This window comes from Paenibacillus sp. NN59 (assembly GCF_057597225.1).
Window position 1 is genome coordinate 4,209,752 of sequence record NZ_CP199678.1, and the last position, 115,343, is coordinate 4,325,094.

96 protein-coding genes and 1 pseudogene (1 of these 97 cut by a window edge) are annotated in these 115,343 nt (G+C 45.7%); 18 read left to right on the plus strand and 79 right to left on the minus strand.

Features of this window, described 5'->3' with window-relative positions; translation table 11 throughout:
• Positions 1–82: 82 nt before the first annotated feature.
• The 3 genes from pflA to adhE form a co-directional block, all read right to left on the minus strand.
• Positions 83–835, minus strand: a complete 753-nt coding sequence (gene pflA, locus ACT89M_RS18580) for a pyruvate formate-lyase-activating protein (protein WP_090922575.1) — start codon at positions 833–835, stop codon at positions 83–85.
• Between the two features lie 86 nt (positions 836–921).
• Positions 922–3,180, minus strand: a complete 2,259-nt coding sequence (gene pflB, locus ACT89M_RS18585; protein ID WP_154888418.1) for a formate C-acetyltransferase — start codon at positions 3,178–3,180, stop codon at positions 922–924.
• A gap of 898 nt (positions 3,181–4,078) precedes the next feature.
• Positions 4,079–6,691, minus strand: a complete 2,613-nt coding sequence (gene adhE, locus ACT89M_RS18590; protein WP_154888415.1) for a bifunctional acetaldehyde-CoA/alcohol dehydrogenase — start codon at positions 6,689–6,691, stop codon at positions 4,079–4,081.
• Positions 6,692–7,119: 428 nt separating this feature from the next.
• On the opposite strand from adhE, the gene ACT89M_RS18595 reads away from it, so the two are divergent.
• Complete coding sequence (locus ACT89M_RS18595; RefSeq protein ID WP_090922581.1) at positions 7,120–7,836, plus strand: Crp/Fnr family transcriptional regulator; 717 nt, start codon at positions 7,120–7,122, stop codon at positions 7,834–7,836.
• Between the two features lie 141 nt (positions 7,837–7,977).
• Here ACT89M_RS18595 and ACT89M_RS18600 read toward each other — a convergent pair whose 3' ends face one another.
• From ACT89M_RS18600 to ACT89M_RS18625, 6 genes are all read right to left on the minus strand, one after another.
• A complete protein-coding gene (locus tag ACT89M_RS18600) occupies positions 7,978–8,694 on the minus strand; it encodes a hypothetical protein (protein WP_090922583.1) in 717 nt (238 codons plus the stop codon).
• 194 nt (positions 8,695–8,888) lie between these two features.
• A complete protein-coding gene (locus ACT89M_RS18605; protein ID WP_090922585.1) occupies positions 8,889–9,617 on the minus strand; it encodes a hypothetical protein in 729 nt (242 codons plus the stop codon).
• 183 nt (positions 9,618–9,800) lie between these two features.
• Positions 9,801–10,103 (minus strand): winged helix-turn-helix transcriptional regulator, encoded by a 303-nt coding sequence (locus tag ACT89M_RS18610; protein ID WP_090922720.1) that lies wholly within the window; start codon positions 10,101–10,103, stop codon positions 9,801–9,803.
• 344 nt (positions 10,104–10,447) lie between these two features.
• Entirely contained in the window at positions 10,448–11,176 is a 729-nt protein-coding gene (locus ACT89M_RS18615) for a ThuA domain-containing protein (protein ID WP_154983712.1), read from the minus strand.
• A 24-nt stretch (positions 11,177–11,200) separates the two neighbouring features.
• Complete coding sequence (locus tag ACT89M_RS18620; protein WP_090922589.1) at positions 11,201–12,169, minus strand: sugar phosphate isomerase/epimerase family protein; 969 nt, start codon at positions 12,167–12,169, stop codon at positions 11,201–11,203.
• A gap of 417 nt (positions 12,170–12,586) precedes the next feature.
• Entirely contained in the window at positions 12,587–13,699 is a 1,113-nt protein-coding gene (locus ACT89M_RS18625; protein WP_308723130.1) for a Gfo/Idh/MocA family protein, read from the minus strand.
• A 192-nt stretch (positions 13,700–13,891) separates the two neighbouring features.
• Between ACT89M_RS18625 and ACT89M_RS18630 the strand changes: the two genes are divergently transcribed.
• Positions 13,892–14,710, plus strand: coding sequence for an AraC family transcriptional regulator (locus ACT89M_RS18630; protein WP_090922593.1), 819 nt, complete (start codon positions 13,892–13,894; stop codon positions 14,708–14,710).
• A 73-nt stretch (positions 14,711–14,783) separates the two neighbouring features.
• On the opposite strand, the gene ACT89M_RS18635 is transcribed toward ACT89M_RS18630, so the two are convergent.
• Positions 14,784–15,098 (minus strand): hypothetical protein, encoded by a 315-nt coding sequence (locus tag ACT89M_RS18635; protein ID WP_123062290.1) that lies wholly within the window; start codon positions 15,096–15,098, stop codon positions 14,784–14,786.
• 52 nt (positions 15,099–15,150) lie between these two features.
• A complete protein-coding gene (locus tag ACT89M_RS18640; RefSeq protein WP_308723131.1) occupies positions 15,151–16,089 on the minus strand; it encodes a Gfo/Idh/MocA family protein in 939 nt (312 codons plus the stop codon).
• 233 nt (positions 16,090–16,322) lie between these two features.
• On the opposite strand from ACT89M_RS18640, the gene ACT89M_RS18645 reads away from it, so the two are divergent.
• Both ACT89M_RS18645 and msrA read left to right on the plus strand, forming a co-directional pair.
• Positions 16,323–16,934: a TVP38/TMEM64 family protein gene (locus ACT89M_RS18645; RefSeq protein WP_186811623.1), complete on the plus strand. Its 612-nt coding sequence runs from the start codon at positions 16,323–16,325 to the stop codon at positions 16,932–16,934.
• A gap of 251 nt (positions 16,935–17,185) precedes the next feature.
• Positions 17,186–18,148, plus strand: coding sequence for a peptide-methionine (S)-S-oxide reductase MsrA (msrA, locus tag ACT89M_RS18650; RefSeq protein ID WP_154957676.1), 963 nt, complete (start codon positions 17,186–17,188; stop codon positions 18,146–18,148).
• Between the two features lie 134 nt (positions 18,149–18,282).
• Here msrA and ACT89M_RS18655 read toward each other — a convergent pair whose 3' ends face one another.
• The 3 genes from ACT89M_RS18655 to ACT89M_RS18665 all read right to left on the minus strand — a co-directional run bounded on the left by ACT89M_RS18655 (position 18,283) and on the right by ACT89M_RS18665 (position 21,095).
• Entirely contained in the window at positions 18,283–19,497 is a 1,215-nt protein-coding gene (locus ACT89M_RS18655) for an MFS transporter (RefSeq protein WP_308723132.1), read from the minus strand.
• 81 nt (positions 19,498–19,578) lie between these two features.
• Positions 19,579–20,172: a TetR/AcrR family transcriptional regulator gene (locus ACT89M_RS18660; RefSeq protein ID WP_261769252.1), complete on the minus strand. Its 594-nt coding sequence runs from the start codon at positions 20,170–20,172 to the stop codon at positions 19,579–19,581.
• A gap of 122 nt (positions 20,173–20,294) precedes the next feature.
• The gene (locus tag ACT89M_RS18665) at positions 20,295–21,095 is read right to left on the minus strand and encodes a lipid II flippase Amj family protein (RefSeq protein ID WP_154983717.1); all 801 of its coding nucleotides are present in this window, start codon (positions 21,093–21,095) and stop codon (positions 20,295–20,297) included.
• A 179-nt stretch (positions 21,096–21,274) separates the two neighbouring features.
• On the opposite strand from ACT89M_RS18665, the gene ACT89M_RS18670 reads away from it, so the two are divergent.
• A complete protein-coding gene (locus ACT89M_RS18670) occupies positions 21,275–21,760 on the plus strand; it encodes a DUF2188 domain-containing protein (RefSeq protein ID WP_154957678.1) in 486 nt (161 codons plus the stop codon).
• Positions 21,761–21,960: 200 nt separating this feature from the next.
• Here the strand turns inward: ACT89M_RS18670 and ACT89M_RS18675 are convergent, their stop codons facing one another.
• Positions 21,961–22,689: a YitT family protein gene (locus ACT89M_RS18675; RefSeq protein ID WP_154888393.1), complete on the minus strand. Its 729-nt coding sequence runs from the start codon at positions 22,687–22,689 to the stop codon at positions 21,961–21,963.
• Between the two features lie 893 nt (positions 22,690–23,582).
• Between ACT89M_RS18675 and ACT89M_RS18680 the strand changes: the two genes are divergently transcribed.
• The 4 genes from ACT89M_RS18680 to cysK all read left to right on the plus strand — a co-directional run bounded on the left by ACT89M_RS18680 (position 23,583) and on the right by cysK (position 27,053).
• A complete protein-coding gene (locus ACT89M_RS18680; protein ID WP_154888391.1) occupies positions 23,583–24,620 on the plus strand; it encodes a nucleotide-binding protein in 1,038 nt (345 codons plus the stop codon).
• A complete protein-coding gene (locus ACT89M_RS18685; protein WP_090922613.1) occupies positions 24,617–24,850 on the plus strand; it encodes a hypothetical protein in 234 nt (77 codons plus the stop codon). The genes ACT89M_RS18680 and ACT89M_RS18685 overlap by 4 nt, the downstream gene beginning before the upstream one ends.
• 624 nt (positions 24,851–25,474) lie before the next feature.
• Positions 25,475–25,861 (plus strand): YhjD family protein, encoded by a 387-nt coding sequence (locus ACT89M_RS18690; protein WP_145331861.1) that lies wholly within the window; start codon positions 25,475–25,477, stop codon positions 25,859–25,861.
• 253 nt (positions 25,862–26,114) lie between these two features.
• A complete protein-coding gene (gene cysK, locus ACT89M_RS18695; RefSeq protein ID WP_308723174.1) occupies positions 26,115–27,053 on the plus strand; it encodes a cysteine synthase A in 939 nt (312 codons plus the stop codon).
• A gap of 205 nt (positions 27,054–27,258) precedes the next feature.
• Here cysK and ACT89M_RS18700 read toward each other — a convergent pair whose 3' ends face one another.
• On the minus strand, positions 27,259–29,241 hold the full coding sequence (locus ACT89M_RS18700; RefSeq protein WP_154957679.1) for an ATP-dependent DNA helicase: 1,983 nt from the start codon (positions 29,239–29,241) through the stop codon (positions 27,259–27,261).
• A gap of 201 nt (positions 29,242–29,442) precedes the next feature.
• Between ACT89M_RS18700 and ACT89M_RS18705 the strand changes: the two genes are divergently transcribed.
• Positions 29,443–31,035 carry a catalase gene (locus ACT89M_RS18705; RefSeq protein ID WP_154888389.1) on the plus strand — a complete coding sequence of 531 codons (1,593 nt, stop codon included), beginning with the start codon at positions 29,443–29,445 and terminating at the stop codon, positions 31,033–31,035.
• 703 nt (positions 31,036–31,738) lie between these two features.
• A complete protein-coding gene (locus tag ACT89M_RS18710) occupies positions 31,739–32,971 on the plus strand; it encodes a right-handed parallel beta-helix repeat-containing protein (protein ID WP_261769251.1) in 1,233 nt (410 codons plus the stop codon).
• A gap of 135 nt (positions 32,972–33,106) precedes the next feature.
• Here the strand turns inward: ACT89M_RS18710 and ACT89M_RS18715 are convergent, their stop codons facing one another.
• Positions 33,107–33,376, minus strand: a complete 270-nt coding sequence (locus tag ACT89M_RS18715; protein WP_308723134.1) for a DUF6809 family protein — start codon at positions 33,374–33,376, stop codon at positions 33,107–33,109.
• A 113-nt stretch (positions 33,377–33,489) separates the two neighbouring features.
• On the opposite strand from ACT89M_RS18715, the gene ACT89M_RS18720 reads away from it, so the two are divergent.
• Positions 33,490–33,708 carry a helix-turn-helix domain-containing protein gene (locus ACT89M_RS18720; RefSeq protein ID WP_308723135.1) on the plus strand — a complete coding sequence of 73 codons (219 nt, stop codon included), beginning with the start codon at positions 33,490–33,492 and terminating at the stop codon, positions 33,706–33,708.
• A gap of 136 nt (positions 33,709–33,844) precedes the next feature.
• Here the strand turns inward: ACT89M_RS18720 and ACT89M_RS18725 are convergent, their stop codons facing one another.
• From ACT89M_RS18725 to ACT89M_RS18840, 24 genes and pseudogenes are all read right to left on the minus strand, one after another.
• A complete protein-coding gene (locus ACT89M_RS18725; protein ID WP_308723136.1) occupies positions 33,845–34,477 on the minus strand; it encodes a DUF6037 family protein in 633 nt (210 codons plus the stop codon).
• A gap of 414 nt (positions 34,478–34,891) precedes the next feature.
• Positions 34,892–36,874 carry a hypothetical protein gene (locus ACT89M_RS18730; RefSeq protein WP_308723137.1) on the minus strand — a complete coding sequence of 661 codons (1,983 nt, stop codon included), beginning with the start codon at positions 36,872–36,874 and terminating at the stop codon, positions 34,892–34,894.
• Complete coding sequence (locus ACT89M_RS18735) at positions 36,874–37,389, minus strand: ABC-three component system middle component 4 (RefSeq protein ID WP_308723138.1); 516 nt, start codon at positions 37,387–37,389, stop codon at positions 36,874–36,876. Before ACT89M_RS18735 ends, ACT89M_RS18730 begins: the two co-directional genes overlap by 1 nt.
• Positions 37,386–38,624, minus strand: a complete 1,239-nt coding sequence (locus tag ACT89M_RS18740; RefSeq protein ID WP_308723139.1) for an ABC-three component system protein — start codon at positions 38,622–38,624, stop codon at positions 37,386–37,388. Before ACT89M_RS18740 ends, ACT89M_RS18735 begins: the two co-directional genes overlap by 4 nt.
• A 745-nt stretch (positions 38,625–39,369) precedes the next feature.
• Complete coding sequence (locus ACT89M_RS18745) at positions 39,370–39,855, minus strand: hypothetical protein (protein ID WP_308723140.1); 486 nt, start codon at positions 39,853–39,855, stop codon at positions 39,370–39,372.
• Positions 39,856–39,930: 75 nt separating this feature from the next.
• The gene (locus tag ACT89M_RS18750; RefSeq protein WP_308723175.1) at positions 39,931–40,398 is read right to left on the minus strand and encodes a DUF6985 domain-containing protein; all 468 of its coding nucleotides are present in this window, start codon (positions 40,396–40,398) and stop codon (positions 39,931–39,933) included.
• Between the two features lie 225 nt (positions 40,399–40,623).
• Complete coding sequence (locus tag ACT89M_RS18755; RefSeq protein WP_308723141.1) at positions 40,624–41,223, minus strand: pentapeptide repeat-containing protein; 600 nt, start codon at positions 41,221–41,223, stop codon at positions 40,624–40,626.
• Positions 41,224–41,818: 595 nt separating this feature from the next.
• Positions 41,819–42,307, minus strand: a complete 489-nt coding sequence (locus ACT89M_RS18760) for a hypothetical protein (RefSeq protein ID WP_308723142.1) — start codon at positions 42,305–42,307, stop codon at positions 41,819–41,821.
• 13 nt (positions 42,308–42,320) lie between these two features.
• On the minus strand, positions 42,321–43,649 hold the full coding sequence (locus ACT89M_RS18765; RefSeq protein ID WP_308723143.1) for a WXG100 family type VII secretion target: 1,329 nt from the start codon (positions 43,647–43,649) through the stop codon (positions 42,321–42,323).
• 308 nt (positions 43,650–43,957) lie between these two features.
• Positions 43,958–44,225: pseudogene (locus ACT89M_RS18770) on the minus strand (hypothetical protein); the annotation flags it as partial.
• 115 nt (positions 44,226–44,340) lie between these two features.
• Positions 44,341–44,613 (minus strand): WXG100 family type VII secretion target, encoded by a 273-nt coding sequence (locus tag ACT89M_RS18775; RefSeq protein ID WP_308723144.1) that lies wholly within the window; start codon positions 44,611–44,613, stop codon positions 44,341–44,343.
• Positions 44,614–44,850: 237 nt separating this feature from the next.
• Positions 44,851–45,192, minus strand: a complete 342-nt coding sequence (locus ACT89M_RS18780; RefSeq protein WP_154888357.1) for a hypothetical protein — start codon at positions 45,190–45,192, stop codon at positions 44,851–44,853.
• 23 nt (positions 45,193–45,215) lie between these two features.
• Complete coding sequence (locus tag ACT89M_RS18785) at positions 45,216–50,444, minus strand: polymorphic toxin-type HINT domain-containing protein (RefSeq protein ID WP_308723145.1); 5,229 nt, start codon at positions 50,442–50,444, stop codon at positions 45,216–45,218.
• A 30-nt stretch (positions 50,445–50,474) separates the two neighbouring features.
• Positions 50,475–53,780, minus strand: coding sequence for a hypothetical protein (locus ACT89M_RS18790; protein ID WP_308723146.1), 3,306 nt, complete (start codon positions 53,778–53,780; stop codon positions 50,475–50,477).
• A gap of 237 nt (positions 53,781–54,017) precedes the next feature.
• Positions 54,018–54,770, minus strand: a complete 753-nt coding sequence (gene yaaA, locus ACT89M_RS18795) for a peroxide stress protein YaaA (RefSeq protein ID WP_308723147.1) — start codon at positions 54,768–54,770, stop codon at positions 54,018–54,020.
• 180 nt (positions 54,771–54,950) lie between these two features.
• Positions 54,951–55,238, minus strand: coding sequence for a DUF3139 domain-containing protein (locus tag ACT89M_RS18800; protein WP_186809622.1), 288 nt, complete (start codon positions 55,236–55,238; stop codon positions 54,951–54,953).
• A 174-nt stretch (positions 55,239–55,412) separates the two neighbouring features.
• A complete protein-coding gene (locus tag ACT89M_RS18805; protein WP_154888346.1) occupies positions 55,413–56,291 on the minus strand; it encodes a prohibitin family protein in 879 nt (292 codons plus the stop codon).
• Positions 56,269–56,427, minus strand: coding sequence for a hypothetical protein (locus ACT89M_RS18810; RefSeq protein ID WP_487344775.1), 159 nt, complete (start codon positions 56,425–56,427; stop codon positions 56,269–56,271). The genes ACT89M_RS18805 and ACT89M_RS18810 overlap by 23 nt, the downstream gene beginning before the upstream one ends.
• Positions 56,428–56,678: 251 nt before the next feature.
• A complete protein-coding gene (locus tag ACT89M_RS18815) occupies positions 56,679–57,305 on the minus strand; it encodes a cell wall hydrolase (RefSeq protein ID WP_154888672.1) in 627 nt (208 codons plus the stop codon).
• A gap of 505 nt (positions 57,306–57,810) precedes the next feature.
• A complete protein-coding gene (locus tag ACT89M_RS18820; RefSeq protein ID WP_090922661.1) occupies positions 57,811–59,028 on the minus strand; it encodes an MFS transporter in 1,218 nt (405 codons plus the stop codon).
• Positions 59,029–59,190: 162 nt separating this feature from the next.
• Positions 59,191–60,006: a carbohydrate ABC transporter permease gene (locus ACT89M_RS18825; protein WP_308723148.1), complete on the minus strand. Its 816-nt coding sequence runs from the start codon at positions 60,004–60,006 to the stop codon at positions 59,191–59,193.
• A gap of 196 nt (positions 60,007–60,202) precedes the next feature.
• Positions 60,203–61,075 carry a carbohydrate ABC transporter permease gene (locus tag ACT89M_RS18830; protein WP_186375464.1) on the minus strand — a complete coding sequence of 291 codons (873 nt, stop codon included), beginning with the start codon at positions 61,073–61,075 and terminating at the stop codon, positions 60,203–60,205.
• 3 nt (positions 61,076–61,078) lie between these two features.
• Entirely contained in the window at positions 61,079–62,353 is a 1,275-nt protein-coding gene (locus ACT89M_RS18835) for an ABC transporter substrate-binding protein (protein WP_154888341.1), read from the minus strand.
• Positions 62,350–63,570, minus strand: coding sequence for an LLM class flavin-dependent oxidoreductase (locus tag ACT89M_RS18840; RefSeq protein WP_308723149.1), 1,221 nt, complete (start codon positions 63,568–63,570; stop codon positions 62,350–62,352). The genes ACT89M_RS18835 and ACT89M_RS18840 overlap by 4 nt, the downstream gene beginning before the upstream one ends.
• Positions 63,571–64,015: 445 nt before the next feature.
• On the opposite strand from ACT89M_RS18840, the gene ACT89M_RS18845 reads away from it, so the two are divergent.
• Complete coding sequence (locus tag ACT89M_RS18845) at positions 64,016–64,891, plus strand: helix-turn-helix transcriptional regulator (RefSeq protein ID WP_253493010.1); 876 nt, start codon at positions 64,016–64,018, stop codon at positions 64,889–64,891.
• A gap of 249 nt (positions 64,892–65,140) precedes the next feature.
• Positions 65,141–65,614: a stalk domain-containing protein gene (locus ACT89M_RS18850; protein WP_308723150.1), complete on the plus strand. Its 474-nt coding sequence runs from the start codon at positions 65,141–65,143 to the stop codon at positions 65,612–65,614.
• A 72-nt stretch (positions 65,615–65,686) separates the two neighbouring features.
• Here ACT89M_RS18850 and ACT89M_RS18855 read toward each other — a convergent pair whose 3' ends face one another.
• The 8 genes from ACT89M_RS18855 to ACT89M_RS18890 all read right to left on the minus strand — a co-directional run bounded on the left by ACT89M_RS18855 (position 65,687) and on the right by ACT89M_RS18890 (position 74,833).
• Positions 65,687–66,031, minus strand: coding sequence for a DUF3139 domain-containing protein (locus tag ACT89M_RS18855; RefSeq protein WP_308723151.1), 345 nt, complete (start codon positions 66,029–66,031; stop codon positions 65,687–65,689).
• A gap of 131 nt (positions 66,032–66,162) precedes the next feature.
• Positions 66,163–67,110, minus strand: a complete 948-nt coding sequence (locus tag ACT89M_RS18860) for a hypothetical protein (protein ID WP_308723152.1) — start codon at positions 67,108–67,110, stop codon at positions 66,163–66,165.
• A gap of 8 nt (positions 67,111–67,118) precedes the next feature.
• Positions 67,119–68,486 (minus strand): nucleotide sugar dehydrogenase, encoded by a 1,368-nt coding sequence (locus ACT89M_RS18865; RefSeq protein WP_090922673.1) that lies wholly within the window; start codon positions 68,484–68,486, stop codon positions 67,119–67,121.
• Between the two features lie 264 nt (positions 68,487–68,750).
• Complete coding sequence (locus ACT89M_RS18870) at positions 68,751–69,554, minus strand: response regulator transcription factor (RefSeq protein ID WP_308723153.1); 804 nt, start codon at positions 69,552–69,554, stop codon at positions 68,751–68,753.
• A gap of 39 nt (positions 69,555–69,593) precedes the next feature.
• Entirely contained in the window at positions 69,594–70,994 is a 1,401-nt protein-coding gene (locus tag ACT89M_RS18875; RefSeq protein ID WP_186809635.1) for a glycosyltransferase family 2 protein, read from the minus strand.
• A 22-nt stretch (positions 70,995–71,016) separates the two neighbouring features.
• Positions 71,017–72,228, minus strand: a complete 1,212-nt coding sequence (locus tag ACT89M_RS18880; protein ID WP_154888335.1) for a HEAT repeat domain-containing protein — start codon at positions 72,226–72,228, stop codon at positions 71,017–71,019.
• A gap of 47 nt (positions 72,229–72,275) precedes the next feature.
• Entirely contained in the window at positions 72,276–74,501 is a 2,226-nt protein-coding gene (locus ACT89M_RS18885) for a hypothetical protein (protein WP_308723154.1), read from the minus strand.
• Positions 74,498–74,833 carry a hypothetical protein gene (locus tag ACT89M_RS18890; protein WP_308723155.1) on the minus strand — a complete coding sequence of 112 codons (336 nt, stop codon included), beginning with the start codon at positions 74,831–74,833 and terminating at the stop codon, positions 74,498–74,500. The genes ACT89M_RS18885 and ACT89M_RS18890 overlap by 4 nt, the downstream gene beginning before the upstream one ends.
• 537 nt (positions 74,834–75,370) lie before the next feature.
• On the opposite strand from ACT89M_RS18890, the gene ACT89M_RS18895 reads away from it, so the two are divergent.
• Both ACT89M_RS18895 and ACT89M_RS18900 read left to right on the plus strand, forming a co-directional pair.
• Positions 75,371–76,615, plus strand: a complete 1,245-nt coding sequence (locus ACT89M_RS18895) for a DNA polymerase IV (RefSeq protein ID WP_090922681.1) — start codon at positions 75,371–75,373, stop codon at positions 76,613–76,615.
• Positions 76,612–76,965, plus strand: coding sequence for a YolD-like family protein (locus ACT89M_RS18900; RefSeq protein ID WP_090922683.1), 354 nt, complete (start codon positions 76,612–76,614; stop codon positions 76,963–76,965). The genes ACT89M_RS18895 and ACT89M_RS18900 overlap by 4 nt, the downstream gene beginning before the upstream one ends.
• 236 nt (positions 76,966–77,201) lie before the next feature.
• Here ACT89M_RS18900 and glsA read toward each other — a convergent pair whose 3' ends face one another.
• The 11 genes from glsA to ACT89M_RS18955 all read right to left on the minus strand — a co-directional run bounded on the left by glsA (position 77,202) and on the right by ACT89M_RS18955 (position 91,449).
• On the minus strand, positions 77,202–78,143 hold the full coding sequence (gene glsA, locus ACT89M_RS18905; protein WP_090922686.1) for a glutaminase A: 942 nt from the start codon (positions 78,141–78,143) through the stop codon (positions 77,202–77,204).
• A 273-nt stretch (positions 78,144–78,416) separates the two neighbouring features.
• Positions 78,417–79,595, minus strand: coding sequence for an LOG family protein (locus ACT89M_RS18910; RefSeq protein ID WP_487344776.1), 1,179 nt, complete (start codon positions 79,593–79,595; stop codon positions 78,417–78,419).
• A gap of 123 nt (positions 79,596–79,718) precedes the next feature.
• Positions 79,719–80,201 (minus strand): GNAT family N-acetyltransferase, encoded by a 483-nt coding sequence (locus tag ACT89M_RS18915; RefSeq protein ID WP_090922690.1) that lies wholly within the window; start codon positions 80,199–80,201, stop codon positions 79,719–79,721.
• A 364-nt stretch (positions 80,202–80,565) separates the two neighbouring features.
• Positions 80,566–81,876 (minus strand): L-lactate MFS transporter, encoded by a 1,311-nt coding sequence (locus ACT89M_RS18920; RefSeq protein ID WP_373323287.1) that lies wholly within the window; start codon positions 81,874–81,876, stop codon positions 80,566–80,568.
• 153 nt (positions 81,877–82,029) lie between these two features.
• Positions 82,030–82,941 carry a LytR/AlgR family response regulator transcription factor gene (locus ACT89M_RS18925; protein WP_253500013.1) on the minus strand — a complete coding sequence of 304 codons (912 nt, stop codon included), beginning with the start codon at positions 82,939–82,941 and terminating at the stop codon, positions 82,030–82,032.
• Positions 82,942–82,999: 58 nt separating this feature from the next.
• Entirely contained in the window at positions 83,000–84,652 is a 1,653-nt protein-coding gene (locus ACT89M_RS18930) for a sensor histidine kinase (protein WP_154958053.1), read from the minus strand.
• Positions 84,653–86,055: 1,403 nt separating this feature from the next.
• Positions 86,056–86,343, minus strand: a complete 288-nt coding sequence (locus ACT89M_RS18935; RefSeq protein WP_145331903.1) for a stage VI sporulation protein F — start codon at positions 86,341–86,343, stop codon at positions 86,056–86,058.
• Between the two features lie 106 nt (positions 86,344–86,449).
• Complete coding sequence (recG, locus tag ACT89M_RS18940) at positions 86,450–88,495, minus strand: ATP-dependent DNA helicase RecG (RefSeq protein WP_154957706.1); 2,046 nt, start codon at positions 88,493–88,495, stop codon at positions 86,450–86,452.
• Between the two features lie 10 nt (positions 88,496–88,505).
• Positions 88,506–89,369: a DegV family protein gene (locus ACT89M_RS18945; protein ID WP_154888331.1), complete on the minus strand. Its 864-nt coding sequence runs from the start codon at positions 89,367–89,369 to the stop codon at positions 88,506–88,508.
• A gap of 101 nt (positions 89,370–89,470) precedes the next feature.
• On the minus strand, positions 89,471–91,270 hold the full coding sequence (locus tag ACT89M_RS18950) for a DAK2 domain-containing protein (protein WP_308723157.1): 1,800 nt from the start codon (positions 91,268–91,270) through the stop codon (positions 89,471–89,473).
• Positions 91,267–91,449: a hypothetical protein gene (locus tag ACT89M_RS18955; protein ID WP_090923632.1), complete on the minus strand. Its 183-nt coding sequence runs from the start codon at positions 91,447–91,449 to the stop codon at positions 91,267–91,269. The genes ACT89M_RS18950 and ACT89M_RS18955 overlap by 4 nt, the downstream gene beginning before the upstream one ends.
• 457 nt (positions 91,450–91,906) lie before the next feature.
• Here ACT89M_RS18955 and rpmB point away from each other — a divergent pair, with 457 nt between their 5' ends.
• Entirely contained in the window at positions 91,907–92,095 is a 189-nt protein-coding gene (gene rpmB / locus ACT89M_RS18960) for a 50S ribosomal protein L28 (RefSeq protein WP_024631107.1), read from the plus strand.
• A gap of 190 nt (positions 92,096–92,285) precedes the next feature.
• Here rpmB and spoVM read toward each other — a convergent pair whose 3' ends face one another.
• The 19 genes from spoVM to ACT89M_RS19055 form a co-directional block, all read right to left on the minus strand.
• Positions 92,286–92,366, minus strand: a complete 81-nt coding sequence (gene spoVM / locus ACT89M_RS18965; protein WP_019424875.1) for a stage V sporulation protein SpoVM — start codon at positions 92,364–92,366, stop codon at positions 92,286–92,288.
• Between the two features lie 165 nt (positions 92,367–92,531).
• Positions 92,532–92,783, minus strand: a complete 252-nt coding sequence (locus ACT89M_RS18970) for a hypothetical protein (RefSeq protein WP_308723158.1) — start codon at positions 92,781–92,783, stop codon at positions 92,532–92,534.
• Between the two features lie 3 nt (positions 92,784–92,786).
• Positions 92,787–93,446 carry a ribulose-phosphate 3-epimerase gene (gene rpe, locus ACT89M_RS18975; protein ID WP_090923634.1) on the minus strand — a complete coding sequence of 220 codons (660 nt, stop codon included), beginning with the start codon at positions 93,444–93,446 and terminating at the stop codon, positions 92,787–92,789.
• A gap of 1 nt (position 93,447) precedes the next feature.
• Positions 93,448–94,365, minus strand: a complete 918-nt coding sequence (gene rsgA, locus ACT89M_RS18980; protein ID WP_308723159.1) for a ribosome small subunit-dependent GTPase A — start codon at positions 94,363–94,365, stop codon at positions 93,448–93,450.
• A 60-nt stretch (positions 94,366–94,425) separates the two neighbouring features.
• A complete protein-coding gene (gene pknB, locus ACT89M_RS18985) occupies positions 94,426–96,636 on the minus strand; it encodes a Stk1 family PASTA domain-containing Ser/Thr kinase (RefSeq protein ID WP_308723160.1) in 2,211 nt (736 codons plus the stop codon).
• The gene (locus tag ACT89M_RS18990; protein WP_154888323.1) at positions 96,633–97,409 is read right to left on the minus strand and encodes a Stp1/IreP family PP2C-type Ser/Thr phosphatase; all 777 of its coding nucleotides are present in this window, start codon (positions 97,407–97,409) and stop codon (positions 96,633–96,635) included. Before ACT89M_RS18990 ends, pknB begins: the two co-directional genes overlap by 4 nt.
• A 7-nt stretch (positions 97,410–97,416) precedes the next feature.
• Entirely contained in the window at positions 97,417–98,457 is a 1,041-nt protein-coding gene (gene rlmN / locus ACT89M_RS18995; RefSeq protein ID WP_308723161.1) for a dual-specificity RNA methyltransferase RlmN, read from the minus strand.
• Between the two features lie 270 nt (positions 98,458–98,727).
• Positions 98,728–100,224: a 16S rRNA (cytosine(967)-C(5))-methyltransferase RsmB gene (rsmB, locus tag ACT89M_RS19000; protein ID WP_308723162.1), complete on the minus strand. Its 1,497-nt coding sequence runs from the start codon at positions 100,222–100,224 to the stop codon at positions 98,728–98,730.
• Positions 100,221–101,180 (minus strand): methionyl-tRNA formyltransferase, encoded by a 960-nt coding sequence (fmt, locus tag ACT89M_RS19005; protein ID WP_308723163.1) that lies wholly within the window; start codon positions 101,178–101,180, stop codon positions 100,221–100,223. Before fmt ends, rsmB begins: the two co-directional genes overlap by 4 nt.
• Positions 101,181–101,192: 12 nt before the next feature.
• Complete coding sequence (gene def, locus ACT89M_RS19010) at positions 101,193–101,681, minus strand: peptide deformylase (protein ID WP_090923640.1); 489 nt, start codon at positions 101,679–101,681, stop codon at positions 101,193–101,195.
• Positions 101,682–101,807: 126 nt separating this feature from the next.
• Complete coding sequence (gene priA / locus ACT89M_RS19015) at positions 101,808–104,357, minus strand: primosomal protein N' (RefSeq protein WP_154983138.1); 2,550 nt, start codon at positions 104,355–104,357, stop codon at positions 101,808–101,810.
• Between the two features lie 3 nt (positions 104,358–104,360).
• Positions 104,361–105,617 (minus strand): bifunctional phosphopantothenoylcysteine decarboxylase/phosphopantothenate--cysteine ligase CoaBC, encoded by a 1,257-nt coding sequence (gene coaBC / locus ACT89M_RS19020; protein WP_308723164.1) that lies wholly within the window; start codon positions 105,615–105,617, stop codon positions 104,361–104,363.
• 153 nt (positions 105,618–105,770) lie between these two features.
• Entirely contained in the window at positions 105,771–105,983 is a 213-nt protein-coding gene (rpoZ, locus tag ACT89M_RS19025) for a DNA-directed RNA polymerase subunit omega (protein WP_090923643.1), read from the minus strand.
• A 163-nt stretch (positions 105,984–106,146) separates the two neighbouring features.
• Positions 106,147–106,719: a guanylate kinase gene (gene gmk / locus ACT89M_RS19030; RefSeq protein ID WP_154888312.1), complete on the minus strand. Its 573-nt coding sequence runs from the start codon at positions 106,717–106,719 to the stop codon at positions 106,147–106,149.
• Positions 106,720–106,732: 13 nt separating this feature from the next.
• Positions 106,733–106,993 carry an extracellular matrix/biofilm regulator RemA gene (gene remA / locus ACT89M_RS19035; RefSeq protein WP_006209218.1) on the minus strand — a complete coding sequence of 87 codons (261 nt, stop codon included), beginning with the start codon at positions 106,991–106,993 and terminating at the stop codon, positions 106,733–106,735.
• 51 nt (positions 106,994–107,044) lie between these two features.
• Positions 107,045–107,944, minus strand: a complete 900-nt coding sequence (locus tag ACT89M_RS19040) for a YicC/YloC family endoribonuclease (RefSeq protein ID WP_487344777.1) — start codon at positions 107,942–107,944, stop codon at positions 107,045–107,047.
• 19 nt (positions 107,945–107,963) lie between these two features.
• Entirely contained in the window at positions 107,964–109,853 is a 1,890-nt protein-coding gene (locus tag ACT89M_RS19045; RefSeq protein WP_336120336.1) for a bifunctional homocysteine S-methyltransferase/methylenetetrahydrofolate reductase, read from the minus strand.
• A gap of 235 nt (positions 109,854–110,088) precedes the next feature.
• Entirely contained in the window at positions 110,089–110,922 is an 834-nt protein-coding gene (gene dapF, locus ACT89M_RS19050) for a diaminopimelate epimerase (protein WP_090923647.1), read from the minus strand.
• A 176-nt stretch (positions 110,923–111,098) separates the two neighbouring features.
• Positions 111,099–113,957 (minus strand): calcium-translocating P-type ATPase, SERCA-type, encoded by a 2,859-nt coding sequence (locus tag ACT89M_RS19055; RefSeq protein ID WP_154888304.1) that lies wholly within the window; start codon positions 113,955–113,957, stop codon positions 111,099–111,101.
• Between the two features lie 346 nt (positions 113,958–114,303).
• On the opposite strand from ACT89M_RS19055, the gene ACT89M_RS19060 reads away from it, so the two are divergent.
• On the plus strand, positions 114,304–115,343 hold the 5' portion of the coding sequence (locus ACT89M_RS19060; RefSeq protein ID WP_154888659.1) for an Rqc2 family fibronectin-binding protein. The gene runs 766 nt beyond the window's last position; the window shows 1,040 of its 1,806 coding nt (coding positions 1–1,040); its start codon is at positions 114,304–114,306; the stop codon falls past the right edge of the window.

The window sequence follows — 115,343 nt, forward strand, 5'->3', positions numbered from 1 at the left end:
GTTGAGAGTAAAAAAGTAAAAAAACAACCTCTACGAAATAATATTCGTAAAGGTTGCTTGTGAATAGATGTTCGCTTACCGCTTACTTTCCTGAACAAATGACGCTGGCTGTTTCTGCACGACCTTGCTCAATCAGGCGATATGCCCGTTCAACTTCTTCTTCGGTTGGAGAAGGTACGCCATCCAGCGGATAAACTTTACCCAGTGCTTCCCATTTGTAAATTCCCATTTGATGATAAGGAAGAATTTCGAACTTCTCTACTCCATTTAGCGTACCAATGAAACGCCCGAGATTTAACAAATCCTCTTCCTGATCATGAATACCAGGCACGTATACATGTCTGATCCACATTTTTCGACCATGATCGGATAACCATCTTGCTGTCTTCAGCGTACGTTCATTGGATTTACCTGTCAGTTTGATGTGTTTCTCGTCATCGATATGTTTCAGGTCGAGTAATACAAGGTCGGTATGGTCAAGCAGATCATGAATACGATCCGGTTCATTAAACCCGTTACTATCCAGTGTCGTATGAAGCCCCCAGCGACGTTTGACTTCCTTGAATATTTCTGCGACAAAGTGAGCTTGCAGGGTAGGTTCTCCGCCAGATATGGTAAGTCCACCGCCAGAGCTACGATAGTAGGACAGGTACGGCTGTATTTCAGCCAGCACCTCCTCTAATGTCATCTCTTTTCCACCATCCAGTGCCCACGTGTCAGGATTGTGACAATACTGACATTTGAGCAGGCATCCTTGCATAAAAAGCACGAAGCGGATACCTGGGCCGTCAACCGTCCCGAAAGTTTCGAGTGAATGAATATGTCCGTTAACCATGTTGCCTCTTCCTTTCTTTTCGCATCCGCTATGCGTTCATTTTTATGTTGAATCAGAATACTTGACTGGACTACTGGAAAAGTAACTTACATCGAACCGTGGAACGTACGGTTGATAACATCCAGTTGTTGCTCACGTGTCAGTTTAATAAAGTTAACTGCGTAACCGGACACCCGTACAGTTAATTGCGGATATTGTTCCGGGTGATCCATTGCATCAATCAGTTGCTGACGATCAAATACGTTTACGTTCAAGTGATGCGCATTTTGACCAAAATATCCATCCATCATCGCAGTCAGATTGGATTTGCGTGTAGCATCTTCTTTACCCAGTGCTTTTGGCACAATGGAGAAGGTGTTGGAAATACCATCAAGGCTGTGTTCATAAGGCAGTTTTGCTACAGAACCGAGCGATGCCAGTGCACCTTTTTTATCCCGTCCATGCATTGGGTTCGCCCCTGGTGCAAATGGTTCGCCTGCTTTACGTCCATCTGGTGTTGTTCCTGTTTTCTTACCATACACCACGTTGGAAGTGATGGTCAGTACAGATTGCGTTGGCATTGCGTTACGATAGGCTTTGTGCTTGCGAATCATGCTCATGAAGCTTTCTACCAGCTCTACAGCAATGCTATCTACACTGTCATCGTTGTTGCCGTAACAAGGGAATTCACCTTCAATTTCAAAATCAACGGCAATGCCTTGTTCGTTGCGAATCGGTTTAACTTTGGCATATTTGATGGCACTGAGTGAGTCCGCTGCTACCGACAGTCCCGCGATACCACAAGCCATCGTACGTAGAATGTCACGGTCATGGAGCGCCATTTCAATCCGCTCGTAGCTGTATTTATCATGCATGTAGTGGATGACGTTAAGAGTGTTCATGTACAGTTTAGCGAGCCACTCCATCATCGGTTTGAAGCGTTTCATCACTTCATTATAATCCAGTACCTCACATGTAATGGCAGGATACTCCGGACCAACCTGTGCTCCCGATTTTTCGTCACGTCCACCGTTGATCGCATACAGTAATGCTTTCGCCAAGTTGGCACGTGCGCCGAAGAACTGCATTTGTTTACCGATCTTCATTGCAGATACACAGCAGGCGATACCATAATCATCGCCATAGATTGGACGCATCAGATCATCATTTTCATACTGGATGGAGCTGGTTTCGATCGATACTTTACTGCAATAATCTTTGAAAGCTTCAGGTAACTTCGTGGACCACAGAACAGTCAAGTTCGGCTCCGGAGCAGGTCCCAGGTTGTGCAGTGTGTGCAGGAAACGGAAGCTGTTTTTGGTTACACGTGTTTCGCCGTTGACGGACATCCCGCCGATAGACTCTGTTACCCATGTTGGGTCACCACTGAACAATTCGTTGTAATCCGGCGTGCGCAGGAATTTAACAATCCGCAGTTTCATGACAAAGTGGTCAACCAGTTCTTGAGCCTGTTCTTCTGTCAGGATACCTTCTTGCAAATCACGTTCAATGTAGATATCCAGGAATGAAGATACACGTCCCAGGGACATTGCAGCACCGTTCTGTTCTTTGATCGCTGCAAGGTAGCCGAAGTACAACCATTGGAATGCTTCTTTAGCCGTTGTTGCTGGTAATGAAATATCGAAGCCATGCATCTCGCCCAGTTGTTTCAGTTCTTGCAGTGCACGAATCTGTTCGGATAACTCTTCGCGCAAACGAATGACATCTTCATCAATAACATCAACTTCAAGTGCATTGAGCTCACCTTTTTTGTTACGAATCAGGAAGTCAACTCCGTACAAAGCTACCCGGCGATAGTCACCGATGATCCGGCCACGACCGTAAGCATCCGGCAAACCTGTGATAATACCCGCTTTACGTGCTGCACGCATCTCGGAAGTGTAAGCATCGAATACACCTTGGTTATGCGTTTTACGAATATTTGTAAATATATCAATGACACCTTGTGGCATTTCGAACCCGTATGCTTCACAAGCATCAATCATCATGCGAATTCCGCCGAATGGCTGAATGGAACGTTTGAACGGAGCGTCTGTTTGAACTCCGACAATCTGCTCTTTGCTTTGATCCAAATATCCCGGTTGGTGGGAAGTAATTGTTGCAGGCGTATTCACATCAACGTCAAGCACCCCACCGTTATCCCGTTCTTTTTTGGTCAGGTCGGATACAATATCCCACAATTCTTTGGTATTCTGGGTTGCACCTGCAAGGAACGCCTCATCGCCATAATATGGGGAAAGGTTATGTTCCAGAAAATCATTCACATTAACCGTCTTGGTCCATGTTCCTTTGGTAAAGTTTCTCCAGCCTGTTTGTTGTTTAACATCTTTTTCGATCACCGACATCGTAATCCCTCCGCTTTTTTGGATTTCTGGACACATTATATTGTTGCAATAGACGTATCATCATGTGTCCAAAGCCGCGATTTATGTGAATTGTTTCACATGATCCGGAACACGTTCTCTCTACTGGGGAACCGGAACCGCGGAATGAATGTTTTTCTTATATTTTCAGTATACGTCGAGCAAGTCACACCATCTGTGATTTTTATCACAAACTCTGGATGTTGTCTTATTGCACTGCGCCACGGTTGTTCCCACTTGACCACTCCGCGGGCAGAACAACTTCAGATCGCTGTTATCTCCGGATTTTTTCGATTCACTTTTCCAAAGTGAAAATCCGGTGATAAATGCGAACGCTTCGCTTCTTCCGTCTGTCCTGCCCGCTCCGTTATCGTGTGAACCTCTTCTGTGCAAACAGCCCCCTCCCCTTTGTTCCTAGCATTTTGGGGAACCATTGCTCCGCTATGCTCGGAGCAACCAAGGTCTTGTAGGAGGTTCCTGAAAAACGGACGCTTCGCTTCTCCGTTTTTCTGCCCATCCTTTTTCTACTGCTTACGCGGGTATCACTTTGCTACAACTCTACTGGTACGTTCTCGTGTGACCTCATTCATGCATGAGACCACAATGCTCCTGAAAAACGGACGGTCCGCTTCGACCTTGTACAAGACCTGTCCGATAAATAAGGGCTTCGTTTCTCGTTTCTCTGCCCTCTTTGCCTCACCTCCTACAACGATCTATCCGTTTTCTCCCTTGCTCACTTTCCTTTTTCCCACCTCCTTTCCTATCTCTCCGCTCTTTCCTTCGGCTATGCAACTATACGGCAATCGGGGCTCCCCAATGTGGAGAACCCCTGAATCACTTGCCTTAACTTGAAGTACTAAGTTGTAATTTATGTTGCTTGTTATTCAAATTTGCCATAGAAAGCGTTGCGGTACACATCGGCAAGTTCAGTGACCAGCGGCAGTTTTGGATTCGCTGTTGTACATTGGTCTTCGAAGGCGCGATCTGCCAAGTAGTCTACACGCGATTCGAAGTCTTTCGCGTCAAAGCCGATCTCCTGGAACGATTCCTCGATGCCCAGTTTTTTGTTCAGATCACGGATGGCTTTGATCAAGCTGTTCACGCCTTCTTCGGTTGTGCGTGCTGGTAATCCGAGAATACGTGCGATTTCGGCGTACCGCTCATCTGCCACAAAGTGCGAATATTTCGGGAACGATGCAAATTTCGTCGGTTTTTTCGCATTGTAACGAATAACGTGTGGTAATAGGATGGCATTGGTGCGTCCGTGTGCGGTGTGATATTGACCGCCCCATTTATGCGCCAAGCTGTGGTTAATGCCCAGGAACGCGTTGGCAAAAGCCATACCGGCAATCGTGGAAGCATTATGCATTTTCTCGCGTGCCAGTTTGTCACCTTGCAGTGACGATTGCTCCAGGTATTGGAACACCAGTTGGATGGCTTTGATTGCCAGACCGTCTGTGTAGTCATTCGCCATAACGGATACGTACGCTTCAATCGCATGTGTCAATACGTCCATACCGGTGTCGGCTACTGCCGTTTTTGGCAAACTGTATACGAACTCAGGGTCAACAATCGCCACATCTGGTGTCAATTCATAGTCAGCGAGCGGATATTTGGTGTTGCCATGCTCTTTATCCGTAATTACCGCAAACGATGTGACTTCCGAACCTGTACCCGATGTTGTCGGGATGGCTACGAATTTCGCTTTCGATCCGAGTCTTGGGTATTTGTAAATCCGTTTACGGATATCCATGAATTTTTGTTTCAGGTTGTTGAACTCTGTATCCGGATATTCATAGAACAACCACATCGCTTTGGCAGCATCCATCGGTGACCCGCCACCGAGTGCGATAATACAGTCTGGCTGGAAGCGTTCCATCATGGCTGTACCGCGGTCTACTGTTGTTGTTGATGGATCTGGCTCAACTTCTGAGAAGACTTCAATCGCTACCGGTGTCTGACGTTGACGCAGATAATGCTCTACTTTTTCCACATATCCGAGTTTGACCATCATGGCATCTGTAATAATCGCTACGCGAGTAATGTCCGGCATTTTGGCAAGGTATTGAGTTGCCCCTTTTTCGAAGTAGACTTTGTTCGGCACTTTGAACCATTGCATATTCACGGTACGGCGAGCCACCCTTTTCACATTGATTAGGTTCACAGCAGTTACGTTGGAAGATGTCGAGTTACGTCCGTACGATCCACAACCCAGTGTCAACGATGGCATGTTGGTATTATAGATATCTCCGATTGCGCCATGTGTTGAAGGGGAGTTCACGATAATCCGTCCGGTTTGCAGGCGATCCGCAAATTGATTGATCACTTCTTCATTGTTCGAATGAATGACAGAGGAGTGACCCATACCACCAAAAGCAACCACTTCTGCCGCACGCTCAATACCATCTTTTGCAGATTTAACTTTGTAACACGCCAGCACCGGACTCAGTTTCTCGGCGGACAATGGGAATTTGGTGCCTACACCTTCAATCTCGGCTACCAGAATTTTAGTACCTGCCGGTACTTCAATACCGCACATTTTGGCAATGTTCACAGCGGACTGACCTACGATGGTCGGGTTAACCGCACATTTCTCTGCGTTGATTGCACCTGCTGTCAATTTGGCTGCCTCTTCTTTGTTCACAAAGTAACAGCCGTTCGTAATCATTTTCTTTTTCACTTGATCGAAGATGGGTTCTTCAATAATGACCGCTTGTTCGGACGCACAGATCATACCATTGTCAAAAGACTTCGACAGAATCAAATCCGTTACCGCCTGGTTGATATCTGCACTTTTCTCGATAAAGCAAGGCACGTTGCCTGGTCCTACGCCCAGTGCCGGTTTACCACAGCTGTACGCTGCCCGTACCATCGCTGATCCGCCTGTCGCCAAGATGAGAGCCACATCATTGTGATTCATCAATGCGTTCGTACGATCCATGGATGGATCATCAATCCATTGGATACAGTCGGCTGGAGCACCGTTTTTCACAGCAGCTTCAAGCAAAATTTTCGCGGCCTCGCGGCTACAGTTCTGTGCGGAAGGGTGGAAACCAAAGATGATCGGGTTACGTGTTTTGATGGCAATCAGTGCTTTAAACATCGTTGTTGATGTCGGGTTGGTTACCGGTGTGATCCCCATGATAATACCAACCGGCTCCGCAATTTTCTGGAAGCTGTCATATTCATTGTCTTCGATAACGCCTACTGTTTTTTCATATTTAATGCTGTTATAAACATACTCTGTTGCGAATATATTTTTAATAATTTTATCTTCATATACACCACGTCCGGTTTCTTCCACGGCCATTTTGGCGAGCATCATATGTTTATCCAGTCCCGCAAGCGCCATTGCCTGCACAATCCGGTCTATTTGCTCCTGATCCATGGACATGAATGCTGCATGTGCTTTGTTCGCTTTATCAATTAACGTTTGAATATACTGACCTGCTGTCGGTTCTTTTGTTGGGGCGACTTCATTTTTTACAGCCATCTCCCTCATCCTCCTAAAGGTTCGTATTGGTTTGTCTCTCTTCTTTACATGCACATCGTACCATGGGGAAAAGATATATTATGTGATTTTTTTCACAAAGTATGACAAATTTTAGTTAAGTTTTTAACGGCATCTTTCCGATGAGAATTCACCTTCTATTAGAAATAGTAGACCAACAGCCTCATCCTTCCCCTCGAAAAGTGAATTTAATCACAATGTTTGAAATTTCGCCATTTTTAAATGCTTTCCATGCCCCTCAAACGGTAAGATTAGGTATATACTGAACTTAAAAATTGAACCACCGCAATTTGTACCGTACCTCCACACGGCCGAGATGCCCAGATCAGGATGGCACAGTTTGCGGCGAACCTCGGGGGCAACATGTAGCTGCACTCGCCAGACCGGGGAGATAAAGGGGAGATCAACGTATGGGAGAACTAACAAACGTACTGGAAAAACGCGGAAACACCAACTGTTTCTCGGAAGTGAATTTTAATCATCTGCTTGTAACGATGAAAGACCGAACTTACCCGGAAGGAACACATCTGTACTGGGAAGGTGACGTCTCTGACAAACTTTATTATATGAAACGGGGACGTGCACAGATCACGAAATCCACCGACGAGGGCAAGGAACTGATCATGTACATGTACCAGACAGGCGATATGATTGGTCAGGCTGATCCGTTTTTTGGCTCCAGACACAGCTTCTCGGCGGAAGTACTGGAGGACAGCGAGATTGGTGTGCTGGAACACAAGGACCTGGAAATGTTGATCTGTCAGCATTGTGACTTTGCGATTGATTTCATGAAGTGGATGGGCATTCATCATCGTTTGACCCAAACAAAGTTCCGAGATCTAATGTTGTACGGTAAACCTGGGGCACTCTGTTCTACCTTGATCAGGCTATCCAATTCGTATGGAGAGGCGCACGGAGATCATGTGATGATTCATAAAAAAATTACCCACACGGACCTATCCAATATGATTGGCGCTACCCGTGAAAGTGTAAACCGTATGCTCAGTGATCTTCGCAAAAAAGATGCCATTGAATATGACAATGGTATGATTGTGATCAAAGACCTGAAAATGTTGCAGGGCATTTGCCACTGCGAATTGTGCCCGAATGAAATTTGCCGCATTTGACGTCATGTTAAATGAATAGCTTGACCTCAGGTAGCGGACCTTTCACTTGCTATCACGACTGTTTAAAGAGTTCATCATATAGTAAAAAGCCCAAATTTGATTATTATCAACATTGGGCTTTTCGTATTTACTTGTATGTGCTCAGGATGCGTTGACAAGTTCAAGCTTCACCGCATCCCGTGGATTTAATTTCATATCCAATCCATTCTCCATTAACTCTTTGTCATTGACCTTGATTACCCAGCGCTGATTCGTCCGAGGCATAACATTCTCAACAGCAACAACAAACTTGTTATTCTCCGACAGACGCACAACCCCACTGGATTTTAATACGTCACGAACAGTGCATTCTTGCACATAAATACCGGCATACTGCCGATTCAGATTTGGTTCCACGCTACCACCGCTCACTTTAAGCAGGGTTGTCTGATATGCGACACCTTCTCCCCCGCTGTCAGCAGCTTTGACGTATATAATGACTTCATCCTTAGCATGAAGCTCGGTATCCCACTTTTCTGGAGCAATATCCTTACCGTTCAGCTTCACTGCCCAACTCAGAGACGAATCAAGAGAAACCTCACCCACAGACTGGATCCGTTTTCCGTCTGCCGTAAAATCAACCAGCCCGCTGTTCAGCAAAGCTTTTTTGAGCGTCAAGCCTTCACTGAAATCTCGTTTGATGGACTTCGTCGCATCAGGTAAAAAAGTACTGCCATCAATGGCAACCGTAATCGTATTGGCTGAATCTTTCTCTGAGACAACCGGCTGTTCGGAAGGCTGTGTCTCTCTGGTACACCCCGTCAAAATGACGAGAACAAGCATACATAGACCTATGTAACCGGGAATTTTCTTCATCATGTAGGTAACACCACCCTGCGTAAAATCATTCACCCTGTTGTCCATACCCTTTATTATGGCACATTCTTTGATAAAAAACAGTGTCAAAGCCGTTACTTTTGTCCTTTCCCTGTCTAAGCACCTACCATCAAAAAAGGGAGAGCCTGCAAGCAGACCCTCCTTATACTGCATTAGCCATACGTTTGACCCGACCACTATTGAACAAAAGCCTGCATGTAGGTACGACCTCCGTCGCCGTCCTTCACATAGGGATTAAGGCCAAACGTCTGAGTATCGGATACAAAAACACCAGTAAGCAAACGACCTTCAAGTAATGCACCGTCTACCTGTACGCAGCAGGACGGAGCATCTACGTATTCCTGATACAACGGAATATGACCGTAGGGCTGATGAATTTTGAACACTTTGCCCTGCTCATGCAATGGGCGATCCGAGAAATACGTCGGAACAATATATCGTGCAATAACTTCCAGTTCTTCCGCAGTGTAGAACGGCTCATCACCAAGCCAAGGTGCAAACATACGGATTTTTTCGTATTGTGACCAGACAACGGCCTGAATGAGCATTTCGATCTGAACCAATTTCCCGTTTCCGGCCTTCAGACAGAGCCGGTCGTTGTAAGTTTGTTGTTTTGCATGAGACACACGATCTGGTAACCGCAGTTCACAGCCGATACATTTCCAGCCACTAGGCGCTTGGATCCATTTTTGCAGCACCGCCGGAGACGATCCTGAGCCAGCGCTGTTCATCCAATCCACGTCTGTGTGGACAGGATTATTACTCCCCGAAGGTGAATCAACCGAGCGTTTGAACAGTTCTGCCGTTTTCTGATAAATCAGATGAACCTGAATGGATGCGCTCTCAAGTTCTGCAATATCTTGTTTGCCGTAGCGTATTTCACGGGATAAGCTTTCTTCTCTCATGACAAGTGGCCTCCTTCGCTCCGGCCGTCTGCGGCCATTTTCTATAGATTATACTACATCTGATGACAACATGTGCAACGGATAAGCGAAAAAGTCCCATGTAAGCTGTCACAGAAGACAAAAAACTCTTGATTTCACTGGAAATCAAGAGTTTCTGTACTTTCTGCACACAGCATCAGCTGGTTATTCCACCCAGTGCTCGGCCCAGTCTTGAATTTGACTCATTACAGGCTGTAACGCCTTGCCCTTCTCGGTCAACTCATACTCAATTCGCACTGGCGTTTCCGGGTACACATGACGCACCAGAATACCTTCGCTCTCCAGGTCTTTCATCCGTTCAGACAACATCTTGTCGCTCATGGATGGTATCAGATTGGAGATGTCTTTGAATCGCTTTGAACCACTCATTAACGTTTGAATAATCAACCCATTCCAGCGCTTGCCCAAAAAAGAAAACGCCGTCTCAAAGCGCGGACACATCCGCATATCTTGATCTTCCACTTTTATCACCTCTTTAGAGATCACTCAACTTACGTTTTGTTAGTATATTTCATAATAACACATTTGAGCTTTAAAGAAAACGTCTGCCGCAAAAAACTTTACATTAAAAAAACAAAACTCAATACTGTCGATACAGTATACCTTCAGTATACAACACGTTATGGCAGGTAACCATGGGAAATATCGTTTAACAACTGATATCCTTATATTACCCAAAAAGAACCCTTCTACCACAGTCAGACGACCTGGAGAAGGGTTCCCGGTATTACCGTATTACCTAATCAATTTTAATGATGAATATCCATGAGTAAAGCTAAAGCTTCTGCGGCTTAGACCAGCACGCCACCAATTGGTCTTACGGGTTCGCTCTTGCCGTATTGCGGCTTCGAGCTGCGGGCAGGGTAAGCCCATTTTATAGCGTTGCTGATCACTTTCAAGATTTCCGGATTGTAATACGTGGGGTACGTTTCATGTCCGGGCCGGAAATAAAAGATTTTACCTTCGCCGCGACGGAACGTGCATCCGCTGCGGAATACCTCTCCGCCCTGGAAGTTGCTCACGAACACCAGCTCATCCGGTACTGGAATATCGAAGAATTCACCATACATCTCTTCTTTTTCCAATACGATCTTGGCGTCGATGCCTTCTGCAATCGGGTGAGACGGATTGACACACCATACGATCTCCTGCTCATCTGCTACACGCCACTTAAGATCACAGCTTGTGCCCATTAACGCTTTGAAAGGCTTCGAGAAATGACCCGAATGGAGCACAATCATACCCATACCGTTCAATACACGTTGCACTACCTTCTTTACAATCTCGTCGCTAACGCGATCATGTGCCATATGTCCCCACCATATAAGCACATCTGTGGAATCCAGTACCTCATCACTCAAACCGTGTTCAGGCTGATCCAATGTAGCTGTACGAATCGCAAATCCCTCGCCGCCAAGTCCGTCAGCAAGTGCACGGTGCAGACCGTCCGGATATACTTCTTTTACTTCATCATGTATTTTCTCATGGACAAACTCATTCCAAATGGTGACGTTAATCATATTCAATTTCCCCCTAGTATAGCTCTAAACCCACCACATATCGCCCAGCGGTTCCTCGATCAATACTTGCTGGAGATTTTGCACGGCTTTAGAGAATCCTTCTTCAACCGACATCAGACCGTCTTCATGTTCAATACTTACCACATAATCATATCCAACCAGACGCAGGGCACTCATAATGTCCGCCCACGTTTTGTTATCATGTCCATAACCCACGGAGCGGAACTGCCAAGCACGATCCAACATGTTCGTGTAATCCTGCATATCTGTTACCCCGTGTTTATTCACGTTCACCGGATCAATTGTTGTATCTTTGGCATGGAAGTGATGAATTGCATTTTCACGACCTAAAATGTGAATCGCTTGAACCGGATCAATGCCTTGCCACCACATATGGCTTGGGTCAAGGTTCGCACCAATGACTTCGCCTGCGGCTTCACGCAGTCTTAGCAACGTTGCAGGTGTGTGCACGGAGAATCCACCGTGTAGCTCCAAACCTACTTTTACGTTACGATCCGCAGCGAATTTACCCCACTCCGTCCAGTAAGGGATCACTTTGTTTTCCCATTGCCATTTCAAAATTTCTTGAAAATCATTAGGCCACGGCGCCACAGGCCAGTTTGGATACTTGGCATCCTCATGGTCTCCCGGACAACCGGAGAATGTATTCACAACAGGCACTTCCAGCTTTTCAGCCAGCTCTACCGATTTTACGAAATCATCATGGAAGCCTTTTGCAATGTCTTTTTGCGGATGCAACGGGTTGCCGTGGCAACTCAGAGCGCTGATCGTCAGACCGCGTGATTCCACAGCATTTTTGAAGTTTTTAAGTGCTGTAGGATTGCTTAACAATTCATCTGGCTTACAATGAGCGTTCCCCGGGTGTCCACCTGTTCCGATCTCTACTGCTTTAAGTCCCTTGGAAGCTACATAATCAAGGGCATCCTCCAATTTACGTCCACCGAATAATACCAAAAATACGCCGAGTTTCAAGTGCAATTCCTCCCTGATTTAGATAGTGTATGATTGCTGTGTTTGCTCTCCTATATATGTTGAACCAAATCTTTACACGGAGCACTCCGATGACAGAATGACCTTCCAATCGCTGTTATCCCCAGATTTTTTTGATTCCCTTTGATAGGGAAAAATCCGGTGATAAAGGCGAAGTTTATGCTTCCGATGCAGCTTTCTTTCAGAAAGCTTTCAGCTTCGCTTTTCCAGGTTTTTTCCGTCCTCTCCGTTGCAGTGTAAATAAAATGTTCAAACGATATAGTTTATCAAACCTGTCGCTGTTGCATTTTTGCTCCGTTCTCATGCTTGTTTAGTTATTGTGGAAAAACAAGCATGATTCTATCCCGAAAATTCAACGTTGTCACTCATGGATCTTCAAACTCGAAGCTCCATTATCCATTAATGAGATTCAACTGTTTCATTTTCGGATGGACTGGCATTGGTTGTTACAACGCTGTCATAGGTGCTCTCCAGATGAATGTGCTTGCCTTCAAGAGAAGAACGCTGAAATGCATGCATGGCCTCAAGCACATGATATGCCAGTTTACCACTTGCTTTATGCTCGCGTCCGGCACGAATGGACTCCACCATCTCGGTTAGTCCAATGCCCCTCTCGTTGTGGCCACTTTCGAAGGCCGGCTGAACCGTCTCCCATGTGTCTTGACCATAACGGCGAAGCTTGACTTCTCCATTAAAGAAGTTAGGGTCAGGTACACTAAGCGTGCCAGCGGTACCATAGATTTCGATACGTGGCAGATCAGAAGCTCCTCGGATATCAAAGCTTGTAATCATCGTTACGATGGCTCCATCCGCAAAATCGATCGTTCCAGCCAAGTGGGTTGGTGTTTCGACACGAAGCGTAGTTCCCTCTTTGGGACCTGAACCAACCTTGCGATCAGCAATCTGAATACCTGCGGACGCGCTGATCCGGCGAATCGGGCCAAGGAGCGTAACGAGAGCCGTCAAATAATATGGCCCCATGTCAAACATTGGCCCGCCCCCTGCCATGTAAAAAAACTCAGGATCAGGGTGCCATGCCTCCGGTCCCCCGCCCATAAAGAAGGAAGTAGCCGCAATCGGCTTGCCAATCAAACCTTCTTCAATGGCTTTGCGAGCAGTTTGGATGCCTGATCCAAGAAACGTATCCGGCGCAGAGCCAACGTACAGTCCCTTTTCCTCGGCAAGCTCGACTACTTTGCGCCCATCTTCCAGTGAAATGGCCAGCGGTTTTTCGGCATACACATGCTTGCCTGCTTCCAGAGCAGCCAGATCAGTCATCGCATGACTGCCCGGAATCGTCAGGTTCAGCACAAGCTCAATCTCGTCATTTTGTAACAACTCATCTACATTGTAAACGTTTGCGATATTAAATTCATCTCCCCGTTCCTGAGCACGCTCACGGATCAGGTCAGCGACCGCAACAACCTCGATATAAGGATTTGTTTTAAGATTTTCTAAGTAAATCGCACTGATATTACCGCAGCCGATGATGCCTGCTTTCATTTTTTCCACGATGATGTTCATCTCCTTACGCATGTAAGAACCATGTTCATTTGCTTAAAATGCTTGTTGAAACCATAGTTTGCTTATGTTGCTCAACTCTAAGTCTATGGTATTCTGTTTGCGCTTCAATTAAAATGAATAATATGATTGAAACATGAACTATCTGGTCATAATTTTCTAATTCACACAAGGAGTATACCTATGCCAACAGACTTTTCCTGCCAAGTTCTTACAGCTGGCTTTTCATTCCACCGTAAACCCTATAGCATGGTTCAACTGGACGGGGTAAAAAATTACTTGATGCGGCTTCAAACAGATGGACGCTGCCGTGCTCGCATTGATGGCTCCATGTCCAGGGTTGACGCAGGAGACTTGCTTCTTTTTGACCCGGATGAGCCTTATGAACTGAGAATAGACAATGAGTACAATCCTATGGGAGAACGGCTTGTGGAGAGTGGGGACTATCATATTTTCTTCAACGGTTCCTGGGTGGATGAGTGGTGGAAGCACCATAAACGGCCGACTCGAATCAAGGTGGAATTGTCCGAAAGCTTATTAACTTTATTCAGACAGTTGATTCTGGAGCAACGTCGCCTTTCCAATCCTTACCCCGAGATTTCGAGTTATTACATGCGTATATTATGTCTGGAAGTGGATCGATTGTTATCCGAGCATCCAACCCATACAAAAACCAATTATGTTGCTTATGAAATTAAAAATTATATCGAGGAAAATGCTTCTTCTCTATTCAAACTGGAGGATGTGGCAACGCATCTGGGCATCAGCGTCTCACGAGGGGTGCATCTTTTTAAAGAAACGTTTGGCAAAAGCATTATGCAATATACGCTAGATGTGCGTCTTAATATGGCCAGAGAACGGATTATTTTTAGTCCGATGACCCTCGAACAAGTCTCTGAATCATCCGGTTTTAACAATTATACATATTTCCATCGTGTATTCCGTTCCCGGTTTGGCATGTCACCAAAAGAATTCCGCCTGATTCACCGGGAACAGATGTAATGATGTCGTTAAACGCTGTTGAACGTCAAATTGGTTACCATTTTGGTGATACAGTAGTATACGTCTTATAAATTTATTTGCGCGCGGCGATGGCCTCGGACACAACCATAGCGAGGTCTTCGTTGCCAAACATGGAGAGTACACCAAGAACCGTATCGTCTGGAATATCTCCAGCTTCCTCCTTGGATACAATCAGCTTCTGTACCTGTTGCAAACGCTCATTGCTCTGTTGCTCGGGATACGCTTGTCGGTACATCTCTTCCGGGTCCAGCTCGTTATTTACACACCACTGAGCAAAGACCAGGATCATCATTTCTTCTTCCTGCTTATAAGACTCAATGACGGCTTCCTCAATCTGTTTGTTGCGTTCCTTTTGATACTCATCCATGCTTTGTTAGCACTCCTTTACTTTACCTCATTCAACTGTACACTGTATTTACTTATCCGGTGATCAGCTTCTCAGCCAGCTCATGACTGTCCATAACATAACTCGCACTGATCTGGCAGTCATCGGGTGTATCCAGACAGGCAAGGAAATGATCTACAGCACCGGCAAAACCTCTGCGTGCCAGCACGGTATCCCAGCTTCCAAATGTCTCTTTTGTATCCAGTTCCCCTTGTTCTGCATAGTAAGCTGTATCCATATTCACGACTTCTACCGATCTTCCTCCGCCGTGCATTTCTACCTTTTCTAGATCAGCGCCTGCGGCACGAATCATTTCGAACCGGGCGAGTGCCGTTTTACCTTGCTTGGCTGTTCCAGCAGCGTGTAGCAACCGATCTTGATCATCTCGGCGAAGCCACTGATGTACAAGCTGTACATCGTTATCTGCGTACCATAACATCAGATCGAGCATATGAATAAGATCATCATAGATGGTCTCAGCGGCTGGGCGATCTTGTAGACCTGTCCGATGTTTGGTCAAAGTGAGTGTTTCGTACCCCTTTCCGCCCTGCATCCATTCTTTTGCCTTTAGATACATCGGTGCGAATCTGCGGTTAAATCCAACAGCAAGTAGCAAGCCCTGTGCTTCTGCGAATGCAGTCATCTCTTCAGACTCCCGCAAGGTATAGGACAATGGCTTGTCTACATACACGGCCAGTCCCTTCTCCAGACATGCCATCACAATTTCGAAATGAGATTCTGTTGCCGTATGTACAAATACCGCATCCAAATCCCAGGACAGCAGCTCTTTCAGATCGGTTGTGCCCCGCTCAATGCGATGCGCCTGACCAATCTCCTTTACTGGTTCAAGTGACCGGTTCATAATGCCAAAAATCTCTACTTGCGGATGGGCCGTGAGCAGTGGCAAATATACTTTACGTGCGATTCCCCCGAGTCCGATGATTGCAATTCGGGTGCGCTTGATCGTTTCCATGATGAGCATTCCACCTTCAGCTATATTCATTCGTCAGCCTTCATTTGTAATCCGGCCTATGACTTTCTCCGTCCTATAGTGTAACCTCTCCGCCTCTAACTTGCCAGTGATCCGAAGTAATAGCTGTCTACATTGTTCACGAGATGGCCTGTCGTGGTAAACTTATAAAGGATAGCAGAACCGGATGAGACTCTGAGTCTCCAAGGATCTGAATTGAAAGGAGCGTTTGGCTTTTGCGAAAATGGTTATGGCTCCTCGTTTATGTTTTACTTGCCGGAGTCACGTTTATTTACAGATATGAACTGCTGGCATGGGCCGAGGATCATCAGTCCATTCCGCTGTTACTTTCTTTGGCAACACTGTTTGCCCTTGTACCTGTTATTCCCTACAAATTTGTTATTATTGCTTTTGGGTACAGCTACGGTATAACCATGGCTGCATGGATATGCTGGCTCGGCACAACGCTTGCGGCAATCCTCGTCTATGCTGGTGCAAGAACTATTTTTCGGGAACAGGCTCGGGGTTATCTTGAACGTATCCGTGGATTGAATCGGTTTACAGCCTGGATGGAGGCACATCCGTTCATGGGCGTGATGACGATGCGTTTACTGCCCGTGGTTCCCCAGATGGCTGTTAACATCTATGCCGGCATTACGTATACTCCCTTCTGGGTGTTCTTGGCAGCGACAGCGATTGGCAAAATGCCTGCAATCTTTGTATTTGCCTACGCAGGGGCACAGGCCGGTTCATCGATCTGGCTGAGTTTGGGAGTACTGGCGGGATATATGATTGTTATGGCTATGATTTTCATGTTGTTCCGCTATCGGTCACGTAAAAAGGCTTGAGGCTCTACTGATACAATTTTTCCAGTCTGATTCATGCCTACTTGCGCGATCCCGCTTGGTTGACTTGACCATTCGGGATATAATAGAAGAGTAAGCCTAATATTCATATTTAGAAATTCAAATATAACGATGATAGTTCGAGCCTTTCTTTGAACGGGAGCGAATGTTTTGGGGCAAACGCATGCCATATAGCATAGCCCTGTTCAACTGCAAGCGCCCGATTCTTTCATCAGAAATGGAGTGAATATAGCATGGAACAACAGTCATTGGAAAAAGCAACATTTGCAGGCGGATGCTTCTGGTGTATGGTATCCCCGTTTGAAGAACTGCCTGGTATTCATAAGATCGTTTCAGGCTATACAGGTGGACATACCGAAAATCCTACGTATGAGGAAGTATGCTCGGAAACAACAGGTCATGTGGAGGCGGTGCAGATCACGTTTGATCCATCCATTTTCCCATATGAGAAACTGGTTGAGCTCTTCTGGCAGCAGATTGATCCAACAGATGCCGGTGGACAGTTCCATGACCGCGGATCATCTTATCAGACGGCTATCTTTTACCACAGTGAGGAGCAACGCCAGATTGCTGAAGCTTCCAAAGCCGCACTGGAACAGAGCGGACGTTTCGACAAACCGATCTTCACCCCAATCCTGCCTGCCAAACCGTTCTATGAAGCAGAAGAACATCATCAGAACTATCACCGCAAAAACCCTGCTCATTACAAACGGTACAGCAAAGGCTCAGGCCGTCAGGACTTCATTGAGCGCAACTGGTCGGGTAGTGTGGACAAAAGCGGATTGAAAGAGCGTCTGACTCCGCTTCAATATGAGGTAACACAGAACAATGCCACAGAACCCGCGTTCCACAACGAATTCTGGGATCATCACGGGGACGGCATCTATGTGGATATCGTATCGGGTGAGCCGCTGTTCAGTTCTACCGACAAATACGATTCGGGTTGCGGCTGGCCAAGCTTCACTCGTCCACTCCGAGACTACAACGTGAAGGAAAAAACAGATCTCAGCCACTTCATGATCCGTACCGAAGTTCGCAGCCGTGAAGGGGATTCCCACCTGGGGCACGTATTCCCGGATGGCCCTACGGAAGCAGGCGGATTGCGTTATTGCATCAACTCCGCGGCACTTCGTTTTATACCTAAAGAGGATCTGCAAAAAGAAGGCTACGGCGAATACCACGTTTTATTCGAATAAGTCTGGGCAGAAGCAATAAATGTAGCAAAAGTACCCTCTTACTAAGCCAAAAGAGCATTGGGTTGATCCCTTTGCTCTTTTTTTTTATTTGAATTAACATATCGGCTTCGAAACCTTCAAGCCACAGTGTGCGATCACCTTTTTAGTTCACCATTATTCAAAATATTCTGATCATTAAACTGAACTCTTAAACCCGGAATTATGCTCAGGAGCATGATGATGACCGATATCACATACACGAAAATCAAAGAAGTCTGATTCATGATCACACCCGCGAGTGAGGAACCAATCAGCATCGTTCCCATAAATAAGGGCATAATGGTTCCATTCACCCTGCCAATGACGTGCTCATCAATCCGGCTGACCATATAGGAAGAGATAATGATGTTAATAAAAGCAAGACTTATGGAGCTCAGGAACGTCAGACCCATCGTTAACCAGAGCCAACTGGATAGCACCTCACCTAACATTGTAACAGCCAGACACAACAGCCCGATCATTAATGTTTTCGTTTGATTCAACTTGTTGCTGACAGCCGCAGCGATCCCCCCGCCAATGAGCAAACCAAGCCCGGATGCTCCCGACAGAAACTGTAGTGCGGTTTGTTCCAATCCCAATCGTTCCGTAACCAGGAAAATGGCTAGTGGATTGATCAGGCCTGCGGATAGGCCAACACAGCCAAAAACCAGACCCAACATGCGAAGTGAACGAGACTGAGTGACATAATTCCATCCTTCTTTAATATCAGCGAAGAGAGAATTACCGGTTTCCCGCTTGGCTTGATCCTTGGGCAGAAACGTTAGCAAAATAGCAGAAGCGACAAATAAGATGAGCAACACCGTCATGGATGTTTGAATGCCCATAGCAGTATATATAAAAGTACCTACGATTGGCCCCAAAAAGAGGAAAAGGGAGTTTGCACTTTGCGTTACGGCGATTGCTGACTGTACATTCTCCTTTTTGACATTCCGTCTAACTATTTTGACAGATGAGGGTTGAGAGAACTGGCTGACGATGGAGGAAACGAGGGTTGCTGCATAAAGAACCTGCCAGTAACCAGAGCTAAGAATACCCATGATGATAACAATCGATAAAGCACTTAGAATGTCTCCGATAATCATCGTTCGTTTGGGATTCCACCGATCTGCAAGCGCACCGCCTATGATGGAAAATATAAAGATTGGAGCATATTCCAGAACAGTAATGAGGGAGATTGCCACCGGGTTTCCTTGCGTCTGATCCATAATGTAATAGAGGATTGCCATATTGCGTATCCATATCGCAAGGTTTTGCAACAAATCTGATCCGGTGATGATAAGAAAAGCTCTGTTTCTGAATAACGTATTCATATTCCATCTCCCTTTTTAAACCGACTGTCCGGTTTATTATTATTTAAAAAGAAAAACTGATATTTCATCAGTTTGTTCTCATTAACGTTGCTGGATGCCTGTCAGTAAACTACTGATCCCGATATGGTACAGGCGCCGGATTTCTTGCACATCTTTTTCGAAATAAAGTGTACTTAATCCACTAAGCAGGCCGTAAATAATATGCATCATGTCTTGCGGGTTACCCTTTTTAAACTCTCCAGCTTCAATACCTTCCGATAAAATACGCTCGTAGGTCGCATACGGAATCCGAATCAGAGCAAGCATCTCATCCATCATCTCTTGGCTAACCACCTGACCAGAGACAAATTCATTAATCGCATGATTCAGCGGATTCGCCATGTCATCGACATAATGATCAGCGAGTCCGTACAACTTCTCTGTAGCGGTCTTATATTGAGGTTCCTTCTCAAGCCATTCGTCCATCCAGTCTTCGTTGTTCAGCTTGATCAGGTACATAAATAGCTCTTCTTTGCTTTTGAAATGATAATAAATGCTACCTTTGCTTCGATTGTTAATCGTACATATGTCTTCCATCGAAGTGGCTCCATACCCCTTCTGGGCAAAAAGCTCTTTGGTATTACGTACAATATCTTTTTTTATCTGAGCAACGTCTTTTCTCCGTTTGACTTCGATAAATATACCCTCCCTACAAAAAACCGACTATTCGGTCTAATAGTAGCACGCACCCTAATTTCTGTCAATCGATAGAAGTAAGGCATCCCTTCTCATTGATTCGTAGCACTGTGAAAAAATGATCACATCATACTTACGATCCAGCCAATCCAGTAGGCCAGAGGAATCAACAGTAACTGCGCCACCAGTGTACCAAAAAGACGAGAGATCAGCATACAGCCATAAATTTGATTCATGCGATTCAGCCGGATTTCACCACGCAAAGATCGGTCACTCAGGAGTGAAATCCGCGGGTCGACCAGAATTGTAAGCAAAATGGTTGCCATACCGTTAATCAATCCTGTCGACTGAGATGCAGCCACAGCCTGATCCGGGTATAGATACGCTGCGTATAAACTGGACAAAACACCTGTAGTATAGATGGCAGTTACGGCTACATTGAGCAACATTAACCGTCTTGGCATGCCGTGTTGTACCAAACGTTTGGCCATTTCCCAAGATGGCGGAGTGATGTAATACGTTGCATTACGAAGCTTACTCCGCTTCAGAAGTTGCCGGACCATGCCAGGAATGGAACCTGCCGCTTCAAAATGTACAACCATTCGCGATGAGAGTTTGACCATTGTCGGGAAACAGAGTATGGCTAATGCTGTTCCTAACGTTGCTGCCCCCATCAACCAATGCAGTTGTGCTGCAAAGTGCGGGTTGGCTCCATGGGTGGCGGAGTCCACCAGACTACCGATCATGGGGCCTTGTGCCATATTGGACGTACGAGACACGAGTAGCAAAATGCCTGCGAGTGATATCGCAAGAGCAATCCGGCGCGTACGCAAACCGCCAAGACGAAGTGCATAAGATAAGCTATCTGTTGCATGGATCAGCATGGTGAATATCATTGGAAGAGCGAGACTTAGACTGAACATATGTACGTTCTCCTTTATATTGGTTCTAATGTTTGATTTTATCCAATTTTTATCACCAACGTATTATACGCCTTATCTCCCCCGAAGTATAGAAAAGGAATGAGAAACCGTTTGGCGTTTATCTGATATGCCTGGGGGTAATATACTACTAACCCATACTATTTAAGGAGGGATAACGTATGCCATGGAATAAAAGCGACTACCCGGTATCCATGAAAAATCTGAAGCCACGCATTCGGCATAAAGCCATCGACATTGCCAACGCTCTGCTTGATGACGGTTATGAAGAAGGACGGGCAATTGCCATCGCAACGGCCAAAGCGGAGGAGTGGGATGAGAATCACCCTGATCATACGGCGTCAGGCTCCGATTCGTCTTCTCGTACATCATCAAAAAAACCTGACGAGTCTTCTTCTTCAGAATCTTCTTCTCGGAATCGGCGCCACTCCGAACCTGTCTCCTCATCCAAGAGCCATAACAACATTCATGTTGTACCGACCGAATCGGGCTGGGCCATTAAACAAGAAGGCACATCCGATTACCATTCCACCTACGCTACCAAAGTGGAGGCTGTTGATGCCGCTAAAGCATGGAGCACCAAACATCATATTCGAGCCATTATTCATAATCAGGATGGACAAATTGCTCGTTCTCTTAAATCCTAATGTGCATCTATTACACTAATGTCCAAGGACATTTATTTAAAAGCATTCCTAACGCATAACAAAAAATCCCTCTTGTTGCAGAGTCTGCAGACAAAAGGGATTCCTCTCTAAATCAGAGCTTGCTTCAAACCAGTCAAAGCTTGATAAAGCTCGAATACTTTTTATGCCATATAAGCTATGGGTTATTCTGAAATGCCTGCTCAATTCGTTACGCCTTGTGCCACGGAAGTCCGTGTTGTAGCTGCATTGACCGCTTTGGCGGCAACCGATGGAATCGGTAATTTTACAGCAGATGTTGTAACCACTGTACCGCGAGCCGGAATGCCGACCACATACGTAATCATTTTGCTGGCAATCCATACAGCCAGAATTGTATATAAAGTTTCTTTTACCGGAAGAAAGAAGAGTGACAATCCTAAAACGAACGCATCACTGACAAAGAAAACCGTTCCCAGTTTCCATCCCTTCCAGCGGCTGACGAGCACAGCGAGAATATCGTCTCCACCTGTCGCTCCACCAAAACGAAGTACAATTCCCGCACCAACCCCGGTCAATACACCGGACAGTACTGCAGGAATCCACAGGTTTCCGTTAAAATTCATCACCAGTGTGGAGTAACGCTCAAAGCCGTCGTAGAATAGGGAAAATGCACCCACACCAAGCAGTGCTTGGATCATGAATTTCCAGCCCTTGATGAACCAGGCCAGGATCATGACAGGAATGTCGAGTAGCAACATGCCGATCGCCGGCGATAAACCCGTTGCATATTTTCCGAGCAGGGCCAGACCGACAAATCCGCCCTCCGATAAATGATTCTGAAAGTTAATGTGATAATAAGCAAATGCCAAAATAAATGTACCAAGTAACATAATTGCAAACTTGATCGCTTCTGTCTTAACGTGTTGTACGGTTAACGATGTTCTCTTCATACAGGTTCCCTCGCAGTTTGTAGTTGGTTTTTTAGACCGACCGTACCCTGCAAAAGGTAAGCCTGGAAGAAATCATCGTGTACGTCCTTCGAATATTCATCCCAATCCCCTCTTTCGCAGAGTCAGCCGTTTTGTTGAACCGGTTGGTTTACTCTACAAGGGGCGCTATGTGTATGAGAGATCGTAACGTTTCCAGATTGTCCTTGGGGAGATTGTCCTTCGGGGACTCATGGTATCCTGATCCTTTCTGTGTTTTGTGGTTAGCTGTGCTTGGTTAAATTGAAAAATAAATGATGCAGAAGGTTGAACAGGTCGCTTTACACTTACCACTTCGATTGCAGTACCCTCTTTTGATCGCTGTTATCCCCGGATTTTTTTGATTCCTTTTTTCAAAAGGAAAAATCCTGTGATAAACGCGAGCGCTTCTACTGATGGGTTCTGCATTCTTCGTTAACGTGTAAAAGGGAGATTCAACTCACAGCATTTTATTTCATTCAATTTAAACACCAAAGCTAACTTGCTTGTACTTCTATTATATAACACCAATGTGACCGGGTCTAAACAAGCAACCCAGCAAAAACACGCATAAAATAGCCTCTGGGCTGCTCCAGCCGTCATACAGGCACACCCGTATCAGCAAAGCTAACGAATGGTGCTACCTGCTCCTTTATTCTATGACCGAAGCTTTCAAATATAACAGTGCAGTCACCTAACTGTGACAATTAAGGGCTTTTTTTTATTTTCTGGTCGTTAGCAAAGGAATCCTTTTCCTTATGCACATACACTATAGCGAACGGTATTGCCAATACAATTCAAACGTTTCCAGACTTACTCTGCTGTTTATGGTATAATATAACAATTGAATCCCATTACCGTTTAAGCGAGGCGGAGTGATGAAAACGTTAAAGCCGAGAGTCTTTATTGGCTGCTCGCTGGAAGCGAAGCCGATTGCAGCCGCTGTACACGAAAACTTGCGCTTTTCAGCCGAAGTCACCCCGTGGTACTCGGGGGTATTTAATCCAAGCAGTTATACCATGGACGATCTGGAAGCTGAGGTACGCACAACGGACTTTGCCATTTTTATCTTCCATCCGGATGACATATCCAAAATTCGCGGGAAGTACTACGCATCGGTTCGGGATAATACAATGCTTGAAATGGGTCTATTTATGGGCCGTCTGGGACGAAAGCGTATTTTTTTCATTCTTCCTGAAGATATTACGGACATCAAGGATGCTGCCAAAGTCGAAGGATTGCGGATGCCCACCGATCTGCTGGGATTGAATCCGCTGGTATATGAGATTCGTTCTGACGGAAAATGGGCTCCCGCCGTATCTGTAGCCTGCTCCAAGATCGCAGACAGCATTGAAGAACAAGGACGCTGGAGTGATCCCGAAGCTGAGCGTATCATCGAGAATCATAAGCGCTCCGAAGATCAGGCAAGACTGCAATTATTCAAACTGCTACGTTTCTTTAGGGAATTGCTGCGTACACGCAAAGCAGATGCCCAGATGCTCGAACGCATGAGTGACGCACTGCGAAGTGCCTTTGTTTCACATCCGCCATTCACTGTACGCGGCACTGCGATCTATCGTACAGATGGTAATGGTTACATTGAGCAATTATGTGGTAATGTTGGAGAACCCGGCAGAAAATACGACTTGTCCGCCAATGATGACAAACAGCCGGACGATCCCAAACGCATTCTTGTTGTCGATTCATATCAAGAAAACAAAATCAAAGTAAATCTGTACGACGATTACCTTGAGAAAGAGTATCTGCTGTGCTATCCTGTAGCCAAGAGGTATGTAATTACCGTTCACATTATAGGTCATATTGAAGCGGATGAGGCGGTGTTTCAGCACATTGACTTGCAAAATCGTCAACTGTTTAACGCCATCAACGATCTGTTAGGAGGCGAACCGGAATGAGACCGGAAATGAAAAAAATAAGCAAGCGCTGGGGCAGCGAGAAGAAAGTTCGCCTTAGTTCTGCGCCTGATTCATCACGACCGGTTCCGGAACCCAAGGAAGAGGATCGTTTCCACAAACCGGCTGTACCGCTCGTTACCATCGGCCCATCACTGAAGGGCAAGGAGCGGCCTTACAAAGTCATTTTAGAAAAAGAAGCATATTACGAGAAACCTCAATATCTTGCTTAAAATGGGGTAACAACCTGCTGCAGACTTTAGTTTTAGTTGTTTATTTACTGTTGAAGATGCTTCTATTTTATTCCATTACACATCTAACATTTAGACTGCCGCTGTATCGGCAGCATTTACTCAAGGCCCCGCCCCCCCAAGGCAGGGCTTTTTTGATGCTCGTTTTGTCAATTCCTCAATGTGTTCTTTCTTTGTTATTTCCAATTACAATATTCGCATATAAGGAACGTTAGCTCTGAATATATGTTTGACCAAGTTGATGTTGCTTCTGACCTTAGGTTTCCTGCAAAACCCATAAATTATACCTAAATTTTGGAGTCAGCTTGTCCGTTCTTAGCAAGTATTCACCCATCTGAAAACCACAAACTTCTCAATTAACACATCATAGATGTTGTAGCGCAAATCATGTGCTCTTACTTGGCAATTAGACTTCATTGAGATGAATGATGCGTTCGCCTTACTACAACTTGGGTTTCTATATAAACGATTAAGAATGGAGAACAAACTCATTTCCATTATTTCTCGGTTGTATAACGGTTATATTTTGCATATATTGATTATAATATAGGAACACATGTTCTGTAAACATTAAATTCCAATTATAGGCTAAGGAAGTGAATTGCCATGACATCCTCTTCTACTTCCGCCCCCACCCCTTCCGATGAAGATCACCGCCTGATCAAAGGTATGGTCGTACGCACCCTTTTGCTGGATGTACTGGAACGGGATATTCGAACACTGGATACGCTGCTTCTGAAAATGCCCGAGGTCTATATTCTGTCGCTGACCCGTATTCAGAATGAGGTACTTAAGGAGATGCTGGGACTACGCAAGCAGATGAGAACCCGTGGAGTGAAAGTTCTGGAGGAAACGCGGGGAAAGGATGGCATCGAAACCGTTTATTTGTGCAGGGGATACATGCAGCGGTTCTATATGCTCTGGACATTTGCACGTAATGAGGTCAAAAAAGAGCTAAGTCGCCATCTTCAGATGGATCTGACCCAAACTTGAGTATGATTGGTTTCCGAGGTATGGAGGCGCGATTGGTTCCCAAGCCAGCAGATGAAAGATGCAAGGCTCTGCCGAGACTCCATATTCCAGGCAAGTGACTGCTGAACAGGTTGACCATTGCGTGCTCTGTCATTAAGATGGAGAGACATATCCAACCATTCCAATATGGGAAACGGATATAGCTTAAAACGTCTTTTCAATCAAGGAGCTGTACTTTATGGATAGAAGTTCAAATTCGCATTCACCTTCATTTATGAAAAATAATACAAATCCACATCCGCTCGTAGCCGCAGATGTGACCGAACTGATCGGCCAGACCCCTGCGGTTCGACTCAGCAGGCTCACAGGCAGTGACTCTGCTGACGTGTTCGTCAAGCTGGAGTATTTCAATCCAAGCGGCAGCGTCAAGGATCGTGCCGCCTACAACCTGATCGCTCAGGCTGAACGAGATGGATTGTTGCAGCCTGGGGCAACCATTATCGAACCGACGAGCGGCAATACCGGAATTGGCCTTGCGATGAATGCTGCGGCCAAAGGATACAAAGCGATTCTGATCATGCCTGACAACATGTCCAAGGAACGCATCAACATTTTGAAGGCATATGGCGCAGAGGTTGTACTTACGCCCGCTGCGGAGCGGATGCCTGGAGCTATTCGCAAAGCGAAAGAGCTTCACGCCGATCTGCCGGGTAGCTTCATTCCGCAGCAGTTCGAGAATCAGGCGAATCCGGATATTCACCGGATCACGACAGCGCCCGAGATTATAGAGCAGATGGATGGCAGGCTAGACGCCTTCATCGCAACAGCCGGAACCGGCGGCACGATCACCGGAACGGGCGAAGAGCTGCGCAAGCAGCTTCCCGACCTCCGCATCTATGCGGTGGAGCCGCAAGGTTCCCCGGTGCTGTCCGGCGGCGAGCCTGGACCGCACAAGCTCGTCGGTACAAGTCCGGGCTTCATCCCGGACATCTTGAATACCGACGTATGGGATGCCATCATCCAGGTGTCCGATGAGGACGCACTGGATACGATGCGGCAGCTTGCTGCCCGGGAAGGGCTGTTGCTCGGCCCTTCCTCTGGCGCTTCGGTGTGGGCCGCCCTTCGCATCGCGAAGGAATTGGGGACGGGGCACCGGGTGCTCTGCATTGCGCCGGATACCGGGGAACGGTATCTGAGCATGGGTATTTTTTAACAAGGCCGAAGGCAACGATTCATTACACAACAATCTCTAAACAACAAGCTCTATGTGCATAGCGCATAACAAAATCGACAACCAAATTGATAACCGAATAGATAGTCAAAATAAATAGGCCCCTGCTCGCCAAAGGATGAATCATCCCAAGGGAACAGGAGCTTATTTTTATTTTCGTATGAAATCTATATGTGATCTACATCGATTAATGTGCCAAGGTTGTCCATTCCACACCTTCGGGAAGTAGAGCGGCAATGCGGTCTTTGGCTTCCTTCTGGGTATAGATCGACTCATCCAGAATCGCGGCCGAACCGGAGTCACTGCTTGTCCGAATCAAACGTCCAAGGCCCTGCTTCACCCGCAGCAACATATACGGCAGATCGATCTCTTCATATGGCGAAGCCGATGCATTCCGTTTGGCATTGAACACGGGGTCCTGCGGTGGATACGGAAGCGACCAGATCATCACGTTGGATAGCGATGGTCCTGGAACGTCCAGACCTTCCCACAGATTGACGGAGCACAGCACACTTTCCTCATCCTGCTGGAACGCCGCAATCAGATCACTGATCTCTCGATCTCCTTCATACATAAAGCGCAAGCCCTGCGCCTCTGGCACATGCACGATATCCCGCTTGAACGCAAGCAACTCCTCCATCGTACGGAACAGAATCAGTGCACGACCACCGCTCTCCTGGAGCAAAGCAGCCGCATCACGTAAACGGTTTTCGTTCTCTGCATGACCGGGAACAGCTTGTTCGGCAATTTTCATCTGCATTTTATCTGCGTAGTCGTACGGAGAAGCCACCGAGAACGATACAAAATCCTCAATCCCCAGACTATCTGCCACATACCGGAATGAGTTGTCCACGGACAGCGTAGCCGATGAAAAGACAATTGGAATACCGGTGTTGAACACACGCTCGTTCAAGATTTCCTTCACGGTACGAGGCATAATGGATAACGTAGTCTCATCCTCGCTCTCTTCCGCCCAACAGATGTAACCATCCGCCTTGCGGAACAGAGACAACGCTGTCTGGATCATATCCAGATGTTCTTCCACGACACGCATCTGGTACCCGTCCAGCGAGAATAATCCACTCTCGAATACCAGCTCTTCGCCAATCGCATCCAATACATTCGTCAAACGTTCAATCTCACGTAGCAATGGTGCTTCCACCCGAACTTCTTTCCGTTCCGAGCCGGGAATGGCCACCGTATACGTATCGAGCAGACGGAACAAACGCTCACTGCTTTCAATCGCCTCATCTACTCGCTCCGCAAGAGATTCACGAATCTCGCCTTCAAGCAGACGTGTAACCAGTTCTTCGAAAATGCGGTGTTTCAACTTGTAACTCAGGGCGTTCAATGCCGCTTCTTCCAGCAAATGGCCTTCATCAAATACTACCGAGCTGTGATCCGGCAATAAAGGCAGTTGTCCTTCGCGTTTGCGCGCTTCATAGGTCCACACATGCTCCATATAGTAATCATGGGAACAGATGATGATGTCTTTGGAACGACGGTAATGATCACGCGACAGCGTCAGGCCGCAGCGTTGTCTTTTTGGACACACGAAACAATCCTGAAACGGATCCCAGTTAATCTTGTTCCACTGGCGGTCGTTCAGATGCGGGTACTGTTTGCGGTCACCATACGGATGAAAGGCCTGAAGTGTTCCCGGCGTATTCACGAATTCCGGCAGGCTCTCGTACACCTCTTCAATCACTGGCGCATCCTCATCGGCGAATCGGACTGCACTCAGTTTGTTCAGACAGACGTACTGATCTGGCGACTTGCCCAGACGTGCATCCACTTGCAGATCCAGATGTTCAGCGAGCTTCGCAATATCTCCACCCGGCTTCACCAGCTGTTCAATCAAAGACTCATCGGCACAGGCGATCACCGCCGGTTTGCCCGTATAACGTGCATAACAAACCGCGTAGAGCAGATAAACGAGTGTTTTACCTGTTCCTACGCCGGCCTCGGCCATAATCGTCTTTTTATCTCCATAGGCCCGTTCGAGCTGGTACGCCATAAAAATCTGTTCGTCCCGTACCTCGAAGCCGGACTCTGGCAAAATATCATAAAACACATCGGCCACCCACTCTCCCAGACGGGATACAAAAGGTTCAGCCGGATCATATGCAAAAGGGTAACGTTGTGTAGACAATCCTGGGTCAGCCTCCATTCTTAGACGCGGTCCTCTTTCATTCATTTTCCGTTCAAAAAAGGCCGCAGGGCAAAAGTTAATTATCGCATGTGATGAGGTAGGTGACAAGTTTTTTTTCACCTGCTTAGCGGAGAAGCCGGAATACGGCTATGTATAGATCTTGACCTCAGGGAAAATATATACAGGAATCCAACTTTAGGAAAGGTGGTATACCGCTCCATGGATAAACATTCTTCACCATCCGGGCATTCCTCAGACCCATCCAACGAAACGTTGACGGATCGGCAGGGCCATCCGATTACCGACAATCAGAACGTACGAACCGTGGGCAACCGCGGACCGACCACACTGGAGAACTATCACTTTCTCGAAAAAATTACACACTTCGACCGCGAGCGTATCCCGGAACGGGTCGTGCATGCCCGTGGGGCTGGCGCTCATGGCGTATTTGAAGCATATGGAACGGCCGGCAATGAACCCGTATCGAAGTATACAAGAGCACGTCTGTTTCAAGAAAAAGGCAAACAAACGCCCGTGTTCGTACGCTTCTCGACCGTCATCCATGGCGGGCATTCCCCGGAGACGCTACGGGACCCGCGCGGATTTGCGGTTAAATTTTATACCGAAGACGGCAACTGGGATCTGGTCGGCAACAATCTGAAAATCTTTTTCATCCGTGACCCGCTGAAATTCCCGGATATGGTGCATGCGTTCAAACCCGACCCGCTGACCAACGCACAGGATATGGAGCGGTTTTTCGATTTTGTCTCCCTCAGTCCCGAAGCGACACATATGGTGACCTTTCTCTTCTCACCGTGGGGCATTCCGGCGAATTATCGGCAGATGCAGGGGTCAGGCGTAAATACATACAAATGGGTGAACCAGGACGGCAAAGGTGTGCTCATCAAATACCACTGGGAACCGTTGAAACAAGGCATTCGCAACCTGCTGCAGAAGGACGCTAGTGAAATTCAAGGCCAGAATTTCAATCACGCCACACTCGATCTGTATCATGCCATTGAACAGGGTGACTTTCCCGAATGGGAGCTGTGCGTTCAGGTGATGGAGGATGGCGAACATCCGGAGCTGGACTTTGACCCGCTGGACCCGACCAAGCTGTGGCCGCAGGATCAGTTTCCGTTTCTGCCTGTAGGCAAAATGACGCTGAATCGCAATCCCGAGGATTATTTTAATGAAGTGGAACAAGCTGCATTCGGGACGGGTGTGCTGGTGGATGGGCTTGATTTCTCGGATGACAAGCTGCTGCAGGGACGTACCTTCTCCTATTCAGATACCCAGCGTCACCGGGTGGGTTCAAACTATCTGCAATTGCCCGTGAATGCGCCGAAGAACCGGGTAGCTACTAATCAAAGCGGCGGGCAAATGCAGTACAAAGTGGACCGGGCACCGGGTCAAAATCCACATGTGAATTACGAGCCTTCTTCGCTCGGGGGATTAACGGAAGCTCAACCGCGCGGCAAGGAGCATGAACCGCTGGTGGAAGGCCATCTGGTGCGGGAGAAAATTGAGCGTACGAATGATTTTGGGCAAGCCGGGAATACGTACCGGGCGTTCGAGGATTGGGAGCGGGATGAGTTAATCAGCAACATGGTCGGCGCATTGGCTCAATGCAAACCGGATATCCGGGAGCGCATGATTTCTTATTTTACCCAGGCGGATGCGGATTACGGGCGACGTGTGGCAGAGGGACTGGCTGCTGTATCCACAGACGATAGTGAAACAGTGCAGCCGAAGTATGATTCGAGCGTTGAGCAGGCTGCAAAACGTAGTCGCGAGACGGATGGATATTAATAGGCGCTAGATGAGCTGGACGAGTATTGTCCATAATTAGATGAGTATTATTGCATAAAAAGTTAGATGAATTATCGCCCCGTGAGTCTGGGTGCCAGTGTTGGCAGCCGCTTATGGGGCTTTTTGTTTGGAGAAAGCTGTTGATATTGGAGAAAAATGAAGTTCAAAACGGTAGATTCGGGATAAGTCTCGTATGATCAGCTCGGGAAAAACAGGCATATTCACGTTCATTTCGGACGATGGTTCGTTAAAAAAAGGCGATCAGCCAATGATCGGATTACATTTCCATTGGTGATTGGATGGGATTCGGAGCGCTTATGCCTGTCCTGCCAGTCTTGAACGCAACCTGATCAAATGATTATTGATGATAACGTTTACAACATTTACCATGAAGCTGTGTCCGGGTGGATACCTTTTAGGCAGTAGGCCGGGTAGGACGAAGCAAGTGACGTATCATATTCTGCTCTCATTGAAGTCAGCTCTGCTCTGTTCTGCTTTGTTCAGTCCAGACACGGTTACCCGCCAGCTCGATATTTTATTCCAATTACCCAAGGAGGCTTGCATCATGAAATTATTCCCTTCCACATCCACTCATGCATCTGCACGATCCCAGCGTTCCCTGAAATCCAAAATGACCAACATCTGTCTTAGTGCTGCGTTCCCTCTATTACTATTAAGCGGTGGTTCGGTCGGTGCCGCAGAAATGTTGGAAGGCGGGTTACCTAATACCTCAGCGTCAGAGTCAGTGGTGAACAGTTCCAATATTACACTGGCTGCGGGTGATTTGTACGTGTCTCCTAACGGCTCTGCCAGCAATCCGGGAACGATCAATAGTCCAACGTCACTCGCTAACGCTCTGACCCAGATCGCCCCTGGCAAAACGATCTATTTGCGAGGCGGAACCTACAGCTTCTCGCAAACGATTACGATTGAACGCGGTAACAGCGGTACCGCTTCACAACGCAAAAATCTGGTCGCCTACGGATCGGAAAAACCCGTCTTTGATTTCTCGGCTCAAGCCTTTGCTTCCACGAATCGGGGATTGCAAATGTTCGGGGACTACTGGTTTGTAAAAGGACTTGAGGTCAAAGGTGCTGGAGATAACGGTATCTTCATTGGTGGCAGCTACAACCGTCTGGAACAGATCGAAGCCCACCATAACCGTGACACCGGCATTCAGATCGGACGTTACGCATCAACGGCTGCCAAGAGTGAATGGCCTTCCTATAACGAAGTCATTCGTTCATACTCCCATAACAACTACGACCCGGATGACGGCGAGGATGCAGACGGATTTGCTGCCAAGCTAACGGTCGGTCCAGGGAACGTATTCGATGGCTGCATTGCCGCCTATAACGTGGACGATGGCTGGGATCTCTATAGTAAAACAGATACAGGTGCCATCGGTGCAGTGACGATTCGCAACAGTATCGCATACGGCAACGGCGCAACTGCTGACGGAACGTCCACTTCGAACAGTGACGGTAACGGATTTAAGCTAGGCGGCGAGAAAATTGCCGTGAATCACATTGTCGAGAACAATATTGCGTTTAATAACAAAAAGCATGGCTTTACCTATAACAGCAATCCGGGTTCGATACAGATGACTAACAACACCTCCTGGAACAACGGACAAAGCAACTTTGCCTTTGACAAAGGTACGCACATCTTCATTAACAACCTGTCCTTCCAGGGCGGCGCCAGCGACAAAACCAGCGGAACCGATGTCAGCAGCACCAACGTCTGGTGGAAAAACAAAAAAAGCGTCAACGACAAAGGCCTGCTCGCCAGCGCAGCCGACTTTGTCTCCCTCGTACCTTCCGTAACCCGTGCCGCAGACGGCACCCCTGTATTGGGTAACTTCCTGAAGCTCGCAGGTGGTAGTGATCTGATTGGGTCGGGAACGCCAGCGGGGAAAAATATTGGAGCGCGGTAGGTGGTAGTTTGGCGAAATAAAAAATAATTCATAAAGCAAAGTCCCCTCCCCCATGCCAGCCTAGTCGGTGGTAATGGAGAAGGGGATTTTTGAATTGCTGTGTATTGTCTAGTGGCTCAAAAAGTAGATAGGTGCTCACGGTTTGGCTAAAACCTCAATCATCAGTCTGACGCCTGTACGAAAGCCCTGCTCAAACGCCGCTTCCACGTACATGGATGTGGACTGTCCGATCAAGTCAATCAGTTGCTCCAAGGCATCGTATTCTGTATCTGGGAGCTTTGTTTTGTAGTTTTGCATCATGTCCGATATCTGGCGATTAATCTCCTGATACTCTCCTTGCTCAGGATGAATCGACTCGTCCAGTCGCATGTTGCCGTGAAACAAATCTTCGATCAGGTTTGACATATTATCCCCACCTAGTCTTTTTACCAACTATTCTCACTATACTTTAGCGGATTTTCCGCTAAAAATCAATAGCGGATAACACGCTAAAGTATGATGTTGGTGAGGTGATGAACATGTATGCTCGTATACGCAATTTGCGTGAAGATAAAGACTTATCCCAAACACAAATGGCCGCCTATCTCGGTTGTAGTCAACGTGTCTATAGCAACTATGAACGTGGTGAGTTGGATATTCCAACGGCTATATTGATAAAGCTAGCTGACTATCATCAGACAAGTACAGATTATCTTTTGAACCGGACGGATATAAGAAGGCCCTATCCTTCGATTTAAGTTAAATTTTTTTATTTTGAACTGAGGCTAAGCAAACCGTTAAAATGCTTAAACCTCAGTTAAATTAAATATTATGATAATACAGAACTGATTCAAATATCTCATCGATGGCAAATGTAAATGTGGGTCAATAACATTAACTGTTATAATCAAGCTTACCAGTCTTTATTTTTTCAGTATTTTCTCCAGAATCTGTCCCATACATAATTGTTATATCCATATCTTTAGTTGCATTATATATGTCTGGGTATAGTTCTTTAGTTTTTAATAAGTTTTTAGGACTTCTATGAAATTTATCTTTCGGTAATTTAGGGTTCTTAGCATGAATAACTTCCCAGTTTTTTATACCTATTGGATAGATTCCATCACTCTCATTATCTAACTTATTGTAATTTATTATTGCTCTTCTTTTTTCATCTGATAGTATATATTCATTAGGAACTTGTTCATCCAAATTATTAACAAATTCTTTAATACTGAATTGCCCTTTACCATTACCAATTCCAAAATAATTAATAAAATCATTGTATTCTGTATTTCCGTTAATTGAAAAACGGTATCCTTTTTGAATTGATACGCACAGAACACTGCCACTTGCCCTTTTAATGAATGTTAATTTCCACCCACCTGAATCCCTAGTGTCAAATATTGTATCAGATATAACATTATTGTATTTATGTTCGAAAGTTCCTATCTCTACATTAAGTTGACGCATAGAACCATAAAATGTTTTTAATCCATTTACCATGCTGCTATAAGAGTACCCCATATTTTTCTACCTCCAATCAGTAATTTTACTAATTCCTAGCGATCTGACTTCTTAACATATTAATTCACCCTTTAAACATCACTCCATAACCATCAACACACAACAAGTTCACCGAGTGATGTGCGTGTTACCATGGTCATTTCCTCAGATAATTTTATTAGGTAATTTTTTGTTGTTTGAGCATCCTTTATTTCCGCATGGATTTAGTGTGAGTTTATCCAACAGGGATGAATAATATTGTAAGGAATGAATAAAGGTAACTCCAAAAATCGAGTTACCCTAACAAATGAGTCTTTAACTATAGAGAAAGATTCAACAATAGTTAAAGCTTTATATTAGACAACATTCTTTTAAGTTGTTACAATTACTGTTTTCGGTATAGACCAAGATAAATGACAATTTTATTTTTAGTCACTAAACTCTAGGAGTCGCATTATTTATAAACCCAATTTCAAAGCCTTCTCTTTCGTCTACACTAAATTTCTTAACAATATATTTATCTAATTGAGATTCCATTGACTCAGGAAGGTCATTATCTACTACAATCACTTGAAAATCATAGTTTTCAACCAACTCATCACTTAAAGAACTCAAATAACTATAAATATTTTTATACTTTTTAGGATCGTTAATACCTTCTAATGTATCTTCTGATTGATTAGTATTTTCCAAGTACTTAGCTTTAGTTTTTCCAATATATTTACCTACAGTATCAATCATAAGTAGACTTGGAAAATTAGTATCTGTATCCAAACTGTTCCTCAACAAGCTAAACAAATAGCCTATAGATACTAAGGTTCTCAAACCACCAGAGGTTAGTTTTGAGTAGTCTCTATCTCTAACGACTGGCAAAAATGTTTTATCACTAATTTTTATTCCATAAGGGTTGCGTATTGGTATAAAAGTTAAGAATTCATTTAACCAATCCGCAATATTTGCTAAAACACCATCGACAGATGGTGCCCCTTCAACAAGGCCTATCATTCTGCTGTTCGATTGTGAAATCTGTTCGGTTAATACATCCGTTCTTTTAGTTAATTCGTTCAGCTGATTTCGAAGTTTAAGCAAATAATCAGTACGTTTGATTTCCTCGTTAATCTCACCTCTCCTTGTGTTAAGCAAATCTCGTTGAGACATAAATGGTGAAACAAATTCATTGGTTTTTAAATCTAACATATCTTTTACTTTTTTTATTTCAGCACTAAGTGAAGTTGTTTCTTCAATTAAATCCAAGATACTTCCCCTATCTCTATCAATCAATAGGGAAATTTCTTTGAAACGATTTTTCAAACTCTTTACTTCCAATTCTATAGAACTAGAATCATACTGACTAAATAGTTCATTGAATTTAGATGCCTGCAGTTCATTGTCACAAACAGGACAATTGACATGATGACCTTCATGATTTGGGAGCTTCTTTATCACCTCAACAGAAGCCAATAATTTATCTATGTCTTGTTGATAATCCCTCTTTAAACGTAAATTTTGATCAAGTTGTGTTTCTTTATACATTTTATTTAATGTTAGACTATCGAGATGACTCTGTTTAGTAACAATAATCTCCCTAAGTTCATTATCATGATCCGAATTTGATTTCATATTATTTGTTAGCTGTAGAATTTCATTATCGAGAATCTTCAATTCCTCAGTTAATTTTTCTGATTTCCCCTCTAAGGATTCAGTAGTTTCAAGACGCGCTTCTCTCAGAAAAGATGATATAATAGTGAATTGTTGGATAATTCCATTTTTAACTCTAGTCTTTTCCGCAATATCCTCTTGTAATTCAGTAATTTGACTGTCCAATAGATTATGCAAAAATTTAAAAGTCTCTTTATTTTTCACGAAAACAACAGGGTTTTTTTGGTCCAATATATCTTTATTCCCCACATCATCTTGATCTAAAAAACAAAATTTAAAAATGTCACGAAAACTTAATGAAGACATTTTCGAATCTGCTTTGGAAGGAGCTTGTTTTAGTTTAACTAATGAGATGTTCAAAGCTTCTAGCATAAAATCTGAAAAGTAACCATCTGGACCTTCCTTTACAAAACTTGAGCCATATTCTTTTGGAAAAACACTTTCCATTTTATCAATATTCGAATGGTAAACCTCTATATGAGACTTTGGATTAAAAATATCCCTTTTAATTGTATATATATCATCATTTAACTCCAGCTCCAACAATCCATATTTCCCGTGAATTTCCATTTCATCATATAAGAAAACCTCGCTTGAACCAAGAAGGTAATCTACCATATTAAGAATACTAGATTTACCCGTATCTGAGTCTCCATATATAATATTTAATCCTAAAGTAAATGGAACAATGTAATTTTTTTCTCTACCTACAAGTATGAGTTTTTTTAATATTAATCGAGGAGACTTATTTTTTTTCATTATATTACCACTCCGTAATTAATTGATTTTAATATTTTTTGTAATTGAGAGGCAGAGAATTTCTGTAATGGGATAAGAACCTTGCTAAGTTCTTTAATTCTATTAAAATATGTTGACTCCAATTGCTCAACAAACTCTCTACCAAGTTCAGTAGCAAAATAAAAGATATGTCCTTCTTTACTATGTTCAACAGAAATGTATTCATTATAGATTAAAGAGTATGTTATTTTTTTTATAGTACTATAGTCATATAAAGAAGCTCTATTAGGAAAGAGAGATTCAATTGAATCAGCTTCTTTCTCCTGTAAATCCATCAATTTCCCTTGATCTACAGTCTCAAGAATTTTTTGTAGTAAAACGGGATTTCTTACTAAATAATCATATGTGGATAATTTTTCTATACTCAAAAGCAATTTCCCTCTTTTACTTACACCTAAAAATTGAATGAGGATCAACAATCTTGCTAACCTTACGTTCGACTCATTCTCCGGAACAATAAATGGTAGTGTCTTCATATACCTCTAGCCTTTCTAAATTGTTCTATAGATTGAATGTTTTGCTTTTGAGCCCACCATAAATCTTTTTCCATCATATTCATTAGCTGATGAAGCATCCCCATTTTCTGAAAGCCTCCAAGTAAAGGAATCGTACTTTTTAAAAAATCTGTTTCTTTGCTAAGCTGTTCATGGACAAATGTTACTAAATGATTACTATCATTTAAATCACCACTCATTAACTTGCCGAATGCAATAGAATAGAAGGTTTCTATTCTTGAATATAAATCTGCTAGCGTAGCTATTGCATGTTCTCCTTGATTCACCAAAACTTTCCTCATGTATTCTGCATTAAAGAAAGTTTGTTTTGCACTATTAATATGAATATTATGTACGTCTGCAATGAGAAGCCTTAAAACAAATATCTCATCGTCTAGTTCTCCTTGATCGACAAAAGGCCTAACTTGAAACGGTTCTCCTAATGAAATTTCTTCTGCAAATTTACGGAGAATTGATTGAATGGCTACATAAACATGCCTTCTTTTATCTTTTGGACGAGTGATAGTGTTATGATTGTCATCACACGGCACCGTTTCTGGTTTCTCAGCTTGAAAAAGTATCGCGCTACCCTCATCAACTATTTCATCATATTGTCCATAAAAACAAATCGTTTGCGGTAATGATTTGCAATGAATCCAATTTTGATTAATTTTCGAAAGAACTGGACTTAGTGGTTTTAGATCAATTGCCTGCACATTATTAAATAATTTTTCACCTAGTTTACCCCATTCAGTACCATTATGAGGTACAGCTAATGAAATAAACAATTTCACTTTATTCGAAGGTACATCTTTATTCAATTCATTTAAAATAAACGATTTAGTAACAAGTCCTCCCATACTATGTGCAATAATGATTATATTCTCATAATAATCGCAGTTGAACTTAATCACTGATTGAATAAAATCTCCTAATTGATTAATCCCCAAGTTCTTCCTGGCAATTTCAGTTTCATGGTTAAACATTCTCTTAAAAAAACTGGTTTTCACCTTAAAACCATACATATCAACTAGTGTTGTATAATAACTAATATAAGCAAAATCATAATTATCTGCTATTTGACGATCTTCAAGCAGCATTCTGGGGAATTCTTGTCCAAGATCATTAATCCACGTTTCATTACTTCCAGTAAACCCATGAATAAACAAAACAAGGTTCCTATTTTGATTTTTCTGAATAAATTCTATTGCACTCATATTCGACCCTCACCTATTATATTGCAGATATAGTAGAAAGATATAAGTCTTGTAACCCACTTTAAATCTTTAGACCTATTGTTCAGTATAACCGAAGAGGATCGTCGATTGTTGTCATTTCTTGTCACAGAAATGATGATTATGAAAAAAAAACAACCCTTAATCAGATTCACTTAAGGGTTGTTTTTTTTATGGAAAGAATACTATTCATAACAATCCGTCAAATCCACCCGATGCTCTTCCCGATTATACCAATTCGCTCCAAATATAGACATTCGTTGTTCTTTACATTAATGTATGTTCACTAATTAGCTAAGAATGTATATCCAATCTTTTTTACGATATCTAGAAAAATACAAATATCCTGTTTAGCTTCTGGGTGCTCCTTCTCACTGTAAGTGACTAAATAGTTATAAAATCATCATATTCCATGACTGCCATTACATCTTCATCATATGCTGGCGGTTCTCCAATAAAACACACTTTCTGATCACCAATATACTCTTCCTCTTCTGGCATGTGATAGGATGAAAGTTATACTTCCAGTGGACCTGAACCATAACCATGTCTCTCATGATCTCCGAAGTATGTTAAACCTCTCGGAAAATCAATAATCCAGAAATAATATTCGACTAATTGATCTATTTCAGTTTTTGTTGTCAATAATTTATACATCATCTATCTTTTCCATTAATCGGAATGCAGGATCAATATTCTTTATGTTCCCTTTGTCATCACTTAGAAATTAGTCCTTTGGGATTTTTATAACACCAATCCGGTCATACGGTAAAGATTTCAGTTTTTGTATATCCTCCAAGCTGTATAGCCAATCATTGTCTGTTATCCAGAAATAATCATCAGGATTCAGTTTGAGATATTCATAAATAAAATGAAGTATTAACTCCTGATTACCATAGATATCTTCAATATGACCGACCTGACATAAGGTTTCGCTAAGATCTAAACCTAAATCTTCGTGAGCATAAAATTCAGTACTCGGGCTACTTATGCTGTGAATATGGAAAATCAATGAAGCTTCATTGTCATCTGTAGGTGACTTACGGTTAATGTTAAGCGTTGTATATAAAAATTCTCCTTCATTGGTATACGTTTTGTTGTTATAGAAATAAAGAGCAGCGTCCGAATGAAAAGCCGCAACAATCGTATCAGCCAGGAGCTGTTCTGGAGAATATTTATCTTTCTGCGTTAAAATAACAGCTGAAGTGCCCATGAGATTGTAATCCCCTCCTGATTATGTTCCACGGACGACCTGATATTTTGTAGTTGTTTGCAAGCTTGAGCAAAATTAAATTACAATATCCTGGTAACCTACCTCAATCACTTCTTCATCCAATAAACGAAGTCCCACTCCATTTTCCTTGTCCCATGAGCAATTAAATAGTACTCCAATATCTCGGCCTTCCCTGATATCTCCATAGGGAACCACAATTCCATCTAACTCAATCATCTCCAGAATTTGGTCCGTTGTTTCAACTAAGGGATAGTTCTCATGAAAAGCAATATCATAACCCAGTTCATATCGCTTTTGTTGATAATATTCTAAGAGTTTTTGTAAGAAATTTTGCTGCAAATCATTCCAATTTTTCATTAATGCCTGATATGCCAGGTACTGTTCTTCATCAAATATACCGTCCTCATCTCCATCAATCATGAGTGATATTTTGTTTTCATTCTCAAAAAATTGAATAGTCATGTCCTTAGTCCATACATAATCATGTTCAAGCTCGCCGAAAACTGAATCATTAATTTTCATTATAAGACCTTCCTCAACTATTTTTTTAAAGTCCTCTAGGTCCACACGCCAGAGAATTGTATTCTCAGAGAAGTTAGCAGATTTGTTCTCACTGTAATGTTGTATTGCAGCATCCCCTTCTTTGTTATCTACAAACCTGGCAGGCAGAAAACGAAGATAACCCAAGCAGGTCAATCATTGTAGTACCCAACTAAGATCAACCTGTTTGATGTAGTGAAACAAATATTAGGGTTCACACTTTTCTAAAAACCATTTCCTAGCTTCTTCTTTTTCTAACAACACTGGTTTTTCCGGTGTGCCAATATTTATACTTCGAAAAAACGCTTCTTCTATCCCTTTAATACTCTTTAGTGTTACTCCGTTTAACAACGTATCTTTAAATGTCGATACACTTATATCTACATTTTCTAGTCTTGCATTTCTAAAATCCGTTAGATCAAAAGACACATTAATCAGATTACAATCAACTAAGCATGCGTTATTAAATGCTGCTTCCCAACAATCACCTTTACTAAATCTACTATTTTTAATGATGCAGTTGGAAAAATCCGTATACCTGAGATCTGATTTATAAAAATCACATTGATCTAAAGATGCATTGATAAAAGTTGATGAGGCTAATAATGATGAATGAAAATCAACATTTTCCAGTTTGAGATCATCAAAAGTGCAATCTATTAAATAGGATTGTTCGAGTAATACATCAGATAAGTCAAATACTCTTAAATCAACTTCATCTAACTTTAACTGCTCACCTTCATCACCAATTGCTTCAACCCACTTTTTATGCAAAGCAAACATATTAATAATATCTTTCCCTTCCATTTTCTCACTCCTTATGTAAGGTCCAATATTCCAACTTCTATTCACGCTTCATCCATTGCTTTCATGTTCAACCAAGAGCCCCTTCATTATACAACCAAATACCTCCGCCACATTCAATTTGAATTGGAATACAATCATCTGACATATGTTCTGTCAATATATTATATGTTTGTACAGATGGGGTATAAGTAGATTCCGTATAAAATCCTGCATCTAAATGCTTTATATTTTTTATTTTAACACAGTAAGTACTCCTTCCTAATCTTTGAATCTACCATGTTGAACTCCTACAATTTCTTGAATAACTGATACAGCATCGGTTAGCTTCACAACAAAGGAACCCTAAAGGTTGGTCTTTAGGGCTGTCTTTAACCTATGATTGATAATACAACTCTGAATACGTCTTATACCAATCAGGACGGTTGATAAATTTTCTTAATTAATGCGTTGATTAATCAGCCATATGTGTGCTATAGACTCCCCACAACTTGCCGCTATATTGCTGAGCGTTGAAATGTTTTAAATCATTCCTTGGAACTTATACGTGGTAAATTTAAATATGCTTCTATTATTTGAATTTTTCGTTATTCCAAGATTAAAGGTCTTTAATGTCAATCGGTTCTTTTTCCAAAAACCTAGTATACCATTCATTCAAAGGGAAATGAGCAACATTTGTTATATCTAATGCAAGCGGTTTAATAGAAAATGAGCCACCTCTTTCAAAAACTTTTATTAAAAGTTCATAAATATTCAAGTATTTATGGGCAATTGGTGATTTGTCTGCATACTTAGCCAGCTGTAAATAATACTCAAATATTCTTTGTACATACAAATTTTTGTTTAAAAACTTTACTGCTTCTGGACTACAATACATTGAAATCTCTATTTCATCCTCAACGTCACCCAGCAATTTTGCTATATTCGTAAAAGCTGGTGGTAGGGGTTTTAGCTGTTCCTCTTTAAAAAAAACAGCTAATCTTCTTAAAAACTCATAACCTAATTTAGAATCTTCATCAGTCACAATTGTTCCTACCTTATCCCAATGTATATTATTTATTTTTAATTTCGCACTCTCAAGATACATTTCGTTCACCTCATTAGTATTCGATATCTTTATCAAAATGTTTATTAAAATCCTTAGAAGCATCATAACCAGGAAAAGGTGGGGGATTGGGGTCTGTTACATCTGCTTTATCATGTGCATTTTTCTCTGGAACAACATCAAATGTATCTTTTTTTGCATTCCATGTTGATTTATCTCTTAATGGCATACCACCATCCATATATTCTTTTTCTTTAATCTCATGATTTGCTAGGTCCCTAAACCAACCCTTTTCTGCATTATTAAGTTCTCCCTTTTGTGCCTTTTGCCATGCATATGAAATATCAGGATCAGCTTGAAAATATAATTCTTCGTAGGGCTTACCACGAACAGATAACTGTTTAGTATCTAAGAATAAGTGCCTTTTCATTTTTAATATCTGTTCTTCTGTTAATCCTGTATTTTTAGCAACAGTTGCGATGTCATCAAGCCCTGATTTCCTAATGTCAATGTACTTCCGCTCAAGGAATGCTTGAAATCCATCTTCAGGCGCTGTGATATACCTTTTCATCTCAACAGGGTCTATTATAAAATCAGGTTTACCCGCCCCTTTAATATTACTACCTTTCCTCGCTTCAGCCGCTTCCAAATTCTTTTTAATCTTTGCCACAGCCGGATCAGAAGCAGGTAAGCGAAACGGCCCTTTGCGACCCGGTATACTTCCGCGAACCATCTGAAAAGCCACAACGATTTGGCTGAATTTCAGAGAAGTCAGCATCATCTGAGCATACTTATCAGACACAGGCTCGCCCGTGAAGGGGTGAATTCGGTTTTCAAAAGCTTTAATCTGCAACGCATTAATATCTTCCCCCGGCTCTTCCACATGACCTGTTGCTTGCATCCGGTTAATATCCAAATGCCCCTGATCCTTCTCATAAGCTTGCAGAGACGCCTGATCGGGAACACCATTTTCGTTTACAGGCATCCACATCAGCCTACCATAGATATTCACTTGTGCCATCCGGTAGCCTTTGTCCTCCGAACCCGCATCACGTACTGAGCTCTTCATCATTGCTGCCGCACCAACAGCACCAATAACACCGCCCAGACTGCCTTTCTCCGCATCTGCATTCTCAAACCGTGTCGCAATATCCTTCAACTCTTTCGAAGTATACACCATGCTTTCCAATGCCTTTTGCAGTACAGGTCGTGACCTTGCAAAATCATCATAAAAACGCTCCTGTGTCACACCCATCCACATGGCTTGAAGGAACATCATCTGCCTGGAGAGATGATCTTGGATATGCTCCAATTGCTGCCTCGCCTGATCCACCTGACTGGATACGTGATGTAACTGCTCAGGTGTTACTTTGATTGTACTCATCCGTTTTCACCGCTTATTTTATGTAGAATATATCTATGTTAGCAGAAGTTTAATGGCAATTTCATCCGGCTAACTTCCTGATTTAACTTCGTAAAGCTACTCTCCACCGTGACTATCGGTTTAGATACATAAATTTGCGATTCTTTTGATAAACCGGGAGAAACGAAAATAACAAAAGAACAGATCAATCACGATGGTATCTGATCATGATCAACCTACAGTTATTCGTTAAATGATTGACTCATTACTTATTAAGTAACTCCCACTTAAATTTCCGTAAAGAGATAAAAAAATAATCTTCACATACCTTATACAATGGCTTTAAAAGGAGCTTGACCTGTTTCAGCATTCCTTAATAAAGTCGGTTTTCTAAAACGCAAACTGGTTTCCAACTTGAAAATCGCGGTATCTCCTTCCATTTCTATAAAAGATACATTAATCCATATTGGAGCTTTCGGAAAAAAACCTCCTAAAACCCCAACAACATCTTCTTCTAACCATAGTTTTTTTACCACCAATGTTCTCTTTAGATAACACAAGACGTTTCATCATCTCATCGCCACCATTTAACATTTTCCTCCTGTTCGAACCCATTAAAGAAGTCTTTATACGGTCTTATGTTATTGATTGAATGATGGATTCATTCTGTACTGTGTAAATTCATCAAACATTAACATGACTAATATCCGATCTATCCTATAAAAACAACAGTATCTTTGCGCTGAACGATATCCTTTAGCACTTTCGAAGTATACACCATACTCTCCAGTGCTTTCTGCAGAACTGGACGCGACCTAGCAAAATCATCATAAAAGCGCTCCTGTGTCACACCCATCCACATGGCTTGAAGAAACATGATCTGAATGGAGAGATTATCTTGGATATGCTCCAATTGCTGCCTCGCATGATCCACCTGACTTGATAAGTGATGTAACTGCTCAGGTGTTACTATGATTGTACTCATCCGTTTTCACCGCTCATTTTATTTAGGATATTTATCCGGCTAACCTCCTAAATAGGTCATAACATTCAAGCATGTAACTGTGCGTACACAGTTTTGACGGAATTTTGATACGGGGCTAGTAAGGGTAAAGTTCTTTAGAGACGTGCCATACGATTCATTCAGCACTGGGGTATAGGCTAATAAAGAAAGACCTTGAGGATTATTGCCCCCCAAGATCTGCAGTGTTAATTTTAATATTTAATCAAATTTCACCTTTTGTTTCATGTAATCCACATAAGCTTCTTGAATTTTCTGCCTGCATATGCGTTCCCATAACTCTTTAGACTCAGCTTCCTTTTTTTCATCATTGGAAGTTGGATACATGTCTCCCCCAAATCCAATCCAAGCCTTTGAGTCGGGGACTACTCCAAATTCTCCTGTGTAAGCCAACTCATAAGGAGCATAAGTATAACTTACGTTAGGACAATTCTCAGATATACAATGATACCCAGGATTCCCAATTCCATCCTTACAACAGAATGGAGGGCTAGAATTATTACCTTCGCAATATACCTCTAACATAACATGTCTAAGCTTCATTGAATCGCCTCCACCTCATCCTATTAGTAATCATTGTGCGATGTTATCACTTCAACCACATTAATTTTTCCATTGGAGTCTTTCGTGTAGATTACTCTAGCATCTCCACGACCACTACCAGAACCCTTGATATCTACCGCCCATTGTCCCTTTCTTTTACCTGTGAGAGCGTGGGCATTCAATCCCCTTAGATCTCCTGACTCTAGACCTTTTATTGCGGCTTCGTAACCTTTCTTAGCTTCTGGTGATAACTTCTTTGCAGTTCTTGCCGCGGGTTTAGATATGTTAACCTCGCAATTATGAACCCATATCCCAAGGTTAGAAACAAAGTAAGAATTAAAGTCTCTAACTTCAAAGTTATAAACCGTTGCTTCACGTGGCTCTTTCTCAATCTTATCTATAGCCAGTTTAGTACCATCGCTCGAAACAAGCAAGTCGCCAACTTTCAGGTCTTTAACGAAAGTCCATCCTTTACCGTCAAGCCAGAATGGATGTTCTGCCGTGGCTTCTATTATTTCATCACCGATGTGAACCTTAAAGATTTGATCAGCCTGCTTTTGGAACAGTCCCACGACCTCTTTATATGCTACTTCTCCAGTCTCATCAGACTTAGCAAGAACCTTATCCCCTACCTCAATATCCTCGATAGGTTTCTCCCCTTCGTCTGTTTGAACTTTAGTCCCAGCAACAAAGCAATTACAACCTTTTGATGCAGGGGCTTTCGTTTTACCTGCAGTTTTCCCAATGCCCTTAGAAGCCGCACCTGAAACATTCCCCATGGCAAGTATTGCAAGATATTCTGCTGATTTCCCTTTGATCAACTCACTTACTAACTGTTCAGTTGCCCAGCTGACATTACCTGCAGACTTAGAATAGGAACTCTTACCCAATGCCATATCATACAAGTAATTAAACCGATTTTTATATAGAAAAGAATTAAAGTCATAACGATCTCGTATTGTACTTTTATACAGGCTATACTGTGAACTAGCTTTTCCTCTAGCTTCCTTAAGCAAATATCTGAGCTCTGTTGCATAGTAAGGCTCTGCCATATGCCCACTCGGATCCACATATTTCAACGGATTGTTATTCACATAAGAATACAGATTCAGACTCAGCGGATCATTCAGTTCACCTTCATACGTATCTTCACCGATGAAACGGGCCATGCCTGGGTCGTACCAGCGAGCTCTCAAGTATTGCAGACCTACGGTGTCATCCCAGTATTCTCCTGCGTATCGAAGTACATTCGGTACCGTTTCTTCTTTGGTTAACGGTCCGCCCCAGATGTCGTACGTGTAACTGTTTAGAACTTCGCCTGCATCGTCCACAAGACCAACGACATCTCCATGTCCGTTCAACTGGTAGTACTCCAGTTTGCCCGTCTTTTTGTCCTGACGAGCCCATAGCTGCCCATACAAGTCATAGATATAAACGTAAGTAAGCTCTGATTTTCCTGATGTTACTACAGCCTCAGCCATCAGTTTGGCTTCTTCGTCATAGTAATACCGAATGGTTTGCTCGCCTTCGGTACGTTCGTACAACAATCCATCACCGTTATAGCTATAGGTTACGGTTTTACCTTCTCCGGTCGCTTTAACCATACGATTCTGACTGTCATACGTATACTGTGCATCCTTCAGACCGTATATTTTTCCGCTTCCGGTACTGTATCGGTTACCGTTCTGGTCATAGGTGTACGTTTCTTTTTGCGTGCCCGTTTCAGTCTGAATCCGGCTCAATTCATCATAAGTGTATTGATCCGTTTTTCCGTTTTGGGTACGGGTCGTCATGTTTTTGTTACCGTCGTACTCATAGCTAAACTGTTGAACTGCGGAAGTCCCTTGAGAGATCGTAACCCCTGAAAGGTCATATCCGTTAAATTGGTAGCTCGTACTGAGCCCTTTACCAAATGATAGTTTTTCCAGTAAGCTATTCGGTTTGTAACTGAACGTCATACGATCTACCGGTGTTGTTCCCGATGAAGCAAGAGCAGAGGCTCCTCCTGTACCCGAGGTAATATCCATGGAAGTGACCCGATTCATCGCGTCAAGCTCGCCGTGAATACGAAGGGCTTGTCCCTTTACATCTGTCATCGTGTATCCCAGACGTTGCTGTGTATTATTTTCATAACTCAACTGTGTTCCATCTGGAAATGTTAATCCGTCCAATATTCCATCTGATTGCTGATAGCTGTACGTCGTTTTGCCATGGTCGTCGGTCATGGATGTTCTGCGCCCAACAGCATCATACGTATACGATACGCTCGTATCTGGTGCCTTCATGTTTGTGAGCATGTCGTCACTGTTGTACGTGTATTCGGTGACTTTTCCAAGGCGATCCTGCTTTTTGATCAGATTGCTTCGTTTATCATAGTAGTAGCTGGTTGCAGAGCCATCCTGAATAGGGGGTGTCTGTTTAATCAGCCTGCCCAGTTCATCATACTGTTTGGTTACCGTCTGACCATTCGCTGATACGACCTGAGTCGTCTGACCTTGATAGCTGTAGAAATAACGGCTTGTCTCTTGCTTCGGTGTGGTAGCCGTTGCAATCTGACCAGTAGCATCATACGTATACGTTGTTCGTTCGCCGTTACCATCAATAGATGCCGTCACATTGCCATCCAGATCATACTCCTTCTGCTGCAATGGAACGTATGCACCGTTCTGATATTCTTCCATCACTGTCACGCGACCCAATACATCTCTTTTTTCTCGGGTTTTGTTACCAGCAGCATCTTCATACGTTACCGTACGATCTACAGCGTTATACGCTGTCTTAGCCGTGGTCGTATCCGGGTATTGAGTCTTGGTTGTTCGGCCCAACGCATCTACGACAAATCGGGTTACATTTCCTTCAGCATCTTCAACCGCTGTGACATTTCCTTCTTGATCGTAGGCATACTTATAGGTAGCCTCTGCCGTCTGTTCTTCTGCCAGAAGACCTAACGGATTATACCGCTCTTTGGCAACCATACCGTCCGGGGCGGTGTTGGTAATGATATTTCTCACATCATCATATGCAGTGACTGATTTTGTGCCATCCGCATGGGTGACTTGAAGAACCCGTCCGGCCTGGTCATACTGATACGTTTCTTCTTCACCGGAAGCATCGGTTACTTTTTTCAGTTCACTAGCACCATTATATTCATATGAATCGACGTAAGGAGTTGCTTTCCCTGCAATATCATTCACAATGGTAGATTTCGATTGAACTAAATGTCCCGCATTCGCATCATAACTCAACGTCACCACGCGGTCTTTAGCCAGATAACCACCTTTATCCGTTGTCGTGACAACTCTGCCTTTTGCATCGAGTTTGATTTCGGAGTCAGATAATACCTGTCCTCCGTATCCGTTTTTGGTTACACTTCGTAATACAGATCCTTGTCCATTATAAGTCGTTTCGGTGTATCTTTCTAACCTGTCATTAATCTTAGTCGTTGTACGAATCGGTTGGATCCAAAAGTACGGAGACTTCCCGGTTTCATAGGCGTAAGTGGATTCTTGTCCCGTACTTTGCTTCTCGGAAGTAACCATTCCATTCGGATCATACGTCACCGTAGTGGTCAGTTTATCTCCTGTGCGACCGTTCTCACTAGTCCATTCGGATTGTTCTGTAGGCAGATTCCGTTTATTTTGGCTATCGTACTTGTACTCCGTGTTATAGACGACGCCATCTGCACTTAATTCATGCTTGTCCACCCGGATTAAATCCGGCTGTTGAGCTGCACCGAATGATTTGGAGAACTTCCATGTATCCACTGTATTTCCTGATTTCACTTTGGTCGTCCATGAAGCGGATTTACCGTATGACTCCAGATCCTCTCCAGAGTATTCGAAATTAACTTTGTCCAGATTACCTTCGGCATCTGTTGAACTAAAATGACTTTTGCGCTCTCTTACTTTGTATACAAAATGTACAGAAGATGTTCCAACCTGCTTCAAAGCCGGTATGTAGGCATAATCTGTTATCGCTGAGGATGGGCTCGTAATACGCGACAGCAACGCTGTATGCGTCACACCATGTGCACTCTGATTTTGTTGAAGCTCCGGTAAAAAGTTGAATTTGGATTCCGGATAATAGTACGTATAGGTCGTTGTTCGATCCAGCGCATCCGTAAACTCTCTCAGAATACGAATATTTCCGTCCTCACGCTGCGTATAGGTCACTTTCCGATCCGTTCCAGCAAGCTGAACAATCATTTTCAGATCGCTATACGTAAACGTCAGCGCTTGACCTTCGCTATTTTCGATCCGGGAGATAACACGGTTACCATTTGAAGTCGTATATTTAATATTGACCGTGTTCCGGTAGGCATCCGTAATCTGCAACAATTCCCCTGTTTGTGTAAACAAATACTCGTACCCGTTCCGGATGGATAAACGATAACTGCTGGCTACCCCATCCACCGTTACAGTTGCATCTTTTTTAAATGAAATATCATTCCATGCATAACCTTCTAGTTCCAAATTTGCGTTTAAACGATAATAGCCCACACCTGGAACATAAATGTACTGGTTCTCACCACGTTGTTCCATAAAAGGTAGATCCCAACGCCAGCCTTGCCCAAGGCCGGCAGCTGTTTCTTTACGCGGTGTTACCGCATTGGAATACGTTTGAGTCGCTTCGTCATACTCCACCCCAAGTTGTCCATTGGCTCTAGCTGTATCATAAATACGCGTCAGATCGAAGGGAATCAAACCCGGAAGTGACAGATCGGCACTTTGAATCGTCATCTCTCCTGTAGCGGTTGAGATGGACTCAGCTCCATAAGACGTCATATACCGGGATGCTTCATCCCGAAGATCGACATGATCAAGCCCTGTTTGATCCACGGTTGTTCCTGTACCTGGAACTTCATCATCAGCTGCAAGGATTGAAAATGGTTTGAGCTGAGATGAATCCGACGTTGTGGATGAGGAAGGGCGTAGCCCCTCCATTGTATGCGGTTCGCTGATTTCCTGGGTTTGAAGCCAGTTCTCAGCAGCCGCACCGCCTGAGCGATCTGTCTGTAACGCCTTATACAACTGATACAAGGAGTAACCTTGATCCAGTTTCGCTCTGATCCATTCCTCTTGAATACCAAACTGCTCTTGCAAACTATGAATTGTAATATAGGTAGCTGAAGGAAGAGAATCTCTTCCTTCTGACGACGATGCCGCCGCAGCCTGCCCTTCATACGCAAAAGAGCCAAGCCCACTAAAAACTAATATCGCACATAACCATATCAATGTTATTTTCTTAAACACTTCATCACCTCAACCAAGTATTAACAATCATTAATTAAATGGGAAAATTTTCTTTGTTCTTTTCGTTAAATTACCGTTACGGTCATACTCAAATACAATCTGATCTCCTGTGTACAGCACGACTTTTAGTAGCTGATTCGCATAACCGTATTCATAGCTGTTATCATTGCGGATTCGCATAGTAGCCGCTTTTATACTTCCTTTTATCGTTTTTCCATTCTTCTCACTCAGTTTGAGATAATATGTTTTCCCACCCTGCAGATCCCATTCAAGCACCGTATATTGCTCGCCATACACCTGCTCCTGATCTACTGAAGCAACTAGAGGTATGCTGAGTTCCTTGTCCTCATACAATTCAATCCGCGGCTCAATGGAAAAATCCTCTGATTCTTTTATCGCGATACGATATTTGGCCGAGTTGTAAGGGCTGAATCGATAGTAGACATTCCCCTGTTGCACTTTGGGAAGCTCTGTCTCTGTGTTCTCATACAAAGTCATAAACTCTACTTCCACTTGTTTGACCGTAAAATTGCGGTATGGAGCTACGAATTTCAACGTTTGGTCTGACACATTATGCACCTGAATATCCGATCTTCCAGGTACATGTTGCGGTCCTACTGCATTTTCCCCTTCCTTAACAACGACTTGGTTCTGATTACGGATTACGTAATCGTAGACCAATCCTTCTACTTGAGATGTAAAAAGCACGGATGAGAAAGAAGATGTGTTAGAGAACACTGCCGTAGTGTTTGGCTCCAAATTCCGTTTAAGGAGTGCAGGCTCCTGACTGGGACTAGCTGTCACAGGCACGCTATATTGAATCGTTACTGGCTGAGAAGATATTGCAGTCATAACGAGTGTTCCGCCAGCAGGTATTTCCCAAGTATCCAAGTCCGAACCTGCAGTTAGATACAAGAATTTATTAGTGCCTTCGTAAACTACAAAATCAACTATGGAGTTGTTTGTTCCTACCCGATTTATTAGAGCCGTTGTTGAACCCGGATTAGTAAATACTGCACTCTGTCCCTGCTTCACCGTAATTTCCGTTTCAGGTGAAGGGACTTCATCGTCTTGTCCACGGAAAATACGATAAATCCCTCCATACGTTATCGCTTGCTCAGAGATATTCGTAACGACAACTTTTTTGCTACCCGAGACAAGGGGATCAAAAGCAACGGCTGTTCTCTTAGAAGATTCCGTTCCATCTGCATTATAGATGATATAATCAAAGACTCTCTGTTGATTACTAGAAGCATCAGTCCTGACCCTCTTGGAATCTGAACTTATATTTGTAAAGGCATAACTCTCTCCTTTGTTTAACGTTGCACGCAAATAAGCGGGTTCCTGGCTATCTACTACAGAAAAATCATCTGTGTATTCAAATAACACAGGTGTGCTTCCTACGACGGTAACAATGGCTTCTCCGCCAGATGGAATATTAGCGAGACTACCATTGTTATTGAATTTGTCACTATATGCTTTGCCGTCTGATTTATATACAACAATGTCATAGAGTGAGGCCACCGACTTTGCATTACTCCGGATTGGATTCCAAAGTGAACCGCCGTTATGAAATTTCACGGATTGTCCCGGTTCAACAGTAATCTTACTCAAGGCTTCGTTAGGCCGATCCTCCACATCAAAAATGGTATAGATGGCACCCATCGTTACAGGCTGTTCGGATACACCTGTAACTACGGCTTTGTTCCCATAAAAAACAACCGGAGCTGTTGAGGTTGATTTTTTGGTGCTGCGCTCCGTACCATCGGGGTAATAAGTTACATAATCAAATAAACGAGATTTGTTACTTGATGAAGCATCACTATCGAGATATTCCTGACTTTTACCATAGTTCCAGAATGTCACGCTTTCCCCTTGGTTCAACGTTACACGGTGATGGGAAGGTTCCAGGCTGTATTCAAAGGAAAAATCATCCGTGTAACTAAATTCAATCGGAACTTGTCCTACAACGGATACAACGGCGTAACCTTGGGATCGAATGATTGGATTAATATTTTTGTTAAAGCCGTCAGAATGCACAACATTTTCCGAGGTATACAAGGTGTAATCAAACACAGCTCCGTTGGCGCTGCTCGCATTGTTTTTAATTGGGTTGGCTAATGATCCATTATTCCGGAAAATAACAGATTCTCCAGGGTACACAATAACTCTTGTTATCGCATCTCCGCCAGCTCTCTGAACATCGAAAGTTCTGTATGGCACACCGTAAGTCACAGGTGTCGAGGTTACCAGTGTCACCACAGCTGTTCTGCCCGCAGCGATCGTCGGCTTGGTGGTTGAATTGGTCCCGGTCGTACTTTCTGTACCATCGGGAAGATAAACAACGTAATCATGTTTATCTTTAGAGGTTCCATCACTCTGAAGCGCATCCGATTTGGAACTAATATTCGTAAACTGATAACTCTCTCCTTGATTCAAAGTTACTCGTGTATACGCCGGCTCGTCACTCCAGTCACCCGTGTATACTTCATAGGGAAAACCAACACTAACAGGCTGTGAACCTGCACCTGTAATAATAACTTCATTTCCTCCAGCAACAGAAGGCTTGCCTGTAGTTTGAAAATTTGAACTTACAAGACTACCATCTTCTTTGTAAACAGCGTAATCTATCTTCTTATCCTGGGTTGTGGAAGTACCCGCACTTAAAACTCTTGACTGTGATCCTTCATTGAAGAAGCGGTAACTTTCTCCTTTGGATAAAGTAACTCGGTGCATCGCAGGGTTTGTGGACACACCATAGGAAAACTCCGGTCGAACCGTAACGGTGAAAGGATTTTCCCCGCTTGATGTAATGACGATCGTGTAGCCTGAATTTACCGTTATACTTCCAGTAAAATCTAAATTATCACCTGAAATACTTCCGTCCGGTCTATAATTGGCATAATCATATGCACTGCCTCTTGAGGTTGATGCATTGATACTTAAACTCCTGGCAACGGTCCCGGTATTGGTGAATGTATATGATTCTCCCGGATTCATGACTAGTGTTTCGTTCGCCAAAGCCGCTGCTTGGGTAGTGAACATGTGCTCTCCGTATGTATCATCCGTCACCGTAAACGGGTCTGATTCCTTCATATGTTCTTCACCTTCATTTACATCCTCAGGTTCTTCATAGAAATCTGGATCCCAACCCTCTACATCCGCCTGCCCTAACAGCACTGCATCCTCCGTAGAACGGTTAACATCATCACCCGTGATTTCGGACGTTATTATTGAAGCTGATGGATCTGAAAGTGCATAACCGCTGGTTGGAAGCATGGTTCCAATAGCAAGCCAGAAAACTAGAAAAATAATAAAGCCTTTTCGTAAATTCATGAAATTTCTTTTCCTCCTTTATATTCATCTTCCAATTCATCCCTTAAAAGAGATAAAGATGGTCGAATTATAAGTATCGTCATTTTCCTTAATTTAGGTAATAGTTATTTAGTCCTTGATTTTAGGGACTATTTTCCTTTTAAGGGTGTAAATAAAACAAAAAAAGCCGCCAAATGGCGACTCTTGGATAGAATAAAACAGTTTATTACTCTCTTACATATTAAATTAGGTTCACTACTACTTTTCTTCCGAATAAACAAACCCATAAGTACTCTCATCCGACAGCTCTTCCGAGAAAACAAACGCTAACCGATCAAATCCTTTGATATCTTCCACATCTGTTATTTTCCGCTCTGCCATATAACGTACCATCTCACCTCTGGCCATTTTCGCGCGGGTTGCCTTCTCCACAAGTTTCCCACCAACCATTTGTCCGAATACACAAGTGACAAACCGGGTTTCCTCCTTCAAAAAAGGCGTGATGTTCTTGCTGTACTCTTTGGAAGCCAGATTCAGAATGCAGTTGCTTTCGGATTGAAGCTGATCAGCCAGCTTGCTGCCCCAGAACTGATAAAGGGATTTGAATTCCGGCCCTTGCAACTTGCCCTGCATCTCCAACCGATACGGGGTAACCCCGTCCAAAGGACGCAGCATGCCATACAACCCGGATAATATGCGCAAATGTTGCTCCAGATACGCCAGCTCTTCCTGCTGAAAAACACCCGGCGCCATATATTGATACTGAATGCCTTCATACGAATAGATTGCTGGTGTAAGATTTTCTTTTACATTCATGCTCCGAATCCGCTCCATGTTCAGTTCCGCGATAGCGTCGTTGCACTTCCAGAGCGCTTTGAGCTCATCATAGGATAACGTCTGAAGCAGACTCAGGAGTTGTTCAGACTCATTAATAAATTGCGGCATTTGCGCGCTAGCCATCAGATCGGTGTCGACCTTCATCTTCTTGGCTGGTGATATAATAATCCTCATCGTTCTAATCCATCCTTAATCTACCGTTGTTATGTCGTTATTCATTGTACAGGATTAGGCAGATGAATCCAATCGTGAGGCTATATTAACTCTTACAGGACCTCTTAAGAAAAACTCAAGTAAACAAGCTATTCCACTAATGGACTCACTTGTTTATCAGAATTCATAAAATAAAATTTTTCACGAATGTGGGTCAGGTGTTAATTGCACCCATTGCTCTCCTCTATAGGTGTAGACATGCTCCTGTGGATCATCTTTTAATTTCACTACAACAGGGTACTTCGGCATTTTACTACGACGAGCTGTGATGCTTATAATATCGTTTTCATTTAATCCTTTCTCAACAGTTAAATACGTTCTTAAGCCGTCTTCTAGTTTCTTCATATCATTTTCATAGGAACCATACCATATAATTGAAACTACGCCCGCTAATATTATAAAAATTACTGCTCCTTTTAAGTACTTCATTTTACTCACCTACCATTTACATTATAACAATATAAGCTGTGTGATGAACACGACTTATATACCTATGAAAAGACTCAAAAATGAACAAGTCCGCCCCATATTGGATCGGCTTGTTCATTAGAATTCAACATCTTCAATTGTCGAAAAAGCAAGGTATGCATTTCATACCGCTAACTAGGGAGACACGCTACCCGTGCTGCTATTTTGCTCTGTTTTGGTCGTCGGCAATTGAATCATTGGTGTATTTGATCCACTCACATATGGAAGAGCTCCATCCCATTTCTTGATGGTTTCATATTCAACGAGTTGACTGGATAAGGATTGTTGCAGCTCTTTATTGGCTTTAGCCTGACCTTCTGCTTCGATCAACAGTTTGTCTGCATTACCTTGCGCTTCCACGCGCTTGCGATCTGCTTCTTTCTTGGCGATCTCCAGTTCAGTCGTTTTACGTTCCAGTTCTTGAGAAGCTTCGACACGCTTATCGATTGCTTCCTGAGTCTTGGCATCAGGTTGAGGAACACCTACAGTAACGTTAGATACAATAAAGCCTAACTCCTTAACATCATCAGAGAAACGTTGTTGCACGTCTACGCCTGCTTCAGATGACTTTTCGCCATAAACATCAATGACTGTAAACTTGGAGATACCTTTACGGGCTGCGTCACGGAAACGTGTTTTGAGATATGTATCCTCGATTTCTTGAATGCTAATTGGCCCAAATGTATTAAAGATAGAAGATACCTTACTTGGTTCGACTTGGTAGTTATAAGCAAAATCGATGGTGATGTTCTTTCCATCAGAAGTAGCAATCTGAATGTCTCTGTATTCAACCGTTTGAATCCGGATCGGATATTTGGTCACTTTATCAAACGCTCCAACGAGCTTCCAGCCTTGACTCAATGTACTATCCTTTACGCCTCCATTGGGTGAATAGACAACCCCGACATATCCATTCGGAATTCGTGTTAAAAAGAAAGTCATCAGTACGACTCCCAAGATAATAACAAAGGCAACCGCGATCGCTCCTACCCTAAACGTCTTTGAATTTTTCATCACCATTCTCCTCTTGTTTGAATTTATTGTATTTCTTCAGAATTCTACTACCTATTTTATTGAATAGCGGGAACATTAATGACCATAGAATAAATGCTAGGATAAAAATTATAATAATTCCCCCAATAAATGGCATATTTGTCCTCCCTTCTTATGGATGTAACCCAAAGCACAATTTATAATTAGCAACTAATTATACCCTTCATTATATATACTTTGTAAATTTATATTTGGTTCCATGGATTTCCAGTACCACTTATATGCATGTCCTGCATAGCCTAAATATAAAATAAACCCCGGTAGCACATCTGCATTCAGCAGCGTACAGCCGGGGTTCATTATTACTATTATTTTTAGTAGTGTTACATTAGATATCTCAACTTACACTTATCTCGTAAAATCATGCTGCCCAATGGTCAGCAGTGTCGGTCTGCTCTTACTCCACTCAGACGTGGCAATTTTCGGATTGTAATAAAATAGCGCGCCATGCGTTGGGTCGGCACCATTGAGAGCTTGACGGGCAGCCTTGAACGAGGTTGCGGTTGGCTTCAGATTAAATTGACCATCGTCTACCGCTGTGAACTGACCTTTTTGGAAAATGACTTCGGAGATGGATGACGGAAACTCCCCCGATTGCACCCGGTTTAAGACAACTGCCCCTACAGCGACCTGTCCTTCAAAAGATTCCCCGCGTGCTTCCCCATGGATCAGCTTCGCTAGTTGACGCAGTGTTTCTCCTTCGGCTTTGACCTTTTGGTTCAGCCTGTTCAGCGTCACCGGACCTGCTACACCATCGGCACTTAATCCCTGCGCTTGCTGGAAATCGCGAACTGCACTCTGAGTGATCGAACCGTAATAACCTGTTACTCCAGCGTCAAAATATCCGAGCTCACTTAATTGCTCTTGCAGTTGTACCACGTGTTCACTGCGAATGCCCTGCTCCAGCTTCTGTGCTCCAGCCGAAGGCGCGGCAACGGTAAGTCCAAGTGTCATTGCACAGGCGCCAAGAAGCATACTGACTCGGCCTGCTCTTTTGTTCGTCTTTCTCCCCCTGCGATGGGTGACTTTACGACTCACGGTAATAGGTTCCATATCGTCTGCACTCGTGCGCAGATCATTCGGATCAGAATACCCATATATGATATTCATCCCTGCCTCTTCATCAACTCGCACCATTTCGTACACGCTATTCTGTTCACTCGTCATATGCATTTCGCTCATTGTATTCTTCTTATTCGTCATTTCCTTAACCCTCCATTTTTCTGAATCCAGTTATACGCTTCCCCCTGAATCCTCTCGGATGGACATCCCGAGTGTCATTATAGGATATCAAAAATTGCCCGTCTATCGGACCGATGGAGCATGAAAAAATGAGTCCTGTGCAGATCAAAAAGAGGCATGAGCCCATGGTCGTATCAGGGCCACACCTCTTCTTATATCAACCTTGTACCGCTTGTCCATCCACCATTTTCGTAGGCAAACAGACCCGCACAAAAGTTGCGCTAAAATTTTCTGAACATTACTCGGCGAGTTCCTGCCCTTTCGTTTCCCGACCCCAGAACAGCACAGCAGCTGCTCCAATGAGAATTGTCACGAAGAAAATGGTGAAAATCAGGCTGATTGGAACTGCCTTCTGAACAAGCATACCTACCATAAATGGTGCAAGTACGCCCCCGATCCGGCCTACCGATGTAGCTAGTCCAACGCCTGTGGAACGAACCGAAGTCGGATACAATTCAGGGCTGTATGCGTACAGTCCGCCCCAAGCTCCCAGGTTGAAGAACGATAAGCAGATTCCGGCGGCCAAAATGGTCGCTTCGGTTGTAGCCAGTCCAAAGGCAATCGCACTGAACGCAGTCAAAGTAAGGTACACGACAAGTACGAATTTGCGGCCAAAACGTTCAATGAAATACGCAGCAGTGAAGTAACCTGGCAACTGTGCGATCGTCATGATCAACACATACTGGAAACTTTTGACCAACGTAAAGCCTTTCGCCATCACAACCGAAGGCAACCACAAGAACATGCCATAATACGAGAAAATAACGGTAAACCACAAAATCCATAGCATTAATGTGGTGCGGCGATGCGGTGCGGACCACACCGTGGCAACCTTCTCGCGGAACGTGATTTTATGCAATTTCGTGTGATTCTTGTACCGCGGAGGATCTTGGATGGCACGGCGTAAATACAGCGCGTAGAACGCCGGAAGAGCTCCAATAGCAAATGCAATTCTCCATCCGTACTCTGGAATGACAAAGTTGGCAATCAGCGCCGATACAATCCAGCCCCCTGCCCAGAAGCTTTCCAATAATACAACGGCACGTCCACGTTCCGCTGTAGGCATCGATTCCGATACCAGCGTAGATGCTACGGGCAGCTCGCCGCCAAGACCGATCCCTGCAACGAGACGTAGTGCACACAAGACTGCAAAACCAGTAGCGAGTGCTGATAGACCGCTTGCAATCGTAAAGATCAGCAACGTCCACATCAGAATCGCTTTTCGTCCAAAACGGTCTGCAAGTGCACCTGCAAGCAGGGCACCCAGTGCCATCCCGATAGAGTTGATACTTGTCAGCACCCCGACTTGTCCGGGACTAAGACTCCACTCCTTCGCGAGTGCAGCTACGATAAAGGAGATCATGCCGACCTCCATCGCATCAAACAGCCAGCTCATGCCGGCACTGAACAGCAGCTTGCGCTGCTTGGGATTCCGCAACACTTCCAATTTACTCATCAGATTATAGCTCCCTTGATCTCTATGTAGTCATCCTGACACTAAACCATTATTATGCAGAATGAACCAGAAATCAATGCAAAATACGACGTGACGCCAATTTACAACGAATATAAAACGAACTCGATTTTGTAAAGGATCTCTCAGTCTTCTTCTCGCCCCTCAACCTTTAAGGGAACCAGCGGTCAGACCTGCGACGAAATAACGCTGAAGTAGCAAGAACAGCACAATCATCGGGATCGCTGTCACTAGAACACCAGTCAGCATCATCGGATAATTCGTCACGTACTCCCCGCGGAATTGCATCAGGGCAAGTGGCAAGGTCAGCTTGGACTTGCTGGTAAGCATAAGCATTGGAATGAGCAAGTCATTCCAGACCATCACCAGCAGGAACGTTGCCGTTGCCGCCAGTGAAGGTGCTGCCAGTGGCAGAGCAATTCGGGTGAAGAGTCTCCACTCGTTTGCGCCATCCATACTACCTGCTTCCAAAATTTCCGAATTCAACATACGCATAAAACCCGTCAGCATGAACACAGAAACGGGCATCAGCATGGCCGCCGACACGATAATCAAGCCCGTCAGACTGTCCGACCATCCGAGCGTACGTGTGAGGGAATAGATCGGCAACATGCTGACCTGGGACGGTACGATTAGGCCAGCAACAAAGAGTGCAAACACTATTTTGCCTACGTTGCCGCCCCAGCGTACAATGGCGTACGCAATCATGCTACTTAGCAACAGTTCAATCGCAACTGTGCCGAGCGTCACAATCATACTGTTCCCGAAGTATTGCCACATCGGCTGATTACGGAACAAACCCGTCACATTATCCCACGTAAACGGCTCCGGCCAGCTGAATGGACTGGTGAAGAAATTACTGCTTGTTTTGAACGAAGATACAAATACAAAGTACAATGGTACAAGAATCAGTAGCGCGTACACGAATAGGATCAGCCGATTGAACCATTTTAAAACCATACAAATTCCCCCCTTCCTCATCTTCTTAACCTACACTTATAACTACTCTCTGCATTCAACATTAGCATCAACTAGCTCGTATTTTTCGAACACAGCTCTCGATTCTCTACAATGGCTCTTTCACATACTCTTGTATACATTTTGACTTGCCATATCTCGCCGATAACGCTGACGAAAAGAAGCCATCGTTTATCCGTTAATAGCTCACCCGGTCGGCACGGAGCGCCTTGAACTGTAATAGCGTCAGCAACGCGAGCAACACCAGGAAGATCATCGAACCGGCAGAAGCCAGACCAAACGAATAGCTGCCAAAAGCCGTATGATAAATATATGTGGTCAAAATTTCAGTGGCGTAGTTTGGGCCTCCATCCGTCATCGTGAAAATAAGATCAAAGGCCTTGAACGACTGGATGGTCGTATAGGCTACCACAATCGTTGCCGAAGGAGCCAGCAGCGGCCAGGTCACGGTGCGGAATACCTGCCATTTGCTCCCGCCGTCCATACGTGCCGCTTCATACAGTTCTGCCGGAATGCCTTGCAGACCTGCGATGAACACAATCATCATCTGCCCTGCATGAGCCCAGACCTGCACCGCAGCGATAGAGAAGATCGCAATCTTCGGATCACCGATCCAGTTACGAGCAATACTGCTCATGCCCGCCTCGTTTAATCCGTAATTGATCAGTCCAATGGACGGGTCATACATGAAGGCCCAGATCAGACCAACCGATACCGACGACAGAATCGCCGGCAGGAAATACAGCGCCCGAAGTACCACTTTTGTCTTGGTATTGCGTACCAGAAGCAGGGCTAGAACGAGTGAAATAAAAGTTTGTGCGATGACAACGGTTAACATAAACTCCACGTTATTGCCGAAGGCTTTGCGAAATACGATGCTGCTGAGACTGTCCTTGTAATTATCCAGCCCTACAAATGCATACGACGGGGATACCCCGTCCCAATCCGTAAAGGAGTAGAACAGCCCCGTCAATGTAGGAAATACGAACAATCCAACGTACAGCAGCAATCCGGGTAACAGAAACAGGGATAGCTGAATACGGTTTTTCATCGTTTATTTCCCGATATGCTGATCAATGATCGCTTGTGCTTGCTGTGCGGCTTCTTCTGGAGAAGTACCGCTTAACACGGCCTGAATGGAGTTGGTTACCGCCTTCTGGTTGTCTCCATTCAGAATGGTAAACCGTGGCTGGAACACGGTCTTTTTGTTCGCCCATTCTCCTGCAACTTGAAGCTCTGCTGTATCATACTTCACGTCATTCACCGTTACATTTTGTCCTGTCTGGTTGGCGTATGCCCCAGCTACATCCGGTTTGCTCAGGAATTCAAGGAATTTCTTCGCTTCTTCCGGGTGTTTCGATTTACTGTTTACCGCAAGCATGAATGTGGTCGTATGCACTCCCTCATATTTCGCCTGGTCGGCACTTACCGTAATCGGTGCGAGCAACTTTTGCTCGAGATTCGGGTTTTGTTGTTTGTTCTGAGCAAGTTGATACGATCCACTTGCAAGCATCGCTGCTTTTTCCTGAATAAATAGTGCACCTGCTGCCGGGTCTTTCGTACCCAGTGCATCCTGCTGGAAGTATCCTTTATCGTTCAGTTCCTTGATTTGCGTCAACGTTTTCACCCAGAACTCATCTGTCAGTTTGGCTTCGCCCGCTTCAACTTTGGTAAAAATGTCGTCACTCGGTGCATTGTTCATCACCATCGTATTCATGAATTGACCCGGACCAATGTCCGCTCCGGCAAAGGCAATCGGAATAATGCCATTGTCTTTCAGTTTTTGGCACAGCGCCAGGAACCCTTCCCAATCTTTCGGTGGGGTCAGGCCGTACTTTTCAAACAGTTTAACGTTATAGATTGGATCGTTATATACAAGTTGGTACGGAATCGCATATTGTTTGCCATCATGCTGTCCAGCTTCAATCAGTTTCGGATTGTAAGCCGACAGGAAGGATGATCCCGTCAGATCCGTAAACAGTCCGGCTTTGCTGAACGCTTGGAACTGAGCACCAGGGAAAGATGCAAACACATCCCCTGTGGAGCCGTCGCTGATTTTGGATTGCACAGTGGATTGGTACTGATCCGATGGGAGCGTCTGCATCTCCACATGGATGTTCGGGTTTTCTTTTTCAAACGCGTCGATCGTCTTGTTAAATGCTTCAGAATCTTCGCCGCGCCAGTGCATGAAGCTGATGGTTACTTTACCTGAACCTGAGGAGCCGTTCTCTCCGGATGCCGCATTATTTCCACCGCCGCAAGCGGACAGCAGGATGGACATCACCAGCATACTGACAAGCGGCAGGATCATTTTTTTCGTTTTTTTCATGAAAGACGACCTCCTAAGTTAGCAGTAATAGAATGTTGTTTCTGTCTTGTTTTCCATTTCTCGCGGATGATGGGCATCACGGTCTTGCCGAAGATTTCGGCTTCTTCCAGATGCGGATAACCGGATAGAATAAATGTCGTCACGCCCAAGTCTCCGTATTCCATCAAACGTTCTGCCACCTGCTCCGCTGTACCCACGATGAGGATGGCTCCACCGGAACGCACCACCGACAAACCAGTCCACAGGTTCGGCCCAACGACAAACTGTTGCTTCTCGGACAGTTCCCGGAGCTCATTCTGTCTGCGCTGATTGGTGGCATCCGTTTCGGCGAATGCGGCTTTGGCCTTTTCAATCGCTTCCGGTGGTACTTTGCTGATAATATCCCATGCCGCTGCCCATGCCTCTTCTTCCGTATCCCGAATGAGCACCTGAGCACGCATACCGTAACGGAGCTGACGATCTTGACCCGTCTCCTCTTTTACCTGCTCTCGAATGACTTCGATCTCTTCAATCTGTTCCTGAATCCAGTCATGCGGCTCGCCCCACATCAGGAAGGTATCTGCATGTTCAACGGCCACTCGCTTGGCAATCGGTGAACTTCCTCCAAGATAGAATGGAGGGTATGGCTTCTGTACCGTCTCCGGCATGCCTACCGGGCCTTTGAAGTTGTAATATTGACCGTTGAATTCAGGATTTGGTTCGCTGGATGCATCTGCACCTGATTGTGCGCCACTTCCGGCGAATTCCGTCAGATTCAAGCCTGTCGACTGCGTCCACGAACGCTTCATGACTTCCATATACTCGCTTGCGCGAACATACCGTTCATCATGCGCATGTGCCAGCGGATCACCGAGTTCTTCCAGATCTCGAACCGAACTGCCTGTAACTACGTTAATCATGGCACGACCGCCAGAGAGCTGATCCAGTGCAGCACCCATACGAGCCGCGAGTACGGGTGTCACCAGACCCGGGCGAATCGCTACAAGGGGACGCAATGTCTTGGTGTGACTCATTACCGCCGAGCCGACCACCCATGCGTCCAGACAGGCTCCCCCTGTCGGAATGAGTACAAATTCGAATCCGGCCGTTTCCGCCGTCTGTGCCACCTGCACCAGATAATCCAGACTTGCTTCACGTTCCGGCTCTACACCTACATACTTCCCATCTCCAGCGGTGGGTAAAAACCATCCAAATTTCATCTCTTCCTGTTCGCTCATTCACGTCAGTCCCTTCTATGGATAATTGCTTTATAAAGTTCCACTCAAACACTTCGGTTACAGAAAACCTTTCGAGCACTCTTGTCCCCAGATTTCTTCTCATTCCCCTTTTATGGGGGAAATCCGGTGACAAAGGCGCACGCTTCGCTTCTTCAGGTCTTTTCTGCACCCTCCGTTGTCGTGTCATTTTGTAAATCAATTTAGCAACCATAATAATCACAAATGCCGATTAATTAACTTGGTTTAATAGGTATGGACATCATATCAATTGATTTGTCTGTGATCAATGTCATTTCGCGGCAATTTATTTTTGTCATTTTGTGGTCATTTTTCAAATTCAGGTTTACCTGATCTTGAATTTATATAAAACCCACCTGTATAATGGGTTATAAATGAATCTTTTAGATGATATCGACGATACTTATACAATAAAGAGGTGTTCCTGGTGACCGAGCTTGAGCGCATGAAGGAGGACCACCACGAGTTTTTGGATATTCTATTTTTCACTCCGTCTGAATTTGAGAAGGCCAGCGGTGCATGGCCGTTACGCATTGGCCATAACATTGCCAAAAGCAATTATCATATAGGTCCTCGAACTACGCCTTATCACTACTTGTTATTTGTGTTGGAGGGGGAAGGTACATTTATTCAGAACGGACAGCAGTATCCCTTGCGAGCGAAAGATGCCTTCTGTCTGTTTCCACATGTGACGCATGAGTACTGGACAGATCCCGACCATCCCCTTCAAAAAATATTTATTGCCTTTGACGGAGCATATGCCGCTGAACTGCTCTCCCGAATTGGCTTAAGTTCTGAGAGTCCGTACCGTTCAGGTGTACTCACGCCCGAAACAGCTAGCAACATGCGTTCATTTATGGAGGACGTTCGTAAACCGCGGGACAGTGCCAGTGATTTGGGGCGACTGATCCGGTTTCTCAGCCTTTTCGACCGCATTGCACGCTCTCCGGCGAACAAAGACTTGCAACCGGATGTAGCCACCCCCTGGCTTCAAAAAGGGAAAGAGTACATTGAACTTCATTTTGCAGGCGGCATTTCGGTGGAGGGTGTGTCTGCCCATGCAGGGGTGGATCGAACCCATTTTGCCAAACAGTTTCGTAAAGCCTACGGCTTGTCCCCTGTGCAATATATCCAGCAACTCAAAATGAAGCAAGCCAAACTCCTGCTTGTGCAGACCACGCTGAGTTTAACGGAGGTGGCTCATTCCGTGGGTTACCCGGACTTATTTTCGTTCTCCAAAGCCTTCAAAAAGCAAGTTGGTCTGCCTCCCAACCGCTACCGAACAACGACAACGGAACAGTAGAGTGATTAGATTAGTTGGTTAAGAGAACCGGCGCGCTAACGGAACACTTTCCTGTTCTCAAGCGCAAAAATAACCTGAATAAGGCAAGCCCCTTCACTATGCGAGTGATCGGGATTTGCCTTATTCAGTACGAAAAAATCTCATCTTTCACTTCCTAAAAACTTACTCCCAACATATGTAACTTATGTACCGGTTCTTACGTTAATTCTAATGAATATACCAAAGGAATATATCAAAGGAGTGGTTATCATGCGTATTTCCAAGTTTTTAGTGGTGACTGTGCTAACTCTTGCTATGACTGGCTTCAGTTCATCCGTAAATGCGGCTTCTCTCTCCGCTTCCGGCTCAACGGTAAACATCAAATCCGATGTGCTGGGTGAAAAATCATTTACAGGTCTGATTGTTAAAGGGCACACCTACGTCGATCTCGACGGATTCGTGAACTGCCTTCCGTTCCAGATTAATTCCAAAGCGTTATCCTTTCAATCCGAAACCAAAACGTTTAAGGTCCTCAATAAAGACTTTGCAATTCCTACCCCAGAATTACAGTTCAAGGTTGGAAGTGAAACGTTCCAGCACGATGGTGAGTCATTTCGGATGAATAGCCCTGTTCTTCTGATCCAAAATCGCATTTATTTTCCGCTAAAAGATGTCGTTTCGGTCTACGATATTCACGTTTCTTATGACTCGCAGACAAAAAAGGTACAAGTGAGTAAGGAGTAACTTACGTTGCACCTAATTCACAAAGATAGAACGTTACCAAAACGGAGAACGAGCGCACCAGTTGGGACGACTTTATCTAATCCGAGACTCCAGATGTATAGGATCATCGCTCGTATAACTGTACTGCTCAATGTGCCCGTCCTTAAAAAGACCGTAATGATACTTATCATTAGGCTGATCAGCGAATGTTACGGAAGCACCATATGGAGCCTCTGAGCTTGTGAAGGAATAATTACCCGTTATATCTATCATTTCCTCAGAAGAATATCGCTTTTGTTGAATTAAATAAGCCCTCACTTTCTCTTCAGCATCATTCATTTTGATCGGATTACCAAATAAACTGAAGTACACCCAACCTGATATCACCACAACTAACGCTAAAGTAGCAATCAAACTAACTTTCACTCTTTTCGACATAGAGAAACCTCCATTTCTACACTTTCACATTCTCTAAATAATATTAAAATCCCTTCTGAGCTACACACAGCAGGAACGAATACCTGCTGCTTTGCCCAGAAGGGATTATCAATTAAACGTTAAAGCTTGTGTTATTGTTTCTGATGTTGTGATTCTTCTTTCTTCTCCTCGGTCTTTCGCGCCAGCGGAATGCCGTTTTGCTTCGCATACCACGCCTCATAATGATGCACAGCCACACCTGCAAACGATGAATGCGAGGCACCGAGTTCAAACACCTTCTGCATCTCTTCGTCCATATTGCTGATGGGCTTGCGGAAAAAGGTCAAGTGATCTCCCTCGTGTGTATCCGCGAGTTCTGCTCCAATCCAGACTTTCTTGCCCAGATCATCCGCTTCAGCCAGCTCTTCCTTGGACAGATCGTACATCTGCTGCCCGCTATCCCGATAAGCCATAATAGCTACCGCATCGAAACGGGAGATGACCCAGCGACTGAACGTCTCCTTGCCTCCAGCAGACTGCCGGGCATCCAGCCAGAATGGAATCGCTGCACTCATATATAGTCCTGCTTCCTTTCCGGCTTCCGTCCAGACCTCCATATTGTTCTGCCACTCGGCAATGACACTGCTCTGCTCGTTCTCCCAGCGTTTTAACTGGTATGGCTCGACATCGAGCTGAATGCCTTCAAAGCGTTCATTCTTCGCAGAAGAAGAATTGTATGCCCGCACGCGTTCAATAAAAGCAAGTCCTTCTGCGCGTTTCTCGCGATAAGCCCAGTCGGCATGACCGTTCAGCGCGTGCACTTCGATCTCGGCATTGGTCGCAGCCGCAATGAACTTGCGATAAGCCGCATCAGGCACCTCATCCTGAACTTGCAGGAAAATGGTATCCACGCCCTGTTCCTTGGAGAACGCGATAATCTCAGGTGTCTGCTTCATAATGATCGACGTATCCCACAGCCAGGTTGCCTTGTGTTCCTCATGCGAAAACCATTTGAACAGCCAGGACAGGAGCAGCAGGCAGAACACCACAGCCACAATAGCCCATTTCGCCTTACCTGCCAACTTGCCCTGTATTCTCATCGGTCTCCTCAGACGAGAACCGCTTCACTTGGTGCAAACACAGGATGTTGTACCGAGTGACCGATCTTGTAAATATGTGAGTGATTGTACGTGCGGAATGCATTACGTGTATCCAGAATAGGTACACCCAGTTCCGCAATATCATAATAAGGCAAGTCGCTGTGGTTGGTGATCAGTACGATGCAATCATACGTTTTGAACTGCTCCAGGTTAAAGGCTTGGCTGTGCACGGTTTCGCCATGTTTGTCTTTGAATGATTCTGCATGCGGGTCGTAATAGTTAACGTTTGCGCCGCTTTCCTTGAACAGCTCGTATACTTCCAGTCCCGGTGATTCACGCAGATCGGCAATGTTCGGTTTGTACGACATGCCGAGCAGGAGAATGTTCGATTTACGAACAGACTTCGCGTATTCATTCAGGATTGTTGACGTTTTATTCAGTACATAGTACGGCATATTGTCATTGGTGGATTGCGCCAGTTCAATAAATTTGCTATAAAAACGGAATCCTTTGGCCTTCCACGACAGATACATCGGGTCGAGCGGGATGCAGTGTCCGCCAATACCCGGACCTGGATAGAATGGCATAAAGCCAAACGGTTTCGTCGCAGCCGCGTCAATAACCTCCCAAATATCGATGCCCATGCGATCACACATCATCGCCATTTCATTGACAAAGGCAATGTTGACACTGCGAAATGTGTTTTCCAGCAATTTGGACATTTCCGCTACTTTAGGTGAAGATACCGGAACTACAGTCTCTACATATTTGCTGTACAGCGCAGTGCCTAGTTTCAGACAAGCTTCCGTTGTACCGCCGATGACCTTCGGTGTATTAAATGTGGTGAAACGACCGTTGGATGGGTCCACTCGCTCAGGTGAGAAGCACAGGAAATAGTCTTTGCCCGCCTCATGTCCGATTTTGTCCAGCTCCTGCTGGATCAACTCTTCCGTTGTACCTGGATACGTCGTACTTTCCAGTGTGATCAGCATACCTGGTTTCATATGCAGTTTAATCTGATCCACAACCGTCTCGATATAAGAGGTATCCGGGTCCTGGTTTTCGCTGAGCGGTGTCGGTACGCAAATACTCAGTGCGTCAATGACACGCAACATGCTGTAGTCTGTTGTTGGCTGAAAGCGACCGCTTTGCATTACTTTTTTCAATTCGTCGGACGAAATATCGTGAATATAGGAATCTCCATTGTAGATGCTGTCGACTTTGGAAGCATCCAGGTCGATACCAATGACGGTAAATCCTTGGTTGACCATCTCCACCGCAAGGGGAAGGCCGACGTAACCGAGGCCGACAACGCCCAGTACCGCTTCTTTATTTTCGATCGCGTTCAGTAAAGTGTGAAATTGTTGATTCTCCATGATATTCCCTCCGCGCAATATATTTGATTGTTTATATGATCTGAACTAATTACACGGACACTCCGATGACAGAATAAACTTCCCATCGCTGTTATCCCCAGATTTTTTGATTCCCTTTTGTTAAAGGGAAAATCCGGTGATAAAGGCGACCGCTTCGCTTTTTCAGTTTTTTTCTGTCCTCTCCGTTAATGTGTAAATAAACTAGTCCAAATCATATAGATGTGGTTGTAACTGTAATCGTTGTGACTCTAATCTACTTATCTTCTAGTGCAGGCAACGTCTGATCCGGGCGTCCAGCTCCACAGGAGAGAAAGGCTTGGTCATATAATCGTCTACACCGCTACTGAAACATTGGCTGATCGTCTGCTCCACCCGCTGTTCGGTCAATACGACGATTTTAGGCGGTTGCTCCATCTCCAGCTTCTGGATATGGTGAATGAATGGAAGCCCATCGATGCCATACAGATTCAGCTCGGTCAGCACGAGGTCAGGGGTCACTTTCTCGATCAGGTCGAGTGCAGCGAGTCCATCCACTGCTTCATAGGTTTCATATCCCTGCATTTTCAAACGCAGCTGCAAAAATTCTCGAACCGTCGGATCATTATCCACGATCAGAATCCGTTCGGGGGCATCCGCCGTATGTTCCAGCGTATAGATATGAATTTCCGATGAATCCACAAGCTTCGAAGATTCGGCCATATGCTGAATCGTTGCCTTTGAAGGGCGCTCCTCCGGCGGGAAACTGGCCAGTGTGATCTGCGGATCAGCACCAGGAGCACTCTCTTGCAACTCATGCTTGATACGAAGTCCTTCATAATGAACTTCATCGAGCGTAAGCCCTGGAAGCAGCACAGCAATTGCCTGTGTATGACTATCCTGCCATACCTGGAACGACGTATATCCCGCCTGCTCCAGATGTGTCCTGACCTGCTGCTCCGGCTGAACCTGACCTGCACAGTGAATGAACATTAAACCACAAGCTTCGGCACCCGTTTCCTTCAATCCCTGTTCTACATTGCGGTACACATTAACGGCAGCCTCACGCTGCAATGTCGCCGTATTTGGCATGTTCTTTTCCACCCTTCTATACTATTGTTACTGTATTACTTAAGCCGCTTTGCTCGCGTCCTTGGATTCCTCAGACCAGCTTTGGCGTGTCATCGTGCCCCAGGAATTGTTGTTTTGCAAAAACTGAATGTGTCCCTGCAATCTCCACAGCACGCCGAGTTGATGATATCCCACAAATTTCAGGGCGGAGTAGACCAGCATTTTGACCAGATCGGACAGCTTGTTATACCGTTTAAACGCAATTTCCTCCAGAATCAACGCCCCTACACTCAGCAGATATCCACTCACAAAGTTCAGCAAGCCAAACAAAACGAGGATCGGCCACTGGGTCATGTCCAGAAGCACATATCCAGCCAGAGCGATCAGTCCGGTAATGCGGAAATACGGATTCAGTGCTTCGAAAATAACGTTATATGGCATGGTGATTAACCCCATAACCTTATATTTCGGATTAAACAGCATGCCGCGATTTTCCAGCATGTTTTTCAGATTCCCGCGGCCCCAGCGTTTGCGTTGGCTAGACAAAATGCGGTACGAATCCGGCGCTTGTGTCCAGCACACCGCTTCAGGACAGAAAGCGACGCGGTATTTGAGTTTATTTTCCAGCATATAGCGGTGAAGCTTGATAATAATGTTCATGTCCTCACCTGGATAACCGTCGCGGTATCCACCTACGGCGATAACAGCATCCTTACGGAACATGCCGAATGCGCCAGAGACGATGATCAGACCGTTCATGTGACTCCAGCCAATTCGTCCGCCGAGGAAAGCTTTCAAATACTCAATAGATTGGAACATCGGCCAAATCTTACGCGGCAAGGATACGTCCTGAACCGCACCGTTTTCGATTTTGCAGCCGTTGGCAATCCGGACATCCCCACCAATCGCGACAGTCTCTTCCGGATTCTCCATATACATGCGTGCCATGCGGATCAAAGCATCTTTCTCCAGAAGTGAATCGGCATCGATGGAAGAGATCAGCGGATAATGGGACAAATTAATCCCTGCGTTGAGGGAGTCGGCCTTACCGCCATTCTCCTTGTCGATGACATACAGATCCGGGAAGTCCGGGTTATGATAGATGCCGCGAATCTTCTGACAGGAGATTTTTCCGCGAATTTGCGTATTCGGCACCGGCTTCAGCCGGTATTCTTCCAGCAACACCTTCAAAGTGGAGTCGTTCGAACCATCATTAATGACAATGACTTCATACGTTGGATAGTTCAGTGTCATGAGGCAGTTTACATTTTCAATAATCGTCAGTTCCTCGTTGTACGCTGGCACCAGCAGGGATACCGAAGGAACCAGTTCCGAGCCGGATAACGTGTTGTACTTGGAGTAATGTGACCTCCGGAAGATCGTCCAGATGTTACGAAATGATAAGGCCAGTATGGAAAAATAAAGCGTATTAACAAACACCACATAATAGATGGCGACCATACCGTAGATTAGCAATAAATCTCTAAGCAGTGTAATCCCCTCCTACTGTTGCAACGCCTGTGCGTTTCTTGGTTGTACGGTTTTCGCCGCGCACCGGGCCAAAATAACGTTCGTACAGCAGTCTTTTTTTGTTATGTGCAATCATCTGCTCTACCGCCTTGTGGTCGGTTCCCGAATGCTGCATCGTGCTCTCGATCTGCTGCATGGCAATCTCGCGCTCTGCACCCGTTCCTTGCACTGCTGCCTGACACAAAGCTTCGAATCCCGGTTCGCCCAGCTTACTCAAACTTTCCGCGCTGTTATAGCGAACTCTCCAGTCTTCATCGCGAAGTGCCTTGCGCAGCAACGGGATGCTGCCTGATGCATGCTTCAAACCAAGTGCCTGTACCACTTCCGCCCGAACTTCCGGATCGGTGTCCTGGATCAGCTTCAGAATCGTCTCATCCTTAAGTGCTGGACTTGCACTGAGATACAGCTTCACTGCTTCGGCACGAACATCCTCATGCTCTGCTCCGACGAGTCTGTGGAGTGCAGGCATTACTTCCGGCACCGCTTGTCCCCACATCGCCACAAGTCCTACTTTGACAAAATCAGGGTTGCGATCCTCAAGCAATTCGATCAACACACGACTCGTATCCAGGTTTGCTTCCAATAAGATGTCCGCTGCCAGATGATGAATCGATTTTCCTTTCGTTAAAAGCAGTGTAAGCATGTCTTTCAACTCGCCATGCCGGGTTGTACATCTCGCAATCGAACGTCCAATCATGATAGCCATCGGACCCGGCTTCTCATCCTTGAGAAGCTCCATTAAACCTGGAACTGCTTCGGGACAGCGCATGCCTCCGAGACGATATGCTGCATCAATCTGACGTCCGTAACGCAGACGGCCCAGCTCTTTCAGATCGTGTTCGACGAATCCGGCCTCGCGGCACAGTTCGATCAGCTTGTCACGATACTCTCCCTTGAACTGGTCAATCCATTCAATCAGCTTGTCCTGAATAACCCGTCTTTCTAGTGGAGCAAGCTTGCCTGGCGGCAGCTTGAGTGGGCTGTTCTCCGTCAATGCGGTCTGCAGATACGTGAAGTAGTCTCGTTGCTTCATTTCATACAAAGCGGTTTTGCGTCGTTTGCCGTTGTGGGACATTTTCATGGCAAACAGAACGATGACGCCTACAATCACAAGTGCAATGCAGGCGATCAAAAACCAATAGGCCAAAGCTAAACTCTGGAACATGTGAAAAAGTCCTCCTTTTATACTCGCTTATGATGTTCTATGCTGATTTATTCGATCTGAAAACTAGGCATTTTTTCATAGCTCTGCCGCATTTTCTCATAGCTTAACTTAAGTCTTTCGCTATATTCGACCTGCTCCCAAGGTTTCCAGCTGTAGACGGGTAAAGTTTTCAAATCCAGCGTTGATTGCTCGCCCCCAGGCCAGGATACCTGTTTCGTGGAACGATCCGTCAGCCATGGAACCAGCGTGATACCTTCAACGCTAGTTGTAGAAAACTCCCGACCGTTTTTCAGTGGTCCGTATTCGATGGCCTGCAAGGAGCTCGGATCACCGAAACCAAGCAGCATCCAAGGAATTCGCATTTCCACCTGATTGCCGTTATACTGCCAAGCTGTTAACGAATCGCTGTCTGCCTGTCCTGAAGCTGTCGTACCTCTCTTTAACGTTCCCACGTTCTCCGCCATGAATGGATGCGCTGAACGTGTATCTGGCGGGGTCATCTTCAGACTGACAGCCAGTTCCCACGGATGGAACGGATCAGCTGACTTCAATTGCTCGTCTGGGATCATGTTATATCCGTCCTTGCCATACAGACGCTGATTGAAATCATAGTCCTTCGCAATCTGTACCTGGGACTCGTTATCCTTGCCTAGTGTAATGACCGTTTCCAGTCCATCACTTAGAGTTTTGCCTGGCAACATGTTGCTTGGTTGACTGCCGCCGGTAAGGGTATCTGTTCCAATGCGAAGTACAGTTTTCTCCGGGTCAAATGGCTGATCCAGCGTCAAGCCCACATACAGATAAGCTTCATCATGGGTCACTTTCATCTCCTGAATACCATTCACCTGTCCCTGCCAGACCGTAACTTCTTCATCTTTCAGCTTATCCCAGTCATCCAGCTTGCCATCAATGGTCAGCTGTTCCTGTTTCCCTGGGTCCATGGCCAGCAAACCAAACATCTTTTCGTTGGTTAACACGTTTAGCCAGTACGCCCGGCGATCTGCCGGAATTTCCAGCGGCATCGTGTTCCAGGTCTTTTTGAACCACTCATCCTGCCACATGAACAGAATCGCTCCTGCATAGCCTTCATCATAGATATCCTGCGTAAGCGAAGCATCGATGTCTCCCTGCTGTACCTCGTTATGCCCGCCTTGATTTCGACCACCCATGCCCAGATGAGAAATACCAAGTGAGGACGGCACACCATACTCTGTAATCATTACAGGCATATCGGAAAACTCGGCTTTTAGCTTTTGCAGATAGCTTTTGTACGTGTTGTACTCGCCCTTTTCATCCTTGATGGTTTGCAGTGTCTTATCAATGTGGAACAGATCCGGGTAATACGGGTACACGTGGTAGGCAGCAAAATAACCTCCATCCCATGCTTCCGGCTTAATATGCCGTGCATCCACACTGACGAGATCCTCTTCATAGAGCGGCTCGCCTGGATGATCCAGCACATCGGTTGTAACCCAGTTGGTAAACGTCATCGGATGTTCCCATCCATACTTTTTCTCCTGAACCGCCGTGTAGTCCAGCAACTCTGCTAACCAATTTTCAAACGGTGATGCTTCTGCACTACCGGAAAAGTGAACCCCTTTGTACTGCGGCACATCCGCATGCACCTTATTGGTGTTGTCCACCATCCCCGGGTCCCACTCGGTACCTACATGCCAAGCCATCAAGTATTTTCCGGCATTGGTTCTGTACTTGCCGCTGGACTCTCCGTTCTTGGCAGGAATGTCTGCATCACCGTACACGGCAGATACGGCCTTTTCTATTTCCTGCTTGAACCTCTGTTCAATATGATCGGCATAGGCATCCTGCTTCTCAATCAATTCCTCCTCAGGTGACCATATGCCCTGTATAAAATATAACGGTTGCTCCCGGCCACGATTATAATCGACCAGTGCGGAGTAAAAAATCGGCTGGTGGACGGTATAGACCCTGATCACATTCGCGCCCAAATCCTGAATCTGCTCGAACCAGCGCAGGTAATCCTCCTCGGTGAGCGGGAACTCTCCCGGGTAATGTCCCGGCGAAGTCGCCCCCAGGTTCACCCCTTTAACGAACATTTCCTTCCACGTTCCATCCGGCCCGTATTGCATGAACCGGTCTCCATCGGTCTTGAATTTCATTTCCGTGCCGTTCTCCGCTGTATACGTAACAAGCTTTGGCTGCATGTAATGCCATCCGGCAAGTATTCCGCCAGTCACCACCAATGCGCCTGTCAAAGCTGTCAGTAACCAGCGTCTTCGTCGTTGTCTGCTCATGACTTCTGATTGCTCACCTCTCTAGTATGCATCCTGCTTCCCCATAGATCAGGTTCATGCACTGCACAAACCCATGCAGGAAACATACGATCATTCCGCTTCGGATGTCCGCTTGGTAGAGATGTCAGCGGTGTAGTTCTCACTATAGCGCTAAGCCTCTGCATTGTAACTAGGCTGATGGAAGCAAACATGATATGGAACGTTCTGCCCATACTCAGCCCGTTGAGCCACCCGCCAGCACTCCAAGGCAACAATTCCGTTTGCGGTCTTTTTACATTCGTGATCTGCCGAAAAGCACAGATGAATGCCCTGCTTATCCTGCACATCTTCACGTAATATTGTTATGTGCAACGCGGATACAGGCACTCTTCCCCCGAAAAACATATACCCCATTAAACGCGAGTAACATTTTAAAGTTTCGCGTTTTTTACAGTATTAACCATAAAGATTACAAAATTGATACTATAGTCTGATAACGCATCACTGAAAATCCGCGTCCTATCAAGGTTTTCTGAAAAGTACTGAAAATGAAAAAAGGACATCAGTCCCCCTATCTAGGACTCTGTCCATGAACGACACTTTTACAAAAATCAAAATGAACTACCAGTCATCACCCGTAGGTCACAGATATCTCACATTAAATGTAAAAAGACACATCTTATTTCCTATTTCAGACCTCTGATCTGTCGATCGTATAATTGTGTCCAATTTGCAAAATAATTCCGGTTGCCGCATTTTGAATTGTCCTTTATGCTTATAAAACAAGAACACTTGTTCCATACTGTAAATAAACTGTAAATGAACAGCTCTCTGCAAGGATCAGACGACAGGAGCAACATCAAGAATTGCAGATAAGGAGAGGAAACATCATGCCCCGCCAAGACAGACGTGTCATCATGCTGGCAGACTGCCAGTCATTTTACGCCAGTGTGGAGAAGTCTGCACATCCCGAGTACAAGGATCGCCCCCTCGTTGTAGCTGGTGACCCGGCGAGGCGCTCAGGTATCATTCTGGCGGCGTGTCCTCTCGCCAAGTCCTACGGTATTACAACCGCAGAACGACTGGGAGAGGCGCTTGCCAAATGTCCAGATGTTGTCGTTATTCGCCCAAGAATGGCCGAATACATCCGCGTATCCCTTCATATTACACGTATTCTTCAGTCCTATACCGATCTGGTGGAACCCTACAGCATTGACGAGCAATTTCTCGATGTCACGGGAAGCCTCGATCTGTTCGGCAGTCCCGAAACAATTGCACGCAGCATTCAGTCCAAAGTGATGGATGAAACTGGCGTTTACATTCGCATCGGCATCAGCGATACCAAAGTCGTCAGCAAAATGGCCTGTGACCTGTATGCCAAAAAAGTCCCAGGAGGCATCTATACGCTGCCAAGGAAGGATATGCCCTCCACGATCTGGGAAAAACCTGTACGCGATATGTTCATGGTTGGTTCACGCATGGCACAGCATCTCTACAAAATGGGCGTTCATACGATTGGTGATTTGGCGAATACACCGCTATCCCGGCTCAAGGAGCGGTGGGGTGTAAATGGTGAAGTGTTATGGCGTATCGCCCGTGGTATAGATGATTCTCCGGTAAAACCCGGAACATACACACACCAGCAGCAGGGGATCGGACATCAGATGACGCTACCACGGGATTACGAGACTTGGGAAGAGATTAAGGTTGTGTTGCTGGAGCTCGCGGAACTAGTCAGCCGACGTTCCCGGGACAAATCACTCATGGGGCATGTCGTTTCGGTCGGGTGTCGCGGACAGGATTACGACCGGCCAACCGGTTTTTCCCGTCAGATGAAGGTGAATGAACCGACCAACATCACAGATGAAGTATATGATGCGGCGGCAGCTCTGTTTCTGCGCCATTGGGACGGATTACCCATAAGACGCATCCATGTGTCGCTGAGCGGACTTGTACCCGATTCAGAAGTACAACTGTCCTGGTTTGACGACCGCGAACGCAAGAGAGAACTGGAGCGAGCCACGGATGATATCAAGCGCAAGTTCGGAGATACCGCCATCATGCGTGCCTCATCCCTGTGCTCATCCGCTCAGGCGCAAGATCGTTCTCATAAAATTGGAGGTCACTATAGATGAGTAAAAAATTGCAACAAAACGGACTTTTTGAATCCTCACGCATGATGCTTCCCGAACATCGGGAAGCCTATATTCTTCATCAGGAGCAGCTTGCCCCCCGCACGCGTCCCTCCCTGGATGCCCAGGCCGCAGATGAAATGTCCCGTTTGCTGAGCAACTCCATGGTACTTGGCGACCGCGTTACGATCACGCTGTTCCACGAGCATGATGACATTTCTTATACCGGACGTGTGCTCCGATTGGATCGCCCCGCCCGTACACTCAGACTGCTAACCGATGACGGGAATCGGGATCTTCAGATGAATCTCATTACAGGTGTGACCCCAGCAGGTGAATGGATGGATGAATAAACATGTGAGTGATGTAGCAAAATGAGCATTTGTTCACATATAGACATAGTGGGAACCCATTGATAGATGTAGCAGCTTCACGTTGTGCAGGACCGTATCCCTACGATATTCTATGGTAATAAAAAAGCAGCCGACAAACGATATCCGTACATCCGCCTCGTTCAAAAGAAGCACAATGTTCGAAATCTGATTCATCCACTGCATATAAGGGTAACTATTACGTTGCTTTTTTAATATTAGAAGAAACTCCAGTCGAACTCCTTGGACAGACGCTCAAGCAGATGAACGCCAGCGAGGCTGTTGCCTTTGCGATTAAGTGCCGGGCCAACCACACCGATGCCGAATTGTCCCGGAACAAGCGTCAGTATTCCACCAGAAACACCGCTTTTGGCGGGCAAACCAACCTCGATGGCAAATTCACCAGAAGCATTGTACATCCCGCAGGTAGTCATAAAGGTCTTGGCGATCTGCACATAACGACGGGGAATGAGTTCTTCGCCGGTAATCGGATCGGTTCCATCATGAGCGAGAACAAGCGCCATGCGAGCTAGATCAGCACAGGTGACTTCAATAGAACAATGACGGAAATAAACAGCCAGCACATCTTCCACATCATCTTTGATCACACCGTTATGTTTGAGGAAATAGGCGAGAGAGCGGTTCAGATGGCCACTTTCCGATTCGGAGCGAAAAACGTCTTCGTTATAACCCAATCGTTCATTATTCGCTAACTTGCGGAAAAATTCGAGAATACGGCGGGACTTCTCTTCCTTACAGTCCCCACCAACAAGAGAGGATACGGTGATCGCACCCGCATTAATGAGAGGATTAAACGGAATACCTGGTTCAACCAGTTCCAGCTTGATCATGGAGTCGTAATCATCACCCGTTGGTTCTTTTCCTACATTAAAGAAGACCGCCTCTTCCCCGTGATCCATCAGGGCCAGAATGAGGGTGAACACTTTGGAGATACTTTGCATCGTAAAAGGAACTCCGCAATCGCCGGCAGACACATGGTTACCTTCCGCGTCCATGATATGTATTCCCAGATCGTCCTGAGATGCTTTGACCAGTTCCGGAATATAGGAAGCTACTTTCCCCTGTCCCGTATGCAGGCGGCTGGTCTCCAGCCACTCGGGCAACAGAGCATTCAGTCGTTCCATCGTTGAATCACTCATATGTCATCTCCTCCACGTTTATCTATAGAAGTATCTTACACGAGATACTAGTCCTGCAATACAACGGAGCGCTGTACTCAGGCAAGACACCTTATACTCCATATTCTATCCTATGCATTACCCTGTGGTACGTGAAGTTACACGAATTTCTACCGGGAAAACAAAAAAGCTGCTAGAGTAACAGCTTTTTTGGGGACTTTGTTCTATTCTCTGAATCAGGTCGTTCATGGATTACGATGGGGACTGTTCCTTCATTTTTCCTAATTCCATGAATCATATTTCAGTCTTGTTCCCTCGCTGGATAACAAAATCTTCCGCTCTTTCAGCCATAAGCTCCGAATCAATATTGCTAATGCCAATTCTGGCAAGTTTGTGCACGACCTGACTCGCGGATTGTGCATTTTCAATAATGATGTTTACGGCTTCATCAGCATCATCGACAACGCGAATATAACGTTTGAATTCCTCTTCTGTCATATTTTTCGTACCGACAAAAAGTTGATAAAGCAAACCCATCACTGGCATGTGCAGCCTTTTATCAGGGGTCTCTGAATTTGTCCAGAACTGGCTGTCAAGAAACAGCATTGAAGTAATTGGAGCCTTATTATACGCGTCATTCTCACGGTAATAGACTTGAGCGGCGTCCTGGAACACCTCCTGGATTGTGCCTCCGCGCCCCTCCGAAAAAATGATACCGCATGAAGCGAGTGTAAGAAGTACATCTTCCCGTATGCTGTTGAGGAAGTATTTCGCAACGTGGGTAGCAAACGGAGTAAAAGGCTCGTGGCCATAATGCCAGGTCGGCAGTGCCAAACTGCAATTGAGTGGGCTGAGTTGATCCTTGAGTCCATTTGCTATTTCCCATGTGGGAAGCATCCATTTATGGAGTTTGCTTAACAGTTCTTCATTAAAGGTCTGTCCATCTTTACCGATAATATCGCTCATGTTTTGCGGGAATTCAGCGAACGGTTCCTCTGCCAAACGATTTATTGCAGATTCAAGGCAGTCTGCAGACCGTCCAGCGTGAAGAGCACCAAGATGTGTTGCTTCCATACAACCAGGTCCACCACCGCTAACGACAATAAAGCCAGATTCTGATAGCTTCTGGGCAATTCGTGCTACTTTACGATAGGTTTCGCTTCCACGTTTCTCCCGATGTCCTCCCATGATTGCAACAGGACGACGGCCTGCCTGTAACTCCGTTGCCAGAAATCCGTTCATTTCACGTACAACGGATGTATCATGTACAGCCTCCATCATCGCAGCATAAGGATCTGAGACGGTTGTACCTCCTTGTTGATGAAAATATGTTAAACACCGGAAATCTGGCGTGACTAATAGACTCCGTGCATCATCCACATTAAAACCCTTAAGCAACTCAAAGGGAGAATAAAGCTTATCATGAATAGGGTTAAACGGAGGATGCGTAATCCATTCCAATGACTTTATCATATGCTCTCCTTTTACATGTAATTTAGGGCCATTCTCTATCTAATATAGATTGCACAGAAAAAAGCCGCTTTATAAGCGGCTGCAGCATGTTTAAGCATATACTTTCATGTGTATCTAACGTCTTTATCTGTTAGGACGCAGATTCAACTCCAGAATCTCCCCAGGCAAACCGTCGTAATCTCCCACCCATGTTGATTCAAAGTTCTGTCTAAGCAAAATCTGACGGGATGCCGCATTGGAAGGATCAATAACGGCATATAGAACCTCAATGCCTGCAGCCTGAGCCTGAATAATCAGGCGGGACGCGATAGCTGTACCCTGACCTTTGCCCCAATGCTCCGGTAGAATCATATACCCCATCTCTGCCCGGCTTGGGTTATCTTCATCCAGAATCAATTTGGCGTAGGCCACACCCGCATCATCCTGCGTGGTCACTCGATAGTGCCCGCATAAAGAACGAAGGTTATAATCTAGCATGGAATCGAACTGTGTTCTCGCTTCCGGCTCCGGGATCGCCCGCTCGGTAATCTGCTTCATGACGTCCTCATTGGAAACGAGTGCATAATAATGTTCAAAGTCCGGTTCTGTGTATTTTACAAAGTTCATGAATATGCCTCCTCAGGATAGATCATTTCAATGTCATCGTGTCGCATACCGTATATATCATTTTATAGCGCGTCATCGAGTACAGTTTTGCTTTGATTCACCTAAAGTATAACAGAAGCAAAGGTAGCAATGCACATCTTGGGATGTACGTCAGCGTGGTTATGTCGCTCTTGCACTTGGCAACAAGGCTTTTGGGATTTGTGAAGCTTTTGAAAAAGGTAAAAACGGCCTCATCTGAGACCGCTTGCCATTAATCTAATCTAACTTTTGGTATTCGTTCTTAGCCCAATGCCGTGTCCAATCACTAGGTCTCTGTGATGTTGTGATACGTATATATGGATCTGTACAACGATATAACTACAACTTAGCTTGCCCGCGATGACGGGTTGAACTGCATCTGTTTATTATGGGAATCACGTGCCCGCAGGCTTGTACCTGGAGGTGTGATGATCAGTGCCATCAGCAGTGATACCGCACAGAGTACCGCAATGACGATAAAGGTAAGATGGAAACCACCCAGCAACGCGCTGATAAATGATCCGGCCAGAGCACCGAATCCGAACCCTTGATAAATGACGCCGTAGTTTTTGCTCTGGTTTTTCAACCCGAAGTAATCGGCCACAATAGCTGGGAACACGGTAATGTTACCCCCAAAGCAGAAGGCAATCGCTGCCACACAAGCGAAGAAGATTCCAAAGTTCAGCGGCACCAGACTCAGCGTCATAACAGCCACGGCTGTTACGAGCAACGCTCCGGCGATGACTTTCATCCGTCCTACTTTATCCGACAAGGCTCCCAGAATTATACGACCCGCTGTGTTAAAAATAGCGACCATGGCCACCGCATTCGCTGCCGTTGCCACGTTAAGACCTGCGAGCTGTACGCCAATATCTTTGACAATGCCGATCAGGTACAGACCGCTCATACATGCTGTGAAGAAAATACCGAAAAGCATATACGCCTCTTTTGTGCGAAGCATTTCTTTAACTGTATATTCATGATGGACTTCTGAAGGTTCACTGACCGCGCCCTCTTTGGCATTCACCGGAGACTGTTCACGAACCACCGCTTCACGGATCAGGAATGATCCGGCAACAACCAGTACAAGAACGATTATCCCCCAGTACATAAAGGCTTGCGCTGGGCCAACCGCACTAATCAGGGCGGAGTTCACATATTTGAACAATAGACTACCGGTACCAAAAGCACCTACCGAAATACCCGAGATCAGACCTTTACGTTCAGGGAACCACTTGATCAGATTGGATAGAGAAGTGATATATGCTGTGCCGTCCGCAAAACCAACCACAAACCCAGCCAGCAGATACAGCAGCGTTAACGAGCTCACCTGAGAACTTAGAATAAGTCCAAGCCCGAGTACCACCCCGGCTACACGGATCAAACGCCGAAGCCCCCAGCGCTCTTGCAATCGGCCCGCAAACAAGGTAGCAAATGCCAAAGCAAAACTCGTTATCGAAAAAGTTATCGCGACCGAGCTGACGTCCCATCCGAAACGATCAGACAGCGGTTGATTAAATAAACTCCAAGTGTAAATGGTGCCGAGTCCCATTTGTACAATAATTGTACCCAGTACAATAAGCCAGCGGTTCATGGATAAAGATGATGTCGTGGTTGAATTCAATGCTGATGAAGCGGATGAAATAGCTGCTTTCATCGTAATCTCCCCTTTGCCGATGTCTGTGACATGTTGAACATTCTCTGTACCATTCAAACATACTTGAATGCGTTCACAAGACCATCATATATGAAAGGGGATTCATCGAGCCGTTCTGAGCATGAGTTGCATCAAATACGGAATGAAATGCCGTTATATGCGCATGAGTTGCCTGAATTCTTTGACTTTGCCACGACTGACGGGCACTTCGGCTTCCAGATCGCGCAAACGAAGCAGATACGTATTGTTAAACCAAGGCACGATCTCACGAATTTGGACAAGATTCACGAGGTAGGAACGATGGCAACGGAAGAAGGCATCCTGCGGCAAGCGACTGTGAAAATCGGAAATGCTGACCGGCATCGTGAACTCTCCATTTTTGGTATACACCTTAGTGACCTTCTCCTGAGCCTCCGCATAATAGATGTCCGCCGAATCGGTGACAATGATATTGTCATTGCGCAGCAAATTGACCCGTGTTCCTGTCAGATGATCCGCCGCCTGTGATGGAGAATTAGTAGATATCGGTCGCTGCTCCAGTCCTTGATGTGCCTGCCGTACGCCAGAGCGAACCTGATCTTCTCTTGTGTCATGTCCTCGCTGAGCCCCATGATCATTTGCTGACGAATGTTCCTCTGCGCGCCGATATGCCCGGTTCTCCCCCTGCATTAGGCTATCGATGTTCTCCGTTTGCTCCTGATCGCGTTTGAAGGTCAGCTCCAACTTGTGCAACATGGCTGCGATCCGCTTCTCGTCATAAGGCTTCAAAATATAATCAAAGGCTTCCAGTTCAAAAGCCTCAGCCGCATGCTCCTTATAGGCTGTCGTAAATACGATGTAAGGTTTACGTGCAAACTTGCCAATATGATGTGCCAGCATCATACCGTCCAGCGAAGGAATGTTAATATCGAGAAATAGTACATCCACTTCCTGCTCCTGCAAAAATTTAAGCACATCCAGGCCATCTTCCAGACAATCCACAACATCAATCTGGCTATGTTCGTGAATGAGATAACTCAATTCTTCACTTGCCGGAATTTCATCCTCCACAACTAAGGCTCTCATCCTTCTTTTGTCTACCCCATTCAACATGCCTTCATCTAACGCTTTCATCGCTTCATCATCACCTTGATATGACATCTCCTTTGGGTACATCAAATAAAATCTCGGTCCCTTGCTCTAACCTTCTAATCGTTAGGCCTTGTCCATAAATCAACTTCACACGCCGATGCACATTATATAGCCCGATTTGGTTGCCCGGCATGCGATCATGGTAGACTTTTTCAATAATATCCCCACTGATGCCTGCCCCGGTATCACTCACGCTAATACGCACAAAATCAGAATGATCCTGTACCTGAATCCGCACGGTTCCAGGGCCTTTAACCTTCAGAATCCCATGTATAATCGCGTTTTCTACGAGAGGCTGAATGACCAGGCTTGGAATATGCACTGCCACTTCATCAATCTCGTAGATAACCGTGAGTCTGCTGCCAAAACGCGCTTTTTCAATCTCCACATAATTACGGACTTGCTCCAGCTCTTTATGAATATCAATTAACTCATCCGACAGCTCCAAGTTGTAACGCATGTAACCCGAGAGGTTAACAATAAGTTCCCGCGCACGATCCGGCTTGGTGCGTATGGACGAAGCGATAGCGTTCAGCGCATTGAACAAAAAATGAGGATGAATCGTTGTCTGTAATGCGCGTAATTCCGCTTTGTTCGCCGCAGCCTTAATCTCCTCTACCCGCGAAACCTCCATCTGTGTGGAGATAATCTGAGAAAGTCCCACAGCCATCGTTTGCAGTGGATACGTAATTTTGTAGGCTTTACGATAATAGATTTTAAGCGCGCCCGTCACATCGCCCCGTTCTTTCAGGGGAATGATCAGCAACGAGTGGATATCCGGGGTTTTCTCATCTGTTACATCGTTACTGATCGTAATTTCCCCGCTGGAAATCGTCTTCTTGGTCATTTCACTAATAATCTCATTGCCAATATGATACCGTTCCTCGCCAAAACCAACATAAGCCAAAACATTCCGTGTATCGGTGATCGCTACCGCGTCGGCCTGGATATCTTCCTGAATGATTTTACATATTTTGCGCAGGGAATCCTCATCAATGGAGCGGAAATAAGGCAGTGTTTTATTCGCAATCTCCAATGCCAGCTTGGCCTGACGGCCTGCAATTAACTCCTTTTCCCCCTCCACACTCTGCACCAGAAGTACGATCAGCCCAATGTTCACCTCACCCAGAATCATCGGCAGTGCAATCTTCGAAACGATATCTGCTCCAAGCGGGTCAGGATACGAGTATAGGAGAATCAGCAGCATCGTGAGCGCTTCAATGATCATGCCTGCCCCAATACCGATCATCCAGCGTTTGGATTTTGGGGTGTATTTGTGAATGTAACCAGACACCAACCCCGCAAGTATACTTGTGATCAGGCACGGAATCGCGGTTATGCCATCCATATCGATGAGGTAACGATGCACCCCGGACACGAGTCCCGTAATAATGCCCACCGGTGCTCCAAACAAAATTCCACCTGATAAAATCGCAATAATCCGCACATTAACAAGTGAGCCTTCAACGTTGATGCCTGTATATGTACCAAAGATGGCAAACGCACAAAATAACATAGTTACCGCAGCATACTCCTGCCATCTTAACTTGCCCTTTTGCAAAATCTGCCTGAACCGCGGCACCCGCGACAGAAAAAACAAAAATATAATCAGCAGCGCCGCCCGCTCAAACAGCCCCAGCAACATCGTAAACATTTCCAACCCATCTTCCTCCACATCTATCTGAAAAAATAACAATAAAAATCACCAAATATAACATCAAATACAACACCAGACCACCCTCATTCATCCGCACTGCGATATTGTATCTGTACTACTCGTATGCAACAGTTTACCCTCCCCCTTGGAGGAAAGCAAAGGATATCCTGTAAATATCAAAAAAAGAAAAGGAATGTGGTATAATCAGGAAACTAATATTCGCCTCATAATGAAACTTCTATCCACAACTTCTCTACAGAAAGGTGCTCATATATGCTTGCCATTCTACTCCTTGGTTCGCTTCTGTTATTTAGTCTTATATTCTATATCTTAAAATGGGTCTCCGGACGATCCGCCAATGTTGAACGATCCACAGGACGAGTACTCCAGATCGTTTTATGTATTTCAATTCTGGTGCTATTCGTACAAGATTACATACTCGCAGAGCTTCCCCATAATGGAGTATTCATCGCCATTTTAATCGCAATGTGGTTTGCAACTATGGTCCCGGACCGTGCTCCCGTATCCAACAAGGCCAAAGAGGTCAACCGAACATCTGAATAACATTGTTCAACTATGTCTGGGTAGCGCAGCGAAATAGCTAAAAGCAAGTTCAGATGTGATTAACTTTACCCTACTACATCACCAAGCTCCCCCGTTACAGTACCCCTCATTCATTCTTTCCTCTTCAACACACCACCTCAAATGCTAACGATCTCAGATGAGCTTATTTGAGCAATACAGAGCTGCCTGGAATTGTAACGATCACCAGAGAGCTTATTTCGCTGAAAAGAGAGTAAAAATGTCCATTTTCATATCAAATTCCTAAAATAAGCTCTCCTGTGATCGTTAGAAAATAAAAAGGTGTGATATACCCTAAATAGCGTCTCCGGTGATCGTTAGAAAAACCAAGCTCCCTGGTGCCCTCTCAGCATCTTAAACATTTCCAATCTAACTTCCTCCACATCTATCAAAAAAATAACAGAGCCCGATAACCGTCATACATCTCGCATCTCGTACTGTGAGATTATGTCTACACTACTCGTATACCGCGGTCTTCCCTTCCAAGTGAGGAAAACAGAAATTATCCTCTCTAAAAATCCAAAAAGGCATTTCATCAAGTCATATATGACTGATGAAACACCCTTCTTTACATTACCAATCTCTCTTGAATGTAATGTGCCTTTCAAAAGAACGTTCGTTTACAGTTTAACGGAGAGGACAGAAATAGCCTAAAGAAGCGGAGCGTTCGCCTTTATCACCGGATTATACCTTTATAGAGGGTAATTCACAAAAAATCCGGGGATAACAGCGATCAGAAGGGTATTCTGTCCTCGTAGTGCCACGTGTAAACACTCATCTTTCTTTGCAGGATAACATCACATTCAACTTTACCTGAACATACCCCACAACTTGATCAAATGAAACGTATTGTTTGGATCAATCTTCTGCGCGATGACAAAAGTGACAAATTGCTCTTCCTGTGCAGGCGAGAAGTTCTCATTCATAATGACTGCCGACGATTTAATGAGCCTGCGCACCTTCGCTTTATCCTGCAGATCGGCCTTCGTTACGCCATCGATCAGCTTTTTAATCCGCTCTTTAACCGCAGGATTTTTCATCTTAAGTTTGATCCGCTCCACCAGCTGCGGACTAATTCCATATTGTTGGTAACCCAAAACGTACAGCACCTCCCAAAAAATGAACTCACTTCTTATTCATATGTCGGGAGGGCTTGTTAAATTGTCACTTTTTACAAAACATGCCTTAAAACACATCCAGCGCTTAATCGATCAGATCACCCTTGAACACCTGCTGTTGCTGAAGAAAATCACGTAGAGGTGTATAGTCAACTGAAGTCCAGAACGTAGCATCCGCAATCAGTGCGGATACATCATCCCGCGCCTGCTCCAGTACGGCGAAGTCTGCTACCATATCGGCCAGTCGGAATTCAGGCAGCCCACTCTGTTTGGTGCCAAAGAAATCACCTGGCCCCCGGAGATCCAAATCACGCCGTGACACCTCGAATCCATCCTCGGTTTCGGTCATGACCTTCATGCGTTCCTGCCCGACCTCTGTCTTCGGATCAGCAATAAGCACACAATAGGATGCATGGGCACCACGTCCAACACGCCCCCGCAGCTGATGCAGCTGGGACAAACCAAAACGGTCTGCGTCCATAATGACCATCAGTGTGGCATTGGGTACATCGACTCCGACTTCTACCACCGTGGTAGATACCAGAAGCTGAATGTCATTGCTATAGAACTCTCGCATCATTTCTTCTTTTTCCGCAGCTGTCATGCGCCCGTGGAGCAGCCCTACTTTGTATTTAGGGAAATTCTGCTGCATCTGTACATGCAGGTCAATCGCATTTTGCACATCCAGCTTTTCCGATTCCTCGATCAGTGGGCAAATCAGATAAGCCTGACGTCCCTGATCTACCTCTCTCGAAATAAAACCGAGCACTCGCTCCATCATGTCGTGCTTCACCCAGTACGTGGAGATCGGAATTCGCCCCTTCGGCCGCTCCGATATCGTCGACACCTCAATATCGCCAAATGCCGTAATCGCAAGCGTCCGCGGAATAGGTGTTGCGGTCATCGTTAATACATCCGGATTATACCCTTTACGTCTCAAAACGCTGCGCTGATTCACCCCGAAGCGATGCTGCTCGTCCGTCACCACAAGGCCCAGCTCCCGGAAAAAGACATCTTCCTGAATCAGGGCGTGTGTGCCCACCACAATATCCAGCATTCCCATCTGCAAGGAGGCGATCAGATCTTTCCGTTTGCGTCCGTTTACACTGCCCGTTAACAGACCCACCGTCACACCAAAAGGCTCAAACAGCTTCTGCAAGGATCGCATATGCTGTTCCGCCAGAATCTCAGTTGGCACCATAAGTGCCCCCTGAAAGCCGGAGCGCACCGTCGTATAAAGTGCAATGGCTGCGATCACCGTTTTACCAGAACCTACATCGCCTTGCAGCAACCGATTCATCGCATAGGGTGAACGCATATCATGCAATATTTCAAGTTCCACCTTCTTTTGCGCATCTGTCAACTCAAACGGCAAACTACGTACAAACTCTCGAATCGTCGTATTGTCCGTTGTATGTACCATGCCATCCATTCGGTTTCGATTTAACGCACGAAACGCCTGCATTTTAAGTTGGAACAAAAATAACTCCTCATAGACCATGCGCTGTCTGGCTCGCTGACCTTCCTGATTATCTTGCGGACGGTGAATACCGGCTATTGCCTGCTTGCGTGGCATCAGATTATATTTTTTAATCAATGCCTGCGGTAAAATCTCCGGAATCATCTCACCGTACTGAGTCAGCCCCTGGTTAATCGTCTTGCGCATCCATTGCTGCGTGACCTTGCCCGTGACGGAATATACCGGTTGCAGTGTGCCTGAACGTCCATCGCCTTTATCCGGGAATTCCGAATCAGATACGGTAAGCTGCATACGCTTTTGTTCCCATTTCCCTGTAAGCACAATTTCCCGGTTGGGCGTAAGCTGGTCCTTGAGAAAATGGCGGTTAAACCACGTTGCCGTAATCATCCACTCTTCCGTCATAATCTTGCAAGTCAGACGGGACTTTTTACCATAACGTTGCAACACTGGAACACCCATAACCTGACCTTGTACCGTAATTTTGTCTCCGTCTTTTACCTCACTAAGCGAACGCAGACGATAATCTTCATAACGAAACGGATAATACTCCAGCAAGTCTTTCACACTAGAGATGCCAAAGGCGTGAAGCTCTCCCTCTTTGAGAGCACTCACGCCGTTAATTTGCTTGACTGATATTTCTTCCAAGTTCATATCTAATCCCTCATTCCGGAACAGGCCACATAAAGATAGCAATAACACCGGGCCCCACATGACTGCCAATAACGGCCCCGATATTCGTATAGATCACTTCATTCAATGTAAAATGACCTCGTAACTGTTCCGCACAAGCCTCTGCTGACGCGGGGTCGGCCGTATGACCTACCGCCAGATTGACTCGCTTTCCAGCCAGATCCCTCTGGAACAGTTCAATAATACGTGCCATAGCCTTTTTATGACCTCTGACTTTCTCTACGGCGTAGATTACGCCTTCTTCATCGATAGACAGGATCGGTTTGATATTTAACAGCGTTCCCAAGATCGCTGAGGCTTTGCCAATCCGTCCGCCTTTCTGCAGATACTCCAGCGTATCCACCAGAAAAAACAGTTTACGGGATTGTTGCATTGCCTCCACAGCAACTGCAATCTCAGCAACAGACTTGCCTTGTTCAGCAAGCTCGGCAGCATGCACAACCATTAGACCATACCCGTAGGAAGCCGATTTTGAATCAATGATTGTTAGATCCGCTTCCCGTTCCAGTAGAGACTTGCCGAGCATCGCCGATTGATACGTACCACTCATGCCCGAAGACAAGTGTATAGATACGATAGGTCGGTCCGGGTTTTCGTCCAGCAAACGCTGGTACACATCCATAAAATCGGTAGGAGAAGGCTGTGAAGTCGTAGGCAGGACTGCGCTCTGCCTTAACTTATCGTAAAACTGCTCCGAAGTCAGTTCCACTCCATCCGCATAGTTTTCTTCCCCAAACAACACGCGCAAGGGAACCACATGTATACCGTATTTACGAACCAGTTCCTCAGGAATATCCGCCGTACTGTCCGTTACAATCGCAACCTTGTGGCTCACAGGCTCTCCTCCTCTTCACATCAAGTGCTATCATGCATGTTTAACAAGTCATTCGTCCAGCGTCTAAAATCGATAGTGATTGGCTTGTGAAACAACCGCAATTAGGACTCTACAGAGAACAGATAATAGTACACGGGCTGTCCTCCCTGATGTACCTCGACTTCCGCGTCAGGATACTGCTCTTCCAGCCATGCAACAAGAGAAGAAGTAATCTCAGCGTCAGCCTCTTCCCCCTCAAGAACCGTAACCACTTCATCTCCGCTCTCCATCATCTGCCCAAGCAGACCTTCACAAGCATGAAGCATGCTCTCATCTGTCGCAACAATTTTGGAGTTATAGATCCCGATATAATTTCCGGCTTTGATATCCAGTTCATCATATTGTGTATCCCGAACGGCATGTGTCACTTGTCCGGACTGCACGCGGCTAATGGCCTCCAGCATCTGTTCACGATTCGTTTCCGCAGACTCATCCTCTTGGAAAGCAAATGCCGCTGCCATCCCTTGTGGAATCGTCTTGCTCGGGATAACGGTAATCCGACGCTCATCCTCCAGCAATTCACGAGCTTGTTCAGCTGCAAGAACGATGTTGGAGTTGTTCGGTAAAATAAAGATTTGATCCGCCGCAATCGAACGAACGGCTTTTACAAAGTCTTCTGTGCTTGGGTTCATCGTCTGACCACCAGACATCACCACATCTACACCCAGACTTTTGAAAATTTCCGCAATGCCGTCACCGGAAGAAACCGCAATAAAGCCATATGGTGCCATTTCATCAGCCGGAAGCACCGCTTCTTCCAATGTGCTTGTCTTCTCATGCGGAATGTCAGCAAAGAGATCAGGTGAAGCTGCAATATCCATGCCTGCGCTCAGCAGGTCCCGGTGCTGTTCACGCATATTGAGAATATGAATCTGTGTAATCTCTCCATACTTCAAAGCCAGATTTAATACATCACCAGGTGTCTTGGAATGCACATGCACCTTAATCACTTCATCGTCTGCAATGATGATGATCGAATCTCCATTTATTGACAACGATTTACGGAACAACTCTTCATCAAATGTTGCTCCTGCATTCTCACCAAGCTCACGATTGATGAAAAACTCCATGTCGTACAGGAATTCAATATCTTCTGTTTCCAATCTTGCCTGAGCTGACAAAGGCATCTCGGGCGTAATTACTTGTGCCGCCTTCGTTGCAACTGGCTCGATTGCAGGCGTTTTCACCGGTGTTGCTACTGAAGAAGCAGATTCTTTTTGCAGTGAGGCACGTGAACTACCGTCTGTTTTCAATAGCACGTCCATAAAACCTTCATAAATATATACAAGACCCTGACCACCCGAATCCACTACACCAACCTGCTTTAAAACAGGCAGCAACTCTGGAGTCATAGCCAGCGCTTCTTTTGCTTTTAATAGAACTTCATTCATTAATTCAGTGATATCATTCGTCCGTCTTGCGTAGTAGCTGGCATGTTTAGCCGCTTCTTTAGCTACGGTAAGAATGGTTCCCTCCACAGGTTTAACTACAGCTTTGTATGCTGCGTCAACACCATTTTGCAGGGCGGCTGCGAATTGAATCGTATTCAATTCTTCATAAGGAGCTGCTGAACGGCTGAATCCACGGAACAATTGGGATAAAATAACCCCTGAATTTCCGCGCGCGCCCATAAGCAAGCCCTTCGACAGTATTGCGGCAGCTTCTCCGATGGAAGCAGAGCTCTTTCTTTTGATCTCTGCAACACCAGCAGTCATTGTCAAATTCATATTTGTTCCCGTGTCACCATCCGGCACAGGGAAAACATTCAGGGAATTGACATGTTCTGCGTGCTGCCCTAGTTGTTCCGCTCCGGCGAGAACCATTGCGGTGAAATCTGTTCCATTTAAAGAACGTATACTCAAGTGAGAATTCCCCTTCCTAGCTTGATACACGAACAACTTGCACCAAGAATCAATTTGGTCTGTTCATGCGCTAACGCGGCTGCGTTATTCTTCGTCCATACCTTGTCCGGCACAGGCATATAATACAACATGTCAGCCGGATAAACGGTCTGGGCGGCCGGGCTACCAATATCCTGCATTCTCTGCAACCCGTTATGCGGGCATAGGGATATGCACCGGTATCAGAAGCCGACATGAATGCCGCATGGAGACTGGTGCCAATGATGGAATGCCGCATCTCACAGCGTTGCCAAAAAAGCAAACCTCCAACCTCTACGTACGTTTTTTTCTCCGGCTTCCCGCGGCAACAGCCTATTCATGGCTGTATTATGGACTATTCAACATTGTACTATATTAGACAAGAGAAATAAATAAAGTTTTTGGATCAGTTGACGAAGCTTTTTTGATTATGATATTATATTTAAGTATTGTTTTATGCAGGTTAAGTAATGGAAATGATCCGGCCATGCCGGCTTGAACAACCCATTAGCTACTGAAGCCTGACCTTTAGGATCAGGTAAGAACAATTAAGTCCTTATGGAATGACGTTTGTCTCTCCCAAAGGCACTGGTTATTTTAGGATAGGAGGTGTAATCTATGTCTCGCAAATGTTATGTGACAGGTAAGAAACCGGGCACCGGTAACCACGTATCCCACGCTAACAACCGTAACCGTCGTTCTTGGGGCGTAAACGTTCAGAAGGTTCGTATTCTCGTGAACGGCAAACCAAAACGTGTATACGTAAGCACCCGTGCACTGAAAGCCGGTAAAGTGACTCGCGTATAATCACGCAAAGCTACTATAAATCGGGTAAGCAAAAAGCACCTTGTTCCTTGCAGGTGCTTTTTTGGTGTTCCAAAAAGCACATGTCCAACACACAGGAATGGCCGCCGCATGGCACATCATACAGATCTGGTTCTCCAGATGAGCGTGGAGCCAAAACGGCGGTATTCGACTAACTGTGCTGTTAATCAGATCAGTTCTTTTGAAACGTATTCAGGATCGCCTTTACAAACCCTCCCAAAAACTTCGGCAGTTTGAATGTGTAAAATTTCATACTTCACCCTCCCCATCATGCTCATGCATCCGCCGTATCCTATGCTTCAGGCCTTTTTCACCCAAACACGACAAAAAAGGCTACATGAGAAACCTGCTCATGTAACCATATTTATGCGGAACCTGCTGTCCCTATTCCACAATGACAAGCCTGAGATCAGCCCATTTACGTTTGAGTAGGGATGTACTGATAAACAGCGATCATAAAAACACTCATGAGATAATACAGTATGCTGAAAATGACAAAAGTAATCCGATGTCCCTTCCGGTCAAACTTTCGGAAATACATGATAACTACGGCAACCCCAATTAATGACGTGAGCGCATTAAATGGAGCATGGAGAACTGAAAACAGTGCAAGCACCAAGCCCGTAATCATGCTTCCCGCCATTGTCAGCAATGTCTCTTTAAAAGTCATGAATTAACCCTCGTAACTGCTACGAATCTCGGCAATGGCAGCAGCGCGGTCTTCACGTCCGAATACGGCACTGCCAGCGACCAGAACATCAGCACCAGCTTCCACAACGAGTGGAGCTGTATCTGCAGCAATACCACCGTCTACCTCGATATGTACGTCATGACGTCCTCTTTCGTTCAGCCATGTACGAATCTGCTTGATTTTGTTCATCGTACCGGAAATAAATGCTTGTCCGCCAAAACCAGGATTCACCGTCATGACAAGAACCATATCTACATCGTCCAGTACTTCCTGAATTGCACTTGCTGGAGTACCAGGATTAAGAGCAACGCCTGCCATAATTCCCTGCTCTTTAATGAGATGAATGACACGGTGCAGATGCACGCACGCCTCAGCATGAACTGTAATCACCGCTGCGCCGGCTTTAGCGAACTCTTCCACGTACCGTTCCGGATTCTCAATCATTAGATGAACGTCAAGCGGCAATGTTGTATGAGGTGCAATGGCCTTAACAATAGCAGGACCGAGTGTAATATTAGGAACGAAGTGCCCGTCCATAACGTCAACATGAATCCAATCTCCGCCTGCTGCTTGTGCTTCGGCAACCTCTGCACCTAATTTGGCGAAGTCAGCCGATAATATTGATGGGGCAATTTTAATCATATTAATACCTCCGCTTCTTATCTTTCATTTCTGTCAGGAACTGAACATAATGCTGATATCGACTTTCGGAGACCAGACCTTCCTCCTTGGCTGTCAGCACTTTACAACCTGGTTCATGCGTATGTGTACAACCACGGAACTTACACTGATCAGCAAACTGGGCAAACTCTCGGAAACATGTGGATAATTCCTCCACACCAATCTCCAGAAAGTCCAACTGGCTGAATCCCGGTGTATCCGCAACAAATCCGCCATTATCGAGTGGAATGAGTTCCACATGTCTGGTCGTATGTTTACCGCGCCCAAGACGCATGCTGATTGCACTCGTCTCTAGGGTGAGTCCTGGCATCAATGCGTTCAGCATCGATGATTTGCCAACACCAGACTGACCGGAAAACACGCTGATCTTGCCCGCAAGGCGTTCTCTAAGCAGCTCACTGCCTTCTCCAGTCCTTGAACTGGTCGAAATAACCTCATACCCTATCTGCTCGTACATTGTCTTCACTTCAGCCACGATATTCCGATCCTCAGCTTCTGGATCAATCAAATCCTGTTTCGTCAGCACGATAAGGGCATCAAGTCCAGCTTGCTCAATATGCACGAGGAACTTATCCAGGAGATTCAGGTTCATATCGGGCTCTTTGACCGAAAATAGCAAAACAGCCAAGCTGACGTTTGCTACAGGCGGACGAATTAACTCGGTCTCTCGCTTGTGAATCTCATCGACGGTTCCTTCCCCATTCTCCGTGAGCATGTAGCTTACACGGTCACCAACAAGCGGAGAAGTGCCTCTTTTGCGAAAAATCCCCCTGGCTCTGCATTGAACGGCGGAACCTTCAACCGAAGGAGCCCCGTTGTCTTCTACCGGCATGACATAGTAGTAACCACTTAATGCTTTAACGATGATACCTTCTGGCACAGCTCCGTCGCCCTCCTTCAGATGAGTAATATTCTTTCCTTACGTCAGCATAAGCCGTCCTTATGGACGGCCTGATGCGTTGATAACTCCTTTTTTCTTATCGTCTTTATGCTTTCCTGGGCCTTTATCTGTCTTCATTGCTGAAGTGTCGCCTTCCTGATTATCCCCTTCTCCATCAGCCGGGGTGGAGTCAGGTTCTTTTTCCTGACCATTATCTACGCTGCCTTCATTGTCGCCATTCCCTGGATCAGGGGTATTGGCTGGCGGTGCTTGCGTGTTCTGTTCAGGGTCGATGGAAGGTACATTCACTGTACCGTTCTTCGCTTCACTGTAAGACACAACATACGTATCCAGGAATTTACCATCACGATAAACGGATACAGCGCCATTTTCATTCGGTGCGAGCACAAGCGGTATCGTCAGGACTTGAGCGGAATTGATCGTGCGTGTGCCCCACTCCTGATTTTTGCCGCGTGCATCTTCATAGGTGATGCGAATTTTACTATTTTTCCCCACTTCTTTTGGTGATACGTTGATATTAAAAGGATACTGCAGTGCCTCAGGAGGGTACCCTGTGCTGATAAAGATCGTAATTTTGTCGCCAGGGCTAACATCCGTCCCAGCTTCCACAGGCCATTGTTGGGTTACTTTACCCTGTTCTACCGTATAACTGGACTCTTCCTGTACCTGTCCGAGCACCAGTCCCTTTTCTTTCAACATTTGTTCCGCTTCACTGCGCGTATGATTTTTCAGATCAGGCATTTTGACCGTTTCAGTTCCCTTGCTTACGGTTAACTCAATCTCAACAGCTTCAGGATCAAATTCTTCATTTACACCAGGCGTCTGGGCAATGACGGAACCTGAAGGCACTTCATTGGAGAAATCGTCCTTACGCTTGATTTGGTCTTCCTTAAGACCAAGCGCAGTCAACTTTTTGACCGCTTCAGCATAAGGCTCCAGCTTAACATCAATCATTTTCACCAATTCTTTTTCCGCGCCAACACTTAGCTGAACCTCAGTACCTTTTTTGACCACATCGCCTTCATTCCTGCTCTGGTCAAAGACAATGCCTGGGTCTACATTTTCTTTGTATTGTCGAATGACTTCATTGCTCACCACCAAACCCTGTTCCTCCAGTAGTTGGCGGGCTTTTTCTTCTGTCTGATTGACTACGTTAGGCACCGTTACCTCAGGTACGACAAGCATACCTTTGACATACCATACCACTCCGACCATGGCGATCAGAATAAGAACCGTCAAGGATATGATAAGCGTTGGTTTTTTCCAGTTTTTCTGCTTCGGTTTACCTGCGTTTTGTTCCTGATCTGTTTCCATTACAGGTACTGCTCCAGTAGACTTCATTCCACGCGGTTCCGGTTTGATGGCTGGCATTACGCGCGTCTGATCAATGTCATCCTCATCCGGAAAATCAACCTTGGACTCATTGCGGCGCTCTGGCATGAGACATGTTTCCAGATCATGCTGCATTTCTTTCGCAGATTGATATCGCTCCTGCGGATTTTTACGCATGGATTTCAGAATGACATTTTCCACACTTTGCGGAATGAGCGGATTGAATTTGCGTGGTTCATCAAACTCTTCCTGCAAATGTTTCAAGGCTACACTAATCGGACTTTCCCCGAGAAATGGAAGCTGTCCTGTAAGCATTTGATAAAGTACAATTCCAAGAGAATATAAGTCCGACTTCTCCCCAGTCACAATACCCTTGGCATGCTCTGGTGAGAAATAATGCACTGAGCCCACGACAGAGCCAGTCTGTGTGATCGTTGTAGAGGTAACAGCACGCGCGATCCCGAAATCTGTTACTTTTACCCGGCCATTCCGGCCAATTAATATGTTATGCGGTTTAATGTCCCGGTGAATAATCTGATTATGATGGGCGTGATCCAGTGCATCCGCGATCTGAGAAGCAATGTGTACCGCTTCGTCGACCTGCAAAGGCGCCCGTTCCTTAATAATTTCATTTAGATTTTTGCCTTCAACGTACTCCATAACAATATAATGAACGTCATCTTCCTGACCCACATCATAGATGCTGACGACATTCGGATGTGAGAGCGATGCAGCTGATTGTGCCTCTCTCCGGAAACGGCGAATAAACTCTTCATCATGAACAAACTGTTGTCTAAGCACTTTAATTGCCACATTTCGGTTTAAGAGCAAATCCTGGGCTTTGTAAACCAGAGCCATGCCGCCACCACCGACACGCTCAATGACTTCATAGCGTCCGCCTAGCTGATGCCCAATCATGACTCACACCCCGTTTCCACTTGTGGGGCGTCTTGCTGCTGAGGCTCAAATAAAGCGACAGTGATATTATCGTCTCCTCCAGCAAGCAATGCCAGCTGTAGCAGTCGATCTGCACGATCTTCCAGTGGAAGGTCAAGATTGCCTGCAACCTGAATAATCTGCTCATTGCTGACCAGGTTACTGAGTCCGTCACTGCAGAGAAGCAGTACTTCCCCCTCTTCCAATCGAACAGCGTCCATATCCACCTTCACTTCAGCATCTGTGCCAAGTGCACGGGTAAGCACATTGCGACGTGGATGGTGAGATACGTCCTCCTTGCTAATCTGACCATTTTTGTACAATTCATTCACCAGTGTGTGGTCTTCGGTCAGCTGGAATACTTCCTTACCTGCAATTTTGTATGCACGGCTGTCCCCGATATGTCCAATCACACCTTCCGCATCATTTAACAGAGCGGCGACAACTGTCGTCCCCATATTATGATACTTATCGTCCGTGGATGCTGTGCGGAATATGACTTCATTCGCATGAAGAATCGCATCGCTAAGCGCAGCTGACAGGGAGGCATGGGACAAACCTGGCTCAAGTGTTGCCAGATCCTGTACCAACGTCTCCACTGCAAGGCGGCTTGCCGTATCACCAGCAAGATGTCCACCCATGCCGTCTGCAACGATTCCCAGAATATATCCTGTATCCAGATTCCGAATCCAGGCTGAATCTTCATTCACCGAACGTACTCGTCCGATATGGCTCACATGAACTGTTTTGATCAAAACGCTCTCACCTCAACTCCATATGCTTTGCACGAAGCTGGCCGCAAGCGGCAGCAATATCATGTCCCTGTTCACGGCGAATCGTTACATTAACTCCCTGTTCCGAGAGAATTCTCTGGAAGTTAAAAATATCACTTCTTGATGTTCTAACATATTTGCGCTCAGGCACATGGTTAACCGGGATCAGGTTGACATGGCATAACATGTTTTTGAGCACACTTGCCAGTTCTGCCGCATGCTCCGGCTGATCGTTTACACCGCCGATCAATGCGTACTCAAACGTAATTCTTCGGCCTGTCTTGGCCAGATAATAACGGAGAGACTCCATCACATCATCAAATGGGAAACGACGGTTCACCGGCATCAGTTTCGAACGCAAGGCATCATTTGGTGCGTGAATCGAAATAGCCAGATTGATTTGCGTCTCTTCATCTGCAAACTTGTAGATGTTCGGCACGATTCCACTTGTAGAGACAGTGATATGACGCTGACCAATGTTCAGACCTTTTTCGTGAATCATAATCCGTAAAAACGTCATCGTTGCTTCATAGTTTTCAAATGGTTCACCCGAACCCATGATCACGATGCTGCTGACACGTTCACCGCGCTCATCCAGAATTTTCTGAGCCTGTACAACCTGAGCAACGATCTCCCCGGCTGTCAGGTTACGTTTCAGTCCCCCGAGCGTGGATGCACAGAACGTACAACCAATCCGGCAACCAACCTGTGTTGTTACACAGATGCTGTTCCCGTAGTTATGTTTCATAATAACCGTTTCAATCGCATGATCATCATGTAGACCAAATAGGAATTTCACCGTGCCATCCTTGGACTCGAACTTCGTAATTTCCTTAAGAGTTACGAATTCAAACTGCTCTGCGAGCTTCTCGCGTAGCGTCTTGGAGAGATTTGTCATTTCACTAAAATCATTAACACGTTTCACATAAATCCAGTCAAAGATCTGACCGCCGCGAAACGCTGGTTCCCCGTTCTCCACAGCCCATTGCTGCAGTTGCTCCAGGGAAAAATCGTATATAAAAGGTTTCATTTTGTTTTCAACACCTATTCCTTTTTTCTTTTCATTTGCACTTCTTTTGCTTTCCATCGTTTTACTGCATTCGTCCTATTCTATCACAAACGGCACTTTACATCCATGTATACCCTGGAGACCCGTTCTTCATGCATTATAACATTTCACTGTTACCATCGCATCCTGACATCGTTTTATAAACGAGTTAGTAATCACCAAGTGGCCTCTCACAAAGAAATCCGCCGAGGGTTTTCCTCGGCGGCCTTCCTTTAGTGCTCTATTAAACGTTTAATTGACCGTTCTTGTCAACCTTGCGATGTAGAAACCGTCACTGTGAGCGTATTGTGGCAAAATCTGAACACCACCATTCACAGCCTTCCATTCCCTGCTTCCTGGCTGTGACCATGCGGATGTTTCGATAGCCTTATACTCTGGGTGACGATCCAAAAAGTCCGCTACCATATCCTCGTTCTCTGCCGATTCAATGGTACACGTGCTGTATACCAAAATGCCACCCGGTTTGAGCAATGGCGCAACACAATCCAGAAGTTCTCGTTGCAGACTGGAGATGTCTTCGATGTCGGATGAGGATTTAGTCCACTTCACATCCGGCTTGCGACGAATGACCCCTAGACCTGAGCAAGGTGCATCCAGCAAAATCCGGTCAAACGAAGACTCGGCATATCGCTTGTCTAGATCAAGCGCATCCCCGGTTACCGCATCAATGCAGCTTAATCCAAGACGTTCAGCCTGATCCAAAATAAGCTCGCGTTTATGTGCATGAACATCGTTAGCTATGATACGTCCACGGTCCCGCATTTTCTCTGCTATATGAGCTGTCTTGCCGCCAGGCGCTGCACAACAATCCAGCACGTTTTGTCCCTCTTCCGGCGCTACGGCTTCAGCGACCAGCATAGAACTTTCGTCCTGAACCGAGAAAAGCCCATCCCGGTACCAGGACGTTAGAGCCATATTGCCGCCGCTTCGAACCAGAATGCCATCTGGGCTAAGATGCGAAGCTTCAACCACAGCCCCAGAGCTTACCATCTCCTCCATCAGCTTGTCCCGTGTTGTCATCGTCGTATTCACACGTATACTCACTGCTGGAGGTTCATTATTCGCACGACAGATGGCCTCAGTTGTCTCTTCCCCATATTGAGCAATCCACCGCTCCACCATCCACAGCGGGTGAGAATGCTCCAGCGAGATCCGTTCAGCAACCGGCAGATGTGAGGGAACATGCAACTGCTCCTTGTTTCGAATCATATTCCGCAGCACACCGTTAACCATACCAGAGATTCCCTGATGACCAAGTTTCTTAGCCAGGTTCACTGCTTCGCTGACGACGGCATGTTCCGGAATTCGATCCAGGTAGATCAATTGATACGCACTGATCCGAAGCAAACTACGCACCCAAGGCTGTAACTTTGTTGTTCCTTTGGCAACAAAACGCTCCAGATAATAATCCAGCGTGTTTCGCCTTGCAATCGTTCCATACACCAGTTCCGTAGCGAGTCCTGCATCTGCAGAACTAAGATCTGCTTCTTTGAGGCGGCGGTTCAGTTCCAGATTGCTGTATGCTCCGTCCTGCTCCACCGCACTCAGTACCTTGACAGCGAGTGCACGAGCAGATGTCTTCGGTTTCTGCGAACGATCATGAGTCTGGCTTCCCTTGGCAGAAGAACCTTTGCTAGTCTGACGAAGATTCGCGGGGCCTCCTGCGTTTCCGTTGCCTGCTCCTTTGCGTTCTTTTCCTGAAGAATGTCCTGATCTTGAAGTACTCATCGCAGCACCATACCAGGTTTCAATGTTCCACCGCGAGCAAAGTCAGCGGCTTGCATTACTTTTTTGCCAGCGGGTTGTACTTCTGTCAGCCACAAAGAACCATTGCCTGTCTTGATTTCTATGCCTGATTTGTTCAATTGCAACACGGTTCCAGGCTCGGCTTGTCCAGCACTGGAAACAGATGAGGCTTCATTCGCCACCTGATCTGGATTGCATGCTGCCCAAACTTTAAATACCTGTTCATCCCACATCGTGAATGCACCGGAAAAAGGGACAAGACCACGAATCTGATTGAACAATTCACGGGATGTACGATTCCAGTCCATCTTCTCGTCTTCCCGTGTCAGATTACGAGCATAGGAAGCTTCCTCATCATTCTGTGGAACAGCTGTCGTTTCGCCTGCGATCAGACGTGGCATCTCCGCTTGGAGCAACTTGGAGCCGGCCTCACTTAATTTGGCAAACATCGTGCCGGATGTATCTTCATCCGTGATTGGTACTTCCACACGAGAGATCATATCCCCGGTATCCAGACCTTCTGCCATATACATCAACGTGACCCCTGTGACGGATTCTCCGTTAATGATAGAACGTTGTATCGGAGCGCCTCCGCGATATTTAGGCAGAAGAGATCCATGCACGTTCACACAGCCGCGAACCGGCATATCCAACACCGCTTTGGGAAGAATCTGTCCAAATGCGGCAGTGACGATCAAATCCGGTTTCCATTCCGCAAGGCGGGCTACCGCTTCCGGATCACGAAGTTTGACAGGCTGAAACACCGGCAGACCGTGGCGTTCAGCTGCGGCCTTAACCGGTGTAGGTGTAAGCACTTTTTTTCTTCCCTGCGGTTTATCCGGCTGTGTTACCACGCCTACCACATGGTATCCTTCCGCCATCAACATATCCAGAGAAGGAACGGCAAATTCAGGTGTTCCCATAAAGACAATATTCAAATCGATCACTCCTTAATTGCGACGCGGTCCAGTTTGCTCTGGGGTAATTTCATATACTTTTTCAGCGATATCTGTGAAGAGCACACCGTCCAAATGGTCAATTTCGTGCTGAAACGCACGGGATAGCAAACCGCTTCCTGTAATAATCAACTCTTTACCTTCACGATCGAGGCCTTTAACGGTCACTGTCTCAAAACGACGAACATCACCGTTAATTCCAGGAATACTCAGACATCCTTCAGGTCCGAACTGTTCTCCTTCACTGGAAATGATCTCCGGGTTAATCATTTTGATCAGCCCTTGCTCATCTCCTGCATCAATCACAATCAAACGTTTCAAAATACCGACTTGCGGAGCTGCAAGACCTACCCCTTCTGCGTCGTACATCGTGTCTGCCATATCATCAAGCAACTTTTGCACATTAGGTGTAACTTTGGTAACTTCCTTGGCTCTTTTGTGAAGCACCTCATCTGGTTCTTTAACGATAATACGAATCGACATGTTGTAAGCACCTTCCCAATTCTCATCATAGTTTCTAGTCAATAATCTCTATTTCGTTGTTCATTTAATCTATGTTTATACCGCTTGTTCACATCCACATTTTCGCATCAAAATGCTATAAAATGTCTACATTAACATCTGCGGATCTACATCAAGGCTAATGAGCAGCTTCTGGGCCTGAACATCATCGTCCATGTGCCGGGCCGTTGCCAGAGCCAGACCGATGGCATCCACATCCCCACGCCATTTTATCATACATTGGAATCGGTATCTATTCTTGATCCTTGGAATTGGAGAAGCTACAGGCCCAAGCACATCAAAGGCTTCGTTACTGAAACGGTCCAGACTGCCCAGCCATCCAGCAGCATTCGCCTTTTCTTTCAGCAATCGGGTATAGTTTTCAGCCAATCGAATCAGTACAGGAAGTTGTTCATGGGAGAAGGTTACCAGAATCAGACGACAGTATGGCGGATACTGTAAATTTCTCCGATGTAGCAATTCCTCCTTCACAAAGGATACATAGTCATGCTGGCTTGCATGTCCAATGGAGTAGTGTTCTGGCGTGTAAGACTGTACAAATACTTCACCCGGTAATTGATGACGACCCGCTCGGCCTGCCACTTGTGTCAGCAGTTGGAAGGTTTTCTCGGCAGCACGGAAATCAGGCAAGTTAAGAGCTGAATCCGCGGTGATGACTCCAACGAGAGTCACATCAGGGAAATCGAGCCCCTTGGCAACCATCTGGGTTCCAAGTAACACATCGGCTTTTTTCTCCCGAAACTGTTTTAACAGCTTCTCATGCGCGCCTTTCTCCGTTGTTGTATCCACATCCATACGGATTACCCGTATCCCTGGAAACAGCTTGGCCAGTTCCTCTTCAACCCGTTGCGTTCCTGTACCAAAGTAGCGAATATGCTCACTTCCACAATCCGGGCACGTTTCGGGCGCCGCTTCTGCATACCCGCAATAGTGGCAGCGTAAATTGTTGGAACGCTGATGATATGTCAAAGAGATGTCACATTCAGGACAGCCCGCCACATAGCCACAGCTCCGACACATCACAAAGGTTGAATATCCGCGCCGATTCAGCAGCAGAACCGTCTGTTCTCCGCGCTCCAAGCGCTCTTCCAACCCTTTGTGTAACGCTCTGCTGAACATGGAACGATTGCCATCCTTCAGTTCTTCACGCATATCGATGATTCTTACAGCCGGCAGATTGTTGCCAAGCGCCCTTGTAGGCATTTCAAGCAAGAGAGGAGCAAAATCATCATTGCTTTGCGAACGCGCAGCATAATAACTTTCCAACGAAGGGGTAGCCGAACCCAGAACCACCACGGCCTGATGTTGTTGTGCTCTTTTGACAGCTACATCACGCGCATGGTATTTCGGCGTTTCTTCCTGTTTATAGGAAGTCTCATGTTCTTCATCCATAATAATCAGTCCCAGACGGCTGAATGGAGCAAATACCGCAGAGCGGGCACCAATCGCAACTTTCACCTGACCCTCCCGGATTTTACGCCATTCATCATAACGTTCACCGCCGGAAAGACGACTGTGCATGACCGCAACCTGATCACCAAAACGTCCTTTGAAGCGCTCCACCATCTGTGGAGTAAGAGCAATCTCGGGCACCAGCACGATGGCCTGTCTGTCCTGATTGATGCACTGTTGAATCGTCTGCAGATATACTTCCGTTTTACCACTTCCGGTAACACCATGCAAAAGAAATACACCATGACGCTGTTCCTGCAACCGACCGTTGATACTGCTGTATACGCCTTGTTGCTCGTCTGTCAATTTCAGTGGTTCTGTCGGTTTAAAACGTCTTCCCTGATACGGATCGCGGAATACTTCCACGTCCTCTGTTACAACCAAGCCTTTTTCCTCAAGCCCCTTAATCGTTGCTGCCGAAACTTGAAGCGTAGACAATACTTCCTTCAAAGGCATGGGCAGCAAATCCTTCATCTCCAGCAAAAAAGAAAGAATTTCCTTCTGCCGTTGTGCTTTTGACGGGAACGAAGACAACGCTTCTTCCGCGACAGCGATATCCACAGCCAGATTCACGGACTTCATCGTTTTTTTATTCAGCTTATCCTTAATCGCCTGACTTTCCAAAAGCACACCGCCGAGCAACAGCTTTTTGATCAAGGCTGCATGGTTGGGGTATTTTCGGCTTAATTGTTGCAGCGGAACCTGCCCCCGGCTTTTGACAAAACGGATAATATCCTGCTGTACCTTTTCGGTTGTCGATTCCTCTCCCCACATAAACAGAACGTCCTCGTTAGAAGATTCACCTCCAACATGTCCATCTAGTGCATCTCCTAGTGAAATGTAGCGCTCCGCTTTTCCTTTCAGCGCGGTTGGCACCATCACTTGCAAGGACAAAATCCGATTGCTCGCATATCGCTCGCTCATCCATTCCGCCAGTTCCACCAGATCCTTCGATAGTGGCGGCACGATATCCAGTAGCTCCTGAATAGGTTTTAGCTTAAATGATTCTTCTCCCGTACGGGGAACCAGATCAACGACGAACCCTTGCACGGTGCGATGTCCAAAAGGTACACCTACCCTGCTCCCCACCTCAATCCATTCCTTCATGGAGTCGGGCACCAGATAATCAAAAGGCCGGTCGGTCTGCTTCACAGGCACATCGACAATGACCTTGGCAATCTCCATCTTCTAATTCCTCCCGGCAATGCGCTCCGCCGCAATTCGGAGCAAACGATGTGCCACTTCTTCCTTGGACATCAGCTCAAGCTCCTCTACCAACCCATCACGGTCATAAATATGCACCGCATTGGTGTCTGTTCCAAATCCTGCTCCCGAACGGGTGACATCATTGGCTACGATCAGATCACAATTTTTCCGTTCCAGTTTCTCACGTGCATACATCTCGAGTGACTGGGTCTCGGCAGCAAAACCAATCAAATACTGATGGGTTTTCCGTTTACCCAGCGTCTCCAAAATATCTATATTTTTCACAAGTTCGAGCGACAACGTGTCGCCTTTTTTCTTGATTTTTTCCATGTAAACTTCTTTCGGGCGATAATCCGCGACAGCGGCTGCCTTAATGACGATATCCGCACCATCCCACTCACGGGATACTGCCTCATACATGTCCTCGGCAGACTGTACAGGTATGATCTCTACATTTTCTGGCGGCTGTGCCTGTGTATTCCCCATAACAAGCTTCACATCAGCCCCAAGATCACGCGCTGCAGCGGCGATCGCAAATCCCATTTTCCCGGATGAATCATTTGTAATATAACGAACCGGATCAATGCGTTCGATCGTACCACCAGCGGTAACTACGACCTTTTTACCATTTAAGAGCGCATCCTGCACTAACATCCGACTTTGTAAAGACTCCTGAATCTCTTCCTCCGCACCACTCTGTGCAAAAAAACGCTCTACCACATCCACAATGGTCTCCGGTTCTTCCAGGCGCCCCTTGCCTACATATCCGCAAGCCAGAAGTCCTTCACCCGGTTCAATCATTAATGTGCCCCGTTCAGCCAGCAGATTCATATTGTGTTGCACCGCCGGATGATCATACATGTGCACATTCATGGCAGGAGCAATCATCACTGGTGCAGTAGTAGCAAGCAGGGTCGTAGTTAGCATATCGTCAGCCATCCCGTGTGCCATCTTGGCAATGACATTCGCTGTTGCCGGAGCGACCAGCACCAAATCAGCCATGTCTGCGAGATTAATATGAGAGACCACCGCTGGCTCACGTTCATCGAATGTATCTGTATATACTGCGTTTCGGGTCAACGTTTGCAGCGTTAATTCGGTAATAAACTGTGTCGCCGAAGCGGTCATGATGACGTGAACATCCGCTCCCTTTTGCACCAGTTTGCTGCATAATGTTGCTGCTTTATAAGCTGCAATGCCCCCTGTTACGCCAAGCACGATTTTTTTACCGTTCAACATGTTCAATATCCCCCGATAATGTTAAGACATCAATACAAGTTCAATACTAGTTCATCGATATGATCAAGGCTTATTCGTAAAAAAATAACAACCTTTCGGTTGTCAAAATGATTTCGGCTATCGCCGTATGCAGTTGAAGAGCAGCCCTGGGGCTTACTCTTCTTCTTCGTCCTGCCCTTTAATCACAACAAGGTGATCACCATAAATCTCTTCCAAAGCAACGCCAACCTGTTTATGGGACTTTGCGTTTCTCAGCTCTGTTTTTTCGCCTTCACGAAGCTGTCTCGCACGGCGGGAAGCAGCAACAACCAGGGAATACTTGCTGTCAACTTTGTTCATCATTTCATCAATTGAAGGATACAGCATATTAACAAAACACCTCTTTGCTTTAGTATAATCACAAGTTGCCGCCGGACAGAACCTGATGTTGCGTGTCCTCACGTAGAAGCAGCAGTCCAGAATGAACCTCAACCTTAACATGATATGACAACTGCCCCATGAATATCGCTGTACGCGGCGGCAAAAGGGATTATTTATTGATCTTACAATGTTCGGCGATAATGATGCTTTCTATTCGTTTGCAAGCCGAATCAATCTCATCATTAACCACGGCATAGTCATAGTGCTCGAGCAGATTGATCTCATCGACTGCTACAGACATCCGGTGATCAATCGTCGCTTGACTTTCCGTGCCCCGTCCTTGAATACGATCCTTCAACTCATCCAAAGAAGGAGGAAGCAGGAAAACAAAAATTCCTTCAGGGAATTTCTCCTTCACTTTAAGTGCACCCTGAACCTCAATCTCCAGAATAATATCTCGGCCTTCGTTGATCGTTTTCTCCACAAAATTACGCGGAGTGCCGTAATAATTGCCCACATACTCTGCATGTTCCAGCAGTTGATCCTCGGCAATCATTCTCAAAAACTCATCATGAGAGTGGAAAAAATAGTTCACTCCATGCTCTTCACCCAAACGTGGCTGACGAGTGGTTGCTGAAACCGAATAAGTCAGATTCGGCACCCGCTGGCGCAACGCACTGCATACTGTACCCTTCCCGACCCCAGATGGGCCGGACAACACTATCAGTAATCCCTTAGACATATTACACTCCATTTTATTCGTCGTTATCATCATCTTTCGAGGAAAGACGATGGGCGACCGTTTCAGGCTGAACTGCAGACAGAATAACATGATCACTATCCGTAATAATTACGGCACGTGTACGTCTTCCATACGTTGCATCAATCAGCATGTGACGATCTCTAGCCTCTTGTATAATTCTCTTGATCGGCGCCGATTCCGGACTCACGATGGATATAATCCGGTTCGCCGATACGATGTTACCGAATCCAATGTTAATGAGTTTGATTGCCATAATCAGGTTCTTCCCCCTATACATGCGACTCTTTTGCCGAAATTTAGCCGTTCATTCGATGTTCGCCGCTTGCTCACGAATCTTCTCCAGCTCCGCTTTCATCTCGACAACACGGTTCACCAGAGCCAAGTGGTTGGCTTTTGATCCAATCGTATTAACCTCGCGATTCATCTCCTGAATCAGGAAGTCCAACTTGCGGCCTACCGATTCCTCGCTCTTCAACAATTCTCTACATTGTCCAAAGTGGCTGAGTAAACGCGTAAGTTCCTCTTCAATGTTGGAACGATCAGCAAAGACTGCGATTTCCATACCCAATTTATGCTCATCAAAAGGGAAAGAGCCGTCCTCCTGCAACTCCGTAAGACGCTGTCTCAACTTGTTGCGGTAATCGCTCACCACAGTGGGTGCAAGTGCAAGCATCTCGGTGTGTAGTGACTCCAGACGGGTAATCCGCCGTTCCAGATCATTGGCCAGATGAAGACCTTCACGAGCGCGCATCTGCTCCAAACTGGACAGAGCTTCGTTCAGCCCAGCCTGCAGAACCTGCTCCCACTCGTCTTTTTGTTCCTCTTGGATGGGGCTTGTCCCATCCGATTGAACCATGACATCCGGCAAACCTAGCATATCCACAATACTTGGCTTGCCCTGCATTCCAAATTGAGACTCAAGCCGCTCTGCAGCCTGCAGATAGGCCCTGACCGCCTGCTCATTCAGAACAGCGGGGAGAGCCTGGTCTTCCTCTTTTTCTTTCATTACATAAACATCAATCCGCCCACGCTTCAAGCGGCCCTGTACGATCTTTCTCAAACCATCTTCATAATACGTCCACTCTCTAGGCAGACGCATCATCACTTCGCAATAACGATGATTGACTGATTTGATCTCCAATTGTACCTTGTAGCCGCCAAAATGAAAGGCGGATTGACCGTATCCGGTCATACTGAATGACATCGGCATCACATCCGTTTTACTATTGTAATTGATTATTAGGGTTGAAACAAGTAGGACATTGATGCTCCGATTTCTCCCAGACGTATTGAGTCAGTTCTGCCGTCATGCCATAGAACATAAACGGAGTCATCAGATAGATGCCCTTGAAGTGCTCTGTAGCTACATCAAGTAGCTCTTTTGCAATCGTCACTCCCATGGCACGCCCCTCTTCACCTTCCAGTCCTGCCATCCGTGAACGCACTTCATCGGAAAGCTGGATACCTGGAACCTCATTGTGCAGATACTCTGCGTTTCGGCCGCTTGCGAGTGGCATAATACCGACAAAAATAGGAATGTCCAGATGTTTGGTTGCCTCACGCATCGCCACGATCAATTCCGGATCATACACCGGCTGAGTCATAATATAGTCTGCCCCGGAGGCAATTTTCTTCTCAAGCCTTTGTACCGCTTTGTCCAGATGTTTCACGTTCGGGTTGAAGGCCGCTCCAATAACAAAGCCGGCTTTCTGTTTCAACGGTTTACCCGAAAAGGCTACACCATCATTCAGTTGTTTAATCATTCTTATGATTTCAAACGATGTCAAATCGTACACGGAGCTTGAACCAGGCAAGTCACCAAACCTTGCAGGGTCGCCCGTAACGGCAAGCACATGGTTAATGCCGAGTGCATCAAATCCCATCATATGGGATTGAGTTCCGATCAAGTTACGGTCACGGCAGGCAATATGCACAAGTGCACGAAGTCCTGTGCGATCCTGCACCAGATGTCCGAGTGCCATATTACTCATACGTGTTACAGCAAGGGAGTTGTCAGCAAGCGTAAGGGCATCCGCTCCTGCCGCTTTCAGTGTTTCGGCACCCTTCATAAACTTGGCAATATCCAGATCACGCGGGGGATCAAGCTCTACAATGACCGTGTGGCGTTGTTTGACCAGATCAACAATGGTTGGCTGGCCCCCTCGCCCTGCGCGTTCATCCACATTCTCATGAAGTACAATGCGTGACGTAATCTCGGCAGGATCAGGTTCAGCAATCGGCTGAGGTACGTAATCCGCAAGCGCTTCTTTAATCGCAGTGATGTGATCAGGCGTTGTACCGCAGCAACCGCCGATAATACGTGCACCAAGATCCGCAAACTGTATTGCAGTCTGACCAAAGTACTCTGGTGTTGCACCGTAACGGAACTGACCATCCACATAGTCCGCCGCACCCGCATTCGGATATACGGACATCGGAACACCGATACGTCCTGAAACGGTTTCCATCGCACGCATGATCCCGTTCGGACCAGACCTGCAATTGAAACCGATGACGTCAGCCCCCTGTTCGCGCATGATACGAAATGCTTCAGGCATCGTGTAACCGTCCAGCGTATGGCCTACATCCTCTACCGCGAATTGTCCAATCACAGGCAGGTCGCTCAGCTTGCGGGCCTGCAAAAGAGCGATATCCATCTCTTCGATATCATAGAACGTTTCAAGCAAGATGCCATCTACGCCTTCGTCTAGTAACGCAAAAATCTGCTGTTGATAGAAGCGTTTCAATTCACTAGTAGACACATTTGTCCGTTTGCCGCCGCGAATCGAACCTACTGCACCCAGAACGTAGCCCTCTGCCCCTGCCACTTCTTTCGCGATGCGTACGCCCGCACGGTTCACATCCTCCACTTTGGACTCTAGCCCAAATTTAGACAACTTGTCAAAGTTAGCCGAGTACGTATTGGTCTCGAATATATCCGTGCCTGCATCACGATAACGACGATGCACATCAGCCACAACTTCAGGTGAAATTAAGTTCAACTCTTCATAAGATATCCCTACCGGAAATCCCATTTGATATAGAAATGTCCCCATGGCCCCATCCCCAACAAGGACACGTTGCTTCATCGCTGTACGTAAATCTGCCTTCATCCCGTTTCCCCCCGCCTGACTGTGATCGTTTTCATACTAATGTAACACAAAAAATGCTTAAAAACGAAGAAAAACACAGGTATTTACTGTATGTCCGACTCCAGTGGACATTCCTGCGAAATATGTGCTGAATTCGTCCTTGATGACCGGACAGCATGTAACATCTTGTCTAATTCGGATAAAAAAAGAGGCCCTGCAGGCCTCTTCCGTGTAACCTTCTACTTTTTTCAAGAAACTATGAAGTAAATCCTTTGAAAACAACTTCGGCTGGTCCCGTCATATAGACGTGGTTATCCGCCTCGTTCCACTCAATGTTCAGATCCCCGCCTTTAAGGCTAATTACAGCAGTACGATCTGTATGACCATTCAGTACAGAGGATACCAGCGTTGCACAAGCGCCTGTTCCGCAAGCCAGTGTCGGACCAGCGCCACGCTCCCATACACGCATGTCTACATATCCGCGGTCGCGTACCGTTGCGAATTCAACATTAATTTTTTTCGGGAACATCGGGTGAACCTCAAGCAATGGCCCCCATGTTGTCAGATCAAAATTCACTGCATCATCAACATAGATGACCGCGTGAGGGTTGCCCATAGACACCGCTGTGAATTTGAATGCATGTCCATTCGCTTCAATGTTGTGATTGACCACCGGATTCGCATCCACTGTGGTAGGTACTTGAAGACCATCCAGAATCGGCTCGCCCATGTCTACCCGTACGGTCTCTACCTTGCCATCCCGGATGTTAAGAGTTACAGGTTGAACCCCTGCACCAATCGTTTCAATCGTAATTTGCTCGCGATCAACATGCCCATGGTCATATACATACTTGGACACACAACGGATCGCGTTGCCGCATTGCTCCGCTTCAGAACCGTCCGAGTTCATGATGCGCATCTGAAAATCCGCCTTTTCCGAAGGCAGTATATAAACCAGACCATCTGCTCCGATACCGAAGAACCGATTGCACCATTTTACCGCAAGTTCAGCCGCATCTGCTGGAAGCTGTTTTTCACCAAATACAACGATAAAGTCGTTGCCTAGTCCGTGCATTTTCGTAAATTCCATATCTTGCCCACTCCTTTTGGCAGTCTTCCGCCAAAGCTTTATAGTTTATTCATAGCTAATCTTCATATCATGCGCACAAAGCATACAAAAAAAGCTATCCTGCAAAATATCAAAGCTTTCGCTTTGAATCATTTTGAGGATAGCATATCGAAACGAGATATTAAAAGCTATTGATTTTATGCTGAAAACTTTGTACTTTTCGGTACGAAGCGTCCAGGACCGCCCATGCGGCGACGATTCCGGCGACCACCCCAGACACTGCCAGCCCCCATAAGGAATGTTGGAATGCCTGCGGCTACGATACAGATAGCCCATTCGCGCAGACCGAGAGGTACCGTTTTGAAGATGGGTTGCAACGGCTCCACATACATTACCACCAGCATCAGCACAACCGATGAGATAACTGCCAGAACGAGATATTTATTCTGCAACGGATTGCGGTGGAAGATCGAACGTGAACTACGGCAGTCAAACACATGAATCAACTGGGCAAGCACCAATGTAGCAAAAGCTACAGACTGAGCCTTGAGCAGCTGACCAGGATGATCCGGTGCAGCCTGAAGTGTCAACCAGAAGGCACCGAGCGTGCATAATCCGATTAATACACCGCGGCTAATGATTTTCCAGCCCAGCCTGCGTGCAAAAATATTTTCCTTTGCGCCGCGAGGTTTGTGCTCCATCAAATCTTTTTCCGCCTGATCCACCCCGAGCGCCATCGCTGGCAAACCATCGGTCACCAGGTTTACCCATAGAATCTGGATTGGCACGAGTGGCAACGGCAAGCCCATCATCATGGCAAAGAACATCGTTAAAATCTCGCCGACATTCGAAGCCAGCAAATAACGGATAAACTTGCGAATGTTCTCATAGATGTTACGCCCTTCTTCAATAGCCGCCACAATGGTGGAGAAATTATCATCACTCAAAATGAGAGATGAAGCTTCCTTTGTCACATCCGTTCCCGTGATGCCCATGGCAATCCCGATATCCGCGGCCTTGATCGCAGGTGCATCGTTGACGCCGTCCCCAGTCATCGCGACAACGTGTCCTTTGCGCTGCAACGATTTGACGATACGCAATTTGTGCTCAGGCGAAACTCTGGAGAACACATAGATATCATTGACCGTTTTATCCAATTGTTCATCCGTCATGCCTGCCAGTTGCTGCCCGCTTAACGATGCTCCTCCGCGCGGGAGAATACCCAGCTGATGAGCGATCGCTTCCGCTGTTGTTCCATGATCTCCCGTGATCATCACTGTCCGGATGCCCGCTTTGCGGCATGTCGCAATGGCCTCACGAACTTCACGGCGAGGTGGATCGATCATGCCAGCAAGCCCAACAAATACAAGCTGGCTTTCAGCTGCATGCTCGTCAGCCACATGTTCCTTCGGCTTGACTTCACGATAGGCCATACCAAGAACTCGCAGAGCGTTACCCGCCATACTTTCGTTGGCAGCCATCACTTTCTGGCGCAGTGTGCCGGTGAACGGAACTACCTTGCCTTCCCACAAAATGTAACTGCAATGCTCAATCAGTACATCAGGCGCTCCTTTGGTATACACCATACGCCCACCTTGATGTTTGATCATAACAGACATCCGTTTTCGCTCGGAGTCGAACGGGAATTCCTGCTCTCGATCGTATAATTCCTTGAGTCCTGCAGGAGTAAGACCCATTTTAGAAGCCATGGCTACAAGTGCACCCTCTGTCGGGTCCCCTTTTAACTCCCAGAGCACTTGGTTAGCACTAACTTGCTCTTCCTCCTGCTGGCCGTTCTTCCGGCCTTTCTTGCTCTCTTTTTTGGACTCTTTACTCTTTTTCTTGCTGGCTGGATCGTTTACAATCGTCTCGACAATACTGGCATTGTTACAAAGTGCACTGATCTGTAGCATTCTTCGTAAGGACTGGTCATTTTTCAGGTCGAGTATTCGATCATTTTCCAACATATGACCTTCTGGTGCATAACCGTCTCCAGTCACCTTAATGCTGCGCCCTTCAAGCCACACGTTCGTTACCGTCATTTTGTTCTGTGTCAGTGTACCTGTCTTATCCGAGCAGATCACCGACGCGCAACCTAACGTTTCTACAGATGGCAGCTTACGTACGATGGCCTTACGTTTGATCATCCGCTGGACACCTAACGCCAGCGCAATCGTAACGATAGCCGGCAATCCTTCCGGTATGGCTGCCACGGCGAGACTGACACCTGCCAGGAACATGCCTACTGCGGGTTGTCCATGAAGGATACCTGCGACTACGACCATCACCGTTAATCCAAGTGCAACAAAGATCAGAATTTTGCCTAACTGCTCGAGTCTGTGCTGTAGCGGAGTCTCCTGCTCCTCCGTATTTTGAATCAAATCCGCGATTTTCCCCATCTCGGTGTCCATCCCCGTCCGAATGACAACTCCCTTGGCTGTACCGCGTGTGACCATAGTACCCATAAAACCGATGTTTTTTTGATCCCCTAAAGGAACATCGTCACTAGCTATAGGTCTGCAATGTTTGCTGACAGGCACGGATTCTCCGGTGAGTGCCGACTCCTCTACATCGAGGCTGTTGGTTTCCAGCCAGCGCACATCCGCAGGAATGCGGTCACCACTTTCCACCATGATAACATCTCCCGGTACCAATTGTTTGGCCGCAAGATGTACCTCCTGTCCCGACCTGAGTACTTTGGCGGCAGGAGCCGACAACTGCTTCAGTGCCCGAAGAGAACGTTCCGCCCGGAACTCCTGTACAAATCCCAAAATAGCATTTAGTACAATAATTGCCACAATCGTTACTGCATCCAGATATTCTCCAAGTAAACCGGATACAAGCGTCGCTCCCATGAGAACTAACACCATGAAGTCCTTAAACTGATTCAGCAACAGGGTGATCGGGGATATTCGCTGTCCTTCACTCAGTTCATTTGAACCAGCAATCTTCCGTTTCTCTGCTGCCGCTTCGTCCGTCAACCCTTCCTGCGGGCTCACGCCGAGAGTTTCACGAAGCTCTTCGTCGTTTAGTTGGTGCCACTTGGTATGTTCCATGCTCCAAAATTCCCTCCCAATCCTATTTCATCTGCAATGCAAGCTCACATGTTTCACCGGCATGCTGCTAGGGCAGGCTGTACACTATGCCGGACAAACTACCTGCTCTATATGTATTCGGACAGGTCCGTGAATAGCACCCGGAAGCTGAATCCTTTCCCTCATGGGCAGAATAAGCTAAAATAAAGGTCTGCGTAGATTACTGCTCAACTCCGTTATTTGGAAAAATGCAGTCAGCCATCGTATAAAAATGTTATTACATATGCTGCGGTTGCCTGTGAGCCGTTATAGATGAAGCATTCTGTATGAATTCATTCGAATGCCAGATAGAGAGGAAGTGGACAATATGGCACTTGACGGTATTGTAACCCGAGCCATCGTACATGAGCTGCAAGGCTGTATCGGAGGACGTATTAGCAAAATTCATCAGCCTAACGGCCATGATGTGGTGCTTACCCTGCGCGCTCAGCGCGGTAACAGCAAACTGCTTGTGTCGGCGAGCCCGACATATCCGCGTGTACATTTTACAGAGAAAACATTTTTGAATCCGACAGAGGCACCGATGTTTTGCATGCTGATGCGGAAACACTGCGAAGGGGCTATCATTGAGAATATCCGTCAGATTGGAATGGAACGGATCATTCATATTGATGTACGTCAGCGGGACGAGCTTGGCGATGTTTCGGCCAAACGTATCATCATTGAACTGATGGGACGTCACAGTAACATCATTTTGCTTGATCCTGCGACGGATGCGATATTGGACGGGATTCACCATGTCACACCATCCATCAGTAGTTATCGTGTGGTTATGCCTGGTTTTTCCTATACTGCACCGCCAGAGCAACATAAAAGCAATCCGTTAGAGGTATCCCAAAACGAGTTTGAGCAGAAGATTGCTACTGCAGCAAATGTAGATGCAGACGAAAATGAAGCTGGATCACAAACGGACACAACTAAAACGGCTATAGAAACAAAAGCAGACGCCTCACGCTGGCTCGTCAATGCTTTTAGTGGGATGAGTCCGCTGATTGCAGGTGAGATTGCAACGCGAACAGGTTCCGATTCAGACCGTATGGAGGCAGGAGCTCTTTGGACTGCTTTTGAATCAGTCATCGAATCTGTCAAAGAACATCAGTACACTCCTGTAACAGGGCTGAACGCCAAAGGCAAAATGATCTTTTCCGCTATTCGACTAGAGAGCATTCAGGATCAGGAAAAAACGTACGATACGATGAGCAAATGTATGGAGGATTACTACGGGGACAAGGCTGAGCGAGATACCGTTAAACAAAGAGTAAGCGATCTGCTCCGGTTCCTGCAGAATGAGCGTAGCAAAAACATTAAAAAGCTCGATAATCTTAACAAAGACTTGCTTGAAGCCGA

Excerpts from the sequence above, each read along its gene's own strand:
- pflA (WP_090922575.1), bottom strand. The coding sequence starts at position 835 with ATGGTTAACGGACATATTCATTCACTCGAAACTTTCGGGACGGTTGAC.
- pflB (WP_154888418.1), bottom strand. The coding sequence starts at position 3,180 with ATGTCGGTGATCGAAAAAGATGTTAAACAACAAACAGGCTGGAGAAAC.
- adhE (WP_154888415.1), bottom strand. The coding sequence starts at position 6,691 with ATGGCTGTAAAAAATGAAGTCGCCCCAACAAAAGAACCGACAGCAGGT.
- ACT89M_RS18595 (WP_090922581.1), top strand. The coding sequence starts at position 7,120 with ATGGGAGAACTAACAAACGTACTGGAAAAACGCGGAAACACCAACTGT.
- ACT89M_RS18600 (WP_090922583.1), bottom strand. The coding sequence starts at position 8,694 with ATGATGAAGAAAATTCCCGGTTACATAGGTCTATGTATGCTTGTTCTC.
- ACT89M_RS18605 (WP_090922585.1), bottom strand. The coding sequence starts at position 9,617 with ATGAGAGAAGAAAGCTTATCCCGTGAAATACGCTACGGCAAACAAGAT.
- ACT89M_RS18610 (WP_090922720.1), bottom strand. The coding sequence starts at position 10,103 with ATGCGGATGTGTCCGCGCTTTGAGACGGCGTTTTCTTTTTTGGGCAAG.
- ACT89M_RS18615 (WP_154983712.1), bottom strand. The coding sequence starts at position 11,176 with ATGATTAACGTCACCATTTGGAATGAGTTTGTCCATGAGAAAATACAT.
- ACT89M_RS18630 (WP_090922593.1), top strand. The coding sequence starts at position 13,892 with ATGCCAACAGACTTTTCCTGCCAAGTTCTTACAGCTGGCTTTTCATTC.
- ACT89M_RS18635 (WP_123062290.1), bottom strand. The coding sequence starts at position 15,098 with ATGGATGAGTATCAAAAGGAACGCAACAAACAGATTGAGGAAGCCGTC.
- ACT89M_RS18640 (WP_308723131.1), bottom strand. The coding sequence starts at position 16,089 with ATGGAAACGATCAAGCGCACCCGAATTGCAATCATCGGACTCGGGGGA.
- msrA (WP_154957676.1), top strand. The coding sequence starts at position 17,186 with ATGGAACAACAGTCATTGGAAAAAGCAACATTTGCAGGCGGATGCTTC.
- ACT89M_RS18655 (WP_308723132.1), bottom strand. The coding sequence starts at position 19,497 with ATGAATACGTTATTCAGAAACAGAGCTTTTCTTATCATCACCGGATCA.
- ACT89M_RS18665 (WP_154983717.1), bottom strand. The coding sequence starts at position 21,095 with ATGTTCAGTCTAAGTCTCGCTCTTCCAATGATATTCACCATGCTGATC.
- ACT89M_RS18670 (WP_154957678.1), top strand. The coding sequence starts at position 21,275 with ATGCCATGGAATAAAAGCGACTACCCGGTATCCATGAAAAATCTGAAG.
- ACT89M_RS18675 (WP_154888393.1), bottom strand. The coding sequence starts at position 22,689 with ATGAAGAGAACATCGTTAACCGTACAACACGTTAAGACAGAAGCGATC.
- ACT89M_RS18680 (WP_154888391.1), top strand. The coding sequence starts at position 23,583 with ATGAAAACGTTAAAGCCGAGAGTCTTTATTGGCTGCTCGCTGGAAGCG.
- ACT89M_RS18685 (WP_090922613.1), top strand. The coding sequence starts at position 24,617 with ATGAGACCGGAAATGAAAAAAATAAGCAAGCGCTGGGGCAGCGAGAAG.
- ACT89M_RS18690 (WP_145331861.1), top strand. The coding sequence starts at position 25,475 with ATGACATCCTCTTCTACTTCCGCCCCCACCCCTTCCGATGAAGATCAC.
- cysK (WP_308723174.1), top strand. The coding sequence starts at position 26,115 with ATGAAAAATAATACAAATCCACATCCGCTCGTAGCCGCAGATGTGACC.
- ACT89M_RS18700 (WP_154957679.1), bottom strand. The coding sequence starts at position 29,241 with ATGGAGGCTGACCCAGGATTGTCTACACAACGTTACCCTTTTGCATAT.
- ACT89M_RS18705 (WP_154888389.1), top strand. The coding sequence starts at position 29,443 with ATGGATAAACATTCTTCACCATCCGGGCATTCCTCAGACCCATCCAAC.
- ACT89M_RS18710 (WP_261769251.1), top strand. The coding sequence starts at position 31,739 with ATGTTGGAAGGCGGGTTACCTAATACCTCAGCGTCAGAGTCAGTGGTG.
- ACT89M_RS18715 (WP_308723134.1), bottom strand. The coding sequence starts at position 33,376 with ATGTCAAACCTGATCGAAGATTTGTTTCACGGCAACATGCGACTGGAC.
- ACT89M_RS18720 (WP_308723135.1), top strand. The coding sequence starts at position 33,490 with ATGTATGCTCGTATACGCAATTTGCGTGAAGATAAAGACTTATCCCAA.
- ACT89M_RS18725 (WP_308723136.1), bottom strand. The coding sequence starts at position 34,477 with ATGGGGTACTCTTATAGCAGCATGGTAAATGGATTAAAAACATTTTAT.
- ACT89M_RS18730 (WP_308723137.1), bottom strand. The coding sequence starts at position 36,874 with ATGAAAAAAAATAAGTCTCCTCGATTAATATTAAAAAAACTCATACTT.
- ACT89M_RS18735 (WP_308723138.1), bottom strand. The coding sequence starts at position 37,389 with ATGAAGACACTACCATTTATTGTTCCGGAGAATGAGTCGAACGTAAGG.
- ACT89M_RS18740 (WP_308723139.1), bottom strand. The coding sequence starts at position 38,624 with ATGAGTGCAATAGAATTTATTCAGAAAAATCAAAATAGGAACCTTGTT.
- ACT89M_RS18745 (WP_308723140.1), bottom strand. The coding sequence starts at position 39,855 with ATGGGCACTTCAGCTGTTATTTTAACGCAGAAAGATAAATATTCTCCA.
- ACT89M_RS18750 (WP_308723175.1), bottom strand. The coding sequence starts at position 40,398 with ATGAAAATTAATGATTCAGTTTTCGGCGAGCTTGAACATGATTATGTA.
- ACT89M_RS18755 (WP_308723141.1), bottom strand. The coding sequence starts at position 41,223 with ATGGAAGGGAAAGATATTATTAATATGTTTGCTTTGCATAAAAAGTGG.
- ACT89M_RS18760 (WP_308723142.1), bottom strand. The coding sequence starts at position 42,307 with ATGTATCTTGAGAGTGCGAAATTAAAAATAAATAATATACATTGGGAT.
- ACT89M_RS18765 (WP_308723143.1), bottom strand. The coding sequence starts at position 43,649 with ATGAGTACAATCAAAGTAACACCTGAGCAGTTACATCACGTATCCAGT.
- ACT89M_RS18775 (WP_308723144.1), bottom strand. The coding sequence starts at position 44,613 with ATGAGTACAATCATAGTAACACCTGAGCAGTTACATCACTTATCAAGT.
- ACT89M_RS18780 (WP_154888357.1), bottom strand. The coding sequence starts at position 45,192 with ATGAAGCTTAGACATGTTATGTTAGAGGTATATTGCGAAGGTAATAAT.
- ACT89M_RS18790 (WP_308723146.1), bottom strand. The coding sequence starts at position 53,780 with ATGAATTTACGAAAAGGCTTTATTATTTTTCTAGTTTTCTGGCTTGCT.
- yaaA (WP_308723147.1), bottom strand. The coding sequence starts at position 54,770 with ATGAGGATTATTATATCACCAGCCAAGAAGATGAAGGTCGACACCGAT.
- ACT89M_RS18800 (WP_186809622.1), bottom strand. The coding sequence starts at position 55,238 with ATGAAGTACTTAAAAGGAGCAGTAATTTTTATAATATTAGCGGGCGTA.
- ACT89M_RS18805 (WP_154888346.1), bottom strand. The coding sequence starts at position 56,291 with ATGAAAAATTCAAAGACGTTTAGGGTAGGAGCGATCGCGGTTGCCTTT.
- ACT89M_RS18810 (WP_487344775.1), bottom strand. The coding sequence starts at position 56,427 with ATGCCATTTATTGGGGGAATTATTATAATTTTTATCCTAGCATTTATT.
- ACT89M_RS18815 (WP_154888672.1), bottom strand. The coding sequence starts at position 57,305 with ATGCTTCTTGGCGCCTGTGCAATGACACTTGGACTTACCGTTGCCGCG.
- ACT89M_RS18820 (WP_090922661.1), bottom strand. The coding sequence starts at position 59,028 with ATGAGTAAATTGGAAGTGTTGCGGAATCCCAAGCAGCGCAAGCTGCTG.
- ACT89M_RS18825 (WP_308723148.1), bottom strand. The coding sequence starts at position 60,006 with ATGGTTTTAAAATGGTTCAATCGGCTGATCCTATTCGTGTACGCGCTA.
- ACT89M_RS18830 (WP_186375464.1), bottom strand. The coding sequence starts at position 61,075 with ATGAAAAACCGTATTCAGCTATCCCTGTTTCTGTTACCCGGATTGCTG.
- ACT89M_RS18835 (WP_154888341.1), bottom strand. The coding sequence starts at position 62,353 with ATGAAAAAAACGAAAAAAATGATCCTGCCGCTTGTCAGTATGCTGGTG.
- ACT89M_RS18840 (WP_308723149.1), bottom strand. The coding sequence starts at position 63,570 with ATGAGCGAACAGGAAGAGATGAAATTTGGATGGTTTTTACCCACCGCT.
- ACT89M_RS18850 (WP_308723150.1), top strand. The coding sequence starts at position 65,141 with ATGCGTATTTCCAAGTTTTTAGTGGTGACTGTGCTAACTCTTGCTATG.
- ACT89M_RS18855 (WP_308723151.1), bottom strand. The coding sequence starts at position 66,031 with ATGTCGAAAAGAGTGAAAGTTAGTTTGATTGCTACTTTAGCGTTAGTT.
- ACT89M_RS18860 (WP_308723152.1), bottom strand. The coding sequence starts at position 67,110 with ATGAGAATACAGGGCAAGTTGGCAGGTAAGGCGAAATGGGCTATTGTG.
- ACT89M_RS18865 (WP_090922673.1), bottom strand. The coding sequence starts at position 68,486 with ATGGAGAATCAACAATTTCACACTTTACTGAACGCGATCGAAAATAAA.
- ACT89M_RS18870 (WP_308723153.1), bottom strand. The coding sequence starts at position 69,554 with ATGCCAAATACGGCGACATTGCAGCGTGAGGCTGCCGTTAATGTGTAC.
- ACT89M_RS18875 (WP_186809635.1), bottom strand. The coding sequence starts at position 70,994 with ATGGTCGCCATCTATTATGTGGTGTTTGTTAATACGCTTTATTTTTCC.
- ACT89M_RS18880 (WP_154888335.1), bottom strand. The coding sequence starts at position 72,228 with ATGTTCCAGAGTTTAGCTTTGGCCTATTGGTTTTTGATCGCCTGCATT.
- ACT89M_RS18885 (WP_308723154.1), bottom strand. The coding sequence starts at position 74,501 with ATGAGCAGACAACGACGAAGACGCTGGTTACTGACAGCTTTGACAGGC.
- ACT89M_RS18895 (WP_090922681.1), top strand. The coding sequence starts at position 75,371 with ATGCCCCGCCAAGACAGACGTGTCATCATGCTGGCAGACTGCCAGTCA.
- ACT89M_RS18900 (WP_090922683.1), top strand. The coding sequence starts at position 76,612 with ATGAGTAAAAAATTGCAACAAAACGGACTTTTTGAATCCTCACGCATG.
- glsA (WP_090922686.1), bottom strand. The coding sequence starts at position 78,143 with ATGAGTGATTCAACGATGGAACGACTGAATGCTCTGTTGCCCGAGTGG.
- ACT89M_RS18910 (WP_487344776.1), bottom strand. The coding sequence starts at position 79,595 with ATGATAAAGTCATTGGAATGGATTACGCATCCTCCGTTTAACCCTATT.
- ACT89M_RS18915 (WP_090922690.1), bottom strand. The coding sequence starts at position 80,201 with ATGAACTTTGTAAAATACACAGAACCGGACTTTGAACATTATTATGCA.
- ACT89M_RS18920 (WP_373323287.1), bottom strand. The coding sequence starts at position 81,876 with ATGAAAGCAGCTATTTCATCCGCTTCATCAGCATTGAATTCAACCACG.
- ACT89M_RS18925 (WP_253500013.1), bottom strand. The coding sequence starts at position 82,941 with ATGAGAGCCTTAGTTGTGGAGGATGAAATTCCGGCAAGTGAAGAATTG.
- ACT89M_RS18930 (WP_154958053.1), bottom strand. The coding sequence starts at position 84,652 with ATGTTGCTGGGGCTGTTTGAGCGGGCGGCGCTGCTGATTATATTTTTG.
- recG (WP_154957706.1), bottom strand. The coding sequence starts at position 88,495 with ATGAACTTGGAAGAAATATCAGTCAAGCAAATTAACGGCGTGAGTGCT.
- ACT89M_RS18955 (WP_090923632.1), bottom strand. The coding sequence starts at position 91,449 with ATGCAGGATATTGGTAGCCCGGCCGCCCAGACCGTTTATCCGGCTGAC.
- rpmB (WP_024631107.1), top strand. The coding sequence starts at position 91,907 with ATGTCTCGCAAATGTTATGTGACAGGTAAGAAACCGGGCACCGGTAAC.
- spoVM (WP_019424875.1), bottom strand. The coding sequence starts at position 92,366 with ATGAAATTTTACACATTCAAACTGCCGAAGTTTTTGGGAGGGTTTGTA.
- ACT89M_RS18970 (WP_308723158.1), bottom strand. The coding sequence starts at position 92,783 with ATGACTTTTAAAGAGACATTGCTGACAATGGCGGGAAGCATGATTACG.
- rpe (WP_090923634.1), bottom strand. The coding sequence starts at position 93,446 with ATGATTAAAATTGCCCCATCAATATTATCGGCTGACTTCGCCAAATTA.
- pknB (WP_308723160.1), bottom strand. The coding sequence starts at position 96,636 with ATGATTGGGCATCAGCTAGGCGGACGCTATGAAGTCATTGAGCGTGTC.
- rlmN (WP_308723161.1), bottom strand. The coding sequence starts at position 98,457 with ATGAAACCTTTTATATACGATTTTTCCCTGGAGCAACTGCAGCAATGG.
- rsmB (WP_308723162.1), bottom strand. The coding sequence starts at position 100,224 with ATGAGTACTTCAAGATCAGGACATTCTTCAGGAAAAGAACGCAAAGGA.
- def (WP_090923640.1), bottom strand. The coding sequence starts at position 101,681 with ATGTCGATTCGTATTATCGTTAAAGAACCAGATGAGGTGCTTCACAAA.
- priA (WP_154983138.1), bottom strand. The coding sequence starts at position 104,357 with ATGGAGATTGCCAAGGTCATTGTCGATGTGCCTGTGAAGCAGACCGAC.
- coaBC (WP_308723164.1), bottom strand. The coding sequence starts at position 105,617 with ATGTTGAACGGTAAAAAAATCGTGCTTGGCGTAACAGGGGGCATTGCA.
- rpoZ (WP_090923643.1), bottom strand. The coding sequence starts at position 105,983 with ATGCTGTATCCTTCAATTGATGAAATGATGAACAAAGTTGACAGCAAG.
- gmk (WP_154888312.1), bottom strand. The coding sequence starts at position 106,719 with ATGTCTAAGGGATTACTGATAGTGTTGTCCGGCCCATCTGGGGTCGGG.
- remA (WP_006209218.1), bottom strand. The coding sequence starts at position 106,993 with ATGGCAATCAAACTCATTAACATTGGATTCGGTAACATCGTATCGGCG.
- ACT89M_RS19040 (WP_487344777.1), bottom strand. The coding sequence starts at position 107,944 with ATGTCATTCAGTATGACCGGATACGGTCAATCCGCCTTTCATTTTGGC.
- ACT89M_RS19045 (WP_336120336.1), bottom strand. The coding sequence starts at position 109,853 with ATGAAGGCAGATTTACGTACAGCGATGAAGCAACGTGTCCTTGTTGGG.
- dapF (WP_090923647.1), bottom strand. The coding sequence starts at position 110,922 with ATGGAATTTACGAAAATGCACGGACTAGGCAACGACTTTATCGTTGTA.
- ACT89M_RS19055 (WP_154888304.1), bottom strand. The coding sequence starts at position 113,957 with ATGGAACATACCAAGTGGCACCAACTAAACGACGAAGAGCTTCGTGAA.